A 94,098-nucleotide genomic window follows, 5' to 3' on the forward strand; every position below is an offset into this window, starting at 1 on the left:
CATTTGCGGCATCACCAGACGGAAGAAGATGGCTGACTTTGACAAGCCTAACGCCTGACCGGATTCCCATTGCCCCTGCGGTACCGCTTTCAGCGCACCGCGCAGCGTTTGCGACGCGTAGGCGGAGTAGAGCAGAGAGAGGGCAATGACACCGCACAGGAACGGGCTAACGTCAAAATTCTCAATTTGCATCTGCACCGGGATCTGCACAACGCCAAGATTAATGGTGAAGCCGTCCGACAGCATTAACAGCAGCTGTGAGGAACCGAAATAGATAAACAGGACCACCAGAATTTCCGGTAGTCCACGCAGCACAGTGACCAGCGCGGAGCCTGCCCAGGCGACGGGGAACCATTTTGCTGATTCCCACACCGCGAAGAACATCGCCAGCACAAGGCCGATAATCAGTGCGCAAACGGCAAGGCCGACGGTCATCCCGGCGGCACTTGCTAAAGGAAAAATTTCATTCATCAGGAATTACTTCTGGAACCATTTTTTGTAGATGGTTTCGTAGGTGCCGTCTTTCTTCACTTTTTCCAGCGCAGTGTTAAATTTCTGCTGCAGCTCAGTGTTGCCCTGACGAACGGCAATCCCCAGACCGGTGCCGAAGTAATCCTTATCGGTCACTTTGTCGCCCACTGCTGCCAGCTTGTCGTTGGCTTTCAACCACTCGGTCACCACAGCGGTATCACCAAAGACGCCATCAATACGACCATTCTGCAGGTCCAGCTTCGCGTTCTGGTAGCTGTCATACGGAACAGTGGTGATTTCCGGATGTTTATCCATGATGAATTTCTGGTGCGTGGTGCCGTTCTGTACACCGACTTTCTTGCCTTTCAGCTGATCAACAGAGGTGAATTTCCCTTTCTGACCAATGAACAGGGCGGAGTTGTCGTAGTAAGGGGTGGTAAACAGCACCTGTTTTTCGCGCTCAGGGGTGATGTCCATACCGGCCATCACGGCGTCGATACGGCGGAACTTCAGGCTTGGGATCAGGCTATCGAACGCCTGGTTGCTGAAGGTACAGGTTGCGTCGATCTCTTTACACAGGGCGTTTGCCAGATCCACATCGAAGCCCACAATCTTGTTGTTCGCATCAATGGACTCAAACGGAGGGTAAGACGCTTCCGTGGCGAAACGAATGGTCTGGGCTGCGGTAGCGGAAAGGGTAACGCCAGCAAGCAGCACGGCAAGTAATACTTTTTTCATTATATTTCCCCTGACACAATCAATGAGATAAATAGTTTTTGAAGGCATCGGTTTGCGGGTTGGAGAAGCAGCTCGCATCACCTTGCTCGACGATATAACCGTTTTCCATGTAAACCACGCGGCTGGCGGTTTTGCGCGCCACTTCCACTTCGTGGGTTACGATGACCTGAGTAATGTTGGTTTCCGCCAGTTCACGAATGATGCTGACGATCTGGGCGGTGATTTCCGGGTCCAGCGCCGCCGTCGGTTCATCAAACAGCAGTACCGCAGGCTCCATCATCAACGCACGGGCAATCGCCACACGCTGTTGTTGTCCACCAGAAAGGTGCAGCGGATAGCGGTCGCTGTAAGGCTTAAGACGCAGACGCTCCAGCAGTTTTTCGGCACGTGCAATCGCCTGATCTTTGCTTAATCCCAGCACGCGGCACGGGGCTTCAATCAGGTTTTGCAGCACGGTCAGATGCGGCCAGAGATTGTATTGCTGGAAGACCATGCCGACGTTTTGACGCAGTTCGCGAATCGCTTTATCAGACGGGGTTTTCGCGAAATCAAAATGGTTACCGGCGATTGCCAGCGTACCTGAACGTGGCATTTCAAGCAGATTAAGGACACGCAGAAGGGAGCTTTTACCTGCACCGCTTGGGCCAAGCAAAACCAGTGTTTCGCCTTCCGGGCAGTTCAGCGTGATGTCAAACAGCGCCTGGTGTGCGCCGTAGAAGCAGTTAATGCCGTTTAGTTTAATACTCATCGGGGCAGTCTTTACTCATCCAGGCAATCTATAGCAATTGAGGCCGCAGATAGTACCGTTGACAGAATAGTTATGCAATATTTCTGCGTTAAAAGTTAAATATAACCCGTATTTCCTCTTAAACATAGCACAAAATAGCGAACGGCAAGGTCGGCGAGTATAAATGTCGGCATTCCGAATGAAATGCCGCACATTTTTCGGGGGTTACAATTTTGTATCGGATGGTTTAACGGTTTTCAATCGACTGACGCAGTGTGCCTGCCGGGGCATGAACGCTGCCGCCGACGTAGCGTACGTCGTCCACCGCCCAGCATTGACCCTCACGGATCATCAGCACTTCATCCTGCCAGGTCTGAGTACCCTGAGTTAGCTTCACACGCAGCGGAATGTTTCGCGCATCCGTGTTCGGGATAGTTGACGCGCTGGCCACTTCGGCGCTGTCAGGCAGCGTGGCGCGGCTGGAGAACGGATCGGATTTCAACAGCGCGTTGTGCTGCGGATCGCGGGTGGCATCGTTCAGCAATTTTGCCAGTCCATCGCTGAGATACGGGCGCAGGCCGGTGAGATCGTTGCTGCGGTGCTGAATGCGATAATCATAGAACTGCTGCGCCACGGTGTCCGGGCCGCCATCAATACAGGGGCCGCTGCGGGTACCGATATCCTTAAAGGCTGGCGTGACCGTGGTAGTACAGGCGCTGAGCACCAGCGCGCAGGGCACGAAAAGTGTTAAAGCAGAATAGCGCATGTTGATTTCCTTATTTATTAACTATCCTTTCAATCATAGCGTAACGAACCGATAATGCTGTGCCTAAGGCATTGAACGCTAAAGAAGGAGATAAAGTATGCAGTTTTCAACAACGCCAACCCTGGAAGGGCAGACGATTACCGAGTATTGCGGTGTGGTCACCGGTGAAGCGATTCTCGGTGCCAACATCTTCCGTGACTTTTTTGCCGGCATCCGCGATATCGTGGGTGGACGCTCTGGCGCATACGAAAAAGAGCTACGCAAAGCGCGTGAGATCGCCTTTAAAGAGCTCGGCGAGCAGGCGGAAGCCCTCGGCGCGGATGCGGTCGTGGGAATTGATATCGACTACGAAACGGTCGGTAAAGATGCCAGTATGCTGATGGTGAGCGTAAGCGGTACGGCGGTGAAAACCCTTCGATGACGCGTTCGCTTGCGGCGTTCCTGCTGGCGCTGTTGCTGGCAGGGTGCGCTTCGGAAAAAGGGATTATTGATCAAGGCGCCTACGAGCTGGATACCCGGCATCAGGCGCAGGCGGCTTACCCGCGCATCAAGGTGCTGGTGATCCACTACACCGCGGATGATTTTGACAGCTCGCTCGCCACGCTAACGGATAAAAACGTCAGCTCACACTATTTAATCCCTGCGAAGCCCCCGGCACCGAAAGGAAAACCGCGCATCTGGCAACTGGTGCCCGAGAGTGAACTGGCCTGGCATGCAGGCATTAGCTTCTGGCGGGGTACTAACCGTATCAATGATACGTCCGTGGGTATTGAGCTGGAAAACCGTGGCTGGCAAAAAACGTCTGGCGTTAAGCACTTTACTCCTTTTGAGCCTGCGCAGATCGCGGCGCTGGTGCCGCTCGCTAAAGACATTATTGCCCGCTACAACATCAAACCTGAAAATGTCGTGGCCCATTCGGATATCGCGCCGCAGCGTAAAGATGACCCCGGTCCGTTGTTTCCGTGGCGACAACTGGCTCAGCAAGGCATCGGCGCATGGCCTGATCCCGCGCGTGTCGCGTTCTACATGAACGGGCGTCCGCGCTATCAACAGGTGGATACCTCCGCGCTACTCGATCTCCTCACGCGTTATGGCTATGAAGTACCGGCTGACAGTACGCCGGCGCAACAAAAACGCATCATCATGGTCTTCCAGATGCATTTCAGACCAGACCTGTGGAACGGTGTTGCGGATGTCGAAACGATGGCCATTGCCGAAGCACTTTTAGAGAAATACGGGCAGGGGTAATTCTTCGGAATGCCCCCGAATGAAGCTGTTTATGCATCATTGCTTGAGATTAATCTTAAGTACAAACTCAATTCATTTTTAGTTAATTGACTTAAAATTATCCGGATTTAAGATAGACACATAGCTTGCTAAGTAATGCGGCAGATAAATATAACGTACTCGTCCTTTATTTTCTCCTTGAGAATATCATCAGGAAAATATTCAAAGGCTAAGGTCTTATACCTTAGTCTTGCTTTTTAAATTTCACATCTTAAATCGGGTATAATAATGTTAAGCATCTATGCGAAAAAATTACGTCCGCAGCATGAAATGGACACCATTATTTCTGCTACATCAGGTTTTGAAGAAAGAACCTTAAAGAAATGGCAAAAAATATCGACCTCTGATTCACAGTATATTCATATTATCGTCAGCGGTGAAGTTGAGTTTCGCCGTGAATCTGACGAGCTATGTATGTTCACTGTAACGGGCCAGTGTATTTTTGGTCTCTCTGCCATGTACTACAACGCAACGCACATGTATGGCCTCGTTCGTGCCAATACCGTGGTGCGCTCAATTAAAAAAGAGGTTTTCGCCCAGCTAATGACTGAAAACAACTTATGGCCGGAACTGACTAAAGTCCTCTCCTGGTACATTTGTATGCTGAGCAAGCGAGACGATGTGCTGGTTGCCCGCAGTGCCTATTCGGTCGTGCGTGAATTCCTGTACGAAATTAATGAACTGATTATTCATCATCAACGTGATATTAATGTTTATGATTATATCCAGGAGTACACCAATCTGGCGCGCAGTACCATTATTAAAATTCTCTCCGACCTGAAAAAAGGTCAATATATTGTTGTGGAAAAGGGGCGGCTCCTTAACCTGGCAACATTGCCTGAGAAATATTAATTATTCCAGCCGATCACCTTTCTGACTCAAAGGTGATCGGTTATCTGCTTTATGTAATACATCAGCCTGTGAATTATCCTGTGTTTCGTCAACTGGCGGCGCGGGAATTTTACCTTGCGAATAATCCTGTTCTTGTTCTTTTAAAGCCTGCTTAAACAACTCGGTTAACGTATTCCGCGACGTATCGTGCGGTTCCGTACCCTCAGGTGCCTGCTGCCAGTCGGCATCATCGCTGTTAATGGGCAGATCCTGCATGGCAGGGATATCATGGTGCGCAGGCGCAGGTTTCGGCTCTGAATGGGGGAACGGCTTACTCACATACACATAGTGCATATCTGAAATCTGCGTCTCGGGTTTTACAACGCTGACTTTTTGGATCGGTTCCGGTGAGGGATGACGCAGGTTCCAGTAAGTATGCGTGTACAGCCCCGCCATCAGCATGGCACACAGACTCACCATCCATACAACGGTGTTGGTGATGACTTTTCTCAGGCTGGGAAAACGATACGAAAACCAGACCGCTTCCCCGGTTGTATAGCTGCGCTGAGCCGCAAGACAGATGGTAGACATCAGGAACGCCCCTCCTGCGGTTGAGTGGTCTGAAGCAATACGCTCGGCGTGGTATTGGTTACGCGCATTAACTGCATCAACGTCTCTTCCCCGGGAATACCATCCACATGCAGATGCATTTTTTGCTGGAACTCGCGGGTACGTTTCATCATTTCCGCCGTCCAGGTTTGAGAATGGGTTTCCGGTTGGGCAAGGGCCTGGCTCAACTGCTGGTCAAGCCAGGTCATCTCTTTACTGTCACTGGTGGCGCTGATCGCGTCTTTACCTTCCGGCGTCAGGCTGTGCAGTTGGGTGTAGTTTCCGGTCGCGTGTTGGTTAAACCAGTTGCGGCTCACCTGCCAGGTACGGTTGTTCATCAGCAGGTCGATTGAGGTCTCTCCGACGCGGGCGACCACGGCATAATTCAGGTGATTGCCCGTTTTCAGTTCACTGATCCACGGATAGCCTTCATGTGCCAGCGCCTCCGGTGAGGCATTTCCCTGTTTACACATCAGGTTCACTTTCGCGGCGTTTTGACACAGAGCATCGTCTGCCGAGGCGTCATAACCCCACATCAGATAGAGCTGATGCATAGCATCTGACTGGGTGATCATTTCCTTGTCGATAACCGGCACAACAGGCACCTGAGCTTTTGGCGTCTGATGCCGCCAGCTCACCGGAACCGGCAGCTGAATCGGAAGGCGTGCCGTCATCGCTGAGCTGAAATACCAGCCACAGGCAACGAACAGCACAGACGCGAATAATCCCACGGTTGCCAGGCGCTTACCGTGTTTTTTCGCGGGCAGGATCTCCCCCGCGGCCAGGCGTAAATGACGCGGGCTGACCTGGCTTGCACGTTCGGTCCAGGCGGCGAGCATCGCCAGGTGCGCCAGTTCATTCAGCTTGCTGATATTCCCTTTGGTCAGGGCATGCATTTTACGCACGCGGGCCGGGGTTAACGGTGAGTTCTCGCAACCCTGTTCGTCACACTGCGCCTGCACGTAGTTGAGATATTCCCGGCAGGTGAGGGAGCGCAACGGGTGATGGGTATGTGTATATTCCCGCAATACAGATTGCCGTGTCAGAACGGCTTCCTGATCCGCTGCACCCATCAGCACGATGGAAAGACGAAACTCCAGCTCCTGAGCGCGCGTGAGCAACAGAGCCAGCACCTCCCGACAGGTGTCTTTCATGGCTTCGGCGTGGGTAATCACCAGCACTTTCGTCCTGGTTTTACCTCCTTGCCACTGGAGCAACACAGCATCTACTGCCTGAATCCGGTTCTTGTTCTCTTTCGTTCCTGGGTTGAGCTTATACAGCAGGCTACTGGCACTCAGTTTAGGGAACGCGTTGATGGCAAGAACGCCAGGGTTAACAGATTTCAGGGCATCGCTGAACTGGCCCAGCAGCAGGGGATCGTCAGAAAAGAGCCCCGTAATTCCCGCCAGTTGGGTTTTCTCTTTCAGCAGGTTGAAAACGTCCTGATGATAAGGCACCAGAAAATCCCCGGATAAACGGGTGATCTTGCGAAAAGGCGGATTTTTAAAATTAAAGTGGCTCTGATACATAACGACTTACCGTCTCTGATTGAATAGCAACAGGACGAGAAAGTAAGGCAACACCACCGGGGAGGCAATTTATACGCAGGGTAAAAATATCCTGCTGTCGATACTTAACATCTGGATTTTATACGGTCAATATGTTTTTTCATGAAAGTTAGCGGCAAAGCCAGTGGTCGTATTTATCGTGAGGGATTACGCTTTCTACACATATTAGCGCAGCGTAATGCTGCTTATTTTCGCTTTGCTAAAGGCCAGATGAAAAATGAGGTTCTCATATCTGTCTCAGTGGATAACGCCTTGCATTATGTTTGTGCTGTTAATTTTTTGCGGTCAGCAAGGATATCTGACGTTTAAAGATTATAAAAAAGTTACGAATAAGTTGGCTAATTCTGATGTGCAGCCAGGGACAAATCGTCGTGAAGAAAAGACATTCACACTTTTCGCCGCTGCCGTGCGCCAGGATAACGTGTCTGCGACAGTAAAAGCCCCTCTGGCTGCGGAGATTGAAGGCATCGTACGCAGTGATGATGCCTGGCTTTCCTTCGCTGTCATCAAAACACCCGGTGGTCAGAAGAGTTACCGCGAAGGTGAACCACTGGCCGGATTTAACGATGCCTTTATTCTGGAAATTAACAAAGATAATGTGGTGGTTAATTACGAAGGTGCTACTCAGGTACTGGCTTTAAATAAACCTGATTATTTTAAGGGTGGCGTTGATAACGGCCCGGTAACCCAATCGACGAAAGATGCAGGTGCAGATAATTTGCATCTGGATGATTATCTGGTGTTAAAGCCAATAATCGAAAAGGGGCGACTGGAAGGCTATAACATTAATCCAAGGGATGCTTCCACCTTCTACAACCATTCAGGGTTGAAAAAAGGAGATGTGGCAGTAGAAGTGAACTCTGTCGATATGACCGATGAAGCAAAGGCAAAAAGTATTATTGCCAGTTGGTCGAAAATGAAAGAAGCGGAGGTCGTCGTCAGACGTCACGCTCACCTTGAAAACATTCGGGTTAATGTTCTTAACAATTAACAAGTGTACAGACATGAAGAAATTTCCCTGGGCGTGCGTGGCGCTGACCGCATTGTCGTTATATTCGAGTTCGCTGCTTGCAGCCAACTTTAGCGCGAGCTTTAAAAATACCGATATCCGCGAGTTTATTGATACGGTTGGCCGCAATCTTAATAAAACCATTCTCGTCGACCCGTCCGTTCAGGGCACGGTGTCAGTCAGAACCTACAACGTGCTGACGGAAGATGAGTATTACCAGTTTTTCCTGAGCGTGCTGGATTTGTACGGTCTGTCGGTGATCCCGCTGGATAACGGCATGGTCAAAGTGGTGCGCTCAAGTGTTGCCCGCACTGCCGGTGCACCGTTGGCAGACAGCAAAAATCCGGGCAAGGGCGATGAGATCATCACTCGCGTCGTGCGCATGGAAAACGTGCCGGTGCGTGAACTGGCCCCGCTGCTGCGTCAGCTCAACGATGCCACCGGCATCGGCAACGTGGTCCATTTCGAACCCTCCAATGTGTTGCTGTTAACCGGTAAAGCCTCGGTGGTGAACCGCCTGGTGGACCTGGTTCAGCGTGTGGATAAAGACGGGGTTCAGCGTCGTGAGATCGTGCCGCTGCGCTTTGCGTCCGCGAAGGCGCTCTCAGACATGTTGAACAACCTCAACAACGAAGAGCAGAAAGGGCAAAACGCGCCGCAACTGGCCACCAAAGTGGTGGCGGATGACGAAACGAATAGTCTGGTGATCAGCGGTTCGGAAGATGCGCGGATGCGTACCCGTTCCCTCATTCATCAACTGGATCGCGAGCAGAACAACGAGGGCAACACCCGCGTCTTCTATCTCAAGTATGCCAGTGCCACGAAAGTGGTTCCGGTGCTTACCGGTATTGGCGAGCAGCTGAAAGACAAAGCGGGCGCCCCGAAAGCGAAAACGGCCACCACATCCAGCGATCTGAACATTACCGCCGATGAGGCAACCAACTCACTGGTGATCACCGCGCAGCCTAACGTGATGAACTCCCTGGAGAAGGTGATCGACAAGCTCGACATCCGCCGTCCGCAGGTACTGGTGGAAGCGATCATTGCTGAAGTGCAGGACGGTAACGGACTGGATCTCGGTGTGCAGTGGACCGGCAAGCACGGCGGTGTACAGTTTGGTTCAACTGGCCTGCCCATCAGTCAGATAAAAAATGGCACCATGAAAGGGGCGAGTTTCACCGGCCTGGCGACAGGTTTCTTTAACGGTGATTTCGGGGCCCTGATGACCGCGCTCTCCACCGATGGCAAAAATGACATTCTTTCCACCCCAAGCGTGGTCACACTGGATAACAAAGAAGCGTCGTTCAACGTGGGTCAGGATGTGCCGGTACTTTCCGGTTCGCAGACCACCAGCGGCGACAACGTCTTTAACTCTGTTGAGCGTAAGACGGTCGGTACCAAGCTGAAGATTGTGCCGCAAATTAACGACGGCGACATGATCCATCTGAAGATCGAGCAGGAAGTGTCCAGCGTCGACAACAGTGCGACGGAAGACGCCAGCCTCGGCCCAACTTTTAACACCCGTACTATCAACAACGAAGTGATGGTGCACAGTGGGCAGACAGTGGTGCTTGGCGGTCTGATGGAAAACGTTACCAAACAGTCGGTTTCCAAAGTGCCGCTGCTCGGCGATATCCCGCTGGTCGGCCAGCTGTTCCGCTACACCTCGCAGGATACGTCCAAACGCAACCTGATGGTATTCATCCATACCACTGTCCTGCGTGACGACGATAACTACAGTGCGGCGTCGAAAGAGAAATATGACCAGATCCGCGCCCGTCAGCAGCAGCGTATGGAAGAGAAAAAACTCGGCATCGTTGAACCAACCGATAATGCGATCTTGCCTGCATTGCCCTCTGCCTCCCGCAATCCGTTTAAAGAGTAAGGGAGGCATAACGTGGACGAGCTGAGTAAAACTCTGTGTAGCAGTAGCTACGCGAAAGATAACGGCGTTTTATTTTACAACAATGACGTCTATATCCGTGATGACACCCCGGCGTTTGCTCTGCTGGAGGTGCACCGGGTGCTGGGGCGTGCGTTTGTTCCGGTAACCCTGACATCTGACGCCTTCGATGAGATGCTGGCCAAAATCTGGCAGCAGAGCAGCGGTGTGTCTCAGCAGCTGGTGGACGATATGGATGCGGATATCGATCTGCTGGCGTTAACCGAGGAGATCCCGGATAACGAAGATCTGCTTGATAACGACGAAAACTCGCCAGTGATCCGCCTGATCAACGCCATTCTCGGCGAGGCGGTCAAGGATGGCGCGTCAGATATTCATATCGAAACTTTTGAACGCACACTGAGTATTCGCTTCCGCGTCGACGGTGTACTGCGCCCGGTGTTGCAGCCTGCGCGTAAACTCGCGCCACTGCTGGTGTCACGTATTAAAGTCATGTCGAAACTGGATATCGCCGAGAAGCGTTTGCCGCAGGATGGCCGTATCTCCCTGCGCATTGGTCGTAAGGCGATTGATGTGCGTGTGTCGACCATTCCATCTCAGTATGGCGAGCGCGTGGTGATGCGTCTGCTCGATAAAAGCAATCTCAAGCCCGACATCAACAAGCTGGGGCTGATAGAAGAAGAGCTGGAAAAGTTAAAAGGACTGATTGACCGTCCGCACGGCATTATCCTGGTCACCGGGCCAACGGGTTCCGGTAAAAGTACCACCCTGTACGCCATTCTGTCGGCGTTGAACGGCCATGAACGCAATATTCTGACCGTTGAAGATCCGATTGAATACGAGCTCGAAGGGGTGGGGCAGACGCAGGTTAACCCGCGCGTGGACATGACCTTTGCCCGCGGGCTGCGCGCAATTTTGCGTCAGGACCCGGACGTGGTGATGATCGGGGAAATTCGTGACGGCGAAACCGCGCAAATTGCGGTGCAGGCGTCGCTGACCGGTCACCTGGTCATGTCTACGCTGCACACCAACAGTGCCGCAGGGGCGATTACCCGTCTGCGGGATATGGGGCTGGAGTCCTTTTTAATCGGTTCATCGTTACTCGGTGTCATTGCCCAGCGTCTGGTGCGTCGGTTGTGCCCTCACTGCCGCACCACCAGTCCGCTGGATGACAATGAAAAGGCGCTGTTCAGCTTTATGGAGACGCCACCCAAAACGATCTATCGCGCAGTAGGGTGTGAGCACTGCCGCCAGAGCGGCTATCAGGGCCGGGCCGGTATTCATGAATTCCTGGTAGTGGACAGCACTATGCGTCGCGCCATTCATGAAGATAAAGACGAGATGTCCATCGAAACACAGCTCTTTAAGCAGGCTTACAGTCTGCGTGAAAACGGGCTGTTGAAAGTGATCAGCGGCGTAACGTCTCTTGAAGAGGTGATGCGGGTGACCGCCGAGCGTGGAGGAGATGCGTAATGGCCTTCTACGCCTGGACGGCAACGGATGTCGCGGGCAAAACCGTGCGTGGCGCGTTGCAGGCCGAAGGGCAGAAGCAGGTTCGCCAGATGTTGCGCGAGCAAAAGCTGATGCCCGTCAGCATCACCGAGACCCGGGAAGCAGCATCAACCGGAAAAGCGAAAACGGGAACTAAACTCTCCACCCCGGTGCTGTCGATGTTTACCCGCCAGCTCTCCACGCTGGTCAACGCCGCGCTGCCGCTGGAGAGCGCGCTGAAAGCGATCTCGAAGCAGACGGAAGACAAAAAGCTGGCGGCGATGGTGGTGGAGATCCGCGAGAAAGTGGTGGAAGGGCACACGCTCTTTGACGCCTTCAGCCAGTTTCCGCGCACCTTCGACAAACTCTACTGCACGCTGGTGATGGCCGGAGAAAAGACCGGCCACCTTGGCGATGTGCTGGAGAAACTGGCCGAGTACAACGAGCAACGTCAGAAGATGAAAAGCAAGCTGACGCAGGCGATGGTTTACCCGATCACGTTGACCGTGGTGGCCATTGCGGTGATCAGTATTCTGCTGGTGGCGGTGGTGCCGCAGGTGATCGAGCAGTTCACCCATATGAAACAGCAACTGCCGATCACCACCCGGACGCTGATTGCGGTGAGTGATTTCCTGCAGGCCTACGGCATCTACATTGTCGGCGTGCTGGGTGGTGGATTCGTCGGCTTTAAGGCCTGGCTCAGGCATACCAAAAACCGTTTTACGTGGAACCGCTGGCTGGTTAACGGATCGCCAGTTAAAAAGCTGGTGTGCGCCATTAACAGTGCCCGTTATATCCGTACCCTGAGTATTCTGCAGGCCAGCAGCGTGCCGTTACTGGAAGGGATGTATATCGCGATGGACGGTATTGAAAACCTCTATGCCCGTCAGGTGCTGGAGCAAGCTGCAGATACCGTGCGCCAGGGGGCATCGCTGTATGCCGCGCTGGAACAGGCGAAATTATTCCCGCCGACCATGCTGTATATGATTGCCTCCGGCGAAGAGAGCGGCGAATTAGGCAATTTAATGGACCGCGCGGCGGAAAACCAGGAATCGGCATTACAACATCGAATTACGTTAACGCTGTCGGTATTTGAACCGGCACTGGTGGTATCCATGGCAACGATTGTTTTATTCATCGTGCTGTCAATATTACAACCGCTTCTGCAACTTAATAATATGGTAGGTTAAAACATGGCTATGAAAAGAAAACACCTGGCTCGCCAGGCGGGGTTTACTTTGCTCGAATTAATGGTGGTTATTGTTATTCTCGGCGTGTTAGCGAGTATGGTGGTGCCAAACTTAATGGGGAATAAAGAAAAGGCCGATACCCAAAAAGCGACCAGCGATATTGTTGCGCTCGAAGGCTCCCTGGATATGTATAAGCTGGATAACCACCGTTATCCGACAACGGAACAGGGTTTGCAGGCGCTGGTGACTAAACCTGAAATCGCGCCAATCCCGAACGGCTACCGTGCTGACGGCTATATTCGTCGCCTGCCGCAGGACCCGTGGGGCGGGGAGTATATTCTGGTGAGCCCAGGGGAACACGGTGCGGTCGATGTCTTCTCTGCAGGGCCTGACGGTGAAGCTAATACCGCCGATGATATTACGAACTGGTCTCTGGATAAGAAAGAGAAATAATGAAAAACCAACGCGGCTTTACGTTGCTGGAAATTATTCTGGCGCTGGTGATATTTGCCAGTTGCGCCATGATGGTGGTGTCAACAATACCTTCACGCAGCGGTGCGGATATATTTGGCCAGCAATTAAAAGCCCTCGTTGATTATGGTTCAGACCGTGCGGTGATGGACGGAAATATCGTCGGGCTGGTGCTAACCACCGATAACTATCAGTTGGTGACACTTGAGGATAAAAACGGCGAGCGTCACTGGGTACCATTATCCGCAGGTCGTATTACCACCAAAGGTGATTTTCCGGAAGAGATGCACGTTTCGCTCTCACCGCAACGCCTGGCTGCCACCGTGGCGTCCGAACCACAGGTGCTCTTTTTGCCTGACGGCGAAATCAGCCGCTTCACGCTGACGCTGCAAAGCGACGACAAACAGCACCATTTCCGCGTGGTGTCGCAAGGCGCGGCCCCGGTATCGGTAGAAAACGATGACTAAAGGCAATGCTAAGCAAACGGGCATGACACTGCTGGAGGTGATGGTCGCGCTGGTCATCTTCTCGACGGCCGCGCTGGCACTGATGAACTCGGTGTCTCTGAACGTGCGTTTCACCCACGGTCTGGCCGACACGCTGCAGGCGAGCTGGGTGGCCGAGAACCAGCTGGCGGAAGCGCAACTGACTAAAAGCGATTTCCCCGACGCTGAAGAACGGGGAACCGAGCTTATGGGCGGACGCAGCTGGGACTGGCGCAAACAGCGCGTCAAAACGGCAGATAACCGCTGGGCTAACGCGATACGCGTTTATGCGGAAGGAGACGACAGCCAGCCGGTTATCTCGCTGCAAATCATTGGGCCGGGAGAGAGCAAGTGAAGAAAACCCGACGCCAGCGCGGATTTACCCTGCTGGAGATCATGATTGCGCTGACCATTTTTGCGGTGATCAGCACCCTGGCCTGGCAAATTCTGGACGGCGCGATGCGTACCAGTTCAGCCACCGATGCCAGCGCGCTGAAGCTCAATCAGCTTCAGCGGGCCTGGAACCTGATGGAGCGTGATTTCTACCAGCTTCAGGCGCGCGCCCCGCGTAACGAGCCGGATCGGTTTCGTCAGGTTGGTGATGCGCTTGAATTGACCACCCTGAACGGCGTGAGTGGCTCGGTACAACTGGAGCGCGTGCGCTGGCGGCTGGAGGAGGGGCGCCTGTATCGCGACGTCTGGCCGGTGATTGACAGTCCGGCGGAGGTCAAACCCGATGAAGTACCGATTGTCAGCGAGGTGAAAACTCTGCAGTGGCGTTTTTACCGTCAGGGCTGGCAGAAAAGCTGGAGCGACCAGGCGCATCTGCCGGACGGCGTAGAGCTGACGCTGACCATGGAAAACGGTGATACCTGGCGCTGGGTGTTTACGACCCCGGGCGATCTGCCGGAAGCAACATCATGAGTGTATTACGCAAACAGAAAGGGGTGGCCCTGCTGGTGGTGTTGATCCTGCTGGTCATGATGTCGGCGCTGGCCGCCAAAATCAGCCAGCAATTTTGCCGCAACCTGCAAAAAACGCATTACCAGGTGAGCCAGCAGCAGCTGCGCTGGGCGATGCAGGCGCAGGAAAAGGTAGTAAAAGACCGGCTGCAAGCCGACGCCAGCGGCGAGAGTAAAGCTCTCACCCTTGAGGGTGACTGGCATCAACCGCTGGAAACACGCGGGGAAGACTATACGGTCGTCAGCCAGGTAGAAGACGCGCAGGACTGTTTTAACGTCAACAACTTGCTGGCCGCTGAGAAAATTGCCCAGGGGCAAAATGTGCCTGTCACGCCGGAAAAATCGCGTAAGGAGCTGATTGTTGAACAGCTTCTGACAGAGAGTGGCCTGAGTCACTCCGCGGCAGAAGAGGTGTATCAACAGCTGGTGGACTATCTCGATGGCGATACGACGACGGCCAAAGAAGGTACCGAGACCGATACCTGGGCTGGCGTGGTGCCTGCCCGTCAACCGGCGAACCAGATGATGCGCACGATTGCGGAGATCACGCTGCTGCCGGCATTTCCGGCAACGGCATACCCGAAGGTGAGCAAGCTGTTATGCGCATTACCGGACTCTGCCAGCAAGGTGGATGTGAACACGCTGAAACCAGCGCAGGCGGCCTTACTGGCCGCGATGTTCCCCGGAAAAATGAATGAAGATGATGCCCTTCGCCTGATTGAGTCGCGTCCTGAAACTGGCTGGGAAAATATGGAAGCGTTCAGCAAAGCGCTGGAACAGGCCTTCCCGCAGCTAAAAGACGAGCTCCCTCAGGTGGCTGAGCTCCTCTCAACCAATAGCCGGTATTTCCGGGTCAACTATACCGGCAATACCGATGAATTAACGCTTCGCGTGGTGAGCCTGCTTCAGGTCAACAATGAGGCTGGCGAGATCGTGACGTGGCAACGTCGTTACCGAATGATTGAATAAGAAAAGTTGAACGCTATGAAACAGGTACTTTTTGTTCGTCCCGACAGCCGCGAGGACGGGAAAATTATGTGGTGTCTCTCCGGCAGCGAACAGGTTGAGGTGGTGGATAGCCTGGACGCACTGGTGAACCATCCTCTGGCTGCCCGTGTTTGTCTGCTGCTGCCCGCGAGTAATATGATTTTCCGCCATTTTACCCTGCCGAAGAAAGTCGCCTCGCAGGTGACGGCGTTCTCGTGGATGGCGGAAGAGACGCTGATTGGCGATGTGGACAACCTTCACTGGACGGTGCTTAACAAAAAGGGTGCCGAGGTGGACGCCGTCGCCATTGACGCCGATTGTCTGCGCGGGTGGTTAAACCGCTGTCAGGACGCTGGGTTGACGGTCATACAGGCGCTGCCGGATGCCTGGCTGCTGCCCGCAACGGCAGGCGGAAGCACGCTTGTCGCCATGGACGACGGTTACTGGCTGCGTTTATCACCGCATGTCGCCTGCGAAATAGCGCCGGGCCTGTTGCCCCTTTTACTGCAGAAAGCGGGAGAGGGAGAGGTGTGCTGTTACGGTGAAACGCCTGCCGATGTTGACGTCGATATCGTACAACCCTGGCAGCATCCACTGGTGTTGATCCAGCCGCAGTGGCAAACCTGTCGCGTCACGCTCCTGCATGGTCAGTTCAGCGCGAAAGCGAGCGCGGGTAAAGCCGCGAAGGGCATCAAAGCGGCAATGGCCGCAGCGGGCCTGCTCTCTCTTGGCCTGCTACTGGGCCCACGGATCGCCATGGCCTGGATGCTGGTGCAACAGGAAAATCAGGTTCAACAAGAGATCCTTCAGGTTTACCAGCACCATTTCCCCAGCATGCGCCAGCAGACCAATATCAAATATCACTTTGGTCAAAACATGAAAAAGCAGAGTAAAGGGGTATTTCTGCAACTGGACGATCTGGAGAAAGCCAGACAGGTGGTACCAGGAATGGAGATCTCTTTGCTCGAATACGATGCCCGGCAAAACACGTTGACGCTGAGCGTCAGTTCGCAAAACCAAACTGCCTTGCAGAGGTTTGTGGATCAGGCGGGTGAGTATTTTGATTTCACACTCCAGCCTGTTTCTACGTCTGCACCTTATACCGCCATGATCACAGGGAAATATAAATGAAAGCGCGAATCGCCCAGCTCAAGTCTCGTTATCAGCATTACAGCGCCAGAGAAAAAAATGTCCTGAAAATAGGTGCCGTCGCCATATTGGGAAGCGCTATATATTATGCAGGTGTTATCCCTCTGGATAATATGATTCAAAATAGTAAAACCACGCTCAGCAGACAAAAAGCGTCGCTGAACTGGATGCGCAGCGAAATAAATAAAAACCATCTCCTGGTTCAGGTTGTTAAAACCGATAATCCGCGCACAGTAGTAGAAAATAGCGCGCAGGAAATTAAACTGCCCCTGACGGATGTACGTCAGGATGGACAAACTTTATCGTTCGTCGTTAATCGCTTAAACGTGTATGAATTAAAAAACTGGCTGCGGGAAATTAACCAGACCTCCGGCGTCAGGCTGCAAAAAATGAATCTCACCCCGGTCGATCATCTCAGCGACGTGAAGGCAGAGGTGCAGCTTACCTGGAGCAAAACCGCATGAATACCTTCGCACTGATGCGGGAGGTTTACCCGGTGGGGTTCCCGGTGATGAGTGCGATTCTGGGCGGCATTGTGGGGAGCTTTCTGGGCGTCGTCGCCGAGCGCGTACCTGGCATGGTGATGGAAGAGGAAGGCAGTGGCAATTTGCTGTTCCCGGCCTCGCACTGCCCGGTATGCCAGCACACGCTTGCCGCCTGGGAGAATATCCCGCTGATCAGCTGGCTTGTTTTACGTGGCCGCTGTAGCTGCTGCGGCACTGCGATACCATTGCGGATATTTTTGGTCGAACTTTTTTCGGCCCTGTTTTTTGGTGCCACCGCCTGGTGTATGCCGAACGTGCAAATCGTGTTCTCCCTATGGCTGCTGGCCGCGTTTTTACTACCTCTCGCCATGATCGACTGGCGACACCAGCTGCTGCCGGATTGCCTTACCCAGCCGCTGCTTTGGGCGGGACTGCTGCTCCATGCTTTTGATCACCGGTTACCCTTACGGGATGCACTGTTCGGTGCCGCGGCGGGCTATCTGTCGCTCTGGTTGCTTTATTGGGCGTTTCGCCTGACAACCGGACGGGAAGGTCTGGGATACGGTGATTTTAAGCTGCTGGCGGCTTTAGGAGCCTGGTGCGGCTGGCAGGCGTTACCTGCGCTTGAATTAATCGCTGCATTAAGCGGTATTGCCGGTTATTTCGCTTTGACGCATTTAAATAAAAATAACCTCACAATTTCTTTCGGACCGTATCTCTCATTTGCTGGAATAGTGGTGTTTATCAGCCAGCAGTTCCCTTTTGCATTTTAAATATTCAGGTCAAGTTTTTTTATAAATTTTTTTGACGGAGGAAGAGAAGGACGACTCTTTGCGCTCAGTGTATCGTGAGAGATATAAGCTACACGGAAATTGGGCTTGTATCTTTTTATGGAGGAATACAACGCAATAACACGTTTTTTGTCACGGTTTCAGGTTGGTTAAATACGCATTACGCGAAAGACTCCATGTTCTCAAGGAAGACATGGATGATTAACGTTACGAATAAATTTATCAGGAAATAAAAATGAAATTTATGAAGCCTAAATATCTGGCGCTCTTTATTGCGGCGGCAACCAGCTCTGCATTTGCAGCGGCGCCAGGGGCACCGACGATCGGCTATGGCAATGACAAATTTGCCCTGGTTGAAGTGGATCAAGCCGCTCAGGATTATAACAATCTGGTCAAAGTGCATAATGATGGCGTGGATGTGAAAGTTGAGTGGAACGTCTGGAGCGGCGATGCGCCAACTTCAGCCAAAGTGCTGCTGGACGGGCAGACCGTCTGGAACGGTGCAGGGGGGGCCACGGGCTCAGCAACGTTCAAAGTGAAAAAAGGTGGACGTTATCAGGAACAGGTTGAGGTCTGTAACACCAGCGGTTGTGCGAAAAGTGCCAGCAAGCTGATTATCGTTGCTGATACCGATGGCAGCCATCTGCTGCCGCTGAACAGCGCGATGAAGGAGAACAACAAAACCTTCGCGAACCACACAGATAAAGTGGTTGCTGCTTACTTCCCGGAATGGGGGGTTTACGATCGTAATTTCTCTGTTGATAAAATCCCTGCTGCCAACCTTAACCACATTCTTTACGGCTTTATCCCAATCTGCGGCGGTGACGGCATCAACGATGGCCTGAAAACGGTTGAAGGGGGTAACAGCTTCAGAGTGCTTCAGAACGACTGTAAGGGCCGTCCGGACTTTACCGTGGCAATTCACGATCCATGGGCTGCGCTGCAAAAACCACAGGCTGGCGTCTCCAGCTGGGACGACCCGTACAAAGGTAACTTTGGTCAGCTGATGGCGCTGAAAAAAGCGCATCCGGGCCTGAAAGTGCTGCCATCTATCGGCGGCTGGACGCTCTCCGATCCCTTCTTCCACATGGGCGATCCGGCTATCCGTGCCCGCTTTGTCTCCTCTGTTAAAGATTTCCTGCAAACCTGGAAATTCTTTGACGGTGTGGATATCGACTGGGAATTCCCTGGCGGTGGCGGCGTGACGGAAACCAAAGGTAACCCACAGCAGGATAAAGCTACCTATACCGCGCTGATGCACGACCTGCGCACCATGCTGAACGAGTTGTCTGCCCAGACAGGCCGTACCTATGAGTTGACCAGCGCCATCGGGGCCGGTAAAGATAAGATTGAAGACGTGGATTACACCACGGCTCAGCAGTATCTCGACCACATCTTCCTGATGAGCTATGACTTCTACGGCGGCTGGAGCAACACCGAACTGGGACACCAGGCTGCGCTGCGTGCGCCAGCATGGCGACCAGACACCAACTACACCACGGAGAATGGTGTTAATGCGCTGCTTCAGCAGGGCGTACAACCTGGCAAGATCGTCGTGGGTGCGGGGATGTATGGCCGTGGCTGGACCGGTGTGCATGGCTACACGGGTGACAACCCATTCACCGGTACCGCAACGGGCATGGTGAAAGGCACCTGGGAACCGGGGGTGGTTGACTATCGTCAGATCGTCAACGAATACAAAGGCAAGCCTGGCTGGGAGTACGGCTATGATGCGGACGCAGAAGCACCTTATGTCTTCAACAAATCTACCGGCGACCTGATCTCTTATGAAGATGCGCGTTCTACCACTGCGAAGGGTAAATACGTGCTGTCGAAAAACCTGGGTGGGCTGTTCGCATGGTCTATTGACTCTGATAACGGCGATATTCTGAACGCGATGAACGAAAGCCTGCTGGGTGGTAGCTCTACGCCGGTTGATCCGGTGGTCACTAACCGCGCGCCAATCGCGTCATCAGTTGATCAGAATGTCTCTGGTCCGGCAACCGTCACGCTCAATGGTTCTGCTTCCAGCGATCCGGATGGCGATGCGATTACCTACAAATGGTCTCAGATCTCTGGTCCGTCTGTCGCCCTTACCAACAGCACCAAAGCGAAAGCGACCTTTAACGTTGCTGCTGTCACCACTGACCAGACCATGGCGTTCCGCCTGACAGTGACGGACGCTAAAGGCCTGAGCAACGCGATCGATGTGCAGGTGGTGAACAAAGCGCCAAAAGCTAACCAGGCTCCGGTCGTGAACCCAATGGAAGCGGTGACGCTGCAGGCAGGCGAGACCTATGCTCTGCATGCGCAGGCTGTGGATCCAGACGGCGATGCTCTGACCTACACCTGGAGCGTTCCAGCGGATATGCACGCAACCGGTACGGATACGGCGAACGTGAGTATCACAGCGCCAGAGGTGACCTCAACGTCGACCTACACCCTGAGCGTGGTGGTGGGCGATGGTAAAACCAGCGTGCAGTCTAACGTGCAGGTCACGGTGGATCCGAAACCGGCTGAGGTCACCCCTCCTGCTGATGAAGTAACACCTCCAGCCGAGGAAGGTACTGCAACCGGTAGCTGTGACGCACCAGTGGATGCGAACGCCAGCAAATATGCCGCGTGGGATGCCAGCAAAATCTACAACAATGGCGATACCGTAAGTGCCGATCATCTGGTGTGGAAAGCGAAATACTGGACGCAAGGTAACAAACCTGGCTTCGGTGTGGATGCCTGGGAACTGGTGAGCAACGTGAAGATGAACTGGCGTTCTGACCTGGTCTACAACGGCGGTGAAACCACTACCTACCAGGGTAACGTTTACCGTGCCAAATGGTGGACCCGTGGCGATAACCCGGCTAATAGCGACGTATGGGTGAAAGAAGGCGTATCAGCCGATTGCAAATAATCTAACCCGATAATCACTCCCCCTCACGAAAGGGGGAGTGATGCAATATTCATTTTACAGGATGTTGGTCAGGAGAAATAACCGAAACTGTCAGCAGGTAAAAATGAAAAAGGTCATTTTGTTGTTATTAATAATAAGCCAAAGCGCACTGGCAAACTGTTGGGATAAAGCGGCGCATTATTATCATGTTGACCCGTATTTATTGTATGCCATAGCCAATGTCGAATCCGGTATGAACCCGTATGCGGTGGGACAAAATCATGATGGCACGCGTGATGTCGGGTTGATGCAAATTAACAGCTCACATTTTACGGAACTGGAGACCAGAGGTATTGATGAACACCGCCTGATGGCTGAACCCTGTACCTCCATCATGGTTGGTGCTTCCATTCTGTCCGGAATGATTAAGGTCTATGGCTATAACTGGGAAGCTGTCGGTGCATATAACGCGGGTTTAAAAAAAGAGAATTATCCGCAGCGTATGATCTATGCCCATAAAGTCTGGAAAAAATATCAGCAATTAAAAATAGCTGCGCAATATTAATGCTTTTTATTTTTTGAAGAATTCCTGAGGGTGTTCTTCGAAAAGAAAAACAGCTGTCTGTGGTTTATGTATTAATGGATTAATACATAAATCGGGATTTTAATTTTAACTTCAATTAACAGGAATCTGAAATGAACAAAAGGACGTTATTGAGTGTACTCGTTGCCGGAGCATGCGTAGCCCCCTTTATGGCACAGGCTGCCTCACTACAAGCGACCACCAGTGAGCCATACACCATGAAAGCCAGTGATCTGGCGAAGAAAGAAAAAGAGCTGACCAGCTTCCCGCTGATGGCCTCGGTGAAGGAGACCATTCAGACGCTGGACAATGCGCAGGTCGAACTGATTGAGCCAGGCCGTGCAGCGAACCCGGAAAACGTGAAGCGCGTTGAAGGTATTGTTAAGGCCAGCGACTGGGAATATCTCTTCCCGCTGCGTGCGCAGGCGTACACCTATAGCAACTTCCTGAAAGCGGTCGGTAAATTCCCGGCGCTGTGTAAGACCTATAAAGATGGTCGCGACAGCGACGCCATCTGCCGCAAAGAACTGGCAACCATGTTTGCTCACTTCGCTCAGGAGACTGGCGGCCATGAAAGCTGGCGTCCGGAAGCCGAATGGCGTCAGGCACTGGTGCACGTACGTGAAATGGGCTGGAGCGAAGGGCAGAAGGGGGGCTATAACGGCGAATGTAACCCGGATGTCTGGCAGGGGCAGACCTGGCCGTGCGGTAAAGATAAAGACGGCGATTTCCTGAGCTACTTTGGTCGCGGCGCAAAACAGTTGTCTTACAACTACAACTACGGCCCGTTCTCTGAAGCGATGTACGGTGACGTGCGTACGCTGCTCGATAAACCTGAGCTGGTGGCAGATACCTGGCTGAACCTGGCGAGCGCGATCTTCTTCTTCGCCTATCCGCAGCCACCAAAACCCAGCATGCTGCAGGTTATCGACGGCACATGGCAGCCGAACGATCACGATAAAGCCAACGGTCTGGTGCCTGGCTTCGGCGTGACCACGCAGATCATTAACGGGGGTGTCGAATGCGGCGGCCCGACTGAAATTGCGCAATCCCAGAACCGTATTAAGTATTACAAAGAGTTTGCTAACTACCTGAAAGTGCCCGTTCCGGCGAATGAAGTGCTGGGTTGCGCCAACATGAAGCAGTTCGATGAAGGTGGCGCAGGCGCGCTGAAGATTTACTGGGAGCAGGACTGGGGATGGAGTGCGGATACGCCGAGCGGCGAAACCTACTCGTGTCAGCTGGTAGGTTACCAGACACCGTTCAGTGCGTTCAAAGAGGGCGACTACAGCAAGTGCGTGCAGAAGTTCTTTAAAGTGAACATCGTTAACGACGAAGGCTCTGCCACCACGCCGGATGAAACCCCGGCTCCGGCACCAACACCTATTCCGGATGAAACGCCGGCAGAACCGGCGGCGGTGAATCACGCACCGGTCGCGCATATTGCCGGCCCAATTGGTGCGGTTGACGCCGGTGCGCAGGTTTCACTGAGCGCCGAAGGTTCGACGGATGCTGATGGTAACCAGCTGACTTACACCTGGCGTGCTCAGGATGGCCAGACTGTGACGGGTCAGGATAAAGCGGTTGTGACTTTCAGAGCACCAGAAGCGGCGACGACTCAGCAGATAGAAATCAGCCTCACTGTTAGCGACGGTGAACTGAGCAGTACAACCTCTTATCTGCTGAACGTGAAGGCGAAAGCGGTTCCGTCTCAGGACGAAGGGACATCCGGCTCTTACGCTGCGTGGAGTGCGAACAGTAAGTACAAAGCAGGTGATATCGTGAACAACCACGGTAAACTGTTCCAGTGCAAACCGTTCCCGTACAGCGGCTGGTGTAACACGGCTCCGGCATACTATGAACCCGGCGCAGGTCTGGCATGGTCTGACGCCTGGACGGCACTGTAAAAGCAAACGGCAACCGAGAGGTTGCCGTTTTCGTGTTTGCACTGTGCTGTTGCAGGCCCGGTAAGGCGAAGCTGCCACCGGGCAAAAAGGCTAGCGATGAAGCTTCCCGTGATCCCGCAACCACGCCGCCGTGCGCACAATCCCTTCATCCAGCGTCACGATCGGTTTATACCCCAGCTCGTTCTCTGCGCGGGTAATATCCAGCGTGAAATCAAAGTTGAGCTTTGATACTCCATAGTGCGTCAGCGCAGGTTCTTTTGCCGATTTACTGCCAAAACGCTCCATGCTGCGGGCAATTATATCCAGCATTGGGTAGGGCACTGAACGAATACGGCAGTTGATCTGCAGTTCATCAATCAGTCGCTGCACAATACTGCGTAACGAGCACGGCTCGCCGTTAGTGATGTTGTATGCCCGGCCAGAAATGAGCGTATCGCAGTCCGGCTGACTTGCCAGCCACATGGCGTGGACTGCATTTTCGTAGTAGGTCATATCCACTAGCGCATCGCCGCCACGTGGCAACAGCACGCTGCCGTAATGGTGCATCATCTGTGCCAGACGCGGAATGAACACTTTGTCGTGCGGCCCGAACAGGCTCTGCGGACGCAGTACTGTAAAACGGGTATGCGGGTTTGACTGCGCCAGCAGGTCAATCACCTCTTCGCTGGCTGCCTTGCTGCGGGCGAACTCACAGGCAAAACGTGCCGGGCGGAAATCTTCCTGTACGTCACGATGGTGGTGATAGTCGAAATAGAGTGACGGGGAGGAGATATGGATAAAGTTACGCACGCCCCAGGCAACGGCCCATTCGCCCAGACGGCGGGTTGCCCGCACGTTAGCGAGGTCAAAGGCTTCCTGGGTTCCCCACGGAGAGGTGAAACTGGAGCAGTGCCACAGCGTGTCGATACCGGCGAGCATCACTTTCGCCTGAGAGGAGACCAGCTCCGTCAGGTCAGCATGGACAAACTCTGCGCCCATTTTTTGCAGCAGTTTTCCCATCGCTTCGTTGCGACCGGTAGCCCTGACGCTGATGCCTTTGTTGCGAAGAAATTCGACCGCATTTCGGCCTAAGCCGCTGGTCGCCCCGGTAACCAGTACCTTCATATCAATCCACTGTGTTGAAAAAGAATTTCGTGCGCATTCTTTCGTGAATTACGGCGGGTTGCAATGGGAAAGGTGAAAGAAAGAGAGTTTTATTTAGATCTTTTCCGTCTTCAGTTCTGCCAGTTGCGCAATCCGTTTCGCCATTCCCCGGAAGATAAACAGATGTGCGGGGATCATGAACAACCAGTAGAACAGACCCGGCATCCCGTGCGGATGCCACCAGGCGCGGACGTCCAGTTCACGATGGTCGCCTTTGTCTTTCAGTGTAAAGCAGAGTCGGCCCAGCCCCGGGGCTTTCATACCGAACAGCAGTGCCAGCTGTTTTTCTGGCTCAACGATAATCACCTTCCAGCTGTCTACTGTATCGCCCACCTCAAGATACGGGCGCGCCGGGCGACCTTTTGCCAGCCTGTGCCCTACCAGCAGATCCATTGCTCCACGTGTTTGCCAGAGAATATTGCCGAAGAAATAACGTTCTTTGCCGCCAATCTGGTTCACCACGTCCCACAGCGCCGCCAGGCTTGCCTGCGTTTTTACGGTGCAGCCAGCCTGTTTCGGGTAGTAACCATACTCTGGTCGCCAGCGGGCAAACGCCTGGGCGTCGTAACCCCAGTCGCTGGAGTTCACCAGTTGCTCTTCTTCTTTCAGCGTATTGTGTACGGCATCATCAAAGTGGATCAGCTTCTGGGGAATGAGGGCGCGCAACTCCCGATCGTCCGCCAGTAAATCATGTTTCAGCCCCTGGATCAGCGCTTTGGCGGTCGTCGGCGGCACAGAGGTGATCACATTCAAAAACCACACCGAAATCCAGCGAGTCGGGAAGGGAACAGGGATCAGCCAGCGTTTACGGCCGCTGAAGCGCATGAAATGCTCGAACTGCTCCTGATAACTCAGCACTTCCGGGCCTGCCGCCTCCAGCACGCGGTGTTGCTCTGCAGGGTGATCCAGCAGGGCCACCAGGTAATGCAGTAAATTCTCCAGCGCAATCGGCGTGGTGCGCGAACGGACCCAGCGCGGCGGCGTGAGGACTGGCAGGTTGTAGACCATATCGCGCATCACTTCGAAGGCAGCAGAGCCTGCACCGACGATAATTCCGGCGCGCAGTTCGGTAACAGGAATAGTTGCGCCGCGCAGGGTTTCAGCCGTCAGCTGGCGGGCTCGCAGATGATCGGATTGCTCATGTTCGGGAGCCTGGAGTGAGCTTAAAAAAATCACCTGTTTCACCGGCGTTTGCAGCAAGGCATCGCGGACGTTCATCGCCACCTGACGCTCGTGGGCGATAAAATCGCCGCCTTCGCCCATGCTGTGCACCAGGTAGTAAAGTGTGTCGACCCCTTCCAGCAGCGCGGGAAGTTCCTTCGGCCAGTTGAGGTCAACGTTATGGCAGGTGACGCCAGGCCAATTGAGTTTTTGCAGACGTTCGGTGTTCCGTGCCGCTGCCAGCACCTGATGCCCCTGCTGGCTTAACGCCGCGGTGAGGTGCTGACCGATATACCCGCTGGCGCCAAGCACCAGAATTCGTTGCGGCACGTGAGGCTCCTTAACGCTGTAAAAACGCCTGCCAGTGTTTCACCACTTCTGACAGCTGTTCACGATTAACATCGAGATGCATGACCAGGCGCACGACAGGTGAGGCATTGATCAGCACGCCACGGGCTTTCATAAATTCACCCAGCGCGGCAGCGTGTTCTTCACCCACGCGAACGAACAGCATGTTGGTATCGTGGCGCATTACATCGGCACCTATTTCGCGCAGCTGTGTCGCCATCCATGCGGCATTGTCATGATCGTCTTTCAGACGTGCCACGTTGTTTTTCAGGGCATACAGCCCGGCCGCCGCCAGAATACCCGCCTGACGCATCCCGCCGCCGGTCATTTTACGCCAGCGGTTGGCACGTTTAATGTAGTCCGCATTACCGACCAGCAGGGAACCCACGGGCGTACCCAACCCTTTAGAGAGGCAAATAGTGAATGAATCGCAATATTGCGTGATCTCTTTTAGCTCGCAACCGTACGCCACCACGGCGTTAAAGATGCGTGCGCCATCCACGTGCAGCCCCAGTTTACGCTCACGGGTAAATTCCCACGCCGCCTTCAGATACTCGCGCGGCAAAACTTTACCGTTATGGGTGTTTTCCAGACTGAGCAGTTTTGTGCGCGCAAAGTGAATATCGTCAGCTTTGATTTTCGCAGCGACCTTATCAAGCGGGAGGGTGCCGTCAGGCGCGGCGTCAATCGGTTGCGGCTGAATGCTGCCGAGCACCGCCGCACCGCCTGCTTCATACAGATAGTTATGCGCGCCCTGGCCGACAATGTACTCTTCGCCGCGCTCGCAGTGGCTCAGCAGCGCCACCAGGTTAGCCTGAGTGCCGGTTGGCAGGAACAGAGCGGCCTCTTTTCCGCTGAGCTCTGCAGCATAGCGCTGCAGCTCATTAACCGTCGGATCGTCACCATAGACGTCGTCCCCGACCGGAGCGGCCATCATCTCTTCGAGCATGGCGCGGCTCGGACGGGTTACGGTATCACTGCGTAAATCAATCATGGCATGTCCTTATATTTAAAAGGCGATGCCAGATGTTTTACCTGAGCCAGTTTGTTTTTGCCAGTTCGATCACCTCATCACCACGGCCGCTGATGATGGCGCGCAGCATGTAGAGGCTAAAGCCTTTGGCCTGTTCCAGTTTGATTTGCGGTGGGATCGCCAGCTCTTCTGTGGCGACCACTACGTCCACCAGTACCGGACCGTCAATGGAAAAGGCGCGTTGCAGGGCTTCATCCACCTCTGACGCTTTTTCCACGCGAATACCGGTGATGCCACAAGCCTCGGCGATGCGCGCGAAGTTGGTGTCGTGCAGCTCAGTGCCGTCCGTCAGGTAGCCGCCGGCCTTCATCTCCATCGCCACAAAGCCCAGCACGCTGTTGTTGAAAACCACGATTTTAAGCGGGAGCTTCATCTGCACCACCGACAGGAAATCACCCATCAGCATGCTGAACCCGCCATCGCCGCACATCGCCACGACCTGACGTTCCGGTGCCGTGGCTTTCGCCCCCAGCGCCTGCGGCATGGCGTTGGCCATCGAACCGTGGTTGAACGAGCCGAGCAGGCGACGTTTACCGTTCATTTTCAGATAGCGTGCTGCCCACACGGTTGGGGTGCCCACGTCGCAGGTAAAGATGGCGTCATCGTCAGCAAAATGGCTGATCTGCTGCGCCAGATACTGCGGGTGAATGGCTTTGTCGCTCGGTTTGGCGAGGTCGTCCAGCCCTTTGCGGGCATCGCGATAATCGCTCAGCGCTTTATCAAGGAATGTGCGATCGGTTTTCTCTTCCAGCAACGGCAACAGGGTGGCAAGGGTGGATTTGATATCGCCCACCAGCGCCATATCGACCTTGCTGTGCGCGCCGATACTGGCGGGGTTGATATCAATCTGAATGATTTTAGCGTCCGTCGGGTAGAACGGACGATAAGGGAACTGCGTGCCGAGCAAAATGAGCGTGTCGGCATTCATCATCGTGTGGAAGCCGCTGGAAAAACCGATCAAGCCGGTCATACCCACGTCGTAGGGGTTATCGTACTCAACATGCTCTTTGCCGCGCAGGGCGTGGACGATCGGCGCTTTGAGCTTACCGGCGAACTCAAGTAATTCTCTATGCGCACCTGCGCAGCCGCTGCCGCACATCAGGGCGATATTGCTGGAATAGCGCAGCAGTTGCGCCAGTTTTTTCAGCTCTTCTTCGGCTGGCGTCACCACCGGCTGTGGCGCATGATACCAGTTGCTGCTGGCGGTTTCTGGTGCGGCCTTGAGCGCGACGTCACCAGGTAACACGACCACGGAAACACCGCGGTTTAGCACGGCTTTGCGCATGGCGATCGCCAGAACCTGCGGGATTTGCTCGGGGGTCGAAACGAGCTCGCAATAGTGGCTACATTCACGGAACAGCTCCTGAGGATGCGTCTCCTGAAAATAGCCACTGCCGATTTCTGTCGATGGAATATGAGCGGCAATCGCCAGAACGGGCACATGGTTGCGGTGGCAATCGAACAGACCGTTGATTAAATGCAGGTTTCCCGGGCCACATGACCCGGCGCAGACAGCCAGTTCACCGGTGAGCTGGGCTTCGGCACCGGCGGCAAAGGCGGCGACCTCCTCATGACGGGTCGGCATCCATTCAATGGTTTTCATCTTGTTGAGACTGTCGCTCAGTCCGTTAAGTGAATCGCCGGTGACACCCCAGATACGTTTTACGCCTGCTTGTTCCAGGGTTTTCGCTATGTATGCAGCCACAGTTTGTTTCATGGTTGTCCATCTCCTTTTAGTGATATCGCTTACAAGCTTAGAAGAAAGTCTCCGTATTGCCCGCCGCATCCCCCCAATTAAAAGGTGCTGTTCATGCGCAATTATTCGGCATAATCTGGTTATACCTCAGTGAAAACAGGAATCATTTCAAATGGTTAAATCATTGTTAATTGCTGTTAATGAAAAGCTATCGTACGACGATTCTGGCAAACTCTTGTTACGACTTGCCGTCGGTGGGCTAATGCTGTTTCACGGTTTGCATAAGCTGTTTGGCGGCGTGGGATTCATCAGCGGCATGCTGGTGGAAAAAGGGTTGCCGGGGTTTATCGCCTATGGCGTGTTGGTTGGCGAAGTAGTGGCACCGATCCTGATTATCATTGGCCTCTTTACGCGCCCGGCCGCGCTGGTGCTGGCGTTTACGATGATTGTGGCGTGGTTAATGGTGGGCATCGGTGAAACGTTCACCCTTGACGCTGTCGGAGCATGGGGAATTGAAAGCCTGGTGTATTTCTTTATCGGCTCGCTGGCAGTCGCGTTTTTAGGGGCAGGGCGGTTTGCGGTAGGGAAAGGTCCTGCGTGGCGGTGAGGATTATACAAGCCCGGAGGCGCTAGCGCTTACCGGGCCTGTGATCGAACGTTTAACGTTTATGCGAGGACGAGATCACCCTGCGGATGACACGAGCAGGCCAACACGTAACCTTCTGCAATTTCTGCGTCGGTCAGCGTCATGGTGCTGGTAACCGTGTAGTTGCCATCCACCACTTTGGTTTTGCAGCAACCGCACACACCTGCACGACAGGCCACCACCACGGGGATTTTATTGCTTTCCAGCGCCTCCAGCAGTGTCGTCCCCACACGGCCAAAGAAAGTCTGTGCAGGTTGCAGTTTGCTGAATTTAATCCCGCTGGTTGCCGCTTCTGCCACGGGGGTAAAGAACTGCTCTTTGAAAAAGCGGGCCACACCCAGGGTCTTCACTTCCGCTTCCACGATATCCATATACGGCGCCGGGCCGCAGGTCATCACGGTACGATTCGCGATATCAGGCACACTTTGCAGCAGCTCGCGGCTCAGACGACCGGGCACAAAACCCTGGGTTGCGTTATGTTCCGCCACCAGTGTGACCGGATAGTCGCGCCATTCTTCGGCAAAAATAACATCTTCCGGAGAACGCACGCTGAAGATCACCTGCACATCAGCCTGTGGGCGGTTCTTCGCCAGCCAGCGGCGCATCGACATAATCGGTGTTACGCCACAACCCGCTGCCAGCAGCAGGAATTTATCTTCGGCTTTGTCGTCACAGGTGAAATCACCCTGCGCGTCAGAGAGCCAGATATAATCCCCGCGTTTCACGTCCCGGGTCAGCCATTGCGAGCCAGCACCATCATCAATACGACGGATGGTGAGCGTAATGTACTCACTCACGCCCGGCGTCGAGGAGATTGTGTAGGCGCGCAGGGTGTCCGCCGTGTTGCGGACACTGACCAGCGCATACTGCCCTGCACGGTACGGATAGTAGTCATGGCACAGCAGTGACAGTGTCCACACATCCGGCGTCTCCTGATGGATGTGATGAACCTGCATCCGCCACGGACATTGTGAGGTTGGCATGGTCATGAATAACTCCTTACGCGCTCAACAGTTGCTTCATATCGTCTTCAACATTCGTCACCGAACGCAGACCGAATTTTTCATTCAGCACGGCCAGCAGATCCGGTGTCAGGAAGCCCGGTGCAGTGGGGCCGGTGACGATGTTCGTCACGCCGAGAGAGAGCAAGGTCAGCAGGATGACGATCGCTTTCTGCTCAAACCAGGAGAGCACCAGCGACAGCGGAAGATCGTTCACGCTGCAGCCCAGTTTTTCCGCCAGTGTGACCGCCAGGATGATTGCAGAGTAGGCATCATTACATTGACCAGCATCCACCAGGCGCGGCAGACCTTCGATGTTACCGAAGTCCAGTTTATTGAAGCGGTATTTACCGCAGGCCAGCGTCAGGATCAGGCAGTCTTCCGGCACGCGGGTGGCGAAATCAGTGAAGTAGTTACGCTCGCCGCGCGCGCCGTCACAGCCACCGACGAGGAAGATGTGGCGCAGTTTTTCTCGGCTGACGAGATCAATCAGTGTATCTGCGGCCCCGAGCAGTGTTTCACGGCCAAAACCGACGGTAATAAGGTGTGGAATTTCACTGTACGGGAAACCCGCCATCTGCTGCGCTTGCTTGATGACCGGACCAAAGTCATCGCCCTCAAGGTGGCTTACACCCGGCCAGCCGACGATGCTGCGGGTCCAGATACGGTCATCATACGCGCCTACGGTCGGGTCGATGATGCAGTTAGAGGTCATCACGATTGGGCCCGGGAAGCGGGCAAACTCAACCTGCTGGTTTTGCCAGCCGCTGCCGTAGTTACCGATCAGATGTTTGAATTTACGCAGCTCTGGATACCCGTGAGCCGGCAGCATTTCACCGTGGGTATAGACGTTAACGCCTGTACCTTCGGTTTGCTTCAGGAGGTTATAAAGATCTTTCAGGTCATGACCGGAAATCAGGATACATTTGCCTTCGGTTGCTTTGACATTGACCTGGGTGGGCGTTGGGTGACCATAGGTGCTGGTTTCACCGGCGTCGAGAATACTCATCACTTTGAAGTTCATCTGGCCGATTTCCATCGAGCACTCAAGCAGCGCGTTCATATCTGCAGGCCAGGTGCCGAGCCACGCCATGATGTTGTGGTACTGGGCGTAGATGTCGTTGTCGTATTGACCGAGCACATGTGCGTGCTCCATATAGGCCGCGGCGCCTTTCAGACCGTACAGGCATAGCAGACGCAAGCCGAGGATATTCTCGCCAATCGCCGCTTTGTCTTTATTTGGGGTGAACTCTGCTGCCTGACGCTGCAGGTCGCCCAGGTCATCACTCACCAGTTGAAGTTCTGACATGGGGTTTTCAACGCGAGCGTTAGCATCAACCTTCTGACACTGTGCTTTCAGCGCTTCTCGCAGAGCGATGGCCTCACGGGCATACCCGACGATGCGAGGTGAATCAAAGTTGACGTTAGTCAGCGTCGAGAAAAAGGCGCGCGGGGCGAAGCTGTCTACATAGTGGTCGACAATGCCATATTCGCGGGCTTTGAATGCCCATGCGGAGAGGCCTTGCAGGGTAGCAATCAGCAGGTCCTGCAGGTCTGATGTTTCTGCGGTTTTGCCGCACATACCTTGCGCGTAAGAGCAGCCATTACCTGCCGGAGTACGGATGGTTTGTTCACATTGCACACAAAACATAATCACACCTGTTAAAGTTATATTTAATATACATGTTTGAGATTATGCCTGTGGTGGAGTGGTGAAAAGGGCTTTCTTCTACAAAATAGAGGGATATTGATTTAGCGCAATTTTGGCGGCAGAGATTCTACCGCCTTAGAGGTATCAGGCAGAGAACAATGCCATCAGAACGGGAACCAGCAGACTTAGAATAAAACCGTGTACGATGGCCGCAGGCACCATTTCCAGCCCGCCCGAACGCTGGAGGACCGGTAAGGTAAAGTCCATTGACGTGGCACCACACAGGCCCAGCGCCGTAGAGCGACTGCGACGCACCAGACCCGGGATCAGCATAATGGCAATTAATTCTCGTGCCAGGTCGTTAAAGAAGGCGGCGCTACCAATCACCGGGCCGAACGATTCGGTCAGCAGAATCCCGGAGAGGGAATACCAGCCGAATCCTGATGCCATTGCCAGACCGGTTTTGAGCGGCAGGCCGAGAATAAAGGCGTTAATAACTCCTGCGACCAGAGAACTGGCGATAACGATAACCGCGACCATCATTCCCCGGCGATTAAGGACAATCTGCTTCAGGGTCATACCATTATTTCGTAGCTGAATACCGATCAGGAACAGCAGGAATATCAGGGTATATTCGCTGGCTTCCGTTGCGTGTTGTAAAAATGCCCATCCGCTGAGTCCAAGTACAAAACCAAGTACCACGACGCCGCACAGTTTTAATGATTCCAGCGCCATTGCAATTCGGGAAGGGAGTTTTTCCTGATGATGGTGATTTTTCCACGGAACAGTGCGTTCAAGCCAGAATAATGCGGCGATATTACAGAGCAAAATAACCACAACAGTCACGGCAGAATAATGCAGGATCGCCAGCAGATTGCTGGCCAGATTATCCAGGAATGCCAGGCTTATCCCCATAAAGAAAAGAATGACGTAAACAATCCAGCTGAGAAAACGGTTGATAAGCCGTAATGCAGATTCTCGATGCAGCGGGATAAGGTAGCCCACAATCAGGGGCAGCAGAATGATGAGGAGTCCTGAAAACATGAACAGCTGGTCCTTTTGAGTATCTGTTAAGCGTCAGTGACACTACCCAATAAAGGCTGTTCAGTAAAGCGGCAAAAAGAAAGCCGGGTGGCGACTGCGCCTTACCCGGCTTGAGTGTATGTGGGGTTGTGCGGCCTGATGCCCTCACCCCAACCCTCTCCCACGGGAGAGGGAGAAAATCATTAATCGCGTTTTTCCAGCAGGGTGCGATACAGCACGCCGCCCAGAATACCGCCAATGATTGGCATTACCCAGAACAGCCACAACTGCTCAAGCGCCCAACCGCCCTGGAAAATGGCGACGGCGGTACTGCGTGCCGGGTTGACGGAGGTGTTAGTGACTGGAATAGAAATCAGGTGGATAAGGGTCAGTGCGAGACCAATGGCAATAGGGGCAAAGCCTGCTGGCGCGTGTTTGTCAGTTGCGCCGTGGATCACCAGCAGGAAGCCTGCGGTCAGCACAATTTCAATCACGATGGCAGACAGCATAGAGTAGCCGCCAGGTGAGTGTTCACCGAAGCCGTTAGAGGCAAAACCGCTGGCTGCAGCGTCGAAGCCGGCTTTACCGCTGGCAATCACGTAAAGCACTGCTGCCGCAATAATACCGCCCACTACCTGAGCGACGATGTAGCCAATGACCTCTTTCGCAGGGAAACGGCCGCCCGCCCATAAGCCCAATGTCACCGCCGGGTTAAAATGACCACCCGAAATATGCCCTACGGCAAAGGCCATGGTTAATACGGTTAAACCGAACGCCAGTGCGACACCGACAAAACCAATGCCTAATTCCGGGAATGCCGCAGCGAGAACGGCGCTACCACAGCCACCAAATACCAGCCAGAATGTACCAAAGCATTCTGCTGCCAATTTTCTAAACATAACCACCTCAATAATAAATTTCCGCACGCTTTCCCGCGTACGGGATATATCGCCATAAAGGGATGACGACTCAAAGAGCCGTTATTCTAAAAACCAACAACACCCCTTCGCCACTTAAATAAATTCGATTAATTTGATTTAAGGCAATGTGATGTCAATCCTTGTTCAAATAAGCGGTAAATAGAGCATAGACCAATTCTCGCAAGGACGAATGTTATGCTGTCGTGACAGAACGCCTCCCGCTATACTGCTGATAACTTAAAGGAAAAAGTGGTCATTTCGCGGGGGATTTATGCTTCTCGAACGTGTGGAAATTGTCGGGTTTCGCGGGATTAACCGCCTGTCGCTGCATCTGGAGCAGAACAACGTCCTGATCGGTGAGAACGCCTGGGGTAAGTCCAGCCTGCTGGATGCGCTGACGTTGCTGCTTTCGCCCGAAGATGATTTGTATCACTTCGTCCACGACGATTTCTGGTTCCCCCCGGGTGACATCACGGGCCGTGAGAAGCATCTGCATATTATTCTGACGTTCCGGGAATCCGAGCCAGGACGTCATCGCGTGCGTCGCTTCCGCCCGTTGTCGCCTTGCTGGGTGCCATGTGATGACGATTTCCATCGCATTTTCTATCGGCTCGAAGGCGAGATGTCGGAAAACGAGGGGGTACTCACCCTGCGCGATTTTCTTGATGAGAAAGCCAACCCGATCCCCCTGGATAATATCGACGATCTGGCGCGCCACCTGACCCGCCTGACGCCGGTACTACGCTTGCGTGATGCACGCTTTATGCGGCGTATCCGTAACGGTACCGTACCGCATATGCCGGAAGTGGAAGTCACGGCCCGGGAGCTGGATTTCCTAGCCAGAGAGCTGGTTTCGCGTCCGCAAAATCTGACCGATGGTCAAATCCGACAGGGATTGTCCGCGATGGTGCAACTTCTCGAGCACTATTTTTCCGAACAGGGAACGTCGGAGTCGCGCCATCGTCTGATGCGCCGACGCTCTCATGATGAGCAACGAAGCTGGCGTTACCTCGATATCATTAACCGGATGATCGACCGGCCTGGAGGCCGTACCCATCGGGTGATTTTGCTGGGGCTGTTTTCGACACTTCTTCAGGCCAAAGGAACCGTTCGTCTTGACCGGGACGCCCGGCCGCTGCTGCTGGTGGAGGATCCTGAGACCCGTCTGCATCCCATTATGCTTTCCGTGGCATGGCATCTGCTGAATCTGCTGCCGCTCCAGCGCATTACCACCACCAATTCCGGGGAGTTATTATCGTTGACGCCGGTTGAACACGTCTGCCGTCTGGTGCGTGAATCTTCGCGTGTTTCTGCTTACCGGCTCGGGCCTGGCGGTCTGAACGCGGAAGACGGGCGTCGTATCGCGTTTCATATTCGCTTTAATCGAGCATCGTCGCTTTTTGCCCGCTGCTGGCTGTTGGTGGAGGGGGAAACGGAAACCTGGGTCATCAACGAACTGGCGCGCCAGTGCGGCCACCATTTTGATGCCGAAGGCATTAAGGTGATCGAATTTGCCCAGTCGGGATTAAAACCATTGATAAAATTTGCCCGCCGGATGGGGATCGAGTGGCATGTCCTGGTCGACGGCGACGAAGCGGGTAAAAAATATGCCTCAACTGTGCGTAGCCTGCTGAATGATGAGCGAGAAGAAGAGCGCGACCATTTAACCATGCTGCCCGCGATGGACATGGAGCATTTTATGTATCGTCAGGGGTTTGACGACGTCTTCCACAGAATTGCGATGGTGCCAGTCGATGTCCCGATGAACATGCGGCGCGTGATTGCCAAAGCCATTCACCGTTCTTCAAAACCGGATTTAGCCATTGAAGTGGCGACGGAAGCGGGGAGGCGGGGCGTGGAGTCGGTACCGACGTTGCTGCGTAAGATGTTCTCCCGCGTGCTGTGGCTGGCACGCGGGAAAGCGGATTAAGATTGGGTCGCCTGGTTCACTTGCTGAATCAGGCTATCCAGCAGTTCGTAGCGGCGGCGATATTCGGAACGTTTTTTGCTCGCAATTTCTTCCATCGGTTTACGTGGCATGACAAGCGGCAGCCTAAAGTTACCGTTATCCTGTTTTTCACCACCAATGGAGACCCAGAAACTGTCGTAATCGGCCAGCAGTTTTCCCTCTTTTTTCTTGCGATAACGCCAGCTGCGATAAATATGGGTGGAGTTACTGACGGCAACAATCTGTTCTACCGGGAAAGCCGTGCCGAGCGTCATTGCGGCCTCAACGAGCAGACGTTTCGGGAACAGGCCATGACAGGCTTTCGTTGCCCCCTGGATAAGCTCGTGCGGAACATGTGCTTTTGCACCCTGCAAACCGCCGATAAACAGCGTCACTTTTTCCTCAGACTGGCACAACGTAAAGGTCATTTCTGCCAGCACCGTGTTCTGGCTGTCACAGAAAGCAAGGGTGGCTTCTCCCTCTTTATCCAGGAATGCATCAGCGCACAGACGAACGGTAAATTGCTGCTCATCTTTGCCGGTTAAGGTCAGCAGCGTGAAGCCCTGTTTAGAAAGATAACCATTCAGCAGTGTCGCAGGAAGCTGGCGGCTCATCATTTGATAGTGCCAGTTCAGGGATTCCAGTGCGTGCTGACTATCCATGTTCACCGTTAACCAGGGACGATGCAACCGGCATGGCAGCCCAGGTTGTACCTGCAGCATCTGCATCAGACGCGGTTGATTTGCAAGGCTCGTTAACAGGCGCGCAGTGCTAACAGGTGACGCCAGCGAACGTAACATGAATTTACGTCGATAGGAGGGGTTCTTCCACGCAAGCCCTGGTGTGAGCTGACCGAAAGCCAGATTTTTGAACAGCTGCCAGCCTGATTTAGGCTGCGGCAGGTTTGAAAAAGGTGTATCGACGATGGAAGACATGATAGATCCTGCTTCTTGTTGAAGAGCTTCATTTCAGCAGGCGAACGTTCAACATCTCGTAAACAAATTGTGACGATTTCGGGAATCAGGGGTTTCGTTGAGGAGTCGTTTAGATAAAATCAACACTGATAATTGCCAGAACATTTATTTGGAATATTTATGAACCTCAAGGGAAAACGCAGAACGCTGTTTCTGCTGCTGGCGGTCGTGGTTTTGGTTGGCGGATACTGGCTCTGGCAGGTGCTTAATGCGCCTGTGCCACAGTATCAGACACTGATTGTTCGCCCGGGCGAACTGCAGCAAAACGTCCTCGCAACGGGCAAACTTGATGCCCTGCGCAAGGTTGATGTCGGCGCTCAGGTCAGCGGCCAGTTGAAAACGTTGTCGGTAGAGATTGGCGACAAGGTGAAAAAAGGTCAGTTGCTTGGGGTAATCGACCCTGAACAGGCTGAGAACCAGATCCGTGAGGTGGAAGCGACGCTGATGGAACTGCGGGCGCAGCGTGCACAGGCACTGGCAGAGCGTAACCTCGCCCAGGTGACGCTCACCCGCCAGCAGGCGCTTGCCAAAACTCAGGCTATTTCGAAACAAGATTTAGATACCGCCACCACTGAACTGGCAGTCAAGCAGGCGCAGATTGGCACTATTGATGCACAAATCAAGCGCAATCAGGCCTCACTGGATACGGCGAAAACCAACCTCGATTACACGCAAATTGTTGCCCCGATGGCCGGGGAAGTCACCCAGATCACGACGCTTCAGGGCCAGACGGTTATTGCCGCTCAGCAGGCGCCAAACATTCTGACGCTGGCAGACATGAGCACCATGCTGGTGAAAGCTCAGGTCTCAGAGGCGGATGTCATTCATCTTAAACCTGGGCAGAATGCCTGGTTTACAGTGCTCGGCGACCCGCAAACGCGCTATGAAGGTGTGCTGAAAGATATTCTGCCGACGCCGGAAAAGGTCAACGACGCCATTTTCTACTATGCCCGTTTTGAGGTGCCCAACCCGCAGGGCGTTCTGCGTCTGGACATGACCGCACAGGTGCATATTCAGCTCACTGGCGTGAAAAACGTGCTGACCATCCCACTCTCCGCGCTGGGTGAATCCACTGGCGAGGGACGTTATAAGGTGAAGGTGCTGCGTAATGGCGAAACGCGTGAGCGAGAAGTGCTGATTGGCGCGCGCAACGACACCGACGTGGTAGTAGTGAAAGGGCTGGAAGAGGGTGAGGAGGTTGTCACCAGCGAAAGCCTGCCCGGAGCGCCTAAATGACGGCGCTGCTTGAGCTGAATGACATTCGTCGCAGCTACCCGTCGGGCGACGGCCCGGTGGAGGTGCTGAAGGGGATTTCGTTACGCGTTGAGGCTGGCGAAATTGTGGCTATTGTCGGGGCGTCTGGTTCCGGTAAATCGACGCTGATGAATATTCTCGGGTGCCTGGATAAACCCACCAGCGGTACCTATCGCGTGGCGGGGACGGATGTCTCTACGCTTGATGGTGACGCGCTGGCAAAACTGCGGCGCGAACACTTCGGTTTTATCTTCCAGCGTTACCACCTGCTTTCTCATCTAAGTGCGGCACAGAACGTGGAAGTGCCCGCGGTCTATGCTGGTGTGGAGCGTAAGAAGCGGCTGGAACGGGCGCAAGCGTTATTAACGCGCCTGGGGCTGGCAGAACGGGTGGAATATCAACCGTCTCAGCTTTCCGGCGGTCAGCAGCAGCGAGTCAGTATTGCCCGTGCGCTCATGAACGGTGGACAGGTGATCCTCGCGGATGAACCGACCGGCGCGCTCGACAGCCATTCGGGTGAAGAGGTCATGGCGATCCTGCATCAGTTGCGCGATCAGGGGCACACGGTGATTATCGTGACGCATGACCCACAAGTCGCGGCGCAGGCGGAGCGGATCATTGAGATCCACGACGGCGAGTTGGTCAGTAACCCGCCCCCGCGACAGTCCAGAGCGGCAGCACCGAAAGAAGCCTTGCCTGCGTCAACCGGTTGGGGACAATTTTCCAGTGGCTCTCGCGAGGCGCTGACCATGGCCTGGCTGGCGATGGCGGCTAATAAAATGCGCACCTTGCTGACGATGCTCGGCATTATCATTGGTATCGCCTCGGTGGTGTCGATTGTGGTGGTGGGCGATGCCGCCAAGCAGCTGGTGCTGGCCGATATTCGCGCCATCGGCACCAATACTATTGACGTCTATCCCGGCAAAGACTTTGGCGACGACGAGCCGCAGTATCAGCAGGCGCTGAAATATAACGATCTGGAGGCTATTCAGAAGCAGCCGTGGGTGAACTCCGCGACACCGGCTGTTTCGCAAAACCTCCGTCTGCGCGTGGGGAATGTTGACGTTGCCGCCAGCGCGAATGGCGTCAGCGGGGACTATTTCAACGTCTACGGCATGACCTTCAGTGAAGGTGCCACCTTTAATGCCGAACAGCTGGCAGGCAGGGCACAGGTGGTGGTGCTGGATGCGAATTCACGCAGGCAACTCTTCCCCAATAAAACCAACGTGGTGGGGGAAGTCATCCTTGTGGGGAATATGCCTGCCACCGTCATTGGTGTGGCGGAAGAGAAGCAGTCGATGTTTGGCAGCAGTAAGATCCTGCGCGTCTGGCTGCCCTATACCACCATCTCAGGGCGGATCATGGGGCAATCCTGGCTCAACTCCATCACCGTACGCGTGAAGGAAGGTTACGACAGCGCCCGGGCCGAGCAGCAACTGGAACAGTTACTCACGTTACGTCACGGGAAGAAAGATTTCTTTACCTGGAACATGGACGGCCTCTTGAAAACGGCGGAAAAGACCACACGTACTCTTCAGCTGTTCCTCACGCTGGTGGCGGTGATCTCGTTGGTCGTCGGCGGTATCGGGGTGATGAATATCATGCTGGTGTCGGTAACCGAACGCACGCGGGAGATTGGCATCCGTATGGCTGTCGGGGCCAGGGCCAGTGATGTGCTACAACAGTTTTTGATTGAAGCGGTGCTGGTGTGTCTGGTCGGCGGTGCAATGGGTATTGCGCTCTCGATGATGATTGCATTTACGCTCCAGCTCTTTTTACCCGGCTGGGAGATCGGTTTCTCACCGCTGGCTATTCTTACCGCATTTTTGTGTTCGACATTTACCGGCATTTTGTTTGGCTGGTTGCCGGCCCGCAACGCGGCGCGACTGGATCCGGTTGATGCGCTGGCCCGTGAATAGGCTGAAAATAAAAATGCCAGCCGATCGGGCTGGCATTTTGACTGCGGGATGTACACAATAAAACAGAGAGCTATGCAACCGTCTCTGCTTCAATGGGTACGATAAGGCTTGCATGATTGCCTTTTGGCCCCTGGTGTACATCGAACCGGACGGACTGCCCGGCTTTGAGCGTTCTGTAACCATCCATCTGAATGGTGGAATAGTGAGCGAAGATATCCTCGCCGCCGCCTTCGGGGCAGATGAAGCCAAACCCTTTGGCGTTGTTGAACCACTTAACAGTACCCATTTCCATGCTTCGACATCCTTCGTAAATCTTATAAATTAAGATGGAATGAACCGGTGGTGGAGTGGGGGCTGTTCAAAACCTCGCCATCTCACGCTTGTACAATTTAGAGAAACGAAATAAGTCGTCAAGCGTTTGGCGCTGGAGATGGGACAATAATCAACCAAAGTTTGAAGCAGTTAACGCTATTGCAACAGTTTGTGACAGACATCGCGGATGACAGTAATAGATGATTGTTATCTAACATCTGAGGTAGATTCAAAGTGGTTATGCATAATGGGTAAGACCAACGATTGGCTGGATTTTGACCATCTGGCGGAAGACAAAGTGCGCGACGCGCTAAAACCGCCATCTATGTATAAAGTTATGTTAATGAACGATGATTACACGCCGATGGAATTTGTTATTGACGTGCTACAAAAGTTCTTTTCTTATGATGTAGAACGTGCAACGCAACTGATGCTTACCGTTCATTATCGTGGCAAAGCGATCTGCGGCATCTTTACTGCCGAAGTGGCGGAAACCAAAGTGGCGATGGTGAACGACTACGCGAGGGAGAACGAGCATCCGTTGCTGTGTACGCTGGAAAAGGCCTGATAAGGCATAAAATTGGGGGAGGTGCCTATGCTCAATCAAGAACTGGAACTCAGTTTAAATATGGCTTTCGCCAGAGCGCGTGAGCACCGACATGAGTTTATGACCGTCGAGCATTTACTGCTCGCACTGCTTAGCAACCCATCTGCCCGCGAAGCGCTGGAAGCCTGCTCCGTGGATCTGGTGGCGCTACGTCAGGAACTCGAAGCCTTCATCGAACAAACTACACCGGTGCTGCCAGCCAGTGAAGAAGAGCGCGACACTCAGCCGACGCTCAGCTTCCAGCGTGTATTGCAGCGCGCGGTTTTCCACGTCCAGTCTTCCGGACGTAGCGAAGTGACTGGCGCCAACGTCCTGGTCGCCATCTTCAGCGAGCAGGAGTCGCAGGCTGCTTATCTGCTGCGCAAACACGAAGTCAGCCGACTCGATGTGGTTAACTTTATCTCTCACGGAACGCGAAAAGACGAGCCTAACCAGGCATCGGATTCCAGCAATCAGGTCAATAACAATAATGAAGAGCAAGCAGGCGGGGAGGATCGTATGGAAAACTTCACCACCAACCTTAACCAGCTTGCTCGCGTTGGCGGTATCGACCCGCTGATTGGCCGCGATAAAGAGCTGGAGCGCGCGATCCAGGTGCTGTGCCGTCGCCGCAAGAACAACCCGCTGTTGGTGGGGGAATCTGGGGTGGGTAAAACCGCGATTGCCGAAGGCCTGGCCTGGCGTATCGTGCAGGGTGACGTGCCGGAAGTGATTGCCGATTGCACCATTTACTCACTGGATATCGGTTCTCTGCTGGCAGGCACCAAATACCGTGGTGATTTTGAAAAACGCTTCAAGGCGCTGTTAAAGCAGCTGGAGCAGGACACCAACAGCATTCTGTTTATTGATGAAATTCATACCATCATCGGTGCAGGTGCGGCTTCTGGTGGCCAGGTGGATGCCGCTAACCTGATCAAACCGCTGCTCTCCAGCGGCAAGATCCGCGTGATTGGCTCCACGACCTACCAGGAGTTCAGCAACATCTTTGAGAAAGACCGTGCGCTGGCGCGTCGCTTCCAGAAAATCGACGTAACTGAACCGTCCGTCGAGGAAACGGTGCAGATCATCAACGGCCTGAAACCGAAGTACGAAGCGCACCACGACGTGCGTTACACCGCGAAAGCGGTTCGTGCGGCGGTGGAGCTGGCGGTGAAATACATCAACGACCGTCATCTGCCGGATAAGGCGATTGACGTAATTGATGAGGCAGGGGCGCGTGCGCGCCTGATGCCAGCCAGCAAGCGTAAGAAAACCGTTAACGTGGCGGATATTGAGTCCGTGGTGGCTCGTATCGCGCGTATCCCTGAGAAGAGTGTTTCTCAGAGCGACCGCGACACGCTGCGTACGCTCGGCAATCGCCTGAAAATGCTGGTCTTTGGTCAGGATAAAGCCATTGAGGCCTTAACTGAGGCTATCAAGATGGCCCGTGCCGGACTGGGTCATGATCACAAGCCTGTTGGTTCGTTCCTGTTTGCTGGCCCAACCGGTGTCGGGAAAACCGAGGTGACGGTACAGCTCTCCAAAGCGCTGGGTATTGAGCTGCTGCGCTTTGATATGTCCGAGTATATGGAGCGTCACACCGTCAGCCGTTTGATTGGTGCGCCTCCGGGCTATGTGGGCTTTGACCAGGGCGGTCTGCTCACCGACGCGGTGATCAAGCATCCGCACGCGGTACTGCTGCTTGATGAAATCGAGAAAGCGCACCCGGACGTGTTCAACATCCTGCTGCAGGTGATGGACAACGGGACACTGACCGACAACAACGGGCGCAAGGCGGACTTCCGCAACGTGGTGCTGGTGATGACTACCAACGCCGGGGTACGTGAAACCGAGCGTAAATCCATCGGCCTGATCCACCAGGATAACAGCACCGATGCGATGGAAGAGATCAAGAAGATCTTTACGCCGGAATTCCGTAACCGTCTGGACAACATTATCTGGTTCGATCACTTGTCTACCGAAGTGATCCATCAGGTTGTCGACAAGTTCATCGTCGAACTGCAGGTTCAGTTGGATCAGAAAGGCGTGTCGCTGGAAGTAAGCCAGGAAGCCCGCAACTGGCTGGCTGAGAAAGGCTACGACCGTGCGATGGGCGCTCGTCCAATGGCGCGTGTGATTCAGGACAACCTGAAGAAACCGCTGGCGAACGAGCTGCTGTTTGGCTCGCTGGTGGACGGCGGCCAGGTGACGGTGGCGCTGGATCAGGCGAAGAATGAGTTGACGTATGATTTCCAGAGTGCGCAGAAGCACAAACCTGAAGCGGCTCACTGAGTTGAACGTTAATGTTAAAAACCGGGCATTTGCCCGGTTTTTTTATGCCTGCTTTTCTCCCTCTCCCTGTGGGAGAGGGCCGGGGTGAGGGCATCAGGCCGCAGAAGAATTTTGCGAGGCGGTTTCCAGTTTCTTTCGAAGTCAGTTGCTGGATAAATACACAGTAATAAAATGGCGACGCACCTACAAAATCAGGTGACAGGATTGGCGTCCTGAAAGTGTGTGCACAGACAATCTTGCGTGCATAAAGGATCACATATGACTGATATTAATAGCTTCGCCCAACTCTACACCGAACTCTCCCACAACCCCGATCTCCCAACCCTCGCAGAGCGCTGTAAACTGCTCACCGAAATCCTGCTCGACTGCAAGTCACTTCCACAAACGCAGCCCGTATGCCGTTGCCTTGAAACCTACCTGGAAGAGGTGAAATCCGCCCTCACAGAATCAATGCGTGACTTTCAGGTGGTGGAATTTGAGGACGAAGCGGAACAGCCGCGACAAAAAGAGTGGTTACTGGAAGATACCGAAGAGAAGTGCGACTACTGCCGGGCGTTAAACCACGTACTGCTGGTGTCGCATTTTGACCGCGATATGTTGCCGTATCTCACGGGATTACTCCATGATATGGCCCATTCTATGGCGGGGGATTTAATCGCTCCTGTACAACCGTGGATGACAATACATCTTCCGACGCAGCAACACTAAAGCCATAAATAAAAAAGGCCGGGAATATCCCGACCTTTTATATATTCATCTGCCATTACAGGCGAAAACAATTAGCGACTACGGAAGACAATGCGGCCTTTGCTCAGGTCGTACGGGGTCAGTTCAACAGTCACTTTGTCGCCCGTCAAAATGCGGATGTAGTTTTTGCGCATTTTACCGGAGATGTGCGCAGTTACCACGTGACCGTTTTCCAGCTCTACGCGAAACATGGTATTAGGCAACGTATCAAGTACGGTACCCTGCATTTCAATATTGTCTTCTTTGGCCATCTAATCCTCTGGGGTATCACTACCAAGTTTTGAACCGGCAAGATAATGCCGAAATTCATCAATTAAGTAAAGAATTGCGCGATTAAAACGCAGCAAAACAGTTTCGGCGCATTGCCCAAGCGTCACGGTACAACCGAACAGGAAGCGCATTCGTAAAGGGGAGACGACAGGATAAACGTCAGGACGTTATCTGAAGCGAGGGTCCCAAACGGCGGCGGGGCAACAGGCAGAAGCTACTCTGCGGCATAATTATAACACCCTCACAAAAAATATGCGGAAAACATTTAGGCATTGGGCAGAAAGAGCGTTCTCGGTATCCAGAAGTCGCGCGGGAGCTTCTCCTGACGGCTGGCATCCAGATGCTCGATATACTGGCGTCGCGGGATTTCAACGGCACCCAGAGAGGCTGTGTGCTCATTGAGAACCTGACAATCGATCAGGCGTCCGCCGCGCTGAGCAAACTCCCGGCAGAAAACCAGCAGCGCGGTTTTCGAGCCATTAACCGCTCTGGAGAACATGGATTCGCCGCAAAAAAGCGTCCCTTGTGCGACGCCATACATACCGCCGACGAGTTCACCCCCTTCCCACACCTCGATGGAATGGGCGTAACCCAGTTCATGGAGTTGGTGGTAGGCGGTAATGATATCGCGGGTTATCCATGTCCCTTCATAGCGGTCTTCAGCACAGCCTTCAATCACCTGACCAAAGGCGTGATTCAGGGTCACCCGATACGGTGATTTTGCATGGAAACGCTTCATACTGCGGCTCAGGTGAAACTGCGCAGGCCACAGCACGGCACGTGGATCGGGAGACCACCATAAAATCGGGTCACCGGGGGAAAACCAGGGAAAAATACCTCGCTGGTAGGCCATCAATAGTCGTGCAGGACTTAGATCGCCACCAAGAGCCAGCAACCCATTGGGTTCACGTAGCGCCCCCTCCGGAGAAGGGAACGCAATATTATGACGAGAAAGCTGGACCAGGCGCATGACAGCAGAACTCCAATACGCGAGTGAGGATCGGTACAAATATAGTCTACAGACGCTGTTTAAACTGGTAGTAGCGACCCTGTTTCGCCAACAGTTCTGTGTGACTACCTTGCTCAATAATGTGTCCGTTGTCCATCACAATTATCTGATCAAAACTCGCCAGTCCGCGCAGACGGTGCGTGACCATCAGAACGGTTTTACCGGTCATTACAGTGGTCAGTAAATCAAGTATTTGGCTCTCGGTTGTGGCGTCCAGACCTTCCGTTGGTTCGTCGAGCAACATCAGCGGTGCATCGTGCAGCAGCGCGCGGGCAATCGCCAGACGGCGCAGCTCACCACCTGAGAGCTGACGGCCACCTTCACCCAGCCAGCTGTTTAGCCCTGCATCTTCAAGCAACTTATGCAGTCCAACCTGTTCCAGCATGGCGCTCAGTTCATCATCAGAGGCCTCTGGTGCTGCCAGCAGCAGGTTATCGCGCAGTGTGGCGCTAAACAGATGCACGCGCTGCGGAACCACGCTGACAGTTTTGCGCAGAGCCTGTTCGCTGAAATCTGTCAGCAACGTATCATTGAAACGAATCTGACCGCGCTGCGGGTCCCAGGCGCGGGTCAGCAACTGTAACAACGTTGATTTGCCACAGCCGGTACGGCCGAGTATGGCAATGCGCTGGCCAGCATTTACCGCGAGATTCACACCTTCCAGTGCGTTCTGCGCCTGTTTGTCGTAGGCAAAAGTGACATTATCAAGCGTAAGCGCAACGTTCTCTGGCACTGTGGTCTGCGCGGCACTGAACGTGACTTCAGGCTCTTGCTCGGCAATCTGGGTGATGCGCAGGGCAGAGGCGATCACCTGTCCCAGATGCTGGAAAGCGCCTGTCACCGGTGCCAGTGCTTCAAATGCGGCCAGAGCACAGAACACGAAGAGGGCGATCAGCGGACCTGGCTGCGTATTACCGCCGATACCACCTGATGCCAGCCACAGCATCGCGATGACTGCAATTCCGCCGATTAACATCATCAGCGCCTGAGAGAAGGCCGTCAGTTCCGACTGGCGGCGCTGGGCCTCATGCCAGTTCAGTTCCGTACTTTCCATTCGGGCGCGGTAGCGCTTGCTGGCGCCAAAAATCGTCAGTTCTGCCTGCCCCTGAAGCCAGGAGGTCAGTTGCTGGCGGTAATCTCCGCGCAGACGCGTCAGGTTTTCCCCGGTAGATTTCCCGGCGCGGTAAAACAGCGGTGGCAGAATAATGAGCGTGAGCAACATGATCCCACCCAGCGTCAGCGCAACGGGAACATCCAGAACGGACAGTCCCAGCGTGACCACTACAATCACCACAAATGCGCCCACGATCGGTGAGATCACGCGCAGGTACAGGTGATCCAGCGTGTCGACATCCGCTACGACACGGTTAAGTAACTCACCCTGACGAAAGCGCGCCAGCCCGGCAGGGGAGAGGGGCAGTAGTTTGCTGAAGGTGTAGATACGCAGGTGCTGCAGCACGCGGAAAGTAGCATCGTGGCTGACGAGCCGCTCGAAATAGCGTCCGGCAGTACGGGTGATGGCGGTACCGCGGACACCGGCCGCTGGAAGCATATAGTTGAAGCTGTATAATCCGGCAACGCCCGCAACGGCAGAGGCCGACAGGAACCAACCGGAAAGGGTGAGCAGGCCGATACTGGCGAGTAGCGTGACAATTGCCAGCACAATGCCCAGCGTCAGCATCCATTTGTGGCGTTTATAGAGCGCAAGATAAGGCAGCAGAGCACGCATCAGATGTCCTCCTGACGATTCGCCAGCAGGGCGGCAAACGGTCCCTGCGCGGTAACGAGAGAGGCGTAGTCGCCTTGCTCAACAAGACGACCGTTCTCCATGACCCAGATCTGGTCCCAGTCGGCAATACCTTCCAACTGATGGGTGACCATCAGGGTGGTTTGCTGCAGAGAGGCGTCATTCAGGGCATCCATTACACGCTGCTCGCTGTGCGCATCCAGGCTGGCGGCCGGCTCATCCAGAAGCATCAGCTGGCATGGGTTAAGCAGCGCACGGGCAACCGCCACACGCTGCGCCTGTCCGACTGACAGTCCGGCAGACTGGTCGCCGACCACGGTATCAACTCCTTGCGGAAGTTGCGGCAGAAATTCGCTGACCCAGGCGCGGTCAAGGACGGATTGCAGTTCGTCTTCTCGGGCATCCGGGCGCGCCAGCAGCACGTTTTCACGCAGCGTAGAGGCTGGAAGCTGCGGGTTTTGGCCTACCCAACTGAGCTGTTTACGCCAGGCGTCAGGATCGAGGTTGCGCAGTTCCGTTTTGTTGATCCGCAGTGAACCTGTGTAGGCCATAAAACCGGATAGCGCATTCAGCAGCGAACTTTTCCCGGAACCGCTGGTGCCGACGAGCACTACGCGTTGTCCGGCAGGTAAGATAAAGTTCAGCGGACCTGCGAGCACTTTGCCTTCGGGTGACAGAATGGAAAAGTCCTGCGCCTCAATGGTCACGGGATCTTTAGCATTCAGTGTAACGTCACCCCGTTCTGGATGCGCCAGCGGCGTTTCCAGGAATGTTTTCAGGCTGTCGGCCGCGCCAACCGCCTGTGCTTTAGCGTGATAGAAGGTCCCCAGATCACGAAGCGGCTGGAAAAACTCCGGGGCAAGAATTAGCGCCAGGAACCCGGCAGAAAGGGTCACTGCCGTGCCGTAATGGCCAAAATCCAGCGCGCCGAGGTAGGAGAAGCCGAAGTAGACCGCCACGAGGGCAATCGACAGCGAGGTAAAGAATTCCAGTACACCGGAAGACAAGAAGGCGAGGCGTAACACTTCCATGGTGCGCTGACGGAAGTCTTGCGATGCCTGGCGAATGTTTTCGGTTTCCGCTTCACCGCGACCAAAAATACGTAACGTCTCCATGCCGCGCAGACGGTCGAGAAAATGGCCGCTTAAGCGACCTAATGCAAGGAAGTTACGACGGTTAGCGTCAGCAGCCCCCATGCCGACCAGCGCCATAAACAGCGGGATCAGCGGAGCTGTGCCCATCAATATCAACGCAGCCATCCAGTTGACCGGGAAGATGGCGAGCACAATAAGCAGCGGAACAAAGACGGCAAGAGCCATTTGCGGCAGGTAGCGAGCATAGTAGTCGTGCATATCGTCAATCTGCTCAAGGATCAGTGTCGCCCAGCTTCCGGCGGGTTTTCCCTGGATCCACGCGGGTCCGGCTTCCTGAAGACGGTCAAGCACCTGACGGCGGATCTCATAGCGGATATGCTGTCCGGCGTGAAACCCGACACGCTCACGTAGCCATACCACCCAGGCTCGCAGGATAAAAATCAGGATCAGAACAATAAAGGGCAGCAGGAGTGCCTCGCGTGGAATGTTCTCCATGATCATGTGATTAAGAATGCGGGCCAGCAGCCATGCCTGGGCAACAATCAACAGACCACTGACGAACCCCAGAATACGGGAGATCGTAAGCCAGCGGCGGGAAAGAACGCTTTGCTGTTTCAGCCAGCGTGTTAACTCTTGTTGATGGGTTTTTTCCATTGCGTACTTTGCAGGTGACGTTATTAGAAATTGGGCAGCGCAATGTTACAACGGTGAGACAATAAAGGCGACTTATCGCCGCCTTTATTTACGTTTGTTACTGACTTGTAAAGATTATTTACCTTGTTCAGCCAGTCCATCGAGGTAGCGTTCAGCGTCCAGCGCGGCCATACAGCCGGTGCCCGCAGAGGTAATCGCCTGACGATAAATATGGTCCATCACGTCGCCAGCGGCGAACACACCCGGGATGCTGGTCTGGGTCGCGTTGCCGTGAATACCCGATTGCACTTTAATGTAGCCGTTTTCCAGCTCCAGCTGACCGTCGAAGATCGCGGTGTTCGGGCTGTGACCGATAGCCACAAACAGACCCGCCACTTCCAGCGTTTCGACGTTATCGGTGTTCTGGGTATCACGGATACGCAGACCCGCAACGCCCATCTGATCGCCCGTCACCTCTTCCAGGGTACGGTTGGTGTGCAGCACGATGTTGCCGCTCGCTACTTTATCCATCAGACGTTTGATCAGGATTTTCTCTGCGCGGAAGGTGTCGCGACGGTGGATGAGATGCACCTCAGAGGCAATGTTCGCCAGGTAGAGTGCTTCTTCCACTGCGGTATTACCGCCGCCAATGACCGCGACTTTCTGATTGCGGTAGAAGAAACCGTCGCAGGTGGCGCAGGCAGAGACACCGCGGCCTTTGAACGCTTCTTCGGATGGCAGACCGAGGTAACGGGCAGAGGCACCGGTGGCGATGATCAGTGCGTCACAGGTGTATTCGCCGCTGTCGCCCGTCAGGCGGAACGGACGGTTCTGCAAATCGACCTTATTGATGTGGTCGAACAGAATTTCGGTTTCGAATTTTGCGGCATGCTCGTGCATACGCTCCATCAGCAGCGGCCCGGTCAGGTCGTGCGGGTCGCCTGGCCAGTTTTCCACTTCGGTGGTGGTGGTCAGCTGACCGCCTTTTTCCATGCCAGTAATTAATACTGGTTGCAGGTTAGCGCGAGCAGCATAGACCGCCGCGGTATATCCCGCAGGTCCAGAACCAAGGATTAGCAGCTTACTGTGTTTAGCCGTGCCCATGAGATCCCCATTGTTGTTGGCAGACATTTGGCTGGATTGTAGGGAATTTGTTGCCGTAAAAAAAGAGCGCAGCAATTTTGATATCAATCTGTGTAATAGCCACGGACGATGAATGGCGCGCGATAACATCACGCTTTCTCCAGAAAACCGGTCGTTTGTAAGGCAATAAAATGACGATTAATACCCTGCCGTAATGAATATCCGGCATGTTGTACTAAAAAACGATGTTTTGCTTTGACAATCCCCTGCGCTTTTGCGAAAACATTCAAGGAAGAAAAAAAACCGCGTTAACCGTATGCCGCATAGGCATGCACGTAAATGCCATTTTTACCGGGTCAGTGAAATCTACGCATGGCGTGGACAGACGCCATACGTGATGTCGGTGACTGCCTTCGGGCAACGGTCTTCTTACCAACAGAACCCGAATCCGCATCGCGTCTAATACAAAACCAGGCGATGTGATGACTAACGGGTACAGGCTCTGAACAGTGATGTGCACAGGGTCCAGGCAGGAGTAGGGAAGGAATACAGAGAGACAATAATAATGGTAGATAGCAAGAAGCGCCCTGGCAAAGATCTCGACCGTATCGATCGTAACATTCTTAATGAATTGCAAAAGGATGGGCGTATTTCCAACGTCGAGCTTTCAAAACGTGTGGGACTTTCCCCGACGCCATGCCTTGAGCGTGTGCGCCGACTGGAAAGACAGGGTTTCATTCAGGGCTATACTGCTCTGCTGAACCCGCATTATCTGGATGCCTCACTTCTGGTATTTGTTGAGATTACTCTGAATCGTGGTGCGCCGGATGTGTTTGAGCAATTTAACGCCGCTGTACAAAAACTTGAAGAAATTCAAGAGTGTCACCTGGTGTCCGGTGATTTCGACTACCTGTTGAAAACCCGTGTGCCTGATATGTCCGCTTACCGTAAGCTGCTGGGTGAGACCCTGCTGCGTCTGCCGGGCGTGAACGACACCCGTACTTATGTGGTAATGGAAGAGGTCAAACAGAGCAATCGTCTGGTTATTAAGACGCGCTAACACGGAACAGGTGCAAAATCAGCGTAGTTTGATTACACTCCTGTTAATCCATACAGCAACAGTGCCGGGGAGTCCCGGCGCTGTTGTCCGTTTTAGCAAACAGGCAGGATATGCCTGATACCTGGAGAGCCTTTCTTGAGCCAGGAATACACTGAAGACAAAGAAGTCACACTATCGAAGCTAAGCAGCGGACGTCGTCTCCTCGAGGCTTTGCTGATTGTTATTGCCCTTTTTGCCGTCTGGCTGATGGCAGCCTTACTCAGTTTTAATCCCTCAGATCCCAGTTGGTCACAAACCGCATGGCATGAGCCTATCCATAATTTAGGTGGCGTACCCGGTGCCTGGCTTGCGGACACGCTGTTTTTCATTTTCGGTGTGATGGCCTATACCCTTCCCGTCATTATCATTGGCGGATGCTGGTTTGCGTGGCGCCATCGTCAGAACGATGATTACATCGACTATTTCGCCGTTTCGCTGCGCCTGATTGGCGCGCTGGCGCTGATCCTGACCTCATGTGGTCTGGCGGCTATTAATGCCGATGATATCTGGTACTTTGCCTCTGGCGGAGTGATCGGCAGTTTGTTGAGTTCTGCACTGCAACCGATGCTCCATAGCAGCGGCGGCACGCTGGCTTTGCTGTGCATCTGGGCGGCTGGGTTAACATTGTTTACTGGCTGGTCATGGGTGAGCATCGCCGAGAAGATCGGCAGCTTTATCCTCACGATCCTGACTTTCGCCAGCAACCGTACCCGTCGCGACGATACGTGGGTTGATGAAGACGAGTATGAAGATGAAGAGGAAGACGATGCACCTGTACAGCGTCGTGAATCTCGTCGTGCGCGTATTTTGCGCGGCGCCCTGGCGCGTCGTCAGCGTGTAGCTGAGAAATTTGCCAACCCGCTTGGACGCAAAACCGATGCCGCGCTCTTCTCCGGTAAGCGCATGGATGAAGACGAGCAGGTTGAGTATCGCGCAGCAGGTAACACCGTCGATCCTGATGATGTGCTTTTCTCTGGTAGCCGTGCCACACCGGGTGACTTTGACGAATACGATCCGTTGCTAAATGGCCAAACCGTTACCGCACCGGTTGCGGCAGCCGCAGCAGCAACGACCGCTGCGCAGGCGTATGCCGCGCCTGTCGACGCCGTGATGCCATCCGCGCCGGTTCCACCACCGGAATCCGTTATTCAGCAGCCTCAGGTTGCGTGGCAGACCGCGCCGGGTGTTCACACGCCGGAGCCCGTAGTCGCGCCTGAACCAGAAAGCTACATCCCTGTACAGCAGGAGCAGTGGCAACAACCTTATCAGCCACAGCAACCCGAATATGAACCGCAGCAATATGAACAGCCTGTGGCCCAGCCGTATCAGGAGTATGTACCTGAACCGGTTGAACCTGTGCAGCCTTATGTAGCGCCACAGCCTGAACCTGAAGTAGAAGTAGTGGAAGAGGTTAAGCCTTCTCGTCCGCCAATGTACTATTTTGAAGAGGTGGAAGAGCGCCGGGCTCGTGAACGCGAGCAACTGGCAGCCTGGTATCAGCCTGTGCCTGAGCCGGTGCAGGAGCCAGTTACGAAGGTGCCTTCAGTTTCGGTTCCACCGGTAGACCCGACGCCTGCTGTTGCACCTGTAGCGGAAAGCGTTAAGCAGGCTACGGTGGCGGCAGCAGTGGCTGCGCCTGTCTTTAGTCTGGCAACAGGTGGCGCACCACGTCCTCAGGTAAAAGAGGGTATTGGCCCACAATTGCCTCGCCCTAACCGCGTCCGCGTTCCCACTCGTCGTGAGCTTGCCTCTTACGGTATCAAGCTACCTTCCCAGCGCATGGCTGAGGAAAAAGCGCGCGAACCAGAGTACGAAGATGACGCCGATGAAATGCAGCAGGACGAACTGGCGCGCCAGTTTGCAGCGCAACAGAATCAACGCTACGGTGAAGACTATCAGCACGATGAACCGATGCTGGAAGATGAAGATGACGCGGCAGAAGCCGAATTAGCGCGTCAGTTTGCGGCAACGCAGCAACAGCGTTACTCCGGTGAACAGCCTGCTGGCGCGAACCCGTTCTCATTGTCAGATTTCGAGTTCTCACCGATGAAAGATCTGGTGGATGATGGTCCGAGTGAGCCTCTGTTCACCCCGAGCGTGATGCCGGAAGCAGAGCCTGTGCGCCAGCAAACACTACCGGCATACGTGCAGCCGCAGCAACCTGTTCAGCAGCCGTATGCGCAACCGCAGCAGCCACAACAACAGCCGCCGCAGTTCCAGCAGGCAGCGCCACAGCCGCAGGAGAGCCTGATTCACCCGCTGCTGATGCGTAACGGTGACAGCCGTCCGCTGCAGCGTCCGAGTACGCCGCTGCCGTCACTTGATCTGCTGACGCCGCCTCCGGCTGAAGTCGAGCCGGTTGATACATTTGCTCTGGAGCAGATGGCTCGTCTGGTGGAAGCACGTCTGGCAGACTTCCGCATCAAGGCAGACGTGGTGAACTACTCGCCGGGTCCTGTTATCACCCGTTTTGAACTGAATCTGGCGCCGGGTGTAAAAGCTGCGCGTATTTCTAACCTGTCCCGTGACCTGGCGCGTTCGCTGTCCACTGTTGCGGTGCGTGTGGTGGAAGTGATTCCGGGTAAACCGTACGTTGGCCTTGAGCTGCCGAACAAAAAACGTCAGACCGTTTACCTGCGTGAAGTGCTGGATAATACCAAGTTCCGCGATAACCCATCCCCGCTGACCGTGGTGCTGGGCAAAGATATCGCTGGCGATCCGGTGGTGGCAGATCTCGCGAAAATGCCTCATCTGCTGGTAGCGGGTACCACCGGTTCAGGTAAATCCGTCGGTGTGAACGCCATGATCCTCAGCATGCTCTATAAAGCGCAGCCGGAAGATGTGCGTTTCATCATGATCGACCCGAAAATGCTCGAACTGTCAGTCTACGAAGGCATTCCGCATCTGCTGACCGAAGTTGTGACCGATATGAAAGACGCTGCCAACGCTCTGCGCTGGAGCGTCAATGAGATGGAGCGTCGCTACAAGCTGATGTCTGCGCTGGGAGTGCGTAACCTGGCTGGTTATAACGAGAAGATCGCTGAGGCGGCACGTATGGGCCGTCCGATCCCGGATCCGTACTGGAAACCAGGTGACAGCATGGATGCCCAGCATCCGGTGCTGGAAAAACTTCCTTATATCGTCGTGCTGGTCGATGAATTCGCCGACCTGATGATGACCGTTGGTAAGAAAGTAGAAGAGTTGATTGCGCGCCTGGCGCAGAAAGCGCGTGCGGCGGGTATTCATCTTGTACTGGCGACCCAGCGCCCTTCAGTGGACGTTATTACAGGTCTGATTAAAGCGAACATTCCGACGCGTATTGCGTTTACCGTATCAAGCAAAATTGACTCACGTACCATCCTCGACCAGGGGGGCGCTGAATCGCTGCTGGGCATGGGGGATATGCTTTACTCCGGTCCGAACTCCACCTCTCCGGTGCGTGTTCACGGTGCATTTGTTCGCGACCAGGAAGTGCACGCCGTAGTGCAGGACTGGAAAGCGCGCGGCCGTCCACAGTATGTCGATGGTATTACTAACGACACTGAAAGCGAAGGTGGCGGTGGTGGCTTTGATGGCGGCGAAGAGCTGGATCCTTTATTCGATCAGGCGGTTAACTTTGTCACCGAAAAGCGTAAAGCATCTATCTCAGGCGTGCAGCGCCAGTTCCGTATCGGTTATAACCGCGCGGCGCGTATCATCGAGCAGATGGAAGCGCAGGGCATTGTGAGTGAGCAGGGGCATAACGGTAACCGTGAGGTGCTTGCTCCGCCGCCATTTGATTAACCTTCAGCGATTGCAAAGAAGGGTAAATCAGGAAAAATTAAGCATTTTCTTCTGTCGCCTGCCTTCGGGCAGGTTCAGAATAGAAGACGGAAACCCCATTTCGGGAAGACGTATTTTAAGGAATAACAATGAAAAAAATCGCCATCGCCTGTGCATTACTGACCAGTTTTGTCGCCAGCAGCGTCTGGGCTGATGCAGCCAGCGACCTTAAAAGCCGACTGGATAAAGTAAGCAGCTTCCACGCCAGTTTCACGCAAAAAGTGACAGACGGCAGCGGTAACGCGGTGCAGGAAGGTCAGGGAGATTTGTGGGTAAAACGCCCGAACCTGTTTAACTGGCATATGACTCAGCCGGATGAGAGCATCCTGGTGTCTGACGGTAAAACCTTATGGTTCTTTAACCCGTTTGTAGAGCAGGCAACGGCGACCTGGCTGAAAGATGCCACCAGTAATACGCCTTTCATGCTGATTGCCCGCAACCAGTCCAGTGACTGGCAGCAGTACAATATTAAACAGAATGGTGATGAGTTTGTCCTGACACCGAAAGGCACTAATGGCAACCTGAAGCAGTTCACTATTAACGTAAGCACTAACGGCACTATCAATCAGTTCGGTGCGGTTGAGCAGGACGATCAGCGCAGCAGCTATCAGCTTAAGTCACAGCAGAATGGCGCTGTTGACGCATCGAAATTCACCTTTACCCCGCCGAAGGGCGTAACGGTGGATGACCAACGTAAGTAAGAGGCGTGAGTGAGCAATCTGTCGCTCGATTTTTCAGATAACGCGTTTCAACCTCTGGCCGCTCGTATGCGGCCAGAAAATTTAGCGCAGTACATCGGCCAGCAGCATCTGTTGGCTGCTGGTAAGCCATTGCCCCGTGCCATTGAGGCCGGGCATCTTCACTCCATGATCCTCTGGGGACCTCCTGGCACCGGCAAAACCACACTTGCAGAAGTGATCGCCCGCTATGCCAACGCAGACGTTGAACGTATCTCAGCGGTTACCTCCGGCGTGAAAGAGATCCGCGAGGCGATCGAGCGTGCGCGGCAGAACCGCAATGCTGGGCGGCGCACCATCCTGTTCGTGGACGAAGTCCACCGCTTCAACAAGAGCCAGCAAGATGCCTTCCTGCCGCATATTGAAGACGGCACGATCTTCTTCATCGGTGCGACCACTGAAAACCCATCGTTTGAACTGAATTCGGCGCTGCTTTCGCGCGCGCGGGTTTACCTGCTCAAATCGCTAACCACCGAGGATATCGAAAAAGTTCTCACTCAGGCGATGGATGATAGTGCACGCGGCTATGGCGGGCAGGATATCGTTTTACCTGACGAGACGCGTAAGGCGATAGCGGAGCTGGTCAACGGCGATGCGCGTCGGGCACTGAATACGCTGGAAATGATGGCCGATATGGCCGAAATTGATGACTCCGGCAAGAGAGTGCTTAAACCGGATTTGCTCACCGAGATTGCCGGTGAGCGTAGCGCGCGTTTCGATAATAAAGGTGACCGTTTTTACGATCTGATCTCAGCGCTGCATAAGTCTGTACGCGGCAGCGCACCGGATGCGGCACTATACTGGTACGCACGCATTATCACGGCTGGTGGTGATCCTCTTTATGTCGCGCGACGTTGCCTGGCCATTGCCTCGGAAGATGTCGGCAATGCTGACCCACGGGCTATGCAGGTGGCACTCTCAGCATGGGACTGTTTTACCCGCGTCGGTCCCGCTGAAGGGGAGCGCGCCATTGCGCAGGCGATTGTCTATCTGGCTTGCGCGCCGAAGAGTAATGCGGTCTATACCGCCTTTAAAGCGGCAATGTCTGACGCGCGTGAACGCCCGGACTACGATGTACCGGTTCATCTGCGTAACGCACCGACCAAACTGATGAAAGAGATGGGTTATGGGCAGGAGTACCGTTACGCCCATGATGAACCCAATGCCTACGCTGCCGGAGAGGAATATTTCCCGCAAGAGATGGCACAAACGCGCTATTATCACCCCACAAACAGAGGTCTTGAAGGCAAGATTGGTGAAAAGCTCACCTGGCTCGCCGGACAGGATCAAAATAGCCCTATAAAACGCTACCGTTAGCGCTATCGTTGCGGTAATGTTGGCAATGTATCCCTGTGACCGCAGGCTGTGGTCACATTTTCCTATTTTAATTCGATAAGCACAGGATAAGCATGCTCGATCCCAATCTGCTGCGTAACGAGCCAGACGCAGTCGCTGAAAAACTGGCACGCCGGGGCTTTAAGCTGGATGTAGATAAGCTGCGCGCTCTTGAAGAGCGTCGTAAAGTTCTGCAGGTACAAACTGAAAATCTGCAGGCAGAGCGTAACTCTCGATCGAAATCCATTGGCCAGGCGAAAGCGCGCGGGGAAGATATTGAGCCATTACGCCTGGAAGTGAACAAACTGGGTGAAGAGCTGGATCAGGCGAAAGCTGAGCTGGATGTTCTTCAGACCGAAATTCGTGATATTGCCCTGGCTATCCCGAATATTCCTGACGACAGCGTGCCTGTCGGCAAAGATGAAAACGACAACGTTGAAGTGAAACGTTGGGGTACGCCTCGCGAGTTCGACTTCGAAGTGCGCGATCACGTGACGCTGGGCGAAATGCACGCGGGCCTGGACTTTGCGGCAGCGGTTAAGCTGACCGGTTCTCGCTTCGTGGTGATGAAAGGCCAGATTGCCCATCTGCACCGTGCACTGGCGCAGTTCATGCTGGATTTGCACACTGAGCAGCATGGCTACAGCGAAACCTACGTCCCGTATCTGGTCAACCACGATACGCTGTACGGCACGGGTCAACTGCCGAAATTTGCTGGTGATCTGTTCCACACCCGTCCGCTGGACGAGGAAGCGGATAGCAGCAACTACGCGCTGATCCCAACCGCAGAAGTGCCGCTGACAAACCTCGTGCGTGATGAGATCATCGACGAAGATGATCTGCCAATTAAGCTGACAGCACATTCTCCGTGCTTCCGTTCTGAAGCAGGATCTTACGGTCGCGATACTCGCGGTCTGATCCGCATGCACCAGTTCGACAAAGTTGAGATGGTACAGATTGTCCGTCCTGAAGAATCCATGGACGCACTGGAAGAGATGACCGGCCACGCGGAAAAAGTGCTGGAACTGCTGGGTCTGCCGTACCGTCGTATGGCGCTGTGCACCGGTGATATGGGCTTTGGCGCCTGCAAAACCTTCGATCTGGAAGTGTGGGTGCCTGCGCAGAATACTTATCGTGAAATCTCATCCTGCTCTAACGTCTGGGATTTCCAGGCGCGTCGCATGCAGGCACGCTGCCGCAGCAAGTCTGACAAGAAAACCCGTCTGGTTCATACCCTGAACGGCTCTGGTCTGGCTGTCGGCCGTACGCTGGTTGCCGTGCTGGAAAACTATCAGCAGGCAGATGGACGTATTGAGATCCCTGAAGTACTGCGCCCATATATGAAAGGCCAGCAGTACATCGGCTAATTCTTTGCCTCACAACAAAAAAGCGCCTTCGGGCGCTTTTTTTATGCCTCTGAATTGATACTACGCAATACCCCCTCCCTCTAAAGTAGTAATACTCCTCCGAATGAAAGTTAGCATAAAAGACTGATAACGAAGAGTTTCGTTATATATAAAGCTATATAGCGGTATATGCCGCCACTCTTTTCTTTGTGAGCAACCAAAGTGAGTCTCTATGAAAATCAACGCGCCTGAAACATTAATGGCAGCTGAGGTCACTCGCCGTGGGTTGATGAAAACCACGGCAATAGGCGGCCTGGCTATGGCCAGTAGCGCCCTCACGCTCCCTTTTACCCGACTGGCGTCGGCGGCAGATGCATTGTCCCCGGCGACAACTCCGGAAAAAGTGGTGTGGAGCGCCTGTACCGTAAACTGCGGTAGCCGTTGTCCACTGCGCATGCATGTGGTGGACGGCGAAATAAAATATGTCGAAACCGATAATACAGGGGACGATAACTACGAAGGATTACATCAGGTACGCGCTTGCCTGCGTGGCCGTTCCATGCGTCGCCGTGTGTATAACCCGGACCGTCTGAAGTACCCAATGAAGCGCGTTGGTAAGCGTGGGGAAGGGAAGTTCGAGAGGATCAGCTGGGATGAAGCCTACGATATCATTGCCACCAACATGCAGCGCTTGATCAAAGAGTATGGCAACGAATCTATCTACCTGAACTACGGTACCGGAACGCTCGGCGGCACCATGACCCGTTCCTGGCCACCGGGTAAAACACTGGTGGCGCGCCTGATGAACTGCTGCGGCGGTTATCTTAATCACTATGGTGACTACTCCTCTGCGCAGATCGCTGCTGGCCTGAACTACACCTACGGTGGCTGGGCGGACGGTAATAGCCCGTCTGATATCGAAAACAGTAAGCTGGTCGTCCTGTTCGGTAACAATCCGGGTGAAACCCGCATGAGCGGTGGCGGGGTGACATATTACCTCGAGCAGGCTCGCGCCAAATCCAATGCCCGCATGATCATCATCGATCCGCGCTATACCGATACCGGTGCCGGGCGAGAAGATGAGTGGATCCCAATCCGTCCGGGTACCGATGCAGCGCTGGTCTCAGCGCTGGCGTGGGTGATGATCACCGAAAACCTCGTTGATCAGCCTTTCCTAGATAAATATTGTGTCGGTTACGATGAGAAAACCCTGCCAGCTAGCGCGCCAGCAAACGGGCATTACAAAGCGTACATTCTTGGCCGGGGCAGCGATGGCGTGGCGAAAACGCCCGAGTGGGCGTCCACCATCACCGGTATTCCGGTCGAGCGCATCGTCCAACTGGCGCGTGAGATTGGCTCAGCCAAACCGGCCTACATAAGCCAGGGCTGGGGCCCGCAACGTCATGCAAACGGCGAAATCGCAACCCGCGCCATCTCTATGCTCTCCATCCTGACCGGCAACGTTGGTATTCACGGCGGTAACACTGGTGCGCGTGAAGGCTCATATGAAGTGCCGTTCGAACGTATGCCGACGCTGGATAACCCGGTTCAGACCAGTATCTCCATGTTTATGTGGACCGATGCGATTGAACGTGGCCCTGAAATGACTGCCCTGCGTGACGGCGTACGTGGTAAGGACAAGCTGGATGTGCCGATCAAGATGATCTGGAACTATGCTGGCAACTGTCTGATTAACCAGCACTCCGAAATCAACCGTACCCATGAAATCCTGCAGGATGACAAGAAGTGCGAGATGATTGTGGTCATCGACTGCCACATGACCTCCTCGGCAAAATATGCCGATATCCTGCTGCCGGACTGTACTGCGTCAGAGCAGATGGATTTCGCGCTGGATGCCTCCTGCGGCAATATGTCCTATGTGATCTTCACCGATCAGGCCATCAAACCTCGCTTTGAGTGCAAAACCATTTATGAAATGACCTCTGAGCTGGCGAAACGTCTTGGCGTTGAGCAGCAGTTTACCGAGGGACGTACTCAGGAAGGGTGGATGCGCCATCTGCATGAACTCTCCCGTAAAGCGATCCCTGACCTGCCTGATTTCGATACCTTCCGTAAGCAAGGGATGTACAAACAGCGCGATCCGGAAGGGCACCACGTAGCGTACAAAGCGTTCCGTGAAGATCCACAGACGAACCCGCTGACCACGCCGTCGGGCAAAATTGAAATCTATTCTGAAGAGCTGGCAAAAATTGCTTCTACCTGGGAGTTGCCAGAAGGGGACGTTATCGATCCGCTGCCGATCTACACGCCTGGTTTTGAAAACTATAACGATCCGCTGACGGCGAAATTCCCGCTACAGCTAACCGGTTTCCACTACAAAGCGCGTGTCCACTCTACCTACGGTAACGTCGACGTACTGAAAGCCGCCTGCCGTCAGGAGATGTGGATCAACCCGATGGATGCCAAAGCACGCGGCATCAGCAATGGCGATCGCGTACGCATTTTCAACGGGCGTGGTGAGGTGCATATCGAAGCCAAGGTTACACCGCGCATGATGCCTGGCGTTGTCGCGCTGGGGGAAGGGGCCTGGTATAACCCGGATGCCAACCGCATCGACCAGGCAGGCAGTATTAACGTACTGACCACGCAGCGTCCATCGCCACTGGCGAAAGGTAACCCATCTCACACAAACCTTGTTCAGGTTGAAAAGGTTTAAGGAGTAACCGATGACAACCCAGTATGGATTTTTTATTGATTCCAGCCGTTGCACCGGGTGCAAAACCTGCGAGCTGGCCTGTAAAGATTACAAAGATCTGACCCCGGACGTCAGCTTCCGCCGTATCTACGAATACGCCGGGGGTTACTGGCAGGAAGATAACGGCGTCTGGCATCAAAACGTTTTCGCTTACTACCTGTCGATTGCCTGTAACCACTGTGAGGATCCGGCCTGTACTAAGGTCTGTCCGAGTGGGGCGATGCACAAGCGTGATGACGGTTTTGTCGTCGTGGATGAAGATGTCTGCATCGGATGCCGCTACTGCCATATGGCTTGTCCGTACGGCGCGCCGCAGTACAACGCCGCCAAAGGTCACATGACCAAGTGCGACGGCTGCCACTCACGCGTGGCGGATGGCAAAAAACCGATCTGTGTGGAGTCCTGTCCTCTGCGTGCGCTGGACTTTGGCCCAATTGAAGAGCTGCGTAAAAAACACGGTCAGCTTGCCGCAGTGGCACCGCTGCCGTCTGCGCACTTCACGAAGCCGAGTATTGTGATTAAACCTAACGCCAACAGCCGTCCGACAGGTGACACCACCGGCTACCTGGCTAATCCGAAGGAGGTGTGAGATGGGAAGTGGATGGCATGAATGGCCGCTGATGATCTTCACGGTCTTTGGGCAATGTGTCGCAGGTGGATTTATTGTGCTCGCCCTGGCGCTGTTAAAAGGCAATCTGAACGCTGAGCAGCAGCAGCGTTTAGTGTTGAGTATGTTTGGTTTGTGGGTACTGATGGGAATTGGCTTTATCGCCTCAACGTTGCATCTGGGTTCACCGATGCGCGCGTTTAATTCCCTGAACCGCGTAGGCGCCTCATCGCTCAGTAATGAGATTGCCAGCGGGGCCATTTTCTTCGCCGTTGGTGGGCTGGGTTGGCTGCTGGCTGCGCTGAAAAAATTGCCTGCCGGTCTGCGCAGCCTGTGGCTGATCGTGACCATGGTGCTGGGCGTGGTGTTTGTGTGGATGATGGTGCGTGTGTACAACACCATTGATACCGTTCCAACCTGGTACAGCGTCTGGACGCCGATGAGCTTCTTCCTGACGATGTTTATCGGAGGTCCGCTGCTGGGCTATCTGCTGCTGTGCGTGGCGGGTGTTGATGGATGGGCAATGCGTTTGCTGCCAGCTGTTTCATTGCTGGCGCTGGTGGTGAGTGCGATGGTCGCCCTGATGCAGGGTGCCGAACTGGCAACCATTCACAGCTCTATCCAGCAGGCTTCTGCCCTGGTGCCGGACTACGGTTCTCTGATGGCCTGGCGCATCGTTCTGCTGGTCGCGGCGTTGGTATTCTGGATCGCGCCTCAGCTCAAAGGTTATCAGCCCGCGCTGCCGCTGCTGTCACTGGCTTTTGTGCTGGTACTGGCAGGTGAACTGATTGGCCGTGGTGTGTTCTACGGATTGCATATGACCGTGGGTATGGCTATTGCCAGTTAACGTTGCATTTAGTTATATCAAGCTGGGCCAGAGTGCCCGGCTTTTTCTTTTTTCGATCATGAAATTTTTCGACTGTCGTTTTGTTTTAATTTCGTTCATTAATAAATAAAAACAGATACATAATTAATATCTATAGCAGGCGTTGCATTAGCAGGATAAGTTTTTTAAATCGACAGGGAACATATTGTGCGTGACGGCTAAATCAGTGGATTGACTTTGTTTTTGCCAGTGGCATGATGCGCACGAAATCTGAACTTCCTCACGGTTTTTAACCCATGACCACCTATACCCGGCCAGTGCTTCTGTTGCTCTGTGGCCTGCTTCTGCTGACCCTGGCGATCGCAGTGTTGAATACACTCGTCCCGCTGTGGCTCGCCCACGAAAACTTACCAACCTGGCAGGTGGGGATGGTCAGTTCGTCCTTTTTTACCGGGAACCTGTTGGGTACGCTAGTTACCGGGAGCCTGATTAAGCGCTTTGGTTTTAATCGTAGCTATTATCTCGCTTCGCTAATTTTCGCGGCCGGATGTGCCGGTTTAGGGCTGATGGTCGGCTTCTGGAGCTGGATGGCATGGCGCTTTATCGCGGGTGTAGGCTGCGCGATGATTTGGGTGGTTGTTGAAAGTGCGCTGATGTGCAGCGGTACGTCGCGTAACCGCGGACGCCTGCTGGCAGCCTATATGATGGTTTACTATGTGGGGACCGTCCTGGGACAACTGATGGTCAGCAAACTGCCAACTGACCTGATGAGTGTTCTGCCGTGGGTAACGGGGATGGTACTGGCCGCGATACTGCCGCTGCTCTTTACGCGCATTGTGAACCAGAACAGCGAACACCAGGAAGCAACCCACGTCTGGCCGATGCTGAGACTCCGACACGCACGTCTGGGTGTTAACGGCTGTATTATCTCGGGGATTGTACTGGGCTCGCTCTATGGCCTGATGCCGCTTTATCTTAATCATCAGGGTGTCAGCGATTCCGGGATTGGTTTCTGGATGGCGGTCATGGTGAGTGCGGGGATCGTCGGGCAATGGCCAATTGGCCGACTGGCAGACCGTTTCGGTCGTCTGCTTGTGCTGCGCGTTCAGGTTTTCGTGGTGATCCTGGGATGTCTTGCCATGCTCAGCAACGCTGCGATGGCGCCTGCGCTGTTTATTCTCGGGGCTGCCGGCTTTACGCTCTATCCGGTCGCGATGGCCTGGGCCTGTGAGAAAGTGGAACATCATCAGTTAGTGGCAATGAACCAGGCGCTATTACTGAGCTATACCATCGGCAGTTTATTAGGGCCGACGTTTACCGCAATGCTGATGCAGAATTATTCCGATAATTTACTGTTTATCATGATCGCCAGCGTGTCGTTTATTTATCTTTTAATGTTGCTACGCAAAGCGGGCGAACACCCAACCCCCGTGGCGCATGCCTGATTTATTAAAAGCCTGTCGATGACAGGCTTTTTTGTCCCCATCACAACTAAGAGTTTTACTTATTGTTTGTTTATTGCATCAGGCGATAATTGATGTGAGTCCTACTACTATAAGGCAGCAATCATGTCTACACGTCGTTTTTCCACTACCGCACTTGCCGTAGTGTTGTCTTTAACGTTTGCAACGGCTCCGGTCATGGCTAATCCTGGAAACGGGAATGGCGGTGGTCACGGAAACGGTGGCGGACAAGGTAATGGCGGCAATCATGGTAACGGGAATTCTGGTAACTCCGGTAACCATGGCAATAAGCAAAATAGCGATCAGGATAACCCTGGAAAATCGGATAAGAGCTTTAAAAGCAGTAAAGATGTCGGTAACGATGTCGACGCTCGTGTGAGTTTCGATCATGCCCGTCATCTGGCACTGAATTATGGCTTAACGGGCTATGACTCTCTGCCTCCGGGTATCGCGAAAAACCTGGCGCGCAGTAAACCGTTGCCTCCGGGTATTGCGAAGAAAACCGTGCCAGCCTCTATGCTGGGTCAACTTCCTTCCTATCCAGGCTATGAGTGGCGGGTAGTAGGTGATGATTTGGTCTTAATTGCGCTGAGTACTGCGATTGTGACTTCCGTTATTAACGGCGTCTTTAAATAGAATATAAAATGGCCCGGTTTTCACCGGGCCATTTTTTTAATACATTACCTTGTGGCCGTACTGTTCAAGAATACCTTTGACGCGTTCCATCGTTTCTTTCTTCGGCGGCTTCACGCCATCGAGTTTGTACTCTTCGCCCATCGCCACCCATTTATGTTTACCCAGTTCGTGATAGGGCAGAAGTTCGATTTTCTCGACGTTGCCCATGTCGCGGGTAAATTCCCCCAGACGGTGCGCGGAGTCGTCATCATCTGACCAGCCAGGAACAACGACGTAGCGGATCCAGGTTTTGATGCCTTTATCGGCAATGTATTTGGCAAATTCCAGCGTGCGGTGGTTAGAGACACCCACCAGGTTCTGGTGGATCTCATCGTTCATCTGTTTGAGGTCGAGCATCACCAGATCGGTCACCTCAAGCAGTTCGTCAATAACGGGATCGTAGCGGCGTACAAAACCGTTGGTGTCCAGGCAGGTGTGAATGCCTTCTTTGTGGCAGGCACGGAACCAGTCGCGTACAAACTCAGCCTGAAGAATGGCTTCACCGCCGGATGCGGTTACACCACCGCCAGACGCGTTCATAAAGTGACGGTAGGTCACCACCTCTTTCATTAAATCTTCAACGGTCACTTCTTTGCCGCCGTGTGTATCCCAGGTATCACGGTTATGGCAGTACAGGCAGCGCATCAGGCAGCCCTGGAAAAAGGTGATAAAGCGGATACCTGGGCCATCGACAGTGCCACAGGATTCAAAGGAGTGAATGCGACCAATAATTGACATTGCGGTGATATCTCCAGCATCGGCCCGTCCGGGGCCTGTGTATGCACAGCTCAAAACCGGCTGTGTTAAGTCTGTTTTGGCTGTTATCCATTAAGTATAGATAGCGGACAAAAGAGACTGAGGAGGAGAGAGTGCTAAAAAGGCCCCACTTGCGTGGAGCCTTTATTGTACGCTTTTTAACGCGTGATTTCAGTCAATTCCACTTACATGGACTGAGTGAAAGTACGGGTGATAACGTCCTGCTGCTGTTCTTTAGTCAGGGAGTTAAAACGTACTGCGTAGCCGGATACGCGGATAGTCAGCTGAGGATATTTCTCAGGGTGTTCCATCGCGTCGAGCAGCATTTCACGGTTCATCACGTTCACGTTCAGGTGCTGACCACCTTCGATGGACGCTTCATGGTGGAAGTAACCATCCATCAGACCCGCGAGGTTAGTTTTACGCACTTCGTCGTCTTTACCCAGTGCATTTGGAACGATAGAGAAGGTGTAAGAGATACCATCTTTAGCGTAAGCAAACGGCAGTTTAGCAACGGAAGTCAGAGAGGCAACAGCACCTTTCTGGTCACGACCGTGCATTGGGTTAGCACCTGGGCCGAATGGCGCGCCAGCACGACGACCGTCTGGGGTGTTACCAGTTTTCTTACCATACACAACGTTAGAGGTGATGGTCAGAACAGACTGAGTCGGGATAGCGTTACGGTAAGTAGTCAGTTTCTGAATTTTCTTCATGAAACGTTCTACCAGGTCAACCGCCATGTCATCAACGCGGGAATCGTTGTTACCAAACTGCGGGTATTCGCCTTCGATTTCGAAGTCTACAGCCAGGCCGTCTTCGTCACGAATTGGTTTAACTTTCGCATATTTGATTGCAGACAGGGAGTCAGCCGCAACGGACAGACCAGCGATACCACACGCCATAGTGCGGATAACGTCACGGTCGTGCAGTGCCATCAGAGAGGCTTCGTAGCTGTACTTGTCGTGCATGTAGTGGATAACGTTCAGTGCAGTGACGTACTGTTTAGCCAGCCAGTCCATGAAGTGATCCATGCGGTCCATCACTTCGTCGAAGTTCAGAACGTCGCCTTTGATTGGCTCAGACTTAGGACCAACCTGCATTTTCAGTTTTTCATCAACGCCGCCGTTGATTGCGTACAGCATGGTTTTCGCCAGGTTTGCACGCGCACCGAAGAACTGCATTTGTTTACCAACAACCATTGGGCTTACGCAGCAAGCGATAGCGTAATCGTCGTTGTTGAAGTCCGGACGCATCAGGTCATCGTTCTCGTACTGCAGAGAAGAGGTGTCGATAGACACTTTAGCGGCGAATTTCTTGAAGTTCAGAGGCAGTTTTTCAGACCACAGAACAGTGATGTTCGGCTCCGGAGAAGGACCCATGGTGTACAGGGTGTTCAGGAAACGGAAGCTGTTTTTGGTTACCAGGGTACGGCCATCAACGCCCATACCACCGATAGATTCAGTTGCCCAGATTGGGTCACCGGAGAACAGCTCATCGTATTCTGGGGTACGCAGGAAGCGAACCATACGCAGTTTCATGACCAGGTGGTCAATCATTTCCTGAGCGTCTTGCTCAGTGATTTTGCCTGCTTTGATGTCGCGTTCGATGTAAGCATCCAGGAAGGTGGATACACGACCGAAGGACATTGCTGCACCGTTCTGAGACTTAACCGCGGCCAGGTAGCCGAAGTAGGTCCACTGGATAGCTTCCTGAGCGTTGGTAGCAGGACCAGAGATATCGCAGCCATATTTAGCAGCCATTTCTTTGATCTGACCCAGCGCACGGTGCTGTTCAGCGATTTCTTCACGCAGACGGATAGTCGCTTCCAGGTTTACGCCGTTTTCCAGGTCGGACTGCAGGGAAACAAACTGTGCGTACTTGTCTTTCATCAGGAAGTCGATACCGTACAGCGCAACGCGACGGTAGTCACCAATGATACGGCCACGGCCATACGCATCTGGCAGACCAGTCAGAACGCCAGATTTACGGCAGTTCAGAATGTCTTTGGTGTAAACATCGAATACGCCCTGGTTGTGGGTTTTGCGGTATTCGGTGAAGATTTTTTTCAGCATTGGGTCCAGCTCGCGGTTATACGCTTTGCAGGAACCTTCAACCATTTTGATACCACCGAACGGGATGATTGCGCGTTTCAGTGGTGCTTCAGTCTGCAGACCAACGATTTTCTCAAGGGCTTTGTTGATATAGCCAGCATCGTGAGAAGTGATGGTGGAAGCAACGGAGGTGTCAAAATCAACTGGCGCGTGAGTGCGGTTTTCCAGTTTAACGCCTTCCATTACGCTGTCCCACAGCTTGGTGGTCGCGTCAGTTGCGCCAGCCAGGAAGGATTCGTCACCTTCATACGGGGTATAGTTTTTCTGAATGAAGTCACGTACGTTTACTTCATTCTGCCAGTCACCTTTCGCAAAACCTTCCCAGGCTGTGGCTAACTTTTCATTAAGCTCGGACATGTAACACCTACCTTCTTAAGTGGATTTTTTATTTACTGCCTGAGAAAACCATCAATGATGATCGTCGCCACGCAGGTAAATGACCCAGTATGTCAACCCAACTAGCAGACCCCCACCGATAATGTTCCCGATAGTGACAGGGATCAGGTTATCAGTAATGAAATTCATAATAGTCAGGTGAGAGAAATTTTCCGGGGATGAACCAACTGCGGTCCAGAACTCCGGGCTTGCAAAGTCGCGGATGACAATGCCCATTGGGATCATGAACATATTCGCGATACTGTGCTCAAAGCCGCTGGCAACAAACATCGCAACTGGCAGAACCATAATTAAGGCTTTGTCCATCAGGCTGCGACCCGAGTAGCTCATCCATACAGCCAGGCAGACCATCAGGTTAGCGAGGATGCCGAGAGCAACGGCTTCGATAAATGTGTGGTGCATTTTGTGGTCGGCAGTTTGCAGGACGTTGAGCCCCCAGCCACCGTTGGCGGTCATATACTCGCCAGAAAGCCACATCAACAAAACAAAGAGCAGACAGCCAACCAGGTTACCCACGTAGACATTAAGCCAGTTACGTGCCAGCTGACCCCAGGTAATTCTTCCGCTGGCTTTCGCTACGACAATCAGCACCGTTGAGGTGAAGAGGTCGGCACCGCAGATAACGCAAAGAATCAGACCCAGTGAGAAGCAAATACCGCCAATCAGTTTGGCCATGCCGAAAGGCATTCCGGCAGTACCGGTGGTGGCAGTGATGTAGAAGACGAAAGCGATAGAGATGAACACACCAGCCGTGATCGCCAGATAGAACGTCTTCATCGGGTGTTTCGTTGCTTTATAGACACCCGCTTCTTCGGCAACTTTGGCCATCGCAGCGGGGAGTAAAAGATCAAAAGGGTTGTCAGCTTTCACACTAACTCTCTCTTTATTAAGTCGGCGACGAGATACTAACAAAGCATTATAGAAGAGAAATTGATATAGATCATATCTCGCCTGGCTTATAGGCCCGCAGTGTGTATGGTTTTACGACAAATGCGGAGTAAGTATTTGATTATCCGTATAAAAATAAATTTTAAAAGTTATGAAAAGAGTTGAATTTTTTCGTTCGGCCACCTCTAAAACAGTTAATTAATATGGAGTATTTACCATAAAAAGTAACAGTAAAGCCCGGGTTAATATTATTATATTTACCCATATTTAACTTTATTATTACAATCAACAATCATTGCCGAAGAAAATAAAAAACGGGGCAATGAAATTGCCCCGTAATATAGCCCAGACGATTGAATACGCCTACTGCTGCTAATGTTATGTGCGCTTATTTTGACCAGTAAGCGGCTTTTGCTTTCTGCAGTTTTTCATAGGCGTTCAGCAGCGACTGGTGCGCCGGGAAGGCTTTCAGATCGCTATCAACAGCCTGCAGACCATAGAACAGCTCTTCGCCACTCAGGGCTGCACTGGCCGCTTCTACCGCCTCAGCACCGTACATCCGTACGAAGGCATTCAGATATTGCAGCGGCTCGCGATCATCTTCCTGTGCAAGCAACAACAGCGTTTGCAGGCAGCGGTAATAGTTGGTGCGCTCGGCAGAGAAGACGGACTGGTTGAATTCCATGGTCCACTCGGTCCAGGCCAGGGCCTGATCCAAATCGCCACCCGCCAGGGCCAGCATCGCTTTCAGCTCTCCGATACGCAGGGTATACCAGCCGTTGTCTTTACCGGTCGCCAGACCAAGGAGTTCGCGTACACGAGTAAAATCATCGTGGCCTTCGTCGTCCAGTTGGGCGATCAGGTTCAGATAATCTTCTTTCTCCCACTCGCTGCCCGGCAGAGCCAGCAGCGTTTCGCGCAGGTGCGCGCCCATACTGTTATTCGCCAGCCACAGATCTTCAGCCGGGTAGATATCGGACATACCTGGCACCAGAATACGGCACGCGTAGACACCCAGATGTTCGTAGTCGGCAATATAGACTTCCTGATCTTCCGCGTCGAAGATCGCCATCAGTGTGGCGAACTCTTCTTCAGTGGTACCGGCAAAGCTCCAGTCCACAAACGGATAGTCTGCATCCTGCTTAAACATATCCCAGGAGATCAAACCGCTGGAGTCGATGAAATGGGTTTCGAGGTTGGTATGCTCGGCCACTTCTTCATCGTCAAACGTTGGCGGGGTGAAGACATCGAGATCTTTCAGGCTACGGCCCTGCAGCAGCTCGGTGACGGTACGTTCCAGCGCCACGCCGAAGTCAGGGTGCGCGCCGAAGGAGGCGAAACAGGTGCCGTTGGTCGGGTTAAACAACACAACGCAGATAACCGGGTATTTACCGCCCAGTGAGCCGTCATAGGCAAAAATTGGGAAACCTTCCGCTTCCAGCTTAGCGATGGATTCCACCACGCCTGGGTAGCGCGCCAGCACGTCAGCCGGAATTTCAGGCAGGCTGATGGATTCGGCAATGATGCGGTTTTTGATGTGACGTTCGAAGACTTCAGACAGACCCTGCACGCGCGCTTCATTGCGGGTGTTACCAGCGGACATACCGTTGGACACATACAGGTTGCCGACGATGTTCATCGGAATATAGACGGTTTGCTCATCAGACTGACGGGTAAACGGCAGGGCACAGATACCGCGATCGTCGTTACCGGACTGCAGATCGATCAGCATGCTGGCGGTCAGTTCGTTTTCCGGATCGTAGAAGGCACGCAGACGCGCGTCGAGGATCCCTTCAGGCAGTTCGTCGTCTTCAGTCAGCGGGAACCATTTTTCGTTTGGATAGTGAACAAACGGGCCGTTAGCGATGGTTTCGCCCAGCCAAAAGTCAGCGAAGAAATAGTTGGTGGACAGACGCTCAAAATACTCACCCAGCGCAGAGGCCAGTGCCGCTTTTTTTGTCGCGCCTTTACCGTTGGTAAAGCACAGGGCACAGTCTTTATCGCGAATATGCACGGACCAGACATGAGGCACCGGATTGAGCCAGGAGGCTTCTTCGATGTTAAAGCCCAGGTCGGTCAGTTTCTGCTGGAAGCGAGCGATGGAATCTTCCAGAGCGGCGTCTTTGCCGGGGATAAATGTTTGAGTCATGGCGTTCACTTTTATCGTACGTAAAGCGCGCAATGATACGGGTTTTGCGTGACAGGTGCTATCTCCGGCGAAAATAAATGCCTGAGCTATGCTTATAGCCAGTAACCTACTGTAAGGCATAGAAAAATGAAAGCTTTCGATCTCCAGAGGATGGCGTTTGATAAAGTCCCTCCTGAGTTTTTAGGCGAAGTGGCGTTGCGTAGCCTGTATACCTTCATTCTCGTCTTTCTGTTTCTCAAGATTACGGGCCGTCGTGGTGTCAGGCAGATGTCGCTTTTTGAGGTGTTGATCATCCTGACGCTCGGGTCAGCAGCGGGAGACGTCGCCTTTTATGATGATGTGCCGATGGTGCCGGTGTTTATCGTATTTGTCTCACTGGCGCTACTTTACCGTCTTGTCATGTGGCTGATGTCAAAAAGCGAAAAGCTGGAAGATCTGCTTGAAGGGAAACCGGTCGTTATCGTCGAAGACGGACAACTGGCCTGGGAAAATGTAAAAAGCGCCAACATGACCGAGTTCGAGTTCTTTATGGAACTACGCCTGAATAGCGTGGAACAGCTCGGGCAGGTGCGTCTGGCAATAATGGAAACCAACGGGCAGATCAGCGTTTATTACTATTCTGACGAGGACGTAAAACCTGGTCTCTGTATTTTACCGGATATGCTGATCGAGCGTTTCAGAACGGTTCCTGAATCTGGCCAATATGCCTGCGTGAGATGTAGTCACGTGGTTGCGATGCAGCCGGGTGATCGTCAGTTATGCCCCCGTTGTGCAAATCCGGAATGGTCGAAGGTTAGCAGGGCCAAACGGCTTATCTGACAGCCATTTTGTCGGTTTTGTCTTCGCGAGGCGGCAGATTGTTTTGTGTGACACCGGGCACATTTCAGGGGTCATAAGTTTTAGACATTGCGGTGCGTGTCACTGAATGATAAAACCGATATCCACAGTTATAACTTATGGCTTTTAGCGTGGTGAGGGGAAATGGCTCAAGTCTTTAATTTCAGTTCAGGTCCGGCAATGTTACCGGCAGAAGTGCTTAAACAGGCTCAACAGGAACTTTGTGACTGGAACGGTCTCGGTACGTCGGTGATGGAAATCAGCCACCGTGGTAAAGAATTTATTCAGGTGGCGGAAGAGGCAGAAAAGGATTTTCGCGATCTGCTGAATATTCCCTCGAACTACAAAGTATTGTTCTGTCACGGCGGCGGACGTGGCCAGTTTGCTGGTGTTCCGCTGAATATCCTCGGTGACAAAACGAGAGCGGACTACGTTGATGCAGGTTACTGGGCGGCAAGTGCCATTAAAGAAGCGTATAAATACTGTACGCCGAATGTTATCGACGCCAAAGTGACCGTTGACGGTCTGCGCGCTGTGAAGCCAATGAGCGAGTGGCAGCTTTCTGATAACGCAGCGTATTTGCACTACTGCCCGAACGAAACCATTGACGGGATCGCCATCGACGAGACGCCAAACTTCGGCAGCGATGTCGTGGTTGCCGCCGATTTCTCCTCCACCATTTTGTCTGCGCCAATTGATGTCAGCCGCTACGGTGTTATCTACGCGGGCGCGCAGAAAAATATCGGTCCAGCCGGTCTGACAATCGTCATTGTGCGTGAAGATCTGCTGGGGAAAGCGCATAAATCCTGTCCGTCGATTCTCGATTACACCGTGCTGAACGATAACGATTCCATGTTCAACACCCCACCAACGTTTGCGTGGTACCTCTCCGGTCTGGTGTTCAAATGGCTGAAGCAAAACGGCGGTGTGGCGCAGATGGACAAGGTTAACCAGCAGAAAGCCGAACTGCTGTATGGCGTCATCGACAAGAGCGATTTCTACCGTAACGATGTCGCGAAAACCAATCGTTCCCGCATGAACGTGCCGTTCCAGCTGGCAGACAGCAACCTGGATAAAGTCTTCCTGGAAGAGTCCTTCGCAGCAGGCCTGCATGCGCTCAAAGGTCACCGTGTCGTTGGCGGCATGCGTGCCTCCATCTATAACGCGATGCCATTGGAAGGCGTTAAAGCCCTGACCGATTTCATGATCGACTTCGAACGTCGCCACGGTTAATTGCGCTGTTATCACCCCCGTAGCCTTGCTGCGGGGTTTTTATTATGTTGATTTGAGAGTTAAGTTTTCATGGAATCCCTGACGTTACAACCTATCGCGCGGGTAGATGGCACCATTAATCTGCCTGGTTCAAAAAGTGTCTCGAACCGCGCTCTGCTGCTGGCAGCTCTGGCAAACGGCACAACTGTCCTCACAAACCTGCTGGACAGCGATGACGTACGCCACATGCTCAATGCGCTGAAAGCGTTGGGAGTTCAATACACGTTGTCTGACGACCGCACGCGTTGCGAAGTGACCGGCAACGGCGGTGCACTGCGCTCTGGTGAAGAGCTGGGGCTGTTTCTGGGGAACGCCGGTACCGCAATGCGTCCACTGGCGGCAGCCCTGTGTCTGGGAAGCAACAATATTGTGCTGACCGGCGAGACGCGCATGAAAGAGCGCCCGATTGGTCATCTGGTGGATGCGCTTCGTCAGGGCGGCGCTCAGATTGAGTACCTGGAGCAAGAAAACTACCCACCACTGCGTTTGCGCGGGGGTTTTACTGGCGGTAACGTTGAGGTTGACGGTAGCGTCTCCAGTCAGTTCCTGACGGCACTCTTGATGTCTGCGCCACTGGCTCCGAAGGATACGGTTATCACCATTAAGGGTGACCTGGTTTCCAAACCGTATATTGATATCACTCTGCACCTGATGAAAACCTTCGGTGTTGAGGTGGAAAACCAGTCTTATCAATGCTTCGTGGTGCGTGGTGCCCAGCAATATCAGTCCCCGGGTAGCTACCTTGTTGAAGGTGATGCTTCATCTGCATCCTATTTCCTGGCCGCTGGAGCAATTAAAGGCGGCACCGTAAAAGTGACCGGTATTGGTCGAAACAGCGTGCAGGGCGATATCCGTTTTGCTGATGTACTTGAGAAAATGGGCGCTGTTGTCACCTGGGGCGATGACTTTATCTCCTGTACCCATGGCGAGCTGAAGGCTGTTGATATGGATATGAACCATATCCCGGATGCGGCGATGACTATTGCAACGGCAGCCCTGTTTGCGAAAGGTACCACGACGCTGCGTAACATCTATAACTGGCGCGTGAAAGAGACCGACCGCCTGTTCGCGATGGCAACCGAACTGCGTAAAGTGGGGGCTGAAGTGGAAGAGGGCGAAGATTACATTCGCGTCACACCACCCGCCAAACTGCAGTTTGCAGAGATCGGGACTTACAACGATCACCGTATGGCGATGTGTTTCTCGCTGGTGGCGCTGTCCGACACGCCGGTTACTATTCTTGATCCGAAATGTACCGCGAAAACCTTCCCTGACTACTTTGAGCAACTGGCGCGCATTAGCACGCTGGCCTGATGATGTTTTGCCGCATCATCTGATGCGGCATTTCCTTACGCTTCCTGACGTTCATTTCCGTTCATTTCTTCTACACTCTGCTTCAATCATTCCGTAATTTGCACGCAAAGGTAACAGTTGCGCACGTTGGCGCGTATAATGCGCGGCGTTCATGTTAACGGTATGCCTTATTTAAGGAGAAAAAGATGACGGCAGTTGCCCCGGTAATCACCATTGATGGGCCTAGTGGCGCAGGGAAAGGTACTCTGTGCAAAGCGATGGCGGAAGCATTGCAATGGCATCTTTTAGATTCGGGAGCAATCTATCGCGTGCTGGCTCTGGCAGCGCTCCATCACCATGTGGATGTTGCGTCTGAAGAAGCGCTGGTCCCGCTGGCTGCGCATCTGGATGTGCGTTTTGTCTCGACCGATGGCAACCTGGAAGTGATCCTCGAAGGGGAAGATGTGAGCGGCGAAATTCGTACTCAGGAGGTCGCTAACGCCGCCTCTCAGGTGGCGGCTTTCCCGCGTGTTCGTGAGGCTCTGTTACGCCGTCAGCGCGCTTTCCGTGAAGCGCCAGGCCTGATTGCAGACGGACGTGATATGGGAACCGTGGTATTCCCTGATGCACCAGTGAAAATTTTCCTTGACGCCTCTTCTGAAGAACGTGCTCAACGCCGCATGCTTCAGTTGCAGGAGAAGGGGTTTAGTGTTAACTTTGATCGCCTTTTATCCGAGATAAAAGAGCGTGATGACCGCGATCGTAACCGCGCCGTCGCCCCACTTGTTCCTGCAGAAGATGCATTAGTTCTGGATTCAACCAGTTTAACTATTGAGCAAGTGATTGAAAAAGCGCTACAATATGCGCGCCAAAAACTGGCACTCGCGTAATCGCGACCGATTTAGCAGTACCCCCGCTGCAATGGATTGACGGCGGGTATGTGAAACAACCCCATCCGGCATGGAGCCAGGTGGACGTTAATATTAACCTGAAGATTAAACATGACTGAATCTTTTGCTCAACTGTTTGAAGAATCCTTAAAAGAAATCGAAACCCGTCCGGGTTCCATCGTTCGCGGTGTTGTTGTTGCTATCGACAAAGACGTAGTACTGGTTGACGCCGGTCTGAAATCTGAGTCCGCCATTCCGGCAGAGCAGTTCAAAAACGCCCAGGGCGAGCTGGAAATCCAGGTTGGTGACGAAGTTGACGTTGCTCTGGACGCAGTAGAAGACGGCTTCGGTGAAACCCTGCTTTCTCGTGAGAAAGCTAAACGTCACGAAGCATGGATCACGCTGGAAAAAGCTTACGAAGAAGCTGAAACTGTGGTCGGTGTTATCAACGGCAAAGTTAAAGGCGGCTTCACTGTTGAGCTGAATGGTATTCGTGCGTTCCTGCCAGGTTCTCTGGTAGACGTTCGTCCAGTCCGTGACACCCTGCACCTGGAAGGCAAAGAGCTTGAGTTCAAAGTAATCAAGCTGGACCAGAAGCGTAACAACGTTGTTGTTTCCCGTCGTGCTGTTATCGAGTCCGAAAACAGTGCAGAACGCGATCAGCTGCTGGAAAACCTGCAGGAAGGCATGGAAGTCAAAGGTATCGTTAAGAACCTCACTGACTACGGCGCATTCGTTGACCTGGGCGGCGTTGATGGCCTGCTGCACATCACCGACATGGCGTGGAAACGCGTTAAGCACCCAAGCGAAATCGTGAACGTGGGCGACGAAATCACTGTTAAAGTGCTGAAGTTCGACCGCGAGCGTACTCGTGTATCCCTCGGCCTGAAACAGCTGGGCGAAGATCCATGGGTAGCTATCGCTAAGCGTTACCCAGAAGGTACTAAACTGACTGGTCGTGTTACCAACCTGACTGACTACGGCTGCTTCGTTGAAATCGAAGAAGGCGTTGAAGGTCTGGTGCACGTTTCCGAAATGGACTGGACCAACAAAAACATCCACCCATCCAAAGTTGTTAACGTTGGTGATGTAGTGGAAGTGATGGTTCTGGATATCGACGAAGAACGTCGTCGTATCTCCCTGGGCCTGAAACAGTGCAAAAACAACCCATGGCAGCAGTTCGCGGAAACCCACAACAAGGGTGACCGTGTTGAAGGTAAAATCAAGTCTATCACTGACTTCGGTATCTTCATCGGCCTGGACGGCGGCATCGATGGCCTGGTTCACCTGTCTGACATCTCCTGGAACGTTGCAGGCGAAGAAGCAGTTCGTGAATACAAAAAAGGCGACGAAATCGCTGCAGTTGTTCTGCAGGTTGACGCAGAGCGTGAGCGTATCTCCCTGGGCGTTAAACAGCTCGCAGAAGATCCGTTCAACAACTGGGTTGCACTGAACAAGAAAGGCGCAATCGTAAACGGTAAAGTGACTGCAGTTGACGCTAAAGGCGCAACCGTAGAACTGGCTGACGGCGTTGAAGGTTACCTGCGCGCTTCTGAAGCTTCCCGTGACCGCGTTGAAGATGCCACTCTGGTTCTGAACGTAGGCGACGACGTTGAAGCTAAGTTCACCGGTGTTGACCGTAAGAACCGTGCAATCAGCCTGTCTGTTCGTGCTAAAGACGAAGCTGATGAGAAAGATGCAATCGCAACTGTTAACAAACAGGAAGATGCAAACTTCTCTAACAACGCAATGGCTGAAGCTTTCAAAGCAGCTAAAGGCGAGTAATATCAAGTTCTCAGCATCATTTGAGCTGTAACGCATTTACAGCGCGAAGGATGAGGAGCAAACTTGACAGATTGCAGGATTCGTCCTGTAATCAATAACAAAGGGCGGCTACGGCCGCCCTTGTTTAATGAGCTATTCAGCTAATTGGTTTGAAAGGAACCGGAGGAATCATGACCAAGTCAGAATTGATTGAAAGACTTGCCAGTCAGCAACCGCATATCCCTGCCAAGGCAGTGGAAGATGCCGTAAAAGAGATGCTGGAGCATATGGCCTCCACTCTTGCCCAGGGCGAGCGTATTGAAATCCGCGGTTTCGGTAGTTTTTCTCTGCACTATCGTGCTCCACGTACCGGGCGTAACCCGAAAACTGGTGATAAAGTCGAGCTGGAAGGCAAGTACGTTCCACACTTTAAGCCGGGTAAAGAACTGCGCGATCGCGCCAATATTTACGGCAACTGAGTTTAGCCAGTCGGTTAAACTGGGTTCGAAAGAAAGCACCTGCGGGTGCTTTTTTTGTCTTTGTCGCTTCATTCCTGAAGACACCACGCATTTTCCATTCTGTTTTCTGCAAACCGATAAAATCATTACAGCGCTTGCTGTAAAACGCATTTTTCTCAACTGACGAGTCACCCTGCCTGCCAGGATACTGCCTCTCCTGAGACAGGGAGGTAGCAATGGGAATTCCCGCTATTAGCGTCTGCGCCATTCTGGCGATAACACCGTTACTCTGGTTACCTGAACTGCCACCACGCTATTTCGTGTGGATAATGATTGTTGGCGGAATAGGGCTGGCCAGGCAGAGACACGTACGACTGAAATATATCGGGATCGGTTTATTATTTTGCGTATGGGGAATTCTTGCTGCTCAAGAGAGCATCTGGCCGATGCAACATTTAACGTCAGATGCGGTACGTGCGGAGGTAGAGATTACTGCCACTGATGGTGAAACAATGCATCAGGGAAAGATTCTCCGCGTTGATGGTCAACGAGGGTGGACATCTGCTGGCGTAACATTGTATGGCAATGCACTGCTGCAAAAGGTTTGTGCTGGTCAGCGTTGGGTCATGACGCTCAGACTCAGGCCTGTTCACGGTGAACTAAACGACGGGGGCTATGATCTTCAGCGAAATGCTTTTGCCCAACATCAAACACTGAGTGGGCGCTTCACCCGTGCGGAACTCGTCGATGGACGCTGCAGCCTGCGTGCTCAATACCTGATGTCACTGCAAAACCGGCTTTCTTCTTATCACTGGGGGGCTGTAATTCTCGGGTTGGGGATGGGCGAACGTCTGGACGTACCCCAGGAAATAAAAGACCTGATGCGGGAAACTGGCACACTCCATCTGATGGCGATTTCAGGCCTGCATATCGCGATGGCGGCATCCATCGCCTGGTTACTCGCTCGTGGGTTCCAGTTTTTATTACCCTGCCACTGGATCCGCTGGCAGATGCCTCTGCTGGCTGTGGTGGTTTTTGCTGCCTTCTACGCCTGGCTTACCGGTCTACAACCTCCGGCATTGCGAACAGTTACCGCCATTACTGTACTGGCAGCGTTGCGGATCACCGCTCGTCAATGGTCTCCCTGGCAGATCTGGTTCTGTTGTGTTGCGGCGATCCTGATAAGCGATCCATTAGCTGTACTTTCACAGAGTCTGGTCTTGTCAGCATTTGCCGTTGCCGCATTGATTTTCTGGTTTCAGTGGTTGCCTCTTCCTCACAGGCGCAGGGTTCGCTGGATGCAGCCGCTACTCAATCTGCTCTATCTTCAGATTGGAATGCTACTGTTGCTGATGCCTTTGCAGGTTCTGATTTTCCATGGCTTCAGCATCTCTTCCCTTGTTGCGAATCTCTTTGCCGTTCCTCTGGTGACATTGGTTTCCGTCCCACTGATCCTACTCGGTATGTTGCTCCATCTGCTGCCATTGACGGCCCTGGAAAATACCATCTGGTTTGCAGCCGATAAGTCTCTGGCGGTATTGTTCTGGTTGCTGATGCGCTTGCCTGATGGCTGGCAGAATGTGGATCAACGCTGGCAGTCCCTCACATTACTGCCCTGGCTTATCATTATTGGCTGGCGATTCCGTGCCTGGAGCAGTGTCCCGGCCGTTTGTCTGACTGGAAGTATCTTACTCACATTTCCACTCTGGCGGACGGAAAAAAGCGAGAGCTGGACGCTGCATATGCTGGATGTGGGGCAGGGGCTGGCAATGGTCATTGAACGGCAGGGAAAAGCGATTCTCTATGATACCGGGCTCGCCTGGCCAGGTGGTGATAGTGCTCAGCGGTTAATTATCCCGTGGCTTCGCTGGCATCACCTGCGACCAGAAGGCGTAATTCTCAGTCATGAGCATCTTGACCATGCGGGAGGGTTGGTATCGCTGCAAAAAGCATGGCCTGATTTGTGGATAAGAAGTCCATTACGCCAGGAAGGACATCATCCCTGTTTCCGAGGGCAGAGATGGGTATGGCAGAGGTTAACTTTCACCGTCCATTGGCCACCTGAAAATTATCCTGCTCAAGGGAACAACCACTCCTGTGTGGTAAAAATTGACGACGGCGAGCAGAGTGTGCTGCTGACAGGTGACATTGAAGCGCAAGCGGAACAGGCAATGCTTAGCCATTACTGGCGCAATGTGACGTCCACGCTCATACAGGTACCCCATCATGGCAGCAATACGTCTTCTTCATTGCCACTGGTTCAACGTGTAGAAGGGCAAATTGCCCTGGATTCGGCGGCACGCTATAACGCATGGCGATTTCCGTCGGCGAAAGTGGTTCGACGTTATCGAAAAGAGGGGTATATCTGGCACGATACCCCCCATTCTGGACAAATATCGGTGACATTTTCGCAACATCGCTGGCAAATCCTGCGCTTGCGAGAGCAATTTTTACCACGTTGGTATCATCAGTGGTTTGGCGCGCCCGTAGATAACGGGTAGAATATGCGGCTATTTCAACAAATGCTGGTTTTTTGAATGCATAACGACAAAGATCTCTCCACGTGGCAAACCTTCCGCCGACTCTGGCCGATGATTGCACCCTTTAAACCAGGCTTGATCGTGGCGGGTGTAGCGTTAATCCTCAACGCAGCCAGCGATACTTTTATGCTATCGCTTCTTAAACCGTTACTGGACGACGGTTTTGGTAAAACGGATCGCTCAGTGTTGCTATGGATGCCTCTGGTGGTTATCGGACTGATGATCTTACGCGGCATTACCAGCTATATCTCCAGCTACTGCATTTCCTGGGTATCAGGAAAAGTGGTTATGACTATGCGTCGCCGTCTGTTCAGTCACATGATGGGCATGCCGGTCTCATTCTTTGATAAACAGTCGACCGGGACGCTGCTGTCTCGCATTACCTACGACTCAGAACAGGTTGCGTCTTCGTCATCAAGTGCACTGATTACTGTTGTGCGTGAGGGGGCGTCGATTATCGGCCTGTTCGCGATGATGTTCTATTACAGCTGGCAGCTGTCGCTCATTCTTATTGTTCTGGCTCCGGTGGTTTCTGTTGCGATTCGCGTCGTCTCAAAACGTTTCCGCAATATCAGTAAGAATATGCAGAACACCATGGGGCAGGTGACGACCAGTGCAGAACAGATGCTGAAAGGACATAAAGAGGTGTTGATTTTCGGCGGTCAGGAAGTCGAAACCAAACGCTTCGATAAAGTCAGCAACAAAATGCGTCTGCAGGGGATGAAAATGGTGTCGGCCTCTTCAATCTCTGACCCTGTCATTCAGCTGATTGCCTCTCTGGCACTGGCATTTGTTCTGTATGCGGCAAGCTTCCCTAGCGTGATGGAGACGCTGACAGCAGGTACTATCACCGTGGTCTTCTCCTCGATGATTGCCCTGATGCGTCCGCTGAAATCGCTGACAAACGTCAATGCCCAGTTCCAGCGTGGGATGGCGGCTTGTCAGACTCTCTTCAGCATTCTGGATTCCGAGCAGGAGAAAGATGAAGGTAAACGCGTCATTGAGCGTGCAAACGGCGACGTTGAGTTCCGCAATGTGACCTTCACCTATCCTGGTCGTGAAACCCCGGCCCTGCGCAATATTAACCTGACCATTCCGGCGGGGAAGACCGTTGCGCTGGTTGGTCGTTCCGGTTCTGGTAAATCGACCATTGCCAGCCTGATCACCCGTTTCTACGATATCAACGAAGGTGAGATTCTGTTAGATGGCCACGATCTGCGAGAGTACACCCTGCAGTCGCTGCGTAACCAGGTTGCGCTGGTCTCACAGAACGTGCATCTGTTCAACGATACTGTTGCAAACAACATTGCTTATGCACGCACTGATGAGTACCGCCGCGAGCAGATTGAGAATGCCGCGCGTATGGCGTACGCAATGGACTTTATCAACAAGATGGATAACGGTCTGGATACCATAATCGGTGAGAACGGGGTGCTACTCTCTGGTGGGCAGCGTCAACGTATCGCCATCGCGCGTGCGCTGTTGCGCGACAGCCCGATTCTGATCCTTGATGAAGCGACCTCGGCACTGGATACAGAATCGGAACGCGCGATTCAGTCAGCTCTGGATGAACTGCAAAAGAACCGTACATCACTGGTGATTGCACACCGTCTTTCGACTATCGAGCAGGCTGATGAAATCGTCGTGGTTGAAGATGGCATCATTGTTGAACGTGGAAGCCATACTGATTTGCTGGAGCACCGTGGTGTGTACGCCCAGCTTCATAAGATGCAGTTTGGCGCATGATTGCACGCATCTGGTCCGGTGAATCACCGCTGTGGCTACTGCTTCTGCCGCTCTCCTGGCTGTATGGCCTGGTGAGCGGTGTCATTCGTCTTCTTTATCGTCTGGGGCTCAAACGCGCATGGCGCGCGCCGGTTCCGGTTGTGGTTGTCGGTAACCTCACCGCAGGTGGCAACGGTAAAACACCGGTCGTTATCTGGCTGGTGGAACAGTTGCAAAAACACGGTATACGCCCCGGCGTAGTGTCGCGAGGGTATGGTGGCAAGGCAACGCATTACCCACTGTTGCTGACGGATGAAACATCGACTGCTGAAGCGGGTGATGAACCTGTTTTAATTTACCAGCGGACCGGCGCTCCGGTTGCGGTGTCTCCGGTGCGCAGCGACGCCGTGCAAGCACTGCTTGCAGAACACGCAGTTAACATTATCATCACTGATGATGGCCTGCAGCATTATGCTCTGGCGCGTGACAAAGAGATTGTGGTTATTGATGGCGTTCGTCGTTTTGGCAATGGCTGGTGGCTGCCGGCCGGGCCGATGCGTGAACGCGCTTCACGTCTGAAATCCGTAGATGCGGTCATTGTGAATGGTGGTGTGGCAAAAACGGGTGAAATCCCTATGCATCTCCATCCTGGTCTGGCGGTGAATTTGCTGACCGGGGAGCGCCGGGAAGTCGCACAACTTCCCGCTCTGGTAGCGATGGCAGGTATTGGCCATCCTCCACGTTTCTTCACGACGCTGGAACGGTGTGGTGCACAGCTTGAAAAATGTGTGCCGCTGGCTGACCACCAGGCGCTGGTGGAAGAGCAGGTCGACGCCCTGACTATGCCAGGACAGACGCTGATCATGACTGAAAAAGATGCGGTGAAATGCCGTGCCTTTGCAAAAGAAAACTGGTGGTACCTGCCGGTTGACGCTGAACTCAGCGGCGAGCAGCCGGAACAATTACTCAAGGAACTGATCGCGTTGGTGAAGTGAAGGCTTACGCGGTTCTGGTGGCGCTTTGACTGACAGGAAAACGCATGTCTTTACCGCAACTCTCGCTTTCAGCCGCACGTAATTTGCATCTTGCTGCGCAGGGGTTACTCAAAAAACCCCGTCGCCGTGCGCAATCCGCCGATATCCTCTCTACCGTTCAGCGCATGTCGCTACTTCAAATTGACACCATTAACATCGTGGCCCGTAGCCCTTATCTGGTGCTGTTTAGCCGTCTGGGGAATTATCCCTCGCAATGGCTGGATGAGGCGCTCAGCAAGGGAGAGTTAATGGAGTACTGGGCACACGAAGCCTGTTTCCTGCCTCGCAGTGATTTTGCCCTGGTTCGTCACCGGATGCTTGCCCCGGAGAAGATGGGCTGGAAGTACAGGCAGGAGTGGATGTTGGAACATGCGGCTGAAATAGAGCAGCTCATCGCGCATATTCAGGAAAACGGACCAGTACGTTCTGCCGATTTTGAGCATCCGCGAAAAGGTACAAGTGGCTGGTGGGAGTGGAAGCCGCACAAACGCCATCTCGAAGGACTGTTTACGTCAGGCCAGGTCATGGTAATTGAACGGCGTAATTTTCAGCGTGTATATGACCTTACTCACCGTGTAATGCCTCACTGGGACGATGAGCGTGACTTATTGACTCAGGAAGCGGCTGAGGATGTCATGCTGGAAAACAGTGCCCGCAGTCTGGGTATTTTCCGCCCACAGTGGCTGGCAGATTATTACCGCCTGCGCCAGCCCGCGCTGAAACCATTGCTGGAAATATGGCAGCGCGAACAGCGAGTCGTTCCCGTCACAGTGGAAACACTGGGAGAAATGTGGCTACATTCGGAGCTACTTCCGCTTCTGCCTCAGGCTCAGGAAGGAAAACTTCAGGCAACACATAGCGCGGTGCTGTCTCCTTTCGATCCGGTGGTTTGGGACAGAAAAAGAGCCGAGCAACTGTTCGGTTTCACTTACCGGCTGGAGTGCTACACTCCAGCCCCGAAGCGCCTGTATGGCTACTTTGTTCTGCCTCTGTTGCACAAGGGTCAACTTGTCGGGCGCATGGACGCCAAAATGCACCGTAAAACCGACACGCTTGAAGTCATCGCACTCTTTCTGGAAGAGGGCGTCAGAGCGACGGCGAGCCTGGAAAAAGGGTTAGTGTGCGCAATAAGCGACTTTGCTCGCTGGCAGGGGGCCAGTAACGTGACACTGGGGCGGGTCCCTGACGGACTGTTTACAACCTGCCGAAGTGGCTGGGAAACAGGCACTCTCTGAAAAGGGAATGTGGTAAGCTTTAATGATTACCCATACGGAGGAACTATGGATCACCGTTTACTTGAAATTATTGCCTGCCCGGTGTGCAACGGCAAACTCTACTATAGCCAGGACAAACAAGAGCTGATTTGTAAGCTGGACAGTCTGGCTTTCCCGCTGCGTGACGGCATTCCAGTATTACTGGAAAACGAAGCCCGCTCCCTGGTGGCAGAAGAGAGCAAGCCATGAGTTTTGTTGTCATTATTCCTGCGCGTTATGCGTCAACGCGACTGCCGGGTAAACCACTGGTGGATATCAACGGCAAGCCGATGATTGTGCATGTCCTTGAGCGTGCACGTGAATCGGGTGCTGATCGCGTTATCGTTGCTACCGATCATCCGGATGTCGCCCGTGCGGTGGAGGCAGTCGGCGGAGAGGTGTGCATGACCCGTGCCGATCACCAGTCCGGCACTGAACGTCTGGCGGAAGTGGTTGAGAAATGCGGTTTTAGTGACGATACGGTGATCGTTAACGTTCAGGGCGACGAGCCGATGATCCCGGCGGTTATTATCCGTCAGGTAGCGGAAAACCTCGCACAACGTCAGGTCGGTATGGCCACACTCGCAGTACCCATTCACCACGCTGAAGAAGCATTCAACCCGAATGCGGTGAAGGTGGTGATGGATGCCGAAGGTTATGCGCTCTATTTCTCCCGGGCGACTATTCCGTGGGATCGCGATCGATTTGCGCTCTCTAAAGAGACCATCGGCGATTCTTTCCTGCGTCATCTGGGGATCTACGGCTATCGTGCCGGCTTTATTCGTCGATATGTCACCTGGGCACCCAGCCCGTTGGAACACATTGAAATGCTGGAGCAGCTTCGTGTGCTCTGGTACGGTGAAAAAATCCACGTTGCCGTTGCCATGGAAGTGCCTGGAACGGGCGTTGATACACCAGAAGATCTTGAGCGCGTCCGCGCCGAATTGCGTTAATATCGCCTTCATCCCTCCTTTCGGGGGGATGTTCTCTTCCTGCTATTTTTTCCCTTTCTTTTCCATAATTGATCTCTTCCGGGTGACATCTTCACTCTGCGCGCTCATTATAAAAGCAGTAGTCTTGATGGGGGTAATCTCATATGGAACAGTTGCGTGCCGAACTTAGCCATCTGCTAGGCGAGAAGTTAAGCCGGGTTGAGTGCGTGAGTGAAAAGGCCGATACCGCGCTCTGGTCGTTGTATGACAGTCAGGGTAACCCAATGCCACTGATGGCCAGAAGTTTTACCTCGCCGGGTGTTGCCAGGCAGCTTGCGTGGAAAATGTCGATGCTGGCACGGGAGGGGACCGTCCGTATGCCAACGGTGTACGGCGTGATGACCCATGAGGAACACCCCGGCCCGGACGTACTGCTGATCGAGCGTTTGCGTGGCGTGCCTGTTGAAGCGCCAGCGCGCACGCCGGAACGCTGGGAACAGCTGAAGGACCAGATTGTCGAGGGGTTGCTGGCCTGGCACCGTCAGGATAGCCGTGGACTTGTTGGTCCGGTTGACAGTACCCAGGAAAACCTGTGGCCACTGTGGTATCGCCAGCGGGTTGAAGTGCTATGGGGGACGCTTAACCAGTTCAATAACACCGGTTTAACTATGCAGGACAAACGTATTCTGTTTCGCACCCGCGAGTGCTTACCGGCGCTGTTTGAAGGCTTTAATGATAACTGCGTGCTGATCCACGGTAATTTTACGCTGCGCAGTATGCTAAAAGATTCCCGCAGCGATCAGCTTCTGGCGATGGTCGGGCCGGGGATCATGCTCTGGGCTCCGCGCGAATATGAGTTATTCAGGCTCAGCGACAGCGGGGCGGCGGAAGGTTTACTTTGGCACTACCTTCAACGCGCGCCCGTTGCGGAAGCGTTTCTCTGGCGACGCTGGCTTTATCTGCTCTGGGACGAAGTCGCGCAACTGGTCAATACCGGGCGTTTCAATCGCGCAAACTTCGATCTGGCGACAAAATCACTCTTGCCCTGGCTCGCCTGAGGAACCTTTCAGCCACTGCCAGAGGCGTCCAAGCGTCTCATAACCGACGCGATCGCTATGCATCAGCCACGCCGGGGACGGGATTGCCCGTTCCCATGGGTTGAGCGGGGCATCGATGGCCATCTGGTTTGCTGGTGCGGGAAGCGGGTGCAGACCTTGTTTTTCAAAGAAAATCATCGCTCGTGGCAGGTGTGAGGCGGAGGTCACCAGTAAGAACGGGACATCGCCAATCGCCTGCTTCACTGCTGCCGCCTCTTCTTCGGTATCTTTTGGGCTGTCCAGGGTGATGATAGCGGATCGTGGTACACCGAGTGATTCTGCGACTCTGGCCCCTGCTTCAGCCGTACTGATCGGATTGGTTTTTGCTGCAGCACCGGTGAAGATCATTTTTGATCCCGGGTTCGCAAGCCACAGGCGAATACCTTCGTTTAACCGTGGCAAGCTATTGTTGATCAGGTTAGAACTTGGGGCCCAGTCTGGATCCCAGGTATATCCGCCTCCCAGTACCACGATGTACGCCACTTTCTGATTTCCCTGCCATGTCGGGTACTTATTTTCGATAGGGCGTAACAGGCCATCCGCGACTGGTTGCAGGCTCAACAGCAGCAACACAAACCAGCCTAGCGTGATAAGCGTTTTGCCGCTTCTCTGAAAGCGACTGAACCAGACCAGCGCCAGCCCCAGCGCGATGATGATGAGCAACAGAGGAAGGGGAAGCATCATCCCTCCAATGTATTTCTTAAGGGTAAAAAGCATCCTTTTTGGTTCCTTTTTTGACCATATAGCAGGTGATTACCCGTGATATTACACCAGAGAGGTTCATTCTCCGCGCGGGTGTGACAAAATAGCGGTTTTGCAGTTAGCGAGTGGAACTCTCCCAATGCGGGATCGCAATTTTGATGACATCGCGGAAAAGTTTTCGCGCAACATTTATGGCACCACGAAAGGGCAGCTACGTCAGACGATCCTCTGGCAGGATCTGGACAACATTCTTGCCACCTTTGGCGGTCAAACGTTGCGTGTACTGGACGCCGGAGGCGGTGAAGGGCAGACGGCGATAAAAATGGCCGAGCGCGGTCATCACGTCACGCTTTGCGATCTTTCTGCTGAAATGGTCGCCCGTGCGACGCGTGCAGCAGAAGAGAAAGGTGTGAGCGACAACATGCATTTTATACAATGCGCCGCTCAGGATATCTCACAGCATTTGGAAACCCAGGTTGATCTGATATTGTTTCATGCGGTGCTGGAGTGGGTTGCCGATCCGCAAAGCGTGTTACAAACACTGTGGTCGATGTTACGCCCGGGCGGCACACTGTCGCTGATGTTCTACAATGCTAACGGCTTCCTGATGCACAACATGGTTGCAGGTAACTTCGACTATGTTCAGGTCGGGATGCCAAAAAAGAAAAAGCGCACGCTTTCCCCGGACTATCCGCGTGATCCACAGCAGGTGTACGGCTGGCTGGAAGAGATTGGCTGGCAGATCGTTGGGAAGACGGGCGTCAGGGTGTTTCATGATTATCTGCGTGAAAAACACAAACAGCGTGACTGTTTTGACACCTTAACAGAATTAGAAACGCGGTATTGCCGTCAGGAGCCTTTTATCAGCCTTGGCCGCTATATTCACGTCACCGCGCACAAGCCGCAGATGCAAGGATAACCTATGAGTGAATTTTCCCAGACAGTCCCCGAACTGGTTGCCTGGGCCAGGAAAAACGATTTCTCCATCTCGCTGCCGGTAGACAGACTCTCTTTCCTGCTGGCGGTTGCCACGCTGAACGGCGAACGGCTGGATGGTGAAATGAGCGAGGGTGAACTGGTGGACGCGTTCCGCCATGTAAGTGATGCGTTTGAGCAAACCAGCGAAACCATTAGCGTGCGTGCCAACAACGCAATCAACGATATGGTGCGTCAACGTCTGCTGAACCGCTTTACCAGCGAGCAGGCGGAAGGAAACGCCATCTATCGCCTGACGCCACTGGGCATCGGCATCACCGATTACTACATTCGCCAGCGTGAATTTTCCACGCTGCGTCTTTCCATGCAGCTCTCGATTGTTGCGGGTGAACTTAAACGTGCTGCCGATGCTGCGGATGAAAACGGTGACGAATTCCACTGGCACCGCAATGTTTACGCACCGCTGAAATACTCGGTAGCGGAGATTTTCGACAGTATCGATCTGACTCAGCGTCTGATGGACGAACAGCAGCAGCAGGTGAAGGACGATATCGCGCAACTGCTGAATAAAGACTGGCGCGCGGCCATCTCCAGCTGCGAACTGTTGCTGTCGGAAACTTCCGGCACGCTGCGTGAGCTGCAGGATACGCTGGAAGCCGCAGGGGACAAGCTCCAGGCCAACCTGCTACGCATTCAGGATGCGACCATGGCACATGACGATCTGCATTTTGTCGACCGTCTGGTCTTTGATTTGCAGAGTAAACTCGATCGCATTATTAGCTGGGGACAGCAGTCGATCGACCTGTGGATCGGCTACGACCGCCATGTGCATAAATTTATCCGTACCGCGATTGATATGGATAAAAACCGCGTCTTTGCCCAGCGTCTGCGTCAGTCTGTGCAGACCTATTTCGATGCGCCGTGGGCGCTGACCTACGCCAATGCCGATCGTCTGCTGGATATGCGCGACGAAGAGATGGCGCTGCGTGATGAAGAGGTTACCGGTGAACTGCCACCGGATCTGGAATACGAAGAATTCAACGAAATTCGTGAGCAACTTGCGGCCATGATCGAAGAACAGCTCGCTGTCTACAAAACCAGACAAGTGCCGCTGGATCTTGGTCTCGTGGTGCGCGACTATCTGGCGCAATATCCTCGTGCACGCCACTTCGATGTTGCCCGCATTGTGGTAGACCAGGCGGTGCGCCTGGGTGTTGCACAAGCAGATTTCACCGGACTGCCGCCGAAGTGGCAGCCAATTAACGATTACGGAGCCAAGGTACAGGCGCATGTCATTGACAAATATTGAACAAGTGATGCCAGTTAAGCTGGCACAGGCGCTGGCGAATCCGTTATTTCCGGCGCTGGACAGCCAGCTGCGTGCCGGTCGTCACATTGGCTTAGACGAGCTGGATAATCACGCCTTTTTGATGGACTTCCAGGAGTACCTGGAAGAGTTTTATGCACGCTATAACGTGGAGCTTATCCGCGCACCGGAAGGGTTTTTCTACCTGCGTCCACGCTCCACGACGTTGATTCCGCGCTCCGTGCTCTCCGAGCTGGATATGATGGTCGGCAAAATTCTTTGCTATCTCTATCTCAGCCCGGAACGTCTGGCGAATGAAGGGATCTTCACCCAGCAGGAACTTTACGACGAGCTGTTGACGCTGGCAGATGAGAGCAAGCTGCTTAAGCTGGTGAACAACCGCTCCACGGGTTCGGATCTCGATCGTCAGAAATTACAGGAAAAAGTTCGTTCTTCCCTGAACCGTCTGCGTCGTCTGGGTATGGTCTGGTTTATGGGCCACGACAGCAGCAAATTCCGCATTACGGAATCTGTCTTCCGCTTCGGCGCCGATGTGCGTACGGGCGATGACGCGCGTGAGGCGCAGCTTCGCATGATCCGCGATGGTGAAGCGATGCCGGTGGAAAACCATTTGCAGCTCAATGATGAGCATGAAGAGAATCTGCCGGATAGCGGGGAGGAAGAGTAATGATTGAACGCGGTAAATTTCGCTCACTAACGCTGATTAACTGGAACGGCTTCTTCGCCCGAACGTTCGATCTGGATGAGTTGGTCACGACGCTCTCCGGCGGTAACGGTGCGGGTAAATCCACCACCATGGCGGCGTTTGTTACGGCGCTGATTCCCGATCTGACGCTGCTTCACTTCCGTAACACCACCGAAGCGGGGGCAACAAGCGGCTCCCGTGATAAAGGTTTGCACGGTAAGCTGAAAGCTGGCGTCTGCTATTCGGTGCTGGACGTCATAAACTCCCGCCATCAGCGTGTGGTGGTGGGCGTGCGCCTGCAGCAGGTCGCTGGTCGCGACCGTAAAGTGGATATCAAACCATTTGCGATCCAGGGGTTGCCAACATCTATGCAGCCGACGGCGCTGCTAACGGAAACCCTGAACGAGCGCCAGGCGCGCGTGCTGACGCTGCAGGAGCTGAAAGACAAGCTCGAAGCCATCGAAGGCGTGCAGTTCAAGCAGTTCAACTCTATTACCGACTACCACTCGCTGATGTTCGATCTGGGCGTGGTGGCGCGTCGTTTGCGCACGGCATCAGACCGTAGCAAATACTACCGTCTGATCGAAGCGTCGCTGTACGGCGGTATCTCCAGCGCCATTACCCGCTCCCTGCGCGACTACCTGCTGCCGGAAAACAGCGGCGTGCGTAAGGCCTTCCAGGATATGGAAGCCGCGCTGCGTGAAAACCGCATGACGCTGGAAGCGATTCGCGTTACCCAGTCTGACCGTGACCTGTTTAAACACCTGATCAGCGAGGCCACTAACTACGTGGCGGCGGACTATATGCGTCACGCCAACGAGCGCCGCGTGCATCTCGATCAGGCATTAGAGTACCGTCGCGAGCTGTTTACCTCCCGTAAACAGCTGGTGGCCGAGCAGTACAAGCACGTCGAAATGGCACGCGAACTGGGCGAACACACCGGTGCTGAGGGCGATCTGGAAGCGGATTACCAGGCTGCCAGCGATCACCTGAATCTGGTGCAGACCGCACTGCGCCAGCAGGAGAAAATCGAACGCTACGAAGCGGACCTCGATGAGCTGCAAATTCGTCTCGAAGAACAGAATGAAGTGGTGGCTGAAGCCGCCGACATGCAGGAAGAGAACGAAGCCCGCGCTGAAGCCGCCGAACTGGAAGTGGATGAGCTGAAAAGCCAGCTTGCTGATTACCAGCAGGCGCTGGATGTGCAGCAGACGCGTGCAATTCAGTACACACAGGCATTGCAGGCGTTACAGCGTGCAAAAGAGCTGTGTCATCTGCCTGATCTGACACCAGAAAGTGCTGATGAGTGGCTGGATACCTTCCAGGCTAAAGAGCAGGAAGCGACCGAGAAGCTGCTCTCTCTCGATCAGAAAATGAGCGTCGCGCAAACGGCACACAGTCAGTTTGAGCAGGCGTATCAACTGGTTGTGGCAATCAACGGCCCGCTGGCGCGCAATGAAGCATGGGATATCGCACGTGAATTGTTGCGAGATGGCGTGAACCAACGTCATCTGGCCGAGCAGGTGCAGCCACTGCGTATGCGCCTGAACGAGCTGGAACAGCGTCTGCGCGAGCAACAGGAAGCGGAGCGTTTGCTGGCAGAGTTCTGCAAGCGCCAGGGTAAAAATTACGATATCGACGATCTTGAGGCTCTGCATCAGGAGCTGGAAGCGCGTATCGCCGCACTCTCCGACACCGTCTCCAGCGCCAGTGAACAGCGTATGACCCTGCGTCAGGAGATGGAACAGCTTCAGTCTCGTTCTCAAACTCTGTTGCAGCGTGCCCCCGTCTGGCTGGCGGCGCAAAGTAGCCTGAACCAGCTCAGCGAGCAGTGCGGCGAAGAGTTTACGTCCAGCCAGGAAGTGACTGAATACCTGCAGCAACTGCTGGAGCGCGAGCGCGAGGCCATTGTTGAGCGTGATGAAGTGGGCGCGCGTAAACGTGACGTTGATGAAGAGATTGAACGCTTAAGCCAGCCGGGTGGTGCGGAAGATCCGCGTTTGAATACGCTGGCTGAACGTTTCGGTGGCGTGCTGTTGTCCGAGATTTATGACGATGTCGGTCTGGACGATGCCCCGTACTTCTCAGCCCTTTATGGCCCGTCGCGTAACGCGATTGTGGTGCCGGATTTGTCGCTGGTTTCCGAGCAGCTTGCGGGTCTGGAAGATTGCCCGGAAGATCTCTATTTGATCGAAGGGGATCCGCAGTCATTCGATGACAGCGTCTTCAGTGTCGACGAGCTGGAAAAAGCGGTCGTGGTGAAAATCGCTGATCGTCAGTGGCGTTATTCCCGCTTCCCTGAGCTGCCACTGTTTGGCCGCGCTGCCCGTGAAAGCCGCATTGAAAGTTTGCACGCCGAGCGAGAAACGTTGTCTGAACGTTTTGCGACATTGTCGTTTGACGTGCAGAAAACCCAGCGTCTGCACCAGGCATTTAGCCGCTTTATCGGCAGCCACCTGGGCGTGGCGTTTGATGCTGACCCGGAAGCGGAAATCCGTAAGCTCAATACCCGTCGTGGTGAACTGGAACGAGCCATTGCCAGTCATGAAAATGACAATCAGCAGAGCCGTGTTCAGTTCGAACAAGCCAAAGAGGGTGTTGCTGCTCTTAACCGCATTCTGCCGCGCCTGAATCTACTGGCGGATGAAACCCTGGCCGATCGTGTGGATGAGATCCAGGAACGTCTGGATGAAGCCCAGGAAGCCGCGCGTTTCATTCAGCAACATGGTAATCAACTGGCGAAGCTGGAGTCGGTTGTCTCTGTTCTGCAGAGCGACCCGGAACAGTTTGAGCAGTTAAAAGAAGACTACGCCTGGTCGCAACAGGTGCAGCGCGAAGCGCGTCAGCAGGCATTTGCCCTGACGGAAGTCGTGCAGCGTCGTGCGCATTTCGGCTATTCCGATTCGGCTGAGATGCTGAGCGGAAACAGCGACCTGAATGAAAAGCTGCGTCAGCGCCTTGAGCAGGCTGAAGCGGAACGTACGCGCGCTCGCGAAGCGATGCGTAGCCACTCGGCACAGCTGAACCAGTACAACCAGGTGCTGGCCTCGCTGAAAAGCTCCTTCGACACCAAGAAAGAGCTGTTAAACGACCTGCAGAAAGAGCTTCAGGACATCGGCGTTCGTGCCGACAGCGGGGCAGAAGAACGGGCGCGTATTCGCCGTGACGAACTGCATTCTCAGCTCAGTAATAACCGTGTACGCCGCAATCAACTGGAAAAAGCGCTGACCTTCTGCGAAGCAGAAATGGATAACCTGACGCGTCGCCTGCGTAAACTGGAGCGCGACTACCATGAAATGCGCGAGCAGGTCGTGACCGCGAAGGCGGGCTGGTGCGCAGTAATGCGGATGGTGAAAGACAATAACGTTGAACGTCGTCTGCACCGTCGTGAACTGGCGTACCTCTCTGCCGATGAACTGCGATCGATGTCGGATAAGGCGTTGGGTGCGTTGCGTCTGGCGGTGGCGGATAACGAGCACCTGCGTGATGTACTGCGTATGTCGGAAGATCCGAAACGTCCAGAGCGTAAAATTCAGTTCTTCGTGGCGGTTTATCAGCATCTGCGTGAGCGTATTCGTCAGGATATCATTCGTACCGATGATCCGGTCGAAGCTATCGAACAGATGGAAATTGAGCTGGGTCGTCTGACGGAAGAGTTGACCTCTCGTGAGCAGAAACTGGCTATCAGCTCTCGCAGCGTGGCGAACATCATCCGTAAAACCATTCAGCGCGAGCAGAACCGTATTCGTCAGTTGAACCAGGGTCTGCAGAGCGTATCGTTTGGCCAGGTGAACAGTGTGCGTCTTAACGTCAATGTGCGAGAAGCCCATGCGACGCTGCTGGAAGTGCTCTCAGAGCAGCACGAACAGCATCAGGATCTGTTCAACAGCAACCGTCTGACCTTCTCTGAAGCACTGGCGAAGTTGTATCAGCGCCTGAACCCGCAGATTGATATGGGGCAACGCACACCGCAAACCATCGGTGAAGAGTTGCTGGATTACCGTAACTACCTGGAAATGGAAGTTGAGGTTAACCGTGGTTCCGACGGCTGGCTGCGTGCGGAATCGGGGGCGCTCTCTACGGGTGAAGCGATCGGTACCGGGATGTCAATTCTGGTGATGGTGGTACAGAGCTGGGAAGATGAAGCACGCCGCCTGCGTGGCAAAGACATCTCCCCATGTCGACTGCTGTTCCTGGATGAAGCGGCGCGTCTTGATGCCCGCTCTATTGCTACGCTGTTTGAGCTTTGCGAGCGTCTTGATATGCAGCTCATCATTGCGGCACCAGAAAACATCAGTCCTGAAAAAGGGACCACTTATAAGCTGGTGCGTAAGGTGTTCCAGAACAGCGAACACGTTCACGTTGTTGGGTTGCGTGGCTTTGCCCCTCAGCCGCCAGAGTCATTGCCGGATACCACGGCGGACGCTTCCTGAAGCGTCTTCTGACCGGGAGCGGCGCATTGGCGCCGCTTTTTTTTGTGCACAGAAAACCCCCAGCTAGGCTGGGGGTTCCAGAAAGCTTTCAGCTTTAAGCCAGTTATAAAAACCCCTTTTGATTTGTTAAAACAACTTGCGGTCTGGCAACTGCAAGAGAGAAACAAGAAATCAAAAGGGGGTCCCAATGGGGGACGAAAAGAGCTT

At 53.6% G+C, this 94,098-nt stretch carries 78 protein-coding genes (1 of these 78 only partly in view); 52 read left to right on the forward strand and 26 right to left on the reverse strand.

Annotation, left to right across the window (positions count from 1 at the left end):
* The 4 genes from artQ to HED65_RS10315 form a co-directional block, all read right to left on the reverse strand.
* A protein-coding gene (artQ, locus tag HED65_RS10300; protein WP_114978499.1) for an arginine ABC transporter permease ArtQ crosses the window boundary here: on the reverse strand, positions 1-471 show its 5' portion. Its footprint begins 246 nt before the window's first position; the window shows 471 of its 717 coding nt (coding positions 1-471); the start codon lies at positions 469-471; its stop codon lies beyond the left edge, outside the window.
* A 6-nt stretch (positions 472-477) separates the two neighbouring features.
* Positions 478-1,209, reverse strand: a complete 732-nt coding sequence (artI, locus tag HED65_RS10305; protein ID WP_114978500.1) for an arginine ABC transporter substrate-binding protein ArtI — start codon at positions 1,207-1,209, stop codon at positions 478-480.
* Positions 1,210-1,228: 19 nt separating this feature from the next.
* On the reverse strand, positions 1,229-1,957 hold the full coding sequence (gene artP / locus HED65_RS10310) for an arginine ABC transporter ATP-binding protein ArtP (RefSeq protein WP_028019297.1): 729 nt from the start codon (positions 1,955-1,957) through the stop codon (positions 1,229-1,231).
* A gap of 226 nt (positions 1,958-2,183) precedes the next feature.
* Positions 2,184-2,702, reverse strand: a complete 519-nt coding sequence (locus HED65_RS10315; protein ID WP_028019296.1) for a lipoprotein — start codon at positions 2,700-2,702, stop codon at positions 2,184-2,186.
* Positions 2,703-2,799: 97 nt separating this feature from the next.
* Here HED65_RS10315 and HED65_RS10320 point away from each other — a divergent pair, with 97 nt between their 5' ends.
* From HED65_RS10320 to HED65_RS10330, 3 genes are all read left to right on the forward strand, one after another.
* Entirely contained in the window at positions 2,800-3,123 is a 324-nt protein-coding gene (locus HED65_RS10320; protein WP_023310944.1) for a heavy metal-binding domain-containing protein, read from the forward strand.
* A complete protein-coding gene (locus tag HED65_RS10325) occupies positions 3,120-3,950 on the forward strand; it encodes an N-acetylmuramoyl-L-alanine amidase (RefSeq protein WP_114978501.1) in 831 nt (276 codons plus the stop codon). The genes HED65_RS10320 and HED65_RS10325 overlap by 4 nt, the downstream gene beginning before the upstream one ends.
* Before the next feature lie 267 nt (positions 3,951-4,217).
* The gene (locus HED65_RS10330; protein WP_114978502.1) at positions 4,218-4,841 is read left to right on the forward strand and encodes a helix-turn-helix domain-containing protein; all 624 of its coding nucleotides are present in this window, start codon (positions 4,218-4,220) and stop codon (positions 4,839-4,841) included.
* Here the strand turns inward: HED65_RS10330 and HED65_RS10335 are convergent, their stop codons facing one another.
* Complete coding sequence (locus HED65_RS10335) at positions 4,842-5,411, reverse strand: type II secretion system protein GspB, cryptic system variant (RefSeq protein ID WP_114978503.1); 570 nt, start codon at positions 5,409-5,411, stop codon at positions 4,842-4,844. It abuts the gene before it with no gap.
* A complete protein-coding gene (locus HED65_RS10340; protein ID WP_114978504.1) occupies positions 5,411-6,958 on the reverse strand; it encodes an ExeA family protein in 1,548 nt (515 codons plus the stop codon). Before HED65_RS10340 ends, HED65_RS10335 begins: the two co-directional genes overlap by 1 nt.
* A gap of 298 nt (positions 6,959-7,256) precedes the next feature.
* Between HED65_RS10340 and gspC the strand changes: the two genes are divergently transcribed.
* From gspC to HED65_RS10415, 15 genes are all read left to right on the forward strand, one after another.
* Entirely contained in the window at positions 7,257-7,988 is a 732-nt protein-coding gene (gene gspC, locus HED65_RS10345) for a type II secretion system protein GspC (RefSeq protein WP_114978505.1), read from the forward strand.
* Positions 7,989-8,001: 13 nt separating this feature from the next.
* Positions 8,002-9,891 (forward strand): type II secretion system secretin GspD, encoded by a 1,890-nt coding sequence (gene gspD, locus HED65_RS10350; RefSeq protein ID WP_114978506.1) that lies wholly within the window; start codon positions 8,002-8,004, stop codon positions 9,889-9,891.
* 12 nt (positions 9,892-9,903) lie between these two features.
* Positions 9,904-11,382: a type II secretion system ATPase GspE gene (gspE, locus tag HED65_RS10355; protein WP_114978507.1), complete on the forward strand. Its 1,479-nt coding sequence runs from the start codon at positions 9,904-9,906 to the stop codon at positions 11,380-11,382.
* Complete coding sequence (gspF, locus tag HED65_RS10360) at positions 11,382-12,590, forward strand: type II secretion system inner membrane protein GspF (RefSeq protein ID WP_114978508.1); 1,209 nt, start codon at positions 11,382-11,384, stop codon at positions 12,588-12,590. Before gspE ends, gspF begins: the two co-directional genes overlap by 1 nt.
* 3 nt (positions 12,591-12,593) lie before the next feature.
* Positions 12,594-13,043, forward strand: a complete 450-nt coding sequence (gene gspG, locus HED65_RS10365) for a type II secretion system major pseudopilin GspG (protein WP_028019287.1) — start codon at positions 12,594-12,596, stop codon at positions 13,041-13,043.
* Complete coding sequence (gene gspH / locus HED65_RS10370; protein WP_114978509.1) at positions 13,043-13,528, forward strand: type II secretion system minor pseudopilin GspH; 486 nt, start codon at positions 13,043-13,045, stop codon at positions 13,526-13,528. The genes gspG and gspH overlap by 1 nt, the downstream gene beginning before the upstream one ends.
* Complete coding sequence (gspI, locus tag HED65_RS10375; protein WP_114978510.1) at positions 13,521-13,901, forward strand: type II secretion system minor pseudopilin GspI; 381 nt, start codon at positions 13,521-13,523, stop codon at positions 13,899-13,901. Before gspH ends, gspI begins: the two co-directional genes overlap by 8 nt.
* Positions 13,898-14,470, forward strand: coding sequence for a type II secretion system minor pseudopilin GspJ (gspJ, locus tag HED65_RS10380; RefSeq protein ID WP_114978511.1), 573 nt, complete (start codon positions 13,898-13,900; stop codon positions 14,468-14,470). Before gspI ends, gspJ begins: the two co-directional genes overlap by 4 nt.
* On the forward strand, positions 14,467-15,477 hold the full coding sequence (gspK, locus tag HED65_RS10385; protein ID WP_114978512.1) for a type II secretion system minor pseudopilin GspK: 1,011 nt from the start codon (positions 14,467-14,469) through the stop codon (positions 15,475-15,477). The genes gspJ and gspK overlap by 4 nt, the downstream gene beginning before the upstream one ends.
* A 15-nt stretch (positions 15,478-15,492) precedes the next feature.
* Positions 15,493-16,626, forward strand: a complete 1,134-nt coding sequence (gene gspL, locus HED65_RS10390) for a type II secretion system protein GspL (protein ID WP_114978513.1) — start codon at positions 15,493-15,495, stop codon at positions 16,624-16,626.
* Positions 16,623-17,108 (forward strand): type II secretion system protein M, encoded by a 486-nt coding sequence (locus HED65_RS10395; RefSeq protein ID WP_114978514.1) that lies wholly within the window; start codon positions 16,623-16,625, stop codon positions 17,106-17,108. The genes gspL and HED65_RS10395 overlap by 4 nt, the downstream gene beginning before the upstream one ends.
* On the forward strand, positions 17,105-17,902 hold the full coding sequence (locus HED65_RS10400) for a prepilin peptidase (protein WP_114978515.1): 798 nt from the start codon (positions 17,105-17,107) through the stop codon (positions 17,900-17,902). The genes HED65_RS10395 and HED65_RS10400 overlap by 4 nt, the downstream gene beginning before the upstream one ends.
* A 253-nt stretch (positions 17,903-18,155) precedes the next feature.
* Positions 18,156-20,828 carry a glycosyl hydrolase family 18 protein gene (locus tag HED65_RS10405; protein ID WP_114978516.1) on the forward strand — a complete coding sequence of 891 codons (2,673 nt, stop codon included), beginning with the start codon at positions 18,156-18,158 and terminating at the stop codon, positions 20,826-20,828.
* 103 nt (positions 20,829-20,931) lie between these two features.
* Positions 20,932-21,372: a type III secretion system invasion protein IagB gene (gene iagB, locus HED65_RS10410; protein WP_114978517.1), complete on the forward strand. Its 441-nt coding sequence runs from the start codon at positions 20,932-20,934 to the stop codon at positions 21,370-21,372.
* Between the two features lie 131 nt (positions 21,373-21,503).
* A complete protein-coding gene (locus HED65_RS10415; RefSeq protein ID WP_114978518.1) occupies positions 21,504-23,297 on the forward strand; it encodes a glycoside hydrolase family 19 protein in 1,794 nt (597 codons plus the stop codon).
* A gap of 90 nt (positions 23,298-23,387) precedes the next feature.
* Here the strand turns inward: HED65_RS10415 and HED65_RS10420 are convergent, their stop codons facing one another.
* From HED65_RS10420 to poxB, 4 genes are all read right to left on the reverse strand, one after another.
* Positions 23,388-24,401, reverse strand: a complete 1,014-nt coding sequence (locus HED65_RS10420; protein ID WP_114978519.1) for a 3-beta-hydroxysteroid dehydrogenase — start codon at positions 24,399-24,401, stop codon at positions 23,388-23,390.
* Positions 24,402-24,494: 93 nt separating this feature from the next.
* Positions 24,495-25,931 carry an SDR family oxidoreductase gene (locus HED65_RS10425; protein ID WP_114978520.1) on the reverse strand — a complete coding sequence of 479 codons (1,437 nt, stop codon included), beginning with the start codon at positions 25,929-25,931 and terminating at the stop codon, positions 24,495-24,497.
* A 10-nt stretch (positions 25,932-25,941) separates the two neighbouring features.
* Positions 25,942-26,943, reverse strand: coding sequence for a low-specificity L-threonine aldolase (ltaE, locus tag HED65_RS10430; protein WP_114978521.1), 1,002 nt, complete (start codon positions 26,941-26,943; stop codon positions 25,942-25,944).
* 37 nt (positions 26,944-26,980) lie between these two features.
* Positions 26,981-28,699, reverse strand: coding sequence for a ubiquinone-dependent pyruvate dehydrogenase (gene poxB / locus HED65_RS10435; RefSeq protein WP_114978522.1), 1,719 nt, complete (start codon positions 28,697-28,699; stop codon positions 26,981-26,983).
* Between the two features lie 151 nt (positions 28,700-28,850).
* Between poxB and HED65_RS10440 the strand changes: the two genes are divergently transcribed.
* Positions 28,851-29,285, forward strand: coding sequence for a DoxX family protein (locus HED65_RS10440; RefSeq protein WP_114978523.1), 435 nt, complete (start codon positions 28,851-28,853; stop codon positions 29,283-29,285).
* 59 nt (positions 29,286-29,344) lie between these two features.
* Here HED65_RS10440 and hcr read toward each other — a convergent pair whose 3' ends face one another.
* From hcr to aqpZ, 4 genes are all read right to left on the reverse strand, one after another.
* Entirely contained in the window at positions 29,345-30,313 is a 969-nt protein-coding gene (hcr, locus tag HED65_RS10445; RefSeq protein ID WP_114978524.1) for an NADH oxidoreductase, read from the reverse strand.
* Between the two features lie 10 nt (positions 30,314-30,323).
* Positions 30,324-31,976 carry a hydroxylamine reductase gene (gene hcp, locus HED65_RS10450; RefSeq protein ID WP_114978525.1) on the reverse strand — a complete coding sequence of 551 codons (1,653 nt, stop codon included), beginning with the start codon at positions 31,974-31,976 and terminating at the stop codon, positions 30,324-30,326.
* A 144-nt stretch (positions 31,977-32,120) separates the two neighbouring features.
* Complete coding sequence (locus HED65_RS10455) at positions 32,121-33,020, reverse strand: LysO family transporter (RefSeq protein WP_114978526.1); 900 nt, start codon at positions 33,018-33,020, stop codon at positions 32,121-32,123.
* A 182-nt stretch (positions 33,021-33,202) separates the two neighbouring features.
* A complete protein-coding gene (gene aqpZ / locus HED65_RS10460; RefSeq protein WP_025204573.1) occupies positions 33,203-33,898 on the reverse strand; it encodes an aquaporin Z in 696 nt (231 codons plus the stop codon).
* 292 nt (positions 33,899-34,190) lie between these two features.
* Here aqpZ and HED65_RS10465 point away from each other — a divergent pair, with 292 nt between their 5' ends.
* A complete protein-coding gene (locus tag HED65_RS10465; protein WP_114978527.1) occupies positions 34,191-35,849 on the forward strand; it encodes an ATP-dependent endonuclease in 1,659 nt (552 codons plus the stop codon).
* On the opposite strand, the gene HED65_RS10470 is transcribed toward HED65_RS10465, so the two are convergent.
* Complete coding sequence (locus HED65_RS10470; RefSeq protein WP_114978528.1) at positions 35,846-36,802, reverse strand: VirK/YbjX family protein; 957 nt, start codon at positions 36,800-36,802, stop codon at positions 35,846-35,848. The genes HED65_RS10465 and HED65_RS10470 overlap by 4 nt on opposite strands.
* A gap of 159 nt (positions 36,803-36,961) precedes the next feature.
* Here HED65_RS10470 and macA point away from each other — a divergent pair, with 159 nt between their 5' ends.
* Positions 36,962-38,077: a macrolide transporter subunit MacA gene (macA, locus tag HED65_RS10475; RefSeq protein WP_114978529.1), complete on the forward strand. Its 1,116-nt coding sequence runs from the start codon at positions 36,962-36,964 to the stop codon at positions 38,075-38,077.
* Positions 38,074-40,014: a macrolide ABC transporter ATP-binding protein/permease MacB gene (macB, locus tag HED65_RS10480; RefSeq protein ID WP_114978530.1), complete on the forward strand. Its 1,941-nt coding sequence runs from the start codon at positions 38,074-38,076 to the stop codon at positions 40,012-40,014. The genes macA and macB overlap by 4 nt, the downstream gene beginning before the upstream one ends.
* A 70-nt stretch (positions 40,015-40,084) precedes the next feature.
* Here macB and cspD read toward each other — a convergent pair whose 3' ends face one another.
* Positions 40,085-40,306: a cold shock-like protein CspD gene (gene cspD, locus HED65_RS10485; RefSeq protein WP_008499993.1), complete on the reverse strand. Its 222-nt coding sequence runs from the start codon at positions 40,304-40,306 to the stop codon at positions 40,085-40,087.
* A 267-nt stretch (positions 40,307-40,573) separates the two neighbouring features.
* Here cspD and clpS point away from each other — a divergent pair, with 267 nt between their 5' ends.
* From clpS to HED65_RS10500, 3 genes are all read left to right on the forward strand, one after another.
* Complete coding sequence (gene clpS / locus HED65_RS10490; RefSeq protein WP_114978531.1) at positions 40,574-40,894, forward strand: ATP-dependent Clp protease adapter ClpS; 321 nt, start codon at positions 40,574-40,576, stop codon at positions 40,892-40,894.
* A gap of 27 nt (positions 40,895-40,921) precedes the next feature.
* Positions 40,922-43,204 (forward strand): ATP-dependent Clp protease ATP-binding subunit ClpA, encoded by a 2,283-nt coding sequence (gene clpA, locus HED65_RS10495; RefSeq protein ID WP_049005459.1) that lies wholly within the window; start codon positions 40,922-40,924, stop codon positions 43,202-43,204.
* A gap of 258 nt (positions 43,205-43,462) precedes the next feature.
* Positions 43,463-43,912, forward strand: a complete 450-nt coding sequence (locus HED65_RS10500) for a hypothetical protein (protein WP_114978532.1) — start codon at positions 43,463-43,465, stop codon at positions 43,910-43,912.
* 71 nt (positions 43,913-43,983) lie between these two features.
* Here the strand turns inward: HED65_RS10500 and infA are convergent, their stop codons facing one another.
* The 5 genes from infA to trxB all read right to left on the reverse strand — a co-directional run bounded on the left by infA (position 43,984) and on the right by trxB (position 49,808).
* Positions 43,984-44,202: a translation initiation factor IF-1 gene (gene infA / locus HED65_RS10505; RefSeq protein WP_002211347.1), complete on the reverse strand. Its 219-nt coding sequence runs from the start codon at positions 44,200-44,202 to the stop codon at positions 43,984-43,986.
* A 284-nt stretch (positions 44,203-44,486) separates the two neighbouring features.
* Entirely contained in the window at positions 44,487-45,191 is a 705-nt protein-coding gene (aat, locus tag HED65_RS10510; protein WP_114978533.1) for a leucyl/phenylalanyl-tRNA--protein transferase, read from the reverse strand.
* Between the two features lie 46 nt (positions 45,192-45,237).
* Complete coding sequence (gene cydC, locus HED65_RS10515; protein ID WP_114978534.1) at positions 45,238-46,959, reverse strand: heme ABC transporter ATP-binding protein/permease CydC; 1,722 nt, start codon at positions 46,957-46,959, stop codon at positions 45,238-45,240.
* Entirely contained in the window at positions 46,959-48,725 is a 1,767-nt protein-coding gene (gene cydD / locus HED65_RS10520) for a heme ABC transporter permease/ATP-binding protein CydD (RefSeq protein WP_114978535.1), read from the reverse strand. Before cydD ends, cydC begins: the two co-directional genes overlap by 1 nt.
* Positions 48,726-48,839: 114 nt before the next feature.
* Positions 48,840-49,808 (reverse strand): thioredoxin-disulfide reductase, encoded by a 969-nt coding sequence (trxB, locus tag HED65_RS10525; protein WP_049005462.1) that lies wholly within the window; start codon positions 49,806-49,808, stop codon positions 48,840-48,842.
* A gap of 544 nt (positions 49,809-50,352) precedes the next feature.
* Between trxB and lrp the strand changes: the two genes are divergently transcribed.
* The 10 genes from lrp (at position 50,353) to HED65_RS10575 (ending at position 64,374) form a co-directional block, all read left to right on the forward strand.
* On the forward strand, positions 50,353-50,847 hold the full coding sequence (gene lrp / locus HED65_RS10530) for a leucine-responsive transcriptional regulator Lrp (RefSeq protein WP_000228469.1): 495 nt from the start codon (positions 50,353-50,355) through the stop codon (positions 50,845-50,847).
* A gap of 135 nt (positions 50,848-50,982) precedes the next feature.
* A complete protein-coding gene (locus tag HED65_RS10535; RefSeq protein WP_114978537.1) occupies positions 50,983-54,669 on the forward strand; it encodes a DNA translocase FtsK 4TM domain-containing protein in 3,687 nt (1,228 codons plus the stop codon).
* Positions 54,670-54,797: 128 nt separating this feature from the next.
* A complete protein-coding gene (lolA, locus tag HED65_RS10540; RefSeq protein ID WP_114978538.1) occupies positions 54,798-55,409 on the forward strand; it encodes an outer membrane lipoprotein periplasmic chaperone LolA in 612 nt (203 codons plus the stop codon).
* Positions 55,410-55,418: 9 nt separating this feature from the next.
* Positions 55,419-56,762: a replication-associated recombination protein RarA gene (rarA, locus tag HED65_RS10545; RefSeq protein ID WP_114978539.1), complete on the forward strand. Its 1,344-nt coding sequence runs from the start codon at positions 55,419-55,421 to the stop codon at positions 56,760-56,762.
* Positions 56,763-56,854: 92 nt separating this feature from the next.
* Positions 56,855-58,147 (forward strand): serine--tRNA ligase, encoded by a 1,293-nt coding sequence (gene serS / locus HED65_RS10550; protein WP_047071876.1) that lies wholly within the window; start codon positions 56,855-56,857, stop codon positions 58,145-58,147.
* A gap of 211 nt (positions 58,148-58,358) precedes the next feature.
* Positions 58,359-60,803, forward strand: coding sequence for a dimethylsulfoxide reductase subunit A (dmsA, locus tag HED65_RS10555; RefSeq protein WP_114978540.1), 2,445 nt, complete (start codon positions 58,359-58,361; stop codon positions 60,801-60,803).
* 10 nt (positions 60,804-60,813) lie between these two features.
* The gene (locus HED65_RS10560) at positions 60,814-61,431 is read left to right on the forward strand and encodes a DMSO/selenate family reductase complex B subunit (protein WP_114978541.1); all 618 of its coding nucleotides are present in this window, start codon (positions 60,814-60,816) and stop codon (positions 61,429-61,431) included.
* Position 61,432: 1 nt separating this feature from the next.
* Complete coding sequence (locus HED65_RS10565; RefSeq protein ID WP_114978542.1) at positions 61,433-62,296, forward strand: dimethyl sulfoxide reductase anchor subunit family protein; 864 nt, start codon at positions 61,433-61,435, stop codon at positions 62,294-62,296.
* A gap of 275 nt (positions 62,297-62,571) precedes the next feature.
* Positions 62,572-63,720 carry an MFS transporter gene (locus HED65_RS10570; protein WP_114978543.1) on the forward strand — a complete coding sequence of 383 codons (1,149 nt, stop codon included), beginning with the start codon at positions 62,572-62,574 and terminating at the stop codon, positions 63,718-63,720.
* 123 nt (positions 63,721-63,843) lie between these two features.
* Positions 63,844-64,374, forward strand: a complete 531-nt coding sequence (locus HED65_RS10575; protein WP_114978544.1) for an anti-virulence regulator CigR family protein — start codon at positions 63,844-63,846, stop codon at positions 64,372-64,374.
* A 36-nt stretch (positions 64,375-64,410) separates the two neighbouring features.
* Here the strand turns inward: HED65_RS10575 and pflA are convergent, their stop codons facing one another.
* From pflA to ycaO, 4 genes are all read right to left on the reverse strand, one after another.
* Positions 64,411-65,151: a pyruvate formate lyase 1-activating protein gene (gene pflA, locus HED65_RS10580; RefSeq protein WP_023310991.1), complete on the reverse strand. Its 741-nt coding sequence runs from the start codon at positions 65,149-65,151 to the stop codon at positions 64,411-64,413.
* 203 nt (positions 65,152-65,354) lie between these two features.
* Positions 65,355-67,637 carry a formate C-acetyltransferase gene (pflB, locus tag HED65_RS10585; protein WP_024907798.1) on the reverse strand — a complete coding sequence of 761 codons (2,283 nt, stop codon included), beginning with the start codon at positions 67,635-67,637 and terminating at the stop codon, positions 65,355-65,357.
* Between the two features lie 51 nt (positions 67,638-67,688).
* Complete coding sequence (gene focA, locus HED65_RS10590; protein ID WP_129996308.1) at positions 67,689-68,546, reverse strand: formate transporter FocA; 858 nt, start codon at positions 68,544-68,546, stop codon at positions 67,689-67,691.
* Between the two features lie 406 nt (positions 68,547-68,952).
* On the reverse strand, positions 68,953-70,713 hold the full coding sequence (gene ycaO / locus HED65_RS10595; protein ID WP_168112389.1) for a 30S ribosomal protein S12 methylthiotransferase accessory factor YcaO: 1,761 nt from the start codon (positions 70,711-70,713) through the stop codon (positions 68,953-68,955).
* A gap of 126 nt (positions 70,714-70,839) precedes the next feature.
* Here ycaO and HED65_RS10600 point away from each other — a divergent pair, with 126 nt between their 5' ends.
* From HED65_RS10600 to HED65_RS10660, 13 genes are all read left to right on the forward strand, one after another.
* Positions 70,840-71,532 carry a DUF421 domain-containing protein gene (locus HED65_RS10600; RefSeq protein ID WP_114978547.1) on the forward strand — a complete coding sequence of 231 codons (693 nt, stop codon included), beginning with the start codon at positions 70,840-70,842 and terminating at the stop codon, positions 71,530-71,532.
* A 162-nt stretch (positions 71,533-71,694) separates the two neighbouring features.
* Positions 71,695-72,783, forward strand: coding sequence for a 3-phosphoserine/phosphohydroxythreonine transaminase (gene serC / locus HED65_RS10605; RefSeq protein WP_114978548.1), 1,089 nt, complete (start codon positions 71,695-71,697; stop codon positions 72,781-72,783).
* 69 nt (positions 72,784-72,852) lie between these two features.
* Positions 72,853-74,136, forward strand: coding sequence for a 3-phosphoshikimate 1-carboxyvinyltransferase (aroA, locus tag HED65_RS10610; protein WP_114978549.1), 1,284 nt, complete (start codon positions 72,853-72,855; stop codon positions 74,134-74,136).
* A gap of 185 nt (positions 74,137-74,321) precedes the next feature.
* A complete protein-coding gene (gene cmk, locus HED65_RS10615) occupies positions 74,322-75,005 on the forward strand; it encodes a (d)CMP kinase (protein WP_013097305.1) in 684 nt (227 codons plus the stop codon).
* Positions 75,006-75,116: 111 nt separating this feature from the next.
* Entirely contained in the window at positions 75,117-76,790 is a 1,674-nt protein-coding gene (gene rpsA / locus HED65_RS10620; protein WP_008499966.1) for a 30S ribosomal protein S1, read from the forward strand.
* A gap of 170 nt (positions 76,791-76,960) precedes the next feature.
* Positions 76,961-77,248 (forward strand): integration host factor subunit beta, encoded by a 288-nt coding sequence (ihfB, locus tag HED65_RS10625; protein WP_008499965.1) that lies wholly within the window; start codon positions 76,961-76,963, stop codon positions 77,246-77,248.
* A gap of 215 nt (positions 77,249-77,463) precedes the next feature.
* Complete coding sequence (locus HED65_RS10630) at positions 77,464-79,728, forward strand: ComEC family protein (protein WP_114978550.1); 2,265 nt, start codon at positions 77,464-77,466, stop codon at positions 79,726-79,728.
* A gap of 36 nt (positions 79,729-79,764) precedes the next feature.
* Entirely contained in the window at positions 79,765-81,513 is a 1,749-nt protein-coding gene (gene msbA, locus HED65_RS10635; RefSeq protein WP_114978551.1) for a lipid A ABC transporter ATP-binding protein/permease MsbA, read from the forward strand.
* Complete coding sequence (lpxK, locus tag HED65_RS10640; RefSeq protein WP_114978552.1) at positions 81,510-82,487, forward strand: tetraacyldisaccharide 4'-kinase; 978 nt, start codon at positions 81,510-81,512, stop codon at positions 82,485-82,487. The genes msbA and lpxK overlap by 4 nt, the downstream gene beginning before the upstream one ends.
* Positions 82,488-82,531: 44 nt before the next feature.
* Entirely contained in the window at positions 82,532-83,761 is a 1,230-nt protein-coding gene (locus HED65_RS10645; RefSeq protein ID WP_114978553.1) for a winged helix-turn-helix domain-containing protein, read from the forward strand.
* Between the two features lie 45 nt (positions 83,762-83,806).
* On the forward strand, positions 83,807-83,989 hold the full coding sequence (gene ycaR, locus HED65_RS10650) for a protein YcaR (protein WP_006174474.1): 183 nt from the start codon (positions 83,807-83,809) through the stop codon (positions 83,987-83,989).
* Positions 83,986-84,732: a 3-deoxy-manno-octulosonate cytidylyltransferase gene (gene kdsB / locus HED65_RS10655; RefSeq protein WP_049005476.1), complete on the forward strand. Its 747-nt coding sequence runs from the start codon at positions 83,986-83,988 to the stop codon at positions 84,730-84,732. The genes ycaR and kdsB overlap by 4 nt, the downstream gene beginning before the upstream one ends.
* A 143-nt stretch (positions 84,733-84,875) precedes the next feature.
* Positions 84,876-85,769: a YcbJ family phosphotransferase gene (locus HED65_RS10660; protein WP_114978554.1), complete on the forward strand. Its 894-nt coding sequence runs from the start codon at positions 84,876-84,878 to the stop codon at positions 85,767-85,769.
* Here the strand turns inward: HED65_RS10660 and elyC are convergent.
* Positions 85,746-86,525: an envelope biogenesis factor ElyC gene (elyC, locus tag HED65_RS10665; protein WP_114978555.1), complete on the reverse strand. Its 780-nt coding sequence runs from the start codon at positions 86,523-86,525 to the stop codon at positions 85,746-85,748. The genes HED65_RS10660 and elyC overlap by 24 nt on opposite strands.
* A 124-nt stretch (positions 86,526-86,649) precedes the next feature.
* Between elyC and cmoM the strand changes: the two genes are divergently transcribed.
* The 4 genes from cmoM to mukB are packed head-to-tail and all read left to right on the forward strand — an operon-like array spanning position 86,650 to position 93,891.
* Positions 86,650-87,429 (forward strand): tRNA uridine 5-oxyacetic acid(34) methyltransferase CmoM, encoded by a 780-nt coding sequence (gene cmoM / locus HED65_RS10670; protein WP_028019238.1) that lies wholly within the window; start codon positions 86,650-86,652, stop codon positions 87,427-87,429.
* A 3-nt stretch (positions 87,430-87,432) separates the two neighbouring features.
* Positions 87,433-88,755: a chromosome partition protein MukF gene (gene mukF / locus HED65_RS10675; protein ID WP_028019237.1), complete on the forward strand. Its 1,323-nt coding sequence runs from the start codon at positions 87,433-87,435 to the stop codon at positions 88,753-88,755.
* A complete protein-coding gene (gene mukE, locus HED65_RS10680; protein WP_028019236.1) occupies positions 88,736-89,440 on the forward strand; it encodes a chromosome partition protein MukE in 705 nt (234 codons plus the stop codon). Before mukF ends, mukE begins: the two co-directional genes overlap by 20 nt.
* Entirely contained in the window at positions 89,440-93,891 is a 4,452-nt protein-coding gene (mukB, locus tag HED65_RS10685) for a chromosome partition protein MukB (protein WP_114978556.1), read from the forward strand. Before mukE ends, mukB begins: the two co-directional genes overlap by 1 nt.
* The last annotated feature ends 207 nt before the right edge of the window (positions 93,892-94,098 follow it).

Origin of the sequence: Pantoea sp. LS15 (genome assembly GCF_012241585.1) — a bacterium.
In the GTDB taxonomy this organism is placed as follows: domain Bacteria; phylum Pseudomonadota; class Gammaproteobacteria; order Enterobacterales; family Enterobacteriaceae; genus Enterobacter.

Excerpts from the sequence above, each read along its gene's own strand:
- artI (WP_114978500.1), bottom strand. The coding sequence starts at position 1,209 with ATGAAAAAAGTATTACTTGCCGTGCTGCTTGCTGGCGTTACCCTTTCC.
- artP (WP_028019297.1), bottom strand. The coding sequence starts at position 1,957 with ATGAGTATTAAACTAAACGGCATTAACTGCTTCTACGGCGCACACCAG.
- HED65_RS10315 (WP_028019296.1), bottom strand. The coding sequence starts at position 2,702 with ATGCGCTATTCTGCTTTAACACTTTTCGTGCCCTGCGCGCTGGTGCTC.
- HED65_RS10320 (WP_023310944.1), top strand. The coding sequence starts at position 2,800 with ATGCAGTTTTCAACAACGCCAACCCTGGAAGGGCAGACGATTACCGAG.
- HED65_RS10325 (WP_114978501.1), top strand. The coding sequence starts at position 3,120 with ATGACGCGTTCGCTTGCGGCGTTCCTGCTGGCGCTGTTGCTGGCAGGG.
- HED65_RS10330 (WP_114978502.1), top strand. The coding sequence starts at position 4,218 with ATGTTAAGCATCTATGCGAAAAAATTACGTCCGCAGCATGAAATGGAC.
- HED65_RS10335 (WP_114978503.1), bottom strand. The coding sequence starts at position 5,411 with ATGTCTACCATCTGTCTTGCGGCTCAGCGCAGCTATACAACCGGGGAA.
- HED65_RS10340 (WP_114978504.1), bottom strand. The coding sequence starts at position 6,958 with ATGTATCAGAGCCACTTTAATTTTAAAAATCCGCCTTTTCGCAAGATC.
- gspC (WP_114978505.1), top strand. The coding sequence starts at position 7,257 with ATGTTTGTGCTGTTAATTTTTTGCGGTCAGCAAGGATATCTGACGTTT.
- gspD (WP_114978506.1), top strand. The coding sequence starts at position 8,002 with ATGAAGAAATTTCCCTGGGCGTGCGTGGCGCTGACCGCATTGTCGTTA.
- gspF (WP_114978508.1), top strand. The coding sequence starts at position 11,382 with ATGGCCTTCTACGCCTGGACGGCAACGGATGTCGCGGGCAAAACCGTG.
- gspG (WP_028019287.1), top strand. The coding sequence starts at position 12,594 with ATGGCTATGAAAAGAAAACACCTGGCTCGCCAGGCGGGGTTTACTTTG.
- gspH (WP_114978509.1), top strand. The coding sequence starts at position 13,043 with ATGAAAAACCAACGCGGCTTTACGTTGCTGGAAATTATTCTGGCGCTG.
- gspI (WP_114978510.1), top strand. The coding sequence starts at position 13,521 with ATGACTAAAGGCAATGCTAAGCAAACGGGCATGACACTGCTGGAGGTG.
- gspK (WP_114978512.1), top strand. The coding sequence starts at position 14,467 with ATGAGTGTATTACGCAAACAGAAAGGGGTGGCCCTGCTGGTGGTGTTG.
- gspL (WP_114978513.1), top strand. The coding sequence starts at position 15,493 with ATGAAACAGGTACTTTTTGTTCGTCCCGACAGCCGCGAGGACGGGAAA.
- HED65_RS10395 (WP_114978514.1), top strand. The coding sequence starts at position 16,623 with ATGAAAGCGCGAATCGCCCAGCTCAAGTCTCGTTATCAGCATTACAGC.
- HED65_RS10400 (WP_114978515.1), top strand. The coding sequence starts at position 17,105 with ATGAATACCTTCGCACTGATGCGGGAGGTTTACCCGGTGGGGTTCCCG.
- HED65_RS10405 (WP_114978516.1), top strand. The coding sequence starts at position 18,156 with ATGAAATTTATGAAGCCTAAATATCTGGCGCTCTTTATTGCGGCGGCA.
- iagB (WP_114978517.1), top strand. The coding sequence starts at position 20,932 with ATGAAAAAGGTCATTTTGTTGTTATTAATAATAAGCCAAAGCGCACTG.
- HED65_RS10415 (WP_114978518.1), top strand. The coding sequence starts at position 21,504 with ATGAACAAAAGGACGTTATTGAGTGTACTCGTTGCCGGAGCATGCGTA.
- HED65_RS10420 (WP_114978519.1), bottom strand. The coding sequence starts at position 24,401 with ATGAAGGTACTGGTTACCGGGGCGACCAGCGGCTTAGGCCGAAATGCG.
- ltaE (WP_114978521.1), bottom strand. The coding sequence starts at position 26,943 with ATGATTGATTTACGCAGTGATACCGTAACCCGTCCGAGCCGCGCCATG.
- poxB (WP_114978522.1), bottom strand. The coding sequence starts at position 28,699 with ATGAAACAAACTGTGGCTGCATACATAGCGAAAACCCTGGAACAAGCA.
- HED65_RS10440 (WP_114978523.1), top strand. The coding sequence starts at position 28,851 with ATGGTTAAATCATTGTTAATTGCTGTTAATGAAAAGCTATCGTACGAC.
- hcr (WP_114978524.1), bottom strand. The coding sequence starts at position 30,313 with ATGACCATGCCAACCTCACAATGTCCGTGGCGGATGCAGGTTCATCAC.
- hcp (WP_114978525.1), bottom strand. The coding sequence starts at position 31,976 with ATGTTTTGTGTGCAATGTGAACAAACCATCCGTACTCCGGCAGGTAAT.
- HED65_RS10455 (WP_114978526.1), bottom strand. The coding sequence starts at position 33,020 with ATGTTTTCAGGACTCCTCATCATTCTGCTGCCCCTGATTGTGGGCTAC.
- aqpZ (WP_025204573.1), bottom strand. The coding sequence starts at position 33,898 with ATGTTTAGAAAATTGGCAGCAGAATGCTTTGGTACATTCTGGCTGGTA.
- HED65_RS10465 (WP_114978527.1), top strand. The coding sequence starts at position 34,191 with ATGCTTCTCGAACGTGTGGAAATTGTCGGGTTTCGCGGGATTAACCGC.
- HED65_RS10470 (WP_114978528.1), bottom strand. The coding sequence starts at position 36,802 with ATGTCTTCCATCGTCGATACACCTTTTTCAAACCTGCCGCAGCCTAAA.
- macA (WP_114978529.1), top strand. The coding sequence starts at position 36,962 with ATGAACCTCAAGGGAAAACGCAGAACGCTGTTTCTGCTGCTGGCGGTC.
- macB (WP_114978530.1), top strand. The coding sequence starts at position 38,074 with ATGACGGCGCTGCTTGAGCTGAATGACATTCGTCGCAGCTACCCGTCG.
- cspD (WP_008499993.1), bottom strand. The coding sequence starts at position 40,306 with ATGGAAATGGGTACTGTTAAGTGGTTCAACAACGCCAAAGGGTTTGGC.
- clpS (WP_114978531.1), top strand. The coding sequence starts at position 40,574 with ATGGGTAAGACCAACGATTGGCTGGATTTTGACCATCTGGCGGAAGAC.
- clpA (WP_049005459.1), top strand. The coding sequence starts at position 40,922 with ATGCTCAATCAAGAACTGGAACTCAGTTTAAATATGGCTTTCGCCAGA.
- HED65_RS10500 (WP_114978532.1), top strand. The coding sequence starts at position 43,463 with ATGACTGATATTAATAGCTTCGCCCAACTCTACACCGAACTCTCCCAC.
- infA (WP_002211347.1), bottom strand. The coding sequence starts at position 44,202 with ATGGCCAAAGAAGACAATATTGAAATGCAGGGTACCGTACTTGATACG.
- aat (WP_114978533.1), bottom strand. The coding sequence starts at position 45,191 with ATGCGCCTGGTCCAGCTTTCTCGTCATAATATTGCGTTCCCTTCTCCG.
- cydC (WP_114978534.1), bottom strand. The coding sequence starts at position 46,959 with ATGCGTGCTCTGCTGCCTTATCTTGCGCTCTATAAACGCCACAAATGG.
- cydD (WP_114978535.1), bottom strand. The coding sequence starts at position 48,725 with ATGGAAAAAACCCATCAACAAGAGTTAACACGCTGGCTGAAACAGCAA.
- trxB (WP_049005462.1), bottom strand. The coding sequence starts at position 49,808 with ATGGGCACGGCTAAACACAGTAAGCTGCTAATCCTTGGTTCTGGACCT.
- lrp (WP_000228469.1), top strand. The coding sequence starts at position 50,353 with ATGGTAGATAGCAAGAAGCGCCCTGGCAAAGATCTCGACCGTATCGAT.
- lolA (WP_114978538.1), top strand. The coding sequence starts at position 54,798 with ATGAAAAAAATCGCCATCGCCTGTGCATTACTGACCAGTTTTGTCGCC.
- serS (WP_047071876.1), top strand. The coding sequence starts at position 56,855 with ATGCTCGATCCCAATCTGCTGCGTAACGAGCCAGACGCAGTCGCTGAA.
- dmsA (WP_114978540.1), top strand. The coding sequence starts at position 58,359 with ATGAAAATCAACGCGCCTGAAACATTAATGGCAGCTGAGGTCACTCGC.
- HED65_RS10560 (WP_114978541.1), top strand. The coding sequence starts at position 60,814 with ATGACAACCCAGTATGGATTTTTTATTGATTCCAGCCGTTGCACCGGG.
- HED65_RS10565 (WP_114978542.1), top strand. The coding sequence starts at position 61,433 with ATGGGAAGTGGATGGCATGAATGGCCGCTGATGATCTTCACGGTCTTT.
- HED65_RS10570 (WP_114978543.1), top strand. The coding sequence starts at position 62,572 with ATGACCACCTATACCCGGCCAGTGCTTCTGTTGCTCTGTGGCCTGCTT.
- HED65_RS10575 (WP_114978544.1), top strand. The coding sequence starts at position 63,844 with ATGTCTACACGTCGTTTTTCCACTACCGCACTTGCCGTAGTGTTGTCT.
- pflA (WP_023310991.1), bottom strand. The coding sequence starts at position 65,151 with ATGTCAATTATTGGTCGCATTCACTCCTTTGAATCCTGTGGCACTGTC.
- pflB (WP_024907798.1), bottom strand. The coding sequence starts at position 67,637 with ATGTCCGAGCTTAATGAAAAGTTAGCCACAGCCTGGGAAGGTTTTGCG.
- ycaO (WP_168112389.1), bottom strand. The coding sequence starts at position 70,713 with ATGACTCAAACATTTATCCCCGGCAAAGACGCCGCTCTGGAAGATTCC.
- HED65_RS10600 (WP_114978547.1), top strand. The coding sequence starts at position 70,840 with ATGAAAGCTTTCGATCTCCAGAGGATGGCGTTTGATAAAGTCCCTCCT.
- serC (WP_114978548.1), top strand. The coding sequence starts at position 71,695 with ATGGCTCAAGTCTTTAATTTCAGTTCAGGTCCGGCAATGTTACCGGCA.
- aroA (WP_114978549.1), top strand. The coding sequence starts at position 72,853 with ATGGAATCCCTGACGTTACAACCTATCGCGCGGGTAGATGGCACCATT.
- cmk (WP_013097305.1), top strand. The coding sequence starts at position 74,322 with ATGACGGCAGTTGCCCCGGTAATCACCATTGATGGGCCTAGTGGCGCA.
- rpsA (WP_008499966.1), top strand. The coding sequence starts at position 75,117 with ATGACTGAATCTTTTGCTCAACTGTTTGAAGAATCCTTAAAAGAAATC.
- ihfB (WP_008499965.1), top strand. The coding sequence starts at position 76,961 with ATGACCAAGTCAGAATTGATTGAAAGACTTGCCAGTCAGCAACCGCAT.
- HED65_RS10630 (WP_114978550.1), top strand. The coding sequence starts at position 77,464 with ATGGGAATTCCCGCTATTAGCGTCTGCGCCATTCTGGCGATAACACCG.
- msbA (WP_114978551.1), top strand. The coding sequence starts at position 79,765 with ATGCATAACGACAAAGATCTCTCCACGTGGCAAACCTTCCGCCGACTC.
- lpxK (WP_114978552.1), top strand. The coding sequence starts at position 81,510 with ATGATTGCACGCATCTGGTCCGGTGAATCACCGCTGTGGCTACTGCTT.
- HED65_RS10645 (WP_114978553.1), top strand. The coding sequence starts at position 82,532 with ATGTCTTTACCGCAACTCTCGCTTTCAGCCGCACGTAATTTGCATCTT.
- ycaR (WP_006174474.1), top strand. The coding sequence starts at position 83,807 with ATGGATCACCGTTTACTTGAAATTATTGCCTGCCCGGTGTGCAACGGC.
- kdsB (WP_049005476.1), top strand. The coding sequence starts at position 83,986 with ATGAGTTTTGTTGTCATTATTCCTGCGCGTTATGCGTCAACGCGACTG.
- HED65_RS10660 (WP_114978554.1), top strand. The coding sequence starts at position 84,876 with ATGGAACAGTTGCGTGCCGAACTTAGCCATCTGCTAGGCGAGAAGTTA.
- elyC (WP_114978555.1), bottom strand. The coding sequence starts at position 86,525 with ATGCTTTTTACCCTTAAGAAATACATTGGAGGGATGATGCTTCCCCTT.
- cmoM (WP_028019238.1), top strand. The coding sequence starts at position 86,650 with ATGCGGGATCGCAATTTTGATGACATCGCGGAAAAGTTTTCGCGCAAC.
- mukF (WP_028019237.1), top strand. The coding sequence starts at position 87,433 with ATGAGTGAATTTTCCCAGACAGTCCCCGAACTGGTTGCCTGGGCCAGG.
- mukE (WP_028019236.1), top strand. The coding sequence starts at position 88,736 with ATGTCATTGACAAATATTGAACAAGTGATGCCAGTTAAGCTGGCACAG.
- mukB (WP_114978556.1), top strand. The coding sequence starts at position 89,440 with ATGATTGAACGCGGTAAATTTCGCTCACTAACGCTGATTAACTGGAAC.